The sequence below is a fragment of the Streptomyces sp. NPDC008092 genome, from assembly GCF_042957285.1.
Classification (GTDB): Bacteria; Actinomycetota; Actinomycetes; order Streptomycetales; family Streptomycetaceae; genus Streptomyces.
Map to the genome: position 1 here is coordinate 207,498 of NZ_JBIBHY010000005.1, position 114,180 is coordinate 321,677.

The window sequence follows — 114,180 nt, forward strand, 5'->3', positions numbered from 1 at the left end:
CCTGCGGATGGAGGTCTCCCGGCCGGCGCTCATCGTCGACGTGCGCGGCAACGCGGGCGGCCACATCAGCGAACTCGTCGTGGAGAAGCTCACCCGGACCATCCTCGGCTGGGACCTGACGAGGAACGCCCAGCCGGTGTCGTACGCCTCCAACGCGCCGCGCGGCCCGATCGTCGCGCTCACCGACGAGGCCACCTCGTCGGACGGCGACATGATCACGGCCGCGATCAAGCTGCTGAAGCTCGGCCCGGTCGTCGGGCAGCGCACCTGGGGCGGAGTGGTCGGCATGACCGGCCGCCACCGCCTGGGCGACGGCACGGTGATCACGGTGCCGATGAACGCGGCCTGGTTCGAGGACTACGGCTGGTCCGTGGAGAACCACGGCGTGGCCCCCGACGTGGAGATCCTGCGCACCCCGATGGACTGGGCGGAGGGCCGCCACGTCGAGATGGACGACGCCATCCAACTCGCCCTGGACCTCCTGACCGACCACCCGGCAGCGATCCCCCCGGACTACACCGAGGCCCCGAACAGATCCCGCCCGAAGCTCCCCCCAAGGCCGACGAGCACCCTGTAAGAACGCCCCGCAGAAGCGCCCCGTAAGGGGCGCGGGGAACTGCGCGAGCAACCACGACGGCGCCGCACCCGCCCCCCCACCGCCACCACCCCAAAACAAAACGCAGGGCACCCTCCAAGAAGAAGGGCGCCCCACGCCAGTCGGCCAAGCCAAGTGCAACGACTAGGCGTCGTAGTCCTGGTCGAACCGGTCCTGCATCTCCTGCTCGGTGTCGTCCATGTTCTGACGACCCCGCTCAGACGTCTGCCGGCCGCGCTCCTGCGCCTGCTGGCCACGCTCCTGCGCCTGCTGGCCACGCTGCTGCGCCTGCTGCTGGCCTTCGTGGATCTTCTGCTTGGCCTGTCCCTGCATCTTGCCGGCCTTGTCCTTCATACCCATGTGGGTTCACTCCTGTGGAGGGTGAGGGGATCGGCCCTCAGTGGGGCCTCGACCAGACTCACACGGGCCGACTACGCTCGCATTTCGATCACTCACGGTGCGTAGCACGCGCCTCCTCGTCGGCCGCCCCACCTGCACCGACGAGCCCCGTGCGGATGCCCTGCAACCGGGGCGCGAACCGCTTCATCTCCCGCTGCCCGACCGTGCCGATCAGCGCCGGCAGGTACCCGCGCACGCCCTGCATCCCCCGCAGCCACCGCTGCCCGTACACGTGCGGCGCGCGCCGCTCGATGCCGGCCACGATCCGGTCCACGGCCGGCCCCAGCGGATACGTCTTGTTCGCCGGCCACGGCAGCCGCTGCCGCAACTCCCGCATCACCTCGTCCTGGTCGGCGCCGCGCACCATGTCGGTGTCCGTCCAGGACAGGTACCCGACCCCGACCCGCACGCCCTGGTGGCCGACCTCGGCGCGCAGGCTGTGCGCGTACGCCTCCACGCCCGCCTTGGACGCGCAGTACGCCGTCATCATCGGCGCCGGCGTGATCGCGGCGAGCGAGGCGATCTGCAGCAGGTAGCCGCGGCTCTCCGTGAGGACGGGCAGGAACGCCCGCCCCGTCACCGCCGAGCCGATCAGGTTGACCTCGATCACCCGCCGCCAGGCCTCGGGGTCGGAGCCGGCGAACGGACCGCCGTTCGCCACCCCGGCGTTGGCCACCACGATGTCGACCTTCCCGAACCGCTCCTTGACCTCCCGGGCGACCCGGGTCATCGCCTCGTGGTCGGTGACGTCGGCGTACCAGTACGCGCTGTCGCTGTGCAGCCTGCCGGAGACCTCCTTGAGCGCCTCCTCCTCCAGCCCGACCAGGGCGACCTTCACCCCGCGCGCGGAGAGCTTGCGGGCGAGCAACTCGCCGACACCGCGCGCCGCTCCGGTGACGACGGCGACCTGTCCTTCGAGACCGACCCTGCTCATGAGCCCTCCTTGATCCGCTCGGGCCCGTCGGCGCCGGCTGCTTCAGGGGCGCCGGTCACGTACTCGGTGACCAGTTCCCGGATCTTTCCGTTGACCAGCTCCGGTGCCTCGACCGGCGTCATGTGGCCCATGCCCGGCAGTTCGGTGAGGCCGACGGGGTGCGGCAGCGCGGCGACCAGCGCGCGGGCGTGCACCGGGGGCGTGAGCCGGTCGGCCGTGCCGGTGACGATCGCGGTGGGGGCGCTCAACTCCCGTACGCCGTGGTCGAGGTCGAGCTGCCCGAGGACGAGCGCCCAGGCATGGCGCACGGCGCGCGGGCAGGCGTGCACGATCCGTGCGCACGCCTCCACCATGTGCGGGGCGGAACCCGGGCCCATGGTCGCGTACTTGAGGATGCGCCGGGCGACGGGCGTGACCGGCCCGAGCGGGGCGCGCGTGGCAAGAACCCGCGCCGTCAGCCAGGTACGCAGAGCGCCGGCGCGCAACGGCAGCACACGCGACTCCTCGACCAGCCGCGAACTGCCGGTGCTGCACAGCAGGACGGCCGCGGCGTGCTCGCGGAAACGGGGACGCGCGGCGGCCGCCATGACGGTCATACCGCCCATGGAGTGGCCGACGATCACGGCACGCTCCCCGCGTTCGAGGGTCTGCGCGAGCACCGCTTCGAGGTCGTCCGCCAGCGCCCGGGTGCTGCACGCGGGGCTCGCGGGACTGCGCCCGTGCCCCCGCTGGTCGTACGCGACGACCCGGTGGTCCACGGCCAGCTCCCGGATCTGCGCGGCCCAGAAGGCGGTCGAGCAGGTCCAGCCGTGGGCGAGGACGACGGGGGGCGCGTCCTCGGGGCCGTGCACCTCGACGTGCAGGCGGGCGCCGTCGGCGGAGACGACGGTGAGTTCGCGGACGGGCGCGGGCGGGGCGTACGGCCCGGAGGTCACGTGGGTGAGCCGGCTCATGCGCCCACCTCCGCGTCCGCGGCCTTCTCGCCGCCGGTGCCGCTCGGCAGGGGGCGCGGATCACGTCGTACTCCGCGAGGTCCACCCGCTGGGTCGCCCGCCGGAACTCCGTGGTCGTACCGGGCCAGATGGTGGTGTTGCGGCCGTTCGCGTCCAGGTACCAGCTGGTGCAGCCGCCGGTGTTCCAGACGGTGCGCTTCATGCGCTCCTGGACCTTGTGGTTCCAGGCGGCCACGGCGCCGGGGCGCGCGTCCAGGGCCGCCCGTCCCCCGAGGACGCGGAGCTGGCGCAGGTAGTCGGCCATGTAGTTCAGCTGGGACTCGATCATGAGGATCATGGAGGAGTTCCCGAGGCCGGTGTTGGGCCCGATGATCGTCATCCAGTTGGGGAATCCGGCGGCCGAGGCGCCGCGCAGCGCCTCCATGCCGCCCTTCCAGGCCTCCGCGAGGGTCCGTCCGTCGGCGCCGACGACCCGCTCCGCGATGGGCATGTCGGTGACATGGAAGCCGGTGCCGAAGATGATCGCGTCGACCTCGGCGCTGCTGCCGTCGGCGGCGACCACCGTCGACCCGCGCACCTCGCTGAGCCCGCTCGCCACCACGTCCACGTTGGGCTGCACGATCGCCGGGTAGTAGGCGCTGGAGAGCAGGATCCGCTTGCAGCCGATGCGGTAGTCCGGGGTGAGCTTGGCGCGCAGTGCCGGGTCCTTGACGGCACGGGCCATGTTGCGCTTCGCGAGGCTCTCGACCAGGCCGAGTTCGTCGGGCCGCTTGGTGAACGCCTGGACCTGGAGCTCCCGGATGCCCCACAGCAGTCCGCGCCGGGCCTGGGTGGTGAAGGGCAGCGCCCGGTGCAGCCGGCGCTCGGCGGCGCTGATGGCCCGGTCGACGCGGGGCATCACCCACGGCGGGGTGCGCTGGAAGAGGGTGAGGCGGTCGACCTCGGGCTGGACGGCGGGCACGATCTGGATCGCGGAGGCACCCGTGCCGACCATGGCGACCCGCTTGCCGCGCAGGTCGTAGTCGTGGTCCCAGCGGGCCGAGTGGAAGACCTTGCCGGGGAACGAGTCCAGCCCCGGGATCTCCGGGATCTTCGGGTCGGACAGCGGCCCGGTGGCGGAGACGACGACGTCGGCGGAGAAGGCGCCGGCGGCGGTCTCGATGTCCCAGCGCAGCGCCTCCACGTCCCAGGTCATCCGCTGCACCTCGGCGTCGAAGCGGAGGTGCGGCCGGAGCCCGAACACGTCGGCGACGTGCTCCAGATAGGCGCGGATGTGCTCCTGCCCGGAGAAGGTGCGCGGCCAGTCGGGGTTGGGCGCGAAGGAGAAGGAGTACAGGTGGGAGGGCACGTCGCAGGCGCACCCCGGATAGCTGTTGTCCCGCCAGGTACCGCCGACGCTGCCGGCCCGTTCCAGGACGACGAAGTCGGTGATCCCCTCCCTGCGCAACCGCACGGCCGCGCCCAGCCCGCCGAACCCGGACCCGATCACCGCCACCCGTACATGCTCGTGCTGGGCCATCCCGGAGCCTCCACACCTCGCCCGTGATTACGCCAGTGAACACTGGCACGGTTGGACTGTAGAGCAGCTCCGTACCGATGGGTAGGGTCCGGACGGAGGAAAGTTACCGGCGGTACAACATAGGCTGCGCACGTGGCAGACCACGGCGCGCGAAAGACCTCCACGGCCCCCGACCAGCGGCCCGACCTGGGCGGCGGGCGCGAGTACCGCATGGAGGAACTGGCCGGACTGGCCGGCATCACCGTGCGCACCCTGCGCTTCTACCGCGAACGCAGGCTGATCCCGCCGCCCCGCCGCGAGGGCCGCATCGCGTGGTACGACGACCACCACCTGGCCCGGCTGCGCACGATCTCGGCGCTCCTGGAGCGCGGCCACACCCTGAACGGCATCGCCGAGCTGGCGGAGGCCCTCGACCAGGGCCGCAACGTCGCCGACCTGATCGGCGTCGACACCCCCACCGAGGAGGAGCCGGTCCGCCTCACCCCCGAGGAACTCGCCGCCCGCTTCGAGGGCGAGGTCACCCCGGAGAACCTCGCCGCCGCCATGGACCTCGGCTACCTCGGCACCGACGGCGACGACATCGTCCACATCAGCCGCCGCCTGCTGGACGCCTCCGAGGCCCTGGTCCGCGAGGGCTTCCCGCTCGCCGAGGTCCTCGCCGCCGGCCGCAGCGTCCGCGAACACGCGGACGCCCTCGCCGAACTCTTCGCCGACCTCGTCCTGCGCCACGGCCCCGAGGAGGACATGGAACGCCTGCGGCCGCTGGCCCGGAGCGTGGTGGAGGCGGAGGTGTCCCTGGCCCTGGACCGGCGGCTGCGCAAGCGGCCGTGACGATCGGAGGACGACCAGAGGCCGCGGATCAGACGTCGCGGATCAGAGGTCGTACACGACGGTGACCGGCGCATGGTCGGACCACCGCTCGGCATGCGTGGCCGCCCGCTCCACGAACCCCTTGACCGCCTTGGCCGCGAGCCCGCGCGTGGCCATCTGGTAGTCGATGCGCCACCCCGAATCGTTGTCGAAGGCCCGCCCCCGGTACGACCACCAGGAGTACGGCCCCTCGGCGTCCGGGTGCAGGGCGCGCACCACGTCCACGTACCCGCCGTCGGCCGGGTCCAGGACGCCGCCGAGCCACTCCCGCTCCTCCGGGAGGAAGCCGGAGTTCTTGGCGTTGCCGCGCCAGTTCTTCAGGTCGGCCTGCTGGTGGGCGATGTTCCAGTCGCCGCAGACGACGACCTCGCGCCCGTCGGCGGCGGCCCGCTCGCGCAGCTCCTTCAGGTGGGCGAGGAACTCGGTCATGAACCGGTACTTCTCGTCCTGCCGCTCGGTGCCCACCTCGCCGGAGGGGAGATAGAGGGAGGCGACGGTCACACCGGGCAGGTCGGCCTCGACATAGCGCCCGCTCGCGTCGAACTCGTCCGACCCGAAGCCGATGCGCACCCGGTCCGGCTCACGCCGGGTGTACAGGGAGACGCCCGCGCGCCCCTTGGCGGCCGCCGGGGCGTGTACGACGTGCCAGCCGCCGGGCGCTCGCACCTCCTCCGGGAGCTGCTGCGGCTCCGCGCGCACCTCCTGGAGGCAGAGCACGTCCGCGGAGGTCTCCGCGAGCCACTCCACGAAGCCCTTCTTCGCGGCGGCCCGCAGCCCGTTCACATTCACCGAGGTCACAGTCAGCACCAGGGCACGATACCGGCACACTGGACGGAGTCCCGATGTCCACCGCGTTCGCCGCCTGCACGAATATACGATGCCTCACATGAATATACGTCCGGTTGCCTTCGACCACCCCGACGCCGTCAAGCTGAACGACGAGGTCCAGGCCGAGTACCAGCTGCGCTACGGCGACGGCGGCGACGCCACCGCCCTCGACACGGCCGACTTCGAGCCGCCGAACGGCGTCTACCTGATCGCGTACGACGAGTCCGACCGCCCCGTGGCCACCGGCGGCTGGCGCAGCCAGGACGCCAACGGCGAGGGCAACGAGGACGGCGACGCCGAGCTCAAGCGCATGTTCGTCATCGAGGCGATGCGCGGCCGGGGCCTGGCCCGCCGCATGCTCACGGCCCTGGAGGACGACGCCCGCGCGGCCGGCCGCCTCCGCATGGTCCTGGAGACCGGCACCAAGCAGCCGGAGGCCATCGCCCTGTACACCTCCAGCGGCTATGCGCCGTGCACCAAGTTCGGCTACTACCGGCACTACGAGTCCAGCCGCTGCTTCGCGAAGGACCTGCAGGCGGATCCGCCGGCCGGCCTGTAGGCCGCGTCGCCCCCTCAACGGTGCCGGTGGTAGGCCTTGTTGGCGATGCGCCAGCCGTCGTCGCCGCGGACCAGCAGGAAGACGTCGGTGAAGGTGTCCGCGCCGTGGACGAGCGTCATGGTCGCGGTGGCGACGGTGCCGTGGACGTCGACGGCGTCGACGCGGCGGGAGCGCGTCGGTTCGTCCGGGGCGGGCCGGCCCGGGAAGAGCGCACAGTACTGGTCCACGGACCACGAGACGAAGGCGCCGTCCCGGATCCCTTCGATGTGGGCGGTGGCCAGGAACGCGTCGCGGAAGTGGGTGGGGTCGCCGGTGGCGTGTCCGCGGACGTAGGCGCGCAGCGGTTCGAGCACGGCACCGTCCGGGGCGGGGGCCGTGGCGGCTGCGGCTGTGCCGGCATTCGTGTGCGGTGCGGTCATACGGGCCAGGGTGGCGCGCCGCCACATCTGCGACAAGCGCATATCCCGCAGGGCTCCTGTGCGAGGACCGCATACCGGCTGGATACTGGGTGCCATGGAGCTGACGGTGTGGCGGACCTTCGTGACCGTGTGCCGGCTCGGGTCGCTGTCGGCGGCGGCCGCCGAGCTCCATCACACGCAGTCGGCCGTCTCCCGGCAGATCGCCGGACTGGAGCGGCAGCTCGGCGTGCCGCTGATGGAGCGCCATGCGCGCGGCGTGCGCCCGACACCGGCCGGCGAGGTGTTCCGGCGCCATGCCCAGGCCACGCTCAACGAGGCCGACCGCGCGGTTCGCGCCGTACGGGATGTCCGTGACGGGGTGTCCGATCGGCCTCTGGCGGTCGGTGCGACGCCGTCCCTGGCCGCGGGGATGGTGCCCGAGGCCGTCCGGGCCCTGCTGCAGCAGTCCGGGTCCATCCGCTGGAGCCTGCTCCCGGGGCTCAGCGCCCAGCTGCACAGCCGCGTGGTCGCCGGCGATCTGGACATCGCCGTCGTCACCGACGCACCGCCCGGGCTGCCCCACGACGAGCGGGTCGAACACCGGTTCCTGGGGCTGGACGACATGGTCGTCGTACTGCCCGTCGGTCATCCGCAGGCCGGGCGTGGCCCCGTGCACCTGCGGACGCTGGCCGACCAGATCTGGGTCGAGGACAACGACGGCTCGGCGGCGCTCCTGCGCCGGCACGCCGCCCGTGCCGGGGCCGTCGCCCGCATCGACCTCACGGCGGCCGATCTGCCCGGCAAGCTGGCCCTGGTCGCAACCGGTCACGCCATCGCGCTGATACCAGGGGTGCTCAGGTCCGCGCTGCGGACCGACGTCACCACCGTGCCCCTCGTAGATCCCCCGACCCGCGGGATCTACGCGATCACCCCGCACCGCGACCCGCACCCCTCGGCGGCGCCCCTGCTGGACCATCTCGCCGCAGCCTTCGCGGCGGCAGCAAGTGAGCCTTCGTGACGGGCCGGCCGACGCCGCCGGGGCGAGAAGGCCGGACAGCTGACCGCAGTTGGTCCCGGCACCGCGGGCCCGCCGTGACGCGTGCGCCGTGGAAACGTGCGACAGCCCCCGGAAACGACGAAGACCCCGCACGATCTCGACGATCGTGCGGGGTCTCACCGTGCAGTGGACCTGAGGGGATTTGAACCCCTGGCCCCCTCGATGCGAACGAGGTGCGCTACCGGACTGCGCCACAGGCCCTTGCAACGAGTGAAACTCTAGCATCCCGTTCGGGGTGCTTGGAAATCCGTTCCCTGACTGGTCAGGAGCGGGGTGCCGAGGCGCCCCGCGCCCTCCGTCTCAGGTCATTCGTTGGCCGCGCGGGGGCGGTCGCCGTCCTCGTACTGGTCGAAGAGGGGGGTGCGGCCGCGTTCGCGTGCGCGGCGGGCGGAGGCCGCCCGGCGGGCGTCGGTCCGGCCGTCCGCCGGTGCCGTCCTGTCGTCGTCGGCGGGCTCCGCCTCCTCCGCCTCGGCCTGGGGCGCCGCCGGCCTGCTCTCCTGCTCCGGCGCGACGGCACTGGACCGCGCCGAGCTCCACGCGTCCGGCGCCCCCAGGTCCACGTCGGAGGTGGCACGCGGCGCGACCGGCGCGGTCACGTACGTCGGCAGGGGCACCGGCACCGGGTCCCAGCTGTCCCCGTGCCCGGGCCGCCGCTGCCGCTCGCGCTGCTGGTCGACCCACTCGGCGTGGTCGGTCTGCTCGACGAGGGCGCGCCGGTCGGCGGCGAGCGCGGACAGGCCGGGATCGGTCCCGGTCTCTGGTCCCTCCTCCGGTTCGTCCGCGCCGGCGTCCGCCGGGTCGAGGGGCGCGCGCCGGCGCGGCTGGCGCTCCCGCAACCGCTGTGCGGCGGCCTCGGCCTGACGCCGGTCCATCTGGTAGGCGAAGCGCCGGCGCTCCTGTGCGCGCAGGTAGGCGATGTAGGCGCTGAGCATGACGGCGGGCACGCCCGGCGCCCACAGGAAGGCGAGCCCCCCGACGGCGGCGACGATCGCGCCCAGCGTGAAGGCGACGAAGAGCATGACGGTGGTGCGCCGACGGCGGGCGAGCGCCTTCGAGCGCCGGGCACGTTCCGCGGCCGCCTGCGCGGAGGGTGCGCGCCGGGGGGTCGGAACCTGCTTGCGGGCGGGCGTGGCACCCGACTTGGGCGCGGGTGCGGTGCCTGCCTGGCGGGGCGCCGTGGACGGGGACTTGGCCGCCGGGGCGGCCGCCTGGTCGCGCGCCGGTTCCTGGCGTCCGGGCGCCTCCGGCTCCACCTCCGCCCGGACCTGACGGCGGGTCGGAGGCATGGCGAAGGCCCGGACGTCCACCGAGTCGGTGGCGGCGTCCGGTTGGCCGGCGTCCTGCTCCCCCTCCGAGGCGGAGCGCGCCCGCAGGTCCCTGGCGTACCGACGCTCCATCCCCGCCCGTCCGGACAGGAGCCGGATGGCGGTGCTGAAGCGTTCCGTCGGACGGGCCTCGTTCAGCTCGTCCTGCCTACGGAGCCACATCGGCACCAAGTAGGCGGCCCAGGCCCCGACAATGACTGCGTAGATGAGGCCGCTGCTGCTCACGCCTCACACGGTAGAGGGGTTTGCGTGGGGCCATCTGCCAATTGCGTCGGTGTGTCGCACGATCCGGCTGATATTTCGAGCTTTTTTTGTGACCGATGCGATCAGTAGGCCGTCGGAGCCGCGAATTCAACGTCCCTAGACGGTCAAGAACCGATCAATTTCGAACATGCATTCAATTTGTTCGGCTAGCCGGGATTCCCTGGGGTGTTCTGCGGATTGCGGGGCCCGTGCGGGGTGCCGGTCGGGCCCGGCGCCTTCGCGGACGCGCTCTGCGAGCGGGCCCGCTGCCAGCGGCCGAGCAGCCCCTCGGGCACCTCTTCCGCGGTGAGGGCGAAGACGAGGTGGTCGCGCCAGGCGCCGTCGATGTGGAGATAACGCGGCCGCAGCCCCTCCTCACGGAATCCGAGTTTCTCCACGACCCGGCGGCTGGGCCGGTTCTCCGGGCGAATGCAGACCTCGATGCGGTGCAGACCAACGGAGCGGAAACAGTGGTCCACCACGAGCGCGACGGCCGTCGGCATCACCCCGCGGCCGGCCACCGACTGGTCCACCCAGTAGCCGACGTGCCCCGAGCACATCGACCCCCAGGTGATTCCGGCGACGGTCAACTGCCCGACCAGGCGCCCCTGGTACTCGATGACGAACGGCAGCATGCGGCCGGCGTTCGCCTCGGACCGCAGGTGCCGGACCATCTGCCGGTAGGTCGGCCGGTGCGCGATCGGCCCGCTGGGCGTGGGCGGCGGGATGGTGGCCTCCCAGGGGCGCAGCCAGTCCCGGTTGCGCCGGTTGACCTCGCGCCAGGCCCGCTGGTCACGCACCCTTATGGGCCGGAGGACGACGTCGCCGTCCACCAGCACGACGGGCCAGGACAGGCTGTTCAGCTCGCACCCCCACTGCTCGGCCCGGGGTGGTCGCCGCCGCGGATCTGGTCGACGGCGTGCGCCAGCAGCGGCTCCAGGACGGCGAGGCCGTCCCGTACCCCGCCGGTGGACCCCGGAAGGTTGACGATCAGTGTCCGGCCCGCCACTCCGGCCAGACCCCGGGAGAGCGCGGCGGTGGGCACCTTGTCCCGTCCGAACGCCCGGACGGCCTCGGCGATGCCCGGCACCTCGTAGTCGAGCACCGCGCGGGTCGCCTCGGGTGTGCGGTCGGTCGGCGAGATACCGGTGCCCCCGGTGGTCACGACGACGTCGTAGCCGGCCTCGACCCCCGCGCGCAGCGCCGCCGCCACGGGTTCCCCGTCGGGCACGACCCGCGGCCCGTCCACGCCGAACCCGAGGCCGGTCAGGCCCGCCACGAGCAGCGGTCCGCCCCGGTCCTCGTAGACACCGGCGGCGGCCCGGTTGGAGGCGGTCACGACCAGCGCGCGATACGGCGCGCGCGGCGCACCCTCGGCGGACGCCCCGGCGTTCACGCCCGGCTCCAGTCGCCCGACTTCCCGCCCGTCTTCTCCTCCACGCGTACGTCCGTGATGACCGCTCCCTTGTCGACCGCCTTGACCATGTCGATCACGGTGAGCGCCGCGACGGAGACCGCCGTGAGCGCCTCCATCTCGACACCCGTGCGGTCCGTCGTCCGCACCGTGGCCAGGATCTCCACCGCGTCGTCCGCGACCGCCAGATCCAGTTTCACACCGGAGAGGGCCAAGGGGTGACACAGCGGGATCAGGTCCGGGGTGCGTTTGGCCCCCATGATCCCGGCGATGCGCGCGGTGGCGAGGGCGTCGCCCTTCGGAACGCCGCCGCCGCGCAGCAGCTCGACCACGCGGGGCGAGACGAGGACGCGTCCGCTGGCGCGGGCGGTGCGTGCGGTCACGTCCTTGCCGGACACGTCGACCATGCGGGCGGCGCCCGTGTCGTCGAGGTGCGTCAGTCGGTCTGGCGCGGAGGGTCCGGGGGTGTCCCCCCGGAAGGGCTCAGTCATGCTGTGTGGCGCTCCCGGTCCTGGCCCGTCGCGGTGCGGCGCTCGGGCCTGCTGTGCGCGACACGGTACCGCCAAGACGGCACGCACCAGCGGGCAGGACCGCCCGGCGGACGGGTACGCGTGCGTGGCGGGACACCGGCCGGCCGAACAGGACGCCCGTCAGCCGAGCAGGACGACCTCGACGTCGGTGCCGGGCTCGACGGACTCCACGTCCTCGGGTACGACGATCAGCGCGTCGGCGTGGGCCAGGGCCGCGACCAGGTGCGAACCGGCGCCGCCCACGGCGGCCACCTCGCCGTCGGCGTACGCCCCGCGCAGGAACTGCCGGCGCCCCTTGGGCGAGCCGAGCGCCTTGTCCGCCCGGAGGGTCGCCGTGGTCCGGGGCCGGTGGACGTCGTCGAGGCCCATCAGGGTGCGGATGGCGGGGCGGACGAACAGTTCGAAGGAGACGTACGACGACACGGGGTTGCCCGGCAGCGCCAGCAGGGGCGTGTGGTCGGGGCCGATGGAGCCGAAGCCCTGGGGCTTGCCGGGCTGCATGGCGAGCGTGCGGAAGTCGATGCCGCTGCCCGGCTCGTCCTCGTCGCCGACGTGCGCCAGCGCCTCCTTGACGACGTCGTAGGCCCCCACGCTGACACCGCCGGTGGTGACCAGCAGGTCGGCGCGGACCAGCTGGTCCTCGATGGTGGCGCGCAGGGTCTCGGCGTCGTCGACGACGGCGCCCACCCGGTAGGCGATGGCACCCGCGTCCCGGGCGGCGGCGGTGAGGGCGAAGCTGTTCGAGTCGTAGATCTGGCCGCTGCCGAGCGCCTCGTCGGGCTGCACGAGTTCGCTGCCGGTGGAGACGACGACCACGCGCGGGCGCGGGCGCACACGTGCCGTGCCGCGGCCGATCGCGGCGAGCAGCGCGATCTGCGGCGGGCCGAGGACCGTGCCGGCCGCCAGGGCGAGGTCGCCGGCCTTCACGTCGCTGCCCCGCGCGCGTACGTGCGCGCGTGCCTCGGCCGGCCGGTGCACGCGCACGTGCCCCTCGGCGCCCTCGGGCGCGAGGCTGCGCGCCCGCATCCCGGCGACCGGTCCCTCGCCGAGTCCGCCGTCGGTCCACTCCACGGGGACGACGGCCTCGGCGCCGGGCGGCAGCGGGGCGCCGGTCATGATGCGGACCGCCTGGCCGGGGCCCACCGGGGTCAGCTCGGCCGCGCCCGCCGCGACGTCCCCGACGACCTCCAGGACGGCGGGGAACTCCTCGCTCGCGCCCGCCACGTCCGCGACCCGCACCGCGTACCCGTCCATGGAGCTGTTGTCGAACGGCGGCAGCGAGAGCGGCACCGTGACGTCGTCGACCAGGACGCAGCCCTGCGCGTCGAGGAGTTGCAGCTCGATGGGTTCCAGGGGACGGACGGTGGTGAGGATGTCCTCCAGGTGCTCGTCCACCGACCACAGGTGGTCCGGGCCGGCGGGGCGGGTCGCGGTGCTGCTCAACTCTGCTGCATCTCCTCGGCTACGTAACTGCGAAGCCAGGTCCGGAAGTCCGGGCCCAGGTCTTCACGTTCGCACGCGAGCCGGACAATGGCACGCAGGTAGTCGCCGCGGTCGCCGGTGTCATAGCGGCGCCCCTTGAAGACGACGCCGTGCACGGGGCCGCCGACCTTCTCGTCCTGCGCGAGCTGCTGGAGGGCGTCGGTCAGCTGGATCTCGCCGCCCCGGCCCGGCTCGGTGCGCCGCAGTATGTCGAAGACGTGCGGGTCGAGGACGTAGCGGCCGATCACCGCGTAGCTGGACGGGGCGTCCGCCGGGTCCGGCTTCTCGACCAGTCCGGTCACCTTGACGACGTCGCTGTCGGCGGTGGTCTCCACGGCCGCGGAGCCGTAGAGGTGGATCTGCTCGGGGTCGACCTCCATGAGCGCGATCACGCTGCCGCCGTGCTGCTCCTGGACCTCGATCATGCGCCGCAGCAGGGGGTCGCGGGGGTCGATCAGGTCGTCGCCGAGGAGGACGGCGAAGGGCTCGTGGCCCACGTGCGGGGCGGCGCAGAGCACGGCGTGACCGAGGCCCCTGGGGTCGCCCTGGCGGACGTAGTGCATGGTGGCCAGGTCGCTGGACTCCTGCACCTTGGCGAGCCGGCCGGCGTCGCCCTTCTTCTGGAGCGCCGACTCCAGCTCGTAGTTGCGGTCGAAGTGGTCTTCCAGAGGGCGCTTGTTGCGTCCGGTGATCATGAGGACGTCGTCGAGCCCCGCCGACACGGCCTCCTCGACCACGTACTGGATCGCCGGCTTGTCGACGACCGGCAGCATCTCCTTGGGAGTGGCCTTGGTGGCCGGCAGGAACCGGGTGCCGAGGCCTGCTGCGGGAATGACAGCCTTGCTGATCCTGGGGTGCGACTGAGTCATGTCCGCAACCTTATCCGGTGCCTTTGTGGAGAATCTGAGACTCCGGGCAATTGGCACCATATGAGCGGATTAAGGAAGGGCGCGGGAACGACCTGTGGAGCACGGTGGACCTGAGGCCGAGACTGACAAGCGAATGTTGCGCCGAGAATTCCTCGGGGTGAGGAACAGGTTGACGACGGATGTCGTCAGGGAGGCGGCCGACGCGCTGGCCGGGCACGCGCTGGAACTGCCCGAGTTGGCGCGTGCGCGCACGGTGGCGGCGTACGTCTCGGTCGAGAACGAGCCCGGCACGCTCACGCTGCTGGACGCGCTGGTCACGCGGGGGGTGCGCGTCCTGCTCCCCGCGCTGCTGCCGGACCACGACCTGGACTGGGGCGCGTACACCGGGGAGGGCTCCCTCGCCCGCGTCCAACACGGCGGGAAGATGGCGCTGTTCGAACCCTCCGGTGAACGCCTGGGGCCGGACGCCGTGCTGGACGCGGACGCCGTGCTGCTGCCGGGGCTCGCGGTGGACGCGCGCGGGATGCGCCTGGGGCGCGGCGGCGGCTCGTACGACCGGGTGCTGGCGCGGCTGGAGCGCGCGGGCGCGCGCCCGGCGCTCGTGGTGCTGCTGTACGACACGGAGGTCGTCGAGCGGGTGCCCGCGCAGGCGCACGACCGGCCGGTGCAGGCGGTGGTGACGCCGTCGGGGGTGCGCCGGTTCGCGACCCCCTGAGCCGCTCCCGGCCGCTCCCGGCCGTCTTCTCCTGCCCTCGCGCATGTGAAACGGCCCTCCACGCACGCGTGGAGGGCCGTTTCAGCGGCGACCGGCCGTCGGGCTCAGGGTTTGAGGACGAGGGTGTCGCTGGTGCTCTTGTCGACCGCCTTGTCCGAGAACGACCACGGGAGCAGTTCGCCGTCGGCCCACTTGCTCGTCTGGTCGGTGTAGTGGGCGCTGAAGGCGTGGCCGGAGGCTCCGGTGAGGTTGATCCACTTGGATTTGTCGAGGTCGTCGAGGTTGACGACCATCCGCATGGACGGCACCCAGACGACGCCGTAGCCGCCGGCGGCGTTCCAGCCGGTCGCGTCGACCGTGGCCTCGCCGCCGCTGAGCTTCCAGGGGCCGCGGTTGAGGATGTACTGGACGATGGCCGGGCCGTCGGTGCCCAGAGTCTGGTTCTTCAGGAACAGGCGGTGCAGCCGGCCCCAGCTCCAGGTGTCGATGTCCTTGCCGAGCTTGGCGGTCAGCTCCCAGCGGGCGTCGATCATGGCGCGCTTGAACAGCTCGTCCATGTTGTCGGCCTTGGGGCGGTCACCGGCGCCGGCCGGCGTCTTCCACCAGTCGCTGTCCGGCTTGTCCATGAGGTTGCGGACCACCTCGAACCAGCGGTCGCCGCCGTCCGGCTGGGCCTGGTCGGCGTCGCGCTCGCCGCACTCGCGCACCTTGGTGTCGTCGTCCACCGGACCGGTGCTGTCGACCTTGTCGACCCACAGGCACTGCCCCTCGACCCGCAGCTCCTTGGGCAGCTTGTTGCCGAAGGCGAGCTTGAGGATGTTGCGCCAGACCGCGTTGAAGTAGGCGGCGGCCGCGGAGTCGGCGTCCTGGGTGTAGTCCCAGCCCTCCAGGAGCTTCTGCGCCTCCCGGACGTCCTTGTCGTCCAGGTTGATCTTCAGCAGCTTGGGCACCAGCAGCTTGGCGATCTCGCTGCTGTTGTCCGTCTGCATCTGGCGCATGTCGTCCGTGGAGATCTTGCCGCCGTCCTTGATCTTCGACTCGATCAGGTCGGTGATGCGCTGGCTGCGGGTGCCGTAGCCCCAGTCGGTGGTGAGCGTGTAGGGGTACTTGTCCTGGTCGATCACGGCCTGGTTGGCGGTGACGATGTAGCCGCGCTTCGGGTCGTACTCGTAGGGCAGCTCGTCCTGCTTGATGAAGCCGGTCCACTTGTACTTGGGGTCCCAGCCCGGCGCCGGGATGGAGCCGTCGTCCGCCGACGAGCGCGTGGGGATCCTGCCGGGCAGCGTGTAGCCGATGTTGTTCTTGGTGTCGGCGTAGATCAGGTTCTGCGAGGGCACGTCGAACTGGGCGGCCGCCTGGCGGAAGGAGTCCCAGTCGGACGCCTTGTCGAGGGCGAAGACGGCGTCCATGGTGGTGCCCGGGTCCAGGGCGGTCCATCTCAGGGCGATGCCGTAGCCGTCGCCGCGGTCGGGTGCGGCGGTGTCGACACTGGCCTTCTTGCCGACCTCGACGAGTTCGTCGTCACGGTCGGACAGCAGCGGCATGCCGTCGGCGGTCTGGCGCACGACGATCTTCTTGGACGCGCCGCCGGCGACCTTGATGGTCTCGGTCCGGGTCGTGAAGGGCCTGGTCTTGCCGTCGTACAGGTAGCCGTCGCCGGAGAGCTTCTCCAGGTAGAGGTCGGTGACGTCGACCCCGGAGTTGGTCATGCCCCAGGCGATGTCCGCGTTGTGGCCGATGACCACGCCGGGCATGCCGGCGAAGGTGTAGCCGGTGACGTCGTACTGGCACTTGCTGGAGACCGTGGTGCAGTGCAGGCCCATCTGGTACCAGACGGACGGCAGTGACGCCGACAGGTGCGGGTCGTTGGCGAGCAGCGGCTTGCCGGTGATGGTGTGCTCGCCGCCGACGACCCAGGAGTTGGAGCCGATGCCCTGGCCGTTCACGCCGACGGCCGTGGGGACGTCGTCCAGGACGTTGTAGAGGCTCTCCAGCTGGCTCGTGAGCGCCGAACCGGTGGAGGACGAGGTCGAGGTGCCGCTCGTGTCCGTCGAGGTCCCGGAACCGCTCGTGGAGCCGCTCTGCTCGAACGTCTTGGTGACCGCGTCGTACTGCCCCTGCTGGACGATCGGCTTGTTCCGGCTGTACGGGTAGTCCGGGTACAGGTCCTTGATCTGCTGCGGGCCGAGGCGGCTGGTCATCAGGGCCCGGTCGATCTCGTCGTCCATGTTGCCGCGCAGGTCCCAGGCCATCGCCTTCAGCCAGGAGACCGAGTCGACGGGGGTCCACTGCTCGGGCTTGTAGTCGTTGACGAACCCGAGGGCCGCGTACTCCAGGGAGATGTCCTTGCCGTCCTTGCCCTGGAGGTAGGCGTTGACTCCCTTGGAGTAGGCCTGGAGGTACTTCTTCGTGGAGTCCGACAGCTTGGTGTCGTACTCCTCCTTCGCGACCCGGTCCCAGCCCATGGTGCGCAGGAACTCGTCGTTCTTCACCTGGCCCTTGCCGAACATCTCCGACAGGCGCCCGGAGGTCATGTGCCGGCGCACGTCCATCTCGTAGAACCGGTCCTGCGCCTGGACGTAGCCCTGCGCCATGAACAGGTCCTCGTCGGTGGAGGCGTAGATCTGCGGGATCCCGTAGCTGTCGCGCTTCACGGTCACGGGCCCGGAGAGGCCTTCGAGCGTGATCGAACCCTTGGTCTGCGGGAAGGACGCGCGGACCGTGCTGACCGACCAGTACGCCCCGTAGAAGACGCCACCGACGACTGCCAGGACGAGCACGAGCACGACAAGTCGTGCTCTGCGCCCCTTCTTCCTGCCGGACTTGCCAGGCTTGTCACCCGATGTGGCGGTGGTGTTGGGGGGCATCGCTGTCCTTGCTGTCCTAACGCGAGCGGCAGACGGGCATGTGCATTTGACTGAGCGCTGGAGCAACCATAGGCGCAGGGCCTGACGCCACTTGACCCGGAGTGGGGAACCGGCGGGCACGGGCGTTCGATCTTGCCGCGGGAAGCGTCAAGAAAGCGTCAAGAGTTAGGTAAGGTAACGAAGTACTTGGGTGCGCAGTGCCGCACTCTCGGTCCTGTGTACGTGAGCTTCCGCGTCGCCCGCGCGCGAGCCAAGGAAGGGAACCGCCGCTGACCGTCCACCACCTCAACCAGCTCCTGCTCGTCTGCTCCGTGGTCCTGCTGGTCGCCGTCGCGGCCGTCCGGATCTCCTCGCGCAGCGGGCTCCCCAGCCTGCTCGTGTACCTGGGGATCGGCGTCCTCATGGGCCAGGACGGCATCGGCGACATCCACTTCGACAACGCCGAACTGACCCAGGTCATCGGATACGCGGCCCTGGTCGTGATCCTGGCCGAGGGCGGTCTCGGCACGAAGTGGAAGGAGGTCGAACCGGTCCTGGCGTCCGCCTCCATGCTGGCCCTCGTCGGGGTCGGGGTGAGCGTCGGCGTCACCGCCGCGGGCGCGCACTACCTGGTCGGACTGGAGTGGCGGCAGGCGCTCATCATCGGCGCGGTGGTGTCCTCGACGGACGCGGCGGCGGTGTTCTCCGTGCTCCGGCGCATTCCGCTGCCCGCGCGCGTGACGGGCACCCTGGAGGCGGAGTCCGGCTTCAACGACGCCCCGGTGGTCATCCTGGTCGTCGCCCTGTCCACCGCGGGACCGGTCGAGCACTGGTACGTCCTGGTGGGCGAGATAGCGATGGAGCTGGCCATCGGCGCGGGCATAGGCCTCGCGGTCGGCTGGCTCGGCTCCTGGGGCCTTCGGCACGTCGCGCTGCCCGCCTCCGGCCTCTACCCGATCGCGGTGATGGCCATCGCGGTCACGGCGTACGCGGCCGGCGCGCTGGCGCACGGCAGCGGCTTCCTCGCGGTCTACCTGGCCTCCATGGTGCTCGGCAACGCCAAGCTGCCGCACTGGCCGGCCACCCGCGGGTTCGCCGAGGGGCTCGGCTGGATCGCCCAGATCGGCATGTTCGTCCTGCTCGGCCTGCTGGTCACCCCGCACGAGCTCGGCGACGACATCGTGCCCGCCCTCGTCATCGGGCTGGTGCTCACCATGGTGGCGCGGCCGGTGAGCGTGATCCTCAGCCTCGCGCCGTTCCGGGTGCCCTGGGCGGAGCAGACCCTGATGTCCTGGGCCGGGCTGCGCGGCGCCGTGCCCATCATCCTGGCGACGATCCCCATGGTGAACGGCGTCGACGCCAGCCACCGGATCTTCAACATCGTCTTCGTCCTGGTCGTCGTCTACACCCTCGTCCAGGGTCCGACGCTGCCCTGGCTGGCCCGCAAGCTGCGGCTCGGCGAGGGCCCGGAGGCCGCCGACCTCGGCATCGAGTCCGCGCCCCTGGAGCGGCTGCGCGGGCACCTGCTGTCCGTGTCGATCCCCGAGGGCTCCCTGATGCACGGCGTGGAGATCAACGAGCTGCGGCTGCCCGCCGGGGCCGCCGTCACCCTCGTCGTCCGCGAAGGAAAATCGTTTGTTCCGCTGCCCGCGACGGTGCTGCGGCGCGGGGACGAACTCCTCGTGGTCGCCACCGACCCGGTGCGGGACGCCGCGGAACGGCGACTGCGCGCGGTCGGCCACGGGGGCAAGCTGGCGGGCTGGCTGGGCACGAACGGGACGGCGGGCGCGGGGTCGAGCGGTGCGCCGGGCGGGCGTTAACGGGTGCGCCGGGCGTGCGTTGGCGGTGCGCCGGGCGTGCGTTAAGGGCGTGTTTCGGATAGTTCACACCCCAGCCAATCCCAGGTGAACGGGCCTGACGGTGCTGGTTTTCACAGGCGTACCGGGCTTTCACCCCTGTACGATGAAAGCACCTGATCGAACCAACTCTGCCTGACGCAGAGCTGGCGCGACCGTATGGCGGCCGGGACGCTCTTCGCAGTGGATGCCGGTATCTACCGCAGTTCCGCGCAAGAGGACAGCTCTCGGCGCCCCCCGCACGGGCGCGCTACCAGGCGGCAGAAAGGCACGGGCCGTGGCATCCACGGTCACCACCGAACCGTCGGAGAACCCGGCGGCGCCGCCCCGCCCGGGATACGGACAGCTGCTGCGCACCCGCGGCGCCTGGACGTTCCTGCTCCCCGGCTTCGCGGCGCGCCAGCCGTTCGCGATGCTCACCATCTCCATCGTGCTGCTCGTGCAGCACACCACCGGCTCGTACGGCGCCGCGGGCGCCGCGGCGGCCGTCACCGGCGTCTCCATGGCCCTGTTCGCCCCCTACAGCGGCCGTCTGGCCGACCGCTACGGGCAGCGGGCGGTGCTGGTCCCCGGCGTCCTCGTGCACACCCTGTCCGGCCTCGCCCTCACGGCGCTCGCGCTGGCGCACGCGCCCCTGTGGGCGCTCTTCGCGGCGGCCGTGCCGACCGGCGCCTCGGTGCCGCAGATCGGCCCCATGGTGCGTGCCCGCTGGGGCGTGCAGCTCCAGGACACCCCTCTGATGTCCACCGCGGCCGCCTTCGAGTCCGTCACCGACGAGCTCACCTTCGTCTTCGGCCCGCTGCTCGCGACCGCCCTGTGCACCACCGTGGCCCCGGCCGCCGGCCTGGTCACGGAAGCCGCGCTGACCCTGGCCGGCGGCCTGCTGTTCGCCGCGCGGAAGAGCACCCAGCCGCAGGTGACCGGCGCCGGCCACGCGCGCGTGCGGCACGCCTCCGCACTCCGCGTCCCGGGCGTACGCGTCCTGGTCGTATCCTTCCTGGGCATCGGCTCCGTCTTCGGCGGCATGCAGGTCTCCCTCGCGGCCTTCACCGAGTCGATCGGCGAGCCCGGCCTGAACGGCGTCCTGTACGGCACCTTCGCCGCGGGGAACATGCTCTCCGGCATCGTCTGCGGCGCGCTCGCCTGGAAGGCCGCCCCGCACCGGCGCCTGGTCGTCGGCTACGCGGCGCTCGCGCTGACCGCGTCGGCGCTGTGGACGTCCCACTCGGTGCTCGTCCTGGCCGGCCTCGGCCTGCTGGTCGGCATGTGCATCGCGCCCGCCCTGATCACCGGCTACACGCTGGTCGAGGACCTGGTCCCGGCCGGCGCCCGCACGGAGGCCTTCACCTGGCTGACCGGCGCGGTGGCGCTCGGCCAGGCGGCCGCCGTCACGGTCGCCGGACAGCTGGAGGACCGCCTGTGGGGCGGCGCCGGGTTCCTGGTGCCGATGGCGGGCACCCTGCTCGCCCTGGTGACCCTCCTGGCGCTGCGTTCGCGGCTCGTCACCCGGCCCCGGAACCGCACGGTCGCACGTGGCGTCGGTCACCGCGTACCGCTGACGGTGGACTGATCCTCAGGAATACGTCAGTATGGACCGTCGTTAGCACTCACTGAGTGAGAGTGCCAGGAGGAAGACAGTGCCGACCTACCAGTACCAGTGCACCGAGTGCGGCGAGGGCCTTGAGGCGGTGCAGAAGTTCACCGACGACGCCCTGACCGAGTGCCCCAACTGCGGTGGCCGCCTGAAGAAGGTGTTCTCCGCGGTCGGCATTGTCTTCAAGGGCTCGGGCTTCTACCGCAACGACAGCCGGGGCTCCTCGTCGAGCAGCAGCCCCGCGTCGAAGCCGTCCGGCTCCACCTCGTCGGGCACGTCGTCCGACTCGAAGACGTCCGACTCGAAGTCGTCGTCCTCGTCCTCGACGACGTCGTCCTCGTCGTCATCGTCCGGCTCGGCCAGCAGCTCCGCCGCCTGAGACCGCACCCCTCGGACCCCGCCGTCGCGCGACAGCGGGGTCTGCGGCGTTCCCGGACCCCGGCACCTGCCCCGGCGGCCGGTGCGGGCGGCCAGCTAGTGTGCTGCGCATGGTGAACGCAGAGATCGGCGTAATCGGCGGTTCCGGCTTCTACTCGTTCCTCGACGACGTGACCGAGATCCAGGTCGACACGCCCTACGGGCCGCCCAGCGACTCCCTCTTCCTCGGCGAGATCGCCGGCCGCCGGGTCGCCTTCCTGCCCCGCCACGGCCGCGGCCACCATCTGCCGCCGCACCGCATCAACTACCGCGCCAACCTCTGGGCGCTGCGCTCCGTCGGCGTGCGCCAGGTGCTCGGCCCGTGCGCGGTGGGCGGTCTGCGCCCCGAGTACGGCCCGGGCACGCTGCTCGTACCGGACCAGCTGGTGGACCGTACGAAGTCCCGGGCGCAGTCGTACTTCGACGGGCTGCCGCTGCCCGACGGCACCGTCCCGAACGTGGTGCACGTCTCGCTGGCCGACCCCTACTGCCCCACCGGACGGGCGGCGGCGCTGAAGGCGGCGCGCGGCCGGGACTGGGAGCCGGTGGACGGGGGCACGCTGGTGGTGGTCGAGGGGCCGCGCTTCTCGACCCGCGCCGAGTCGCTGTGGCACCAGGCGCAGGGCTGGTCGGTGGTGGGCATGACCGGCCACCCCGAGGCCGCGCTCGCCCGTGAACTGGAGCTCTGCTACGCCTCGTTGACGCTGGTCACGGACCTGGACGCGGGCGCCGAGACCGGCGAGGGCGTCTCGCACGACGAGGTGCTGCAGGTGTTCGCGGCCAACGTGGACCGGCTCCGGGGCGTCCTGTTCGACGCCGTCGCGGCCCTGCCCGAGAACACGGCCCGGGACTGCCTGTGCACGAACGCGCTCGGCGGCATGGACCCGGGGTTCGAGCTGCCGTAACGCAGAAACGGCTTCCAGGAGCGGGCACGGACTGGCACAGACGGGCACTGACGGACGGGGTCGGGCAGGGGCGGCGGAACTCCTCGTTCGGGTGGCCGAGTTGTCCACAACCGGCCGGTGGCCCACCGGCTCCGGCGGGTTCCGGCGCGAGACCGCATCGTGGTCTCGCAAGCCGATTCCTCGTCGCAGGTGGTGATCCCCGTGCCCGTTCCCCCCTCCCTGTCCCCCGCCTTCCCCCCTCCCCTCCGCGTCCCGCGCCCGCTGGGCACGGACGCCCCCGCCACCTGCGAGGTCCCGCACTTCGAACCGGTGCGGGTACGCGGCGGGCGGTACCGGCTGCACCGGCTGCTGCACCACCGCAGGCGGGCCCTGGCGGCCGGCCTCGCGGTCACGGCGGCGGCGCTCGTCGCGGCGGGACCGCGTACCGCACTCGCCCCCGAGCGGGCCGAGCCGCCCCGCGACCGCCCGGCCGTCTCCCAGCCGGTACGACGGCACGCCCCGCCCGTGGAACTGGTGACGGCGCCGGTGCGGATCGCCGACGCGGCCACCGTCCGGCTGCTGCGCCCCGGCGACCGGGTGGACGTCATCGCCGCCGGGGATCCGGCGGCCGGCGGCGAGGCCCGGGTGATCGCGCGCGGGGTGCGCGTGACGAGGCTGCCGGAGCCGGCCGACGCGGCCGCGGAGAGCGGGGCGCTGATCGTGCTCGCGGTGCCGCGCGACACCGCGGCCCGGCTGGTCGGCGCGAGCACCACGGCACGGCTGGCGGTGACCCTGTGCTGAACAACTTGGGGCGATTTACAGGACGCTTTGTGTCAAGTCGCCCTTTCGAGCTACCTGATTGGGCGCGATGGCCGCACGGTGACGTAGGTTGCGGATCACTTTGTTCCACACCCTGTGCATGTGAGGAGAGTCCCCGAGGTGAGCGCGAAGAAGGAACCGGGCATCTGGCAGGGCTTCAAGGCCTTCCTGATGCGCGGAAACGTCGTCGATCTGGCAGTCGCGGTGGTCATCGGCGCCGCCTTCACGAACATCGTCAACTCGGTGGTGAAGGGGCTCATCAACCCGCTGGTCGGCGCGATCGGCACGCAGAACCTCGACAGCTACAGCACGTGTCTGAAGGAACCCTGCAAGGTGGCCGCGGACGGCACGGTCACGAGCGGCGTTCAGATCATGTGGGGTTCGGTCCTGGGCGCCACGCTCTCCTTCGTGATCACCGCGGCGGTCGTGTACTTCCTGATGGTGCTGCCGATGGCGAAGTACCTGTCCCGCGTCGAGGCCCGCCGGAAGGCGAAGGAGGGCACGCACGAGGTCATCGAGGTGACCGAGCTGGAGGTGCTCAAGGAGATCCGCGACGCCCTGGTCGCACAGCGCGGAAACGGCCACAACCAGCGTTAGCGGCGCTCCGGGCGGTCGCGCGGGCGGCTCAGAGGTGGTGGGGCGGCTTCTCGTCGAGGAAACGCCTGAGGTCGGCCGCGGAGTCGCCGTCCGGGCGGTCGCCCCAGCCGCGGTCCGTGTCGTCCGCCGACTGCCGGTCCAGCGGGTCGTCGAAGATCAGCGCGGGCTTCGGGTCGCGCGGCGCGGGCTCGGGGGCGGTGGTCATGCCTCAAGCCTACGGCGCCCGCGGCTCGGGTCCGCCCGGGCCGCCCGGCGGCGGCCCGGGCCCCGCCGCCCCTCGTACCGCCCGCCGTGCCGCCCGCCGTCCTGGGGCTCCGTTCGCAAGCCGGTGCCCTTATCTGCTGTGCTGGACACATGACGTCGAGTTCTCCTCCGGCTCCCGCCCCCCAGCACACACCCGGGCCCCTGCGGCCACTGCGCAGGCTGACCGCGCGCGGTCGCGACGAGGGCCACCGGGTGGCCTCCCCGCTCGAACTCTTCTTCGACCTGTGCTTCGTGGTGGCCATCGCACAGGCGGGCGCGGAGCTGGTGCACGCCGTCGCCGCGGGGCACGCGGGCGAGGGCGTCCTGAACTACGCGATGCTGTTCTTCGCCATCTGGTGGGCGTGGATGAACTTCACCTGGTTCTCCTCCGCGTACGACAACGACGACGTGCTCTACCGGGTCGTCACGCTGGTCCAGATCGCCGGCGTCCTGGTGCTGGCGGCCGGTGTCTCGCGGGCCTTCTCGGACCACGACTACGTGGCGGTCCTGCTGGGCTACGTGATCATGCGGCTGGCGATGGTCGCACAGTGGCTGAGAGCCGCCCGGGGAGCCCGGGGCGCGGAGCGGACCATGGCGCTCCGGTACGCCGGCGGGGTGCTGCTGTGCCAGGTCGGCTGGGCGGGCCTGGTGGTGCTTCCGGTGCACGCGCGCCCCTGGGTGTTCCTGGTGATGGCGATCGCCGAGATGTGCGTGCCGCTGTACGCGGAGAAGGACTACACGACCTCCTGGCACCCGCACCACATCGCCGAACGCTTCGGGCTGTTCACGATCATCGTGCTCGGCGAGACGATCGCGGCGGCGACGGCCGCCGTGAAGTCGGCCGTCGCCGAGCACGACGCGCTGACCGAGCTGCTGCCGATCGCGGCGGGCGGCCTGCTGATCGTCTTCTCGGCGTGGTGGATCTACTTCGTGGTGCCGATCCACGGCCATCTGCGCTCCAACAAGGAGTCCTTCCTGTGGGGTTACGGCCACTACCTGATCTTCGCGTCGGCGGCCTCGATCGGCGCGGGCATCGAGGTCGCCGTCGAGGAGGCGGTCGGCAAGGCGCACGTCTCCACGACGGCCGCGTCGGCGGCGGTGACCGTGCCGACCGCGCTGTACCTGCTGACCGTGTGGGCGCTGCACTCGCGGTACTTCAAGGTGGGTCTCATCCAGCAGCTGGTGCTGCCGGTGACGGCGCTGCTGGTGGTGGGCTGCACGTTCCTGGGCGGCTGGGCGGTGCCGGCGGCGGGCGTCGTGTCGGCGCTGGCGGTGGCGGCGGGGACGACGCTGACGGCGCGTGCGGCACACCGCGAGCGCCCCGCGGAAGCCGCCGCGGCCGCTTCCTGACGGGTCGGGAGCCGCGCCGGGCTGGGCCAGACTGGCCGTCATGACGACAGTTGACGCATTGACGGACGTGGCCGGGCTGCGGGTGGGGCACGCCACCCGCACCGGCGGGGGCTGGCTCACCGGTACCACGGTCGTCCTCGCCCCCGAGGGCGGCGCGGTGGCCGCGGTGGACGTGCGGGGCGGGGGCCCGGGCACCAAGGAGACGGACGCGCTCGACCCGCGCAACCTGGTGCAGCGGGTGGAGGCGATCGTGCTCACGGGCGGCAGTGCGTACGGGCTCGACGCGGCGTCCGGGGTGATGGCCTGGCTGGAGGAGCGGGGGCGCGGGGTGCGGGTGGGGCCGGACCCGGCGCATGTCGTGCCGGTGGTGCCCGCCGCCTGTGTCTTCGATCTGGGGCGGGGCGGTGACTTCCGGGCCCGGCCGGACGCGGCGACCGGGCGGGCCGCGGTGGAGGCGGCCGCGGCGAGCGGGCCGGGCGCCCGGGTGCCGCAGGGGTGCGTGGGCGCCGGTACGGGCGCCGTGGCCGGGGCGGTGAAGGGCGGGGTGGGCAGCGCGAGCACCGTGCTGGACTCGGGGATCACGGTGGCCGCGCTGGTGGTGGCCAACGCGGCCGGGGCGGTGCTGGATCCCGGAACGGGGGTGTTGTACGGGGAGTTGTTCCAGGGGCGCGTGGCGTATCCCGAGGAGCGGGTGCACGAGGCCGCGCGCCGACGGCTTTCCGAGACCGCCGCCCGGAACGGGCTGCCGCCGCTCAACACCACGCTCGCGGTGGTCGCGACCGATGCGGAACTGTCCAAGGCGCAGGCGCAGAAGCTCGCCGGGACGGCGCACGACGGGATCGCGCGCGCGGTGCGGCCGGTGCACCTGCTGCACGACGGGGACACGGTGTTCGCGCTGGCGACGGGCGCCCGCCCGCTCGACGCGAGCCCACTCGCGCTCAACGAGATCCTCGCGGCCGGGGCGGATCTGGTGACCCGCGCGATCGTGCGGGCCGTACGGGCCGCCGAGCCGGTCGAAGGACCCGGCGGGGTGTGGCCGTCGTACGAGGAGCTGTACGGGGCGCGCTGACGGCGGTGGGGGCCGTGCGGGGGTGGGGGGCGTGTTCTTCGCGGCCGGCCGGAACCTTGCGCGTTGCTGTCGATTGTCCTGGTTCTGTCACGTGATGGCGTTCGCGGGCGCCGGAGGGAACCCCGAGGGGGGCCTCCGGCCTCTTCCTCCACGCACTGGAGCGGATCACGCACATCACAAGAACTCACACGAACCTGGAGCAGCCCGTGACATCGCCGGACATTGCAGCGCGGCGCGCACTGGGGGCCTGTGCCGCCCTGATGGTCGGCGCCCTCACCCTCACCGCCTGCGGCGGCAACGCCAACGCCGACGCCAAGACCGACGGCAGCAAGGGCGGGCAGCAGGACAGCGCCGCCAGGACGTCGGCCGCGAAGATCGTGATCTCGGCGAAGGACGGTTCGACCGGCGCGTCCATCAACACGACCGGCGTGCAGGTCAGCGGCGGGAAGCTGACCGACGTCAAGATGACCGTGGCGGGGTCGGGACAGGCCGTGGACGGCACCCTCTCGGCGGACGGCAGCGTCTGGAAGCCGAAGGAGCAGCTGGAGCGGGGCACGAAGTACGAGATATCGGTGACCGCGAAGGACCCGAAGGGGCTCACGGCGGCAGCCAACTCCATCTTCACCACCGTCAACTCGGCCAACAGCTACATCGGCACGTACACGCCGGACAACGGGACGACGGTCGGTGTGGGGATGCCGGTGTCGTTCAACTTCGACAAGGTCATCACCGACAAGAAGGCCGTGCAGTCGCACATCACGGTCACCTCCAGCAGCGGCCAGCAGGTGGTGGGGCACTGGTTCGGGGCGCAGCGGCTGGACTTCCGGCCGCAGGACTACTGGAAGGCCGGCTCCGAGGTCACGATGAAGATCGACCTGGACGGGGTCGAGGGCGCGAACGGCGTCTACGGGGTGCAGAAGAAGACGGTGACGTTCACCGTCGGACGTTCGCAGGTCTCCACGGTGGACGCGAACACGCAGACCATGACCGTGATGCGGGACGGCAAGCTGCTCAAGTCGGTGCCGGTGTCGACGGGCAGCCCCGAGCACACGACGTACAACGGCCAGATGGTGATCTCCGAGAAGTTCACCCAGACCCGGATGAACAGCCAGACGGTGGGCCTCGGCGGGGAGTACGACATCCCGGACGTGCCGCACGCGATGCGGCTGACGACGTCGGGGACGTTCATCCACGGCAACTACTGGTACAACAGGTCCAACCCGCCCTTCGGGCAGCAGGGCACCAGCCACGGCTGCGTGGGCATGGCGGACGTGCAGGGCGCGCAGGGTGACACGACGGCCAAGTGGTTCTACGACAACTCGCTGATCGGGGACGTCGTGATCGTGAAGAACTCCCCCGACAAGACCGTGCAGCCGGACAACGGGCTCAACGGGTGGAACCTGTCGTGGAGCGAGTGGACCGCCGGAAGTGCCGTCTGACCGGCACCTTTTGACTGATCGTCGGGCCGTGCGGGAACTTTTCGCGCGGCCCGCGCGTTTTCCCGGCGTACGTTTTCTCGGTTCCCGGACATGATGTCCGACCGAGGGGCTACGGTATGCACCCACAAGGTGACATGCAGCAACGCCGGGAGAAACCTTGAGCGTTCCGTACGAGACGGCAGCGTACGAACCAGCCGAGTCGCCCGAGTCTCCGGAGGAGCACCTCGCGCGGCTCCTCGGCCGTGCCCTGAACTCCTTCGAGCTGCCCGACGAGGCCATAAGGCAGCTGGACTGCGCGCTGGCGCACGACAGTTCGCTGCACTCCGCGCACCACAGCGCGGGGCTGCACCGGGAGACGTACCGGCACACCTGGCTGCTGGCCGACGGCTCCGCGGTCACGCTGTGGGAGCTGGTGCACAACACCGTGCCGGGCAGCGACCCGCAGCACGAGGTGTACGTCGACGAGGAGGAGCTGCGGGCCGCGACCGCGCGGCTGCCGTTACCACCGGACGCCCCGGACTTCGAGCTGCCGGTGCTGGTGACGCTGGCGCCGGTCCCGGAGCCGCGGCACGTGTACGTGCCGGACGACTCGGCGGACCACGCGCGCCGGCTGCTGCGCCGTGCGGAGAACCCGGACCGGCCGGACGCGGAGACGGCCGAGGCGCTGTCGACGGCGTTCGCCCACCAGATCACCCAGGCGTTCGGGCGGCCGGCGCGGACGGGCAGGCCGGGTCTGACCTTCTCGCTCTACGAGCACGCGTTCCTGCTGCGGGACGGCCAGGAGCTGTCCCTGTGGGAGGTCGAGCACACGGCGACGCCGGACGGCCGGCACATGTGCGAGGTGTACCCGTCGGAGGACGCGGCCAGGGACGCGATGGAGCGGCGGGCGGCGCGGCCGCGGTAGTGGTAGCCCACCCGCCTCTGCCCCGCCTCTGCGGGCTTCCCTGCCGGACGGCTCAGCGGCCGCCGAGTCTGCGGACCAGGCCGGCGAAGGCGTCCTGCTCGGCGGGGGTCAGTTCGACGGCCTCCCGGGGCGGAGCGGCCTCGTACTGGTGCGGGAAGGCGGGAAGGGCGCGCGCGGCGTGCCAGGCGAGGGCCTCGCGGCGGTTGCGGCGCAGCAGGCGCGTCACGACGGCCGCCCAGGCGACGGTCGCCAGGGTGAGCGCGGTCATGCCGATCAGCTGGAGGGTCGAGGCGTGCGCGGGCATACGCCCCAGTACACACCACGGTCCGGGACTTTGGTCCCGGACCGTGACGTATCTCGCAGGTGCCGTGAACAACTCACAGCGAATCAAAGGGACAAGACGGCAGGGCGGTGCGGGGATCAGGCCGCGACCGGCTGCTTGGCCTCCTTCGCGGTGGCGGCCCGGCCGGCGGCGGAGCCGTCCGCCGGGGTCTGCCGGGCGGGCTTGCGCAGGCCCTTCAGGAGGACGACCAGGGCCGTGGTGACACAGACACCGGCGGCGATGGCGATCAGGTAGAGGAACGGGTTGCCGATCAGCGGGACCACGAAGATGCCGCCGTGCGGGGCGCGCAGGGTGGCGCCGAAGATCATCGACAGGGCGCCGGTGACGGCGCCGCCCACCATCGAGGAGGGGATGACGCGCAGCGGGTCGGCGGCCGCGAACGGGATGGCGCCCTCGGAGATGAAGGAGGCGCCGAGCACCCAGGCGGCCTTGCCGTTCTCGCGCTCGGTCTCGGTGAAGAGCTTGCCGCGCACGGTCGTCGCCAGGGCCATCGCCAGCGGCGGGACCATGCCGGCCGCCATGACCGCCGCCATGATCTTCATCGCGGAGTCACTGGGGTTGGAGACCGCGATACCGGCGGTGGCGAAGGTGTACGCGACCTTGTTGACGGGGCCGCCGAGGTCGAAGCACATCATCAGGCCGAGCAGGGCGCCGAGCAGGACGGCGTTGGAGCCGGAGAGGCCGTTCAGCCAGTCGGTCATGCCCTTCTGGGCGGAGGCGATGGGCTTGCCGATCACGACGAACATCAGGAAACCGACGATCGCCGAGGAGATCAGCGGGATCACCACGACCGGCATGATGCCGCGCACCGCCGCGGGGATCTTGACCTTCTGGATCGCCATCACCACGCCACCGGCGATCAGACCGGCGGCCAGGCCGCCGAGGAAGCCGGCGTTGATGGTGGAGGCGATCATGCCGCCGACGAAACCGGGGACCAGGCCCGGCCGGTCGGCCATGCCGTAGGCGATGTAGCCGGCCAGGACGGGGACGAGGAAGCCGAAGGAGACGACACCGATCTGGAAGAGCAGCGCGGCCCAGCTGTCGCCCTGGGTCCACACGAAGTGGTCCATGACCGACGGCGCCTTGTTGATCGTGTAGCCGCCGATCGCGAAGCCGAGGGCGATCAGCAGACCGCCGGCCGCGACGAACGGCACCATGTAGCTCACGCCGGACATCAGCCACTTGCGCAGCTTGGTGCCGTAGCCCTCGCCGGCCTCCCCGGCGCGTTCGACCGGTGTGGAGGGCGCGGAGCCGGAGGTGACCTCGCCGCGGGCCGCCTTGGCGCGGACCTCGCCGATCAGGTCGGCGGGGCGGTTGATGCCCGCCTTCACGCCGACGTCGACGGTGGGCTTGCCGGCGAAGCGGTCCTTGTCGCGCACGGGCACGTCGTGGGCGAAGATCACGCCGTCCGCCGCCGCGATGACGTCGGGGTCGAGCCGGGTGAAGCCGGCCGAGCCCTGCGTCTCGACGACGAGCTCGACGCCCGCCTCGCGGCCCGCGTTCTCCAGCGACTCGGCCGCCATGTAGGTGTGGGCGATGCCGGTGGGGCAGGAGGTGACGGCGACGATACGGAAGGGACGCTCGCCCGCGTCCGACGCCGTGCCCGTGCCCGTGTTCGTGCTGACCGCTGCGGTGCCGGCGGAGGCCGCCGCCGGCGCCGCAGCGGTGTTCTGGGAGGCGCTCGCGGCAGCTTCCGCGCCCTGCGCGGGCGCGGCCTTCTCGTCGCCGCGGATCAGCGCCGCCGCCGTCTCCGCGTCGCCGGCCGCCCGCAGCGCGTCCGTGAACTCGCTGTTCATCAGCTGGCGGGCCAGCGCGGAGAGGATCGTGAGGTGGGCGTCGTCGGCGCCGGCGGGGGCCGCGATCAGGAAGATCAGGTCGGCCGGGCCGTCGGGGGCGCCGAAGTCGATGCCGGCGGCGCTGCGCCCGAAGGCGAGCGTCGGCTCGGTGACGTGGGCGCTGCGGCAGTGCGGGATGCCGATGCCGCCGTCGAGGCCGGTGGGCATCTGGGCCTCGCGGGCGGCCACGTCGGCGAGGAAGCCCTCCAGGTCGGTCACCCGGCCCAGGGTCACCATGCGCTCGGCGAGGGCGCGCGCCGCCGCTTCCTTCGTATCGGCGGACAGGTCGAGATCGACCAGGTCCGCGGTGATCATGTCGCTCATCGCGGGCTCCTATGCACGCGTATCGCCCGGGGTGTGGGGTGGGCGGGTTCTTCGGGGACGGGGGTGCCGTGGGGGGCGGGGTGGGAGGCGGGGCCGGGGAAGCCCCGCCTCCCGGGCACGGCGGGGCGGCTCAGGGTGCCCCGACGGCCCGTCGAAGCGGCGAGTAACGAGACGCCTCGCCGCTCCTGGGCCGGTTGTCGGCGGGCCGCGCCGGGGAGGAGCGCGGCCGCACGGGTCGTCGTGTCCGCAGTGCGGGCGTTCATGACACCGGCTCCGTCAGTTCGCGGTCGACGGGGACGCGGTCGGTCACGGTGACCGCCGACGGGTCCAGGTCGGCCGGGGTGGGCATCACGCTGCCGGGCAGCTGCACGGCGGCGGCGCCGTGGGCGACGGCGGAGGCGAGGGCCTTCGGGCCGCTGCCGCCGGCGATGAGGAAACCGGCGAGGGAGGAGTCGCCGGCGCCGACGTTGCTGCGGACGGTGTCCACGCGGGCGCTCGCGAACCAGGCGCCCGAGTCGTCCACGAGCAGCTGGCCGTCGGCGCCCAGGCTGGCGAGGACGGCGCGGGCGCCCATCCCGCGCAGTTCCTCGGCCGCCTTCAGCGCGTCACCGACCGTGGCCAGGGGGCGCCCGACGGCCTCCGCGAGCTCCTCGGCGTTCGGCTTCACCACGTCGGGCTGCGCGCGCAGCGCTTCGAGCAGCGCGCGCCCCGAGGTGTCCAGCGCGATGCGCGCGCCCCCGGCGTGCGCCCGGGCGACGACATCGGCGTACCAGGAGGGCGCGAGCCCGCGCGGCAGGCTGCCGCAGCAGGCGATCCAGTCGGCGTCGCGGGACTGCTCGCGCACGGTCTCCAGGAGAAGCTCCTGCTCCTCCGCCGAGAGTTCCGGGCCGGGCGCGTTGATCTTGGTGAGCACCCCGTCGGACTCGGCGAGCGCGATGTTGGAGCGGGTGGCTCCGGCGACCGGCACCGGCGCGACCTCGATGCCCTGCGCGTCGAGCAGGTCGGCGACGAGCGCGCCCGGCGCTCCGCCCAGGGGCAGCACGGCGACCGTGCGCCGGCCGGCGGCCGCCACGGCACGCGAGACGTTGACGCCCTTGCCGCCGGGGTCCATGCGCTCGCCGGAGGCGCGGATGACCTCGCCGCGCTCCAGGGCGGGGACCTCGTAGGTGCGGTCGAGGGAGGGGTTCGGGGTGACGGTGAGGATCACGCCGGTACCGGACGTGGCGCTCGTGGTGCTCGTGGCGTTTGCGGTGCTTGCGGTGCTCGTGTTGCTCATGCTCGTACTACTTCCGTGCCGCCGCGCTCGATGGCGGCGGCGTCCTCGGGGCTCAGCCCGCTGTCGGTGATCAGCAGGTCCACGTCGCCCATGTCGCCGAAGCGGGCGAAGTGCTCCTGGCCGTGCTTGGCGGAGTCGGCGAGCAGGACCACCCGGCGGGCCGCGGCGACGGCCGCCCGCTTGACCGCGGCCTCGGCGAGGTCGGGGGTGGTCAGGCCCTGGTCGGCGGAGAAGCCGTTGGCGGCCACGAAGAGGACGTCGGCCCGGATCTCGCTGTACGCGCGCAGCGCCCAGGCGTCCACGGCGGCGCGGGTACGGTGCCGTACGCGCCCTCCGACGAGGTGGAGCTGGATGCCCGGGTGGTCGGCGAGGCGGGCCGCGATGGGCAGGCTGTGGGTGACGACGGTGAGGGACGCCTCCAGCGGGATGGCCGCGGCGAGGCGGGCGACCGTCGAACCGGCGTCGAGGATCAGGGTGCCCTCGGTCGGCAGCTCCGGCACGGCGGCCTTGGCGATGCGGTCCTTCTCGTCGGCCGAAGTGGACTCGCGTTCGGCGAGGTCCGGCTCGAAGTCGAGGCGCCCGGCCGGGATGGCACCGCCGTGCACCCGGCGGACGAGGCCGGCGCGGTCGAGGGCCTTCAGGTCGCGGCGGATCGTCTCCTGCGTGACCTGGAACTCCTCGGCGAGCGACACGACGTCCACCCGGCCGCCGTCACGGGCGAGCCGGAGGATCTCCTGCTGCCGCTCCGGTGCGTACATGCCCCTGTGCCTCCGCTCCAAGATACGTCCGGCTGATACGTCCGGCTGATACGCCTGACTGATGTCCGGTTCCTGTCCGAACTCATTCCTGACTCACGCCTGACTCATGTCCGACCGCGTCCGACTGATGCCCGAACTTGTGGTTTCGCGAGGAGGCTACGCCGGGATTTCCGGAAAGTAAACAGGTTCGGGCGGCAAACGGACACGATCGGGCTTTCGGTCTGTTCAGGGCACCTCCGCGGTGCCCATGCGGAAGGGCCCGGCGCCTTCCGGTGCCGGGCCCTTCCGCATGGCTGTGGTCAGTGGACGAGTTCGGGCTCGTCCTCCGGCGCGGTCAGCGGTGCCTCCGCGTCGCCCGCCTCCAGGTGCTGCGCCGGGCGCTTCGGCAGGGCGGACATCAGGAGGAAGATCACGGCCATCACCGCGGCCACCCAGAGCAGGGCGTGCTGGAAGCCGTCCACGAAGGCCGGGCCGATCCGGGACGCGGCCGTCCGGTCGTCGACGACGCCGTAGAAGACCACCGAGACCAGGCCGAGGCCGAGCGCGTTGCCCATCTGCTGCACGGTGTTGATCAGGCCGGAGGCGGAACCGGCGTGCTCGCGCGGCACCTCCGAGAGCACCGCGTCCGTCAGCGGGGCGACGATCAGGCCCATGCCCGCGCCCATCACGACCAGCGGCAGGGCCATCTGCCAGGAGGCGATGGCGAGGCCGTAGCGGTCCGACTCCCAGATGTAGATCAGGACACCGAGACCCATCAGCAGGGCGCCGGCCTGGAGCACCTTGCGGCCGAAGCGTGGGACCAGTTTCTGCACGGACATGCCGGCCGCGACCGAGACGGAGATCGAGAACGGCACCCCGGTCAGGCCGGCGTGCAGCGGGGTCCAGCCGAGGCCGACCTGCATGTACAGCGTCCAGACCAGGAAGAAGATGCCGAGCGCGACCCCGAAGACGGTCTGCACGGCGATACCGGCGGCGAAGCTCTTCACCGTGAACAGGGAGGGTTCGATGAGGGGGGAGCCGTCGCGGGCGGCCTTGCGGCGTTCGTACGCGACGAGTACGGCGAGGACGGCGAGCGAACCCGCCATCGACGCGTACCCCCACAGCGGCCAGCCCAGCTCGCAGCCGCGGGTCAGCGGGTAGAGCAGCATCAGCAGGCCGAGGGTGACCAGGGCGACGCCGACGAGGTCCAGCCGCAGCGCGCGCGGGGCCCTGGACTCGCTGATGTAGCGGCGGCCGAGGAGGAGGGCGGCGATGCCGACCGGGAGGTTGATCAGGAAGATCGGGCGCCATTCGAGGCCGAAGAGGTTCCACTCGGTGAGGAGCGCGCCGAGCAGCGGGCCGGAGACCGCGCCCAGGCCGACGATCGCGCCGAACAGGCCGAAGACCTTGCCGCGTTCGTGGGCCGGGAAGGTGGCGTGCACGATCGACAGGACCTGCGGGACCATCATCGCGGCCATGCCGCCCTGCAGGATGCGGGAGGCGACCAGCATCTCCGGGTTGGCGGCGAAGCCGCACAGGGCCGAGGCGAGGGTGAAGCCCGCGACGCCGATCAGGAACAGCCGTTTGCGGCCGTGGATGTCGCCGAGGCGGCCGCCGGTGATCAGGCCGGCGGCGAAGGCGAGCGCGTAGCCGGCGGTTATCCACTGGATCTGGCTGAACGAGGCGCCGGCGTCCCGCTGGATGGAGGGGATGGCGATGTTGACGATCGTGACGTCGACCAGGTCCATGAAGGCGGCGGTCATGACGATGGCCAGGGCCAGCCAGCGGGTACGGTCCGGCGGCGGCTCGGGGAGCGCGGTGGGGGTGGGGGTGGAGGTGGGTGTCGTGTGCCGGGTCGCGGTCGTCCGTGGCTGGTCGCGCAGTTCCCCGCGCCCCTTCAGGGCGCCTGTGTCCGTGGAAGTCATATCGGCACCGTAGGCTCGCATTAGGCCAGATCCTGTCCTACTGGTGCGGCATGCTCGGGTGCATGACGACAGACACCCCGGCTCGGCTGCTGCAGCTCCTGTCTCTTCTCCAGACGCCCCGTGAGTGGCCCGGCGGTGAACTCGCCGACCGGCTCGGGGTGTCGCGGCGTACGGTGCGGCGGGACATCGACCGGCTGCGGGAACTGGGTTATCCCGTGGAGGCCAGCAAAGGGGCCGACGGGGGGTACCGGCTGGTCGCGGGGAAGGCGATGCCGCCGCTGCTGCTCGACGACGAGGAGGCCGTCGCCATCGCCGTCGGACTGCGGGCCGGGGCGGGCCATGCCGTGGCGGGCGTCGACGAGGCGTCGGTACGGGCGCTGGCGAAGCTGGAACAGGTGCTGCCGGCCCGGCTGCGGCACCGGGTGAGCACGCTCCAGGCCGCGACCACACCGCTGACCAGCGGGGACGGGGCGATCATCGCGCCCGAGACGCTGACCGTGCTGGCGTCGGCGGTCGCCGGGCGGGAGCGGTTGCGGTTCGCGTACCGGGCGGCGGACGGGAGCGGGACGCGGCGGCAGGCGGAGCCGTACCGGCTGGTGTCGACGGGGCGGCGGTGGTACCTGGTGGCGTACGACCTCGATCGCGACGACTGGCGGACGTTCCGGGTCGACCGGGTGAGCGAGCCGTTCGCCACCGGGGCGCGGTTCGCTCCGCGGGAGATGCCGACGGGGAGCGCGGCGGAATACCTGCGGCGGTCCATCCAGCGGCAGCGGGAGACGTACGGGTTCGCTGTCGCGTTCGCCGGGTCGGTGGCGGAGGTGGGGGCGCGGCTGCCGGGGTGGCTGGGGACGCCGGTGGAAGAGGAGGGGGGCGGCGGCTGGTGTGTGGTGCGGGGGGACAGCGGGGATCCGGTGGAGTGGCTGGCGGTGCGGTTGGCGATGGTGGGGTGCGAGTTCGTGGTCCGGGAGCCTGCGGAACTGGTGGCGTGCGTGCGGGAGTTGGGGGGCCGGCTGAGTCGGGCTGGGGGTGGGTGAGGGGTGCGGGTGGGGGCGGCGGGGGGGGGACGCTTACCGGCGCTGGCACGGTGCCTCCCCCAGCCTTCGGCCGGGGGGACCCCAGCGCCCACCCGTGCCGCCCTGCGGCACGATTGCCCGCAGCTAAGTGAAAGACGGTTGGGCAGCGCCCCGTTAGGGGCGCGGGGAACTGCGCGAGCAACCCCCACCCACCCGCAGCCGACGACCGGCCGCGATTACGCGCTCAGGCGCCCAGGCGTTCCCACGCGAACCCCCGTAGCGCCGCCAGGTTCTGCAGGGCCAGGGCCGCCGGACCCTCCGGCCCCGTGGGGGCGGCTGTGCCCGCTGCCCAGGATTCGACCGCCACTCTCACCGCCGCGCCGGCCACCGCCGCGGCGAAGCGGAGGTGGGCCGGCGGGGCAACGTTGTCGACGGGAGCCGACGTCCGTTCCGCGAGGATCGACATCAGGAGCCGGTCCGAGGACTGGCACACCTCCGCCCACACCTTGCGCAGGGCCGGGCTGGTGTCGGCCAGGTGGATCAGGGTGCGGACCCATTCCCAGGAGGCCGTGGACACCCCTTCTCCGGGGGTCAGGGTGTGGCGGACGGCGTGTTCGAGCGCCTCGGGGACGGAGAGGGACGCGGGGGCGGACCGTACCGCCTCCGCCCAGCGGCGGGCGCCCGCCGCGTAGAGCGGGGCGACCGCCTCCTCCTTCGTCGCGAAGTAGCGGTAGAACGTGCGGGGCGCGATGCCCGCGGCGTGTGCGATGTCCTCGGCGCGGGTGGCCCGCAGCCCCCGCCGTACGAAGAGGCCCGCGGCCGCCCGGGCGATCTCCATGCGGGTCTCCGCCTTGCGCCGTTCCGTGAGGGAGAGGTGGGCGGGATCCTGCGTGGGGGTGTTGCCGACGGTGCTGGGGGTGCTCACCTCGGCAGGCTATGCCCATGTGGCAGAATCTGCCATCCGGTGGTTCACCCCGTGGTTCAGGTACGGGGTGAACCACCGTTTCAGCATGCCGGGGAGCATCGGGTCCGGGCAAACGCGGACCGCCGCCCTGGCGGACCGCCGCCCTGGCGGACCGCCCCCGCGCAGAGGTGGAGCCGGGCTCCGGCACCCGGGGGGGATGGGCGCCGAAGCCCGGCTCTGGGAGAGTCCCGGCGCCGGGGGGATGGTGCGTCGGGACGTGGCTTGTCGTCAGGGCGTGGCGGTGTCGGGGGCGTCATGCACTTCGCGGCTCGGCTCCTCGGCGGCCGAAGCCCCGTCAGGAGCGGTCGGCCCCGCGGGGAGTGGTCCGCCCTGGACCCCGACTCCCCGGCCCTGGATGGTTGTTCCCTACACGCGGAGCCCCGAAGCGGCGGTACCGCGCCATGTTTGCGCCGTCTTTCGCCACCCGGCGCACGCGCCCGGCGTGAGTGGAGTCTCGCGCGCACCGGTCACGCGAGCCCCACTCGGGCGAACCCCCTGTCCCCTCACAACCCCTTACGCCGCCGGCTCGAACCCGGTGGAGCGGGCCAGCTTCTTCAGCTCCAGCAGCGCGTGCTTCTCGATCTGGCGGATGCGCTCACGGGTCAGGCCGTGCTCCTTGCCGACCTCGGTCAGCGTGCGCTCGCGCCCGTCCTCGATGCCGTACCGCATCTTGATGATCGAGGCCGTGCGCTGGTCCAGACGGCCGATCAGGTCGTCCAGTTCCTCGCTGCGCAGGAGGGTCAGGACGGACTGCTCGGGGCTGACCGCCGACGTGTCCTCCAGGAGGTCGCCGAACTGGGTGTCGCCGTCGTCGTCCACCGCCATGTTCAGCGAGACCGGGTCACGGGCCCAGTCCAGCACGTCGACCACGCGCTCCGGGGTGGAGCCGAGTTCGGCGGCGATCTCGGCGGGCTCCGGTTCGCGGCCGTTCTCCCGGTTGAACTCGCGCTGGACGCGGCGGATCCGGCCGAGCTCCTCCACCAGGTGGACGGGGAGCCGGATGGTCCGGGACTGGTCGGCGATGGAGCGGGTGATCGCCTGGCGGATCCACCAGGTGGCGTACGTCGAGAACTTGAAGCCCTTGCGGTAGTCGAACTTCTCGACGGCGCGCACCAGACCGGCGTTGCCCTCCTGGATCAGGTCGAGGAGGGGCAGGCCGCTGCGCGGGTAGCGACGGGCGACGGCCACGACCAGGCGGAGGTTGGAGCGGATGAAGACGTCCTTCGCCCGCTCGCCGGCGGCGACGAGCGCCTCCAGTTCCTCGCGGGTGGCGTCGGACGCGGACTCCTCCTCGCCGTCGAGGACCTGTTGCGCGAACACACCCGCCTCTATGGTCTGGGACAGCTCGACTTCCTTGGCGGCGTCGAGGAGCGGCGTGCGCGCGATCTCGTCGAGGTACATGCCGACCAGATCGCGGTCGGCGATCTCGCCGCCATGGCCGCGAACGCCATGGGCGCGAACACTGCTTGCCGAGTCGGCCGTCTCGCCGGTGGCGGCGGACTGACGACGGGCGACGGCACGGGTTGCCATGCGTGCTCCCTTGCGATGGTGGGCGGGCGGGGTGGTCCTGTCGGTTCTTCTCGGTCCTTCAGCGGATGCTCGGCGCCCGGACTCCAGTGCCCCGGAACCCCACTTCTGGAACTCCTCGGACTGTCGTCGAGTGCCCGGCATCTGATGGAAACAACGACTGGAATCCGGACAGAATTCCCATGCCTCCCCCCGAATTTTCTGATCATGCAGTACCCTGTGCGACCACGTGAGGAGGCGAGGTGCCGTCGGAACGTACAGAGGTGCAGGTCAGACCGGGAGCCGAGGGGGACCTCGAAGCCCTCACGGAGATCTACAATCACTACGTTCGTGAGACGTCCATCACATTCGACACGGTGGTCTTCACGCCGGAAGAGCGTCGTCCGTGGCTGCTCTCCCACCCGGAAGACGGCCCGTACCGCCTGATGGTTGCCACGTCAGCGGACTCACAGGAGATTCTCGGGTACGCCACATCGAGCCCCTACCGAGGGAAACCGGCCTACGCGACCTCCGTGGAGACCACCGTGTACGTCGCCCCGGCCGCCGGACGGCGCGGTGTCGGCACGCTTCTCTACAAGGCTCTCTTCGAGGCACTCGCGGGCGAGGACCTGCACCGCGCCTACGCGGGCATCGCGCAGCCGAACGAGGCGTCCACCCGGCTGCACGAGCGCTTCGGTTTCCGGTACGTCGGCACGTACCGGGAGGTGGGCCGCAAGTTCGGCCGCTACTGGGACGTGGCCTGGTACGAGAAGCCCCTGTAGGCCACCGCCGGGGCTGTTCAGCCGAACTGCACCGACCGCTTCGCCATTCCCATCCAGAACCCGTCGATCACCGACTGCTGCGCGTCCAGCTCGCCGCCCGCCTCCGCCGCGCCCATGGTGACGAAGAGCGGGGCGAAGTGCTCGGTGCGCGGGTGGGCGTAGCGGCCGGCCGGGGCCTTGTCGAGGAAGTCGAGCAGGGCGTCCCAGTCGCGGTTCTCCAGCGCCCGGTGCCCCCAGTCGTCGAACTCGGAGGACCAGGTCGGCACGCCGCTGCCGAGGTGGCGCAGCGCGGCCAGGTTGTGGGTGAAGAAGCCGGAGCCGACGATCAGCACGCCCTCGTCGCGCAGCGGGGCGAGCCGGCGGCCGATCTCCATCAGGCGGACCGGGTCGAGGGTGGGCATGGAGATCTGCAGCACGGGGATGTCCGCGGCCGGGAACATCTCCACCAGGGGCACGTAGGCGCCGTGGTCGAGACCGCGCTCCGGGATGTCCTGGACGGGGGTGCCGGGGGCGCGCAGCAGCTTGCGCACGGACTCGGCCAGCTCGGGCGCGCCGGGGGCCGCGTACCGCACCTGGTAGTAGTGCTCGGGGAAGCCCCAGAAGTCGTAGACGAGGGGGACGGTCCGCACGGCGCCGAGCGCGAGGGGGGCCTCCTCCCAGTGGGCGGAGACCATCAGGATCGCCTTGGGACGGGGCAGGCCGGCGCTCCAGGCGGCGAGTTCGCCGGGCCAGACGGGGTCGTCGGCGAGCGGCGGCGCGCCGTGGCTCAGGTAGAGGGCGGGCATGCGCTCCGGTGCGGCGGCGGACATGGCGGCGGCTCCCTCCGGGCGCCGGGCTGCCTTCCCGGCCCCCATTACTGTGCGGCTTGCTGTTTTAACTCTCAAGCTTTCTGCGCACCACCTTACGCGCCACTTGTTTAAGTTTCAAGGAGAGGGCTCGTACAGTGGGACCCATGACTACGGCATCCGGATCCGCCACCACGCAGAGCCGCTGGCTCACCGACCACGAACAGCGCGTCTGGCGCTCGTACCTGCACGCCACGACCCTGCTGGAGGACCATCTGGACCGTCAGCTGCAGCGTGACGCGGGGATGCCGCACATCTACTACGGCCTGCTCGTCGGGCTCGCCGAAGCCCCCGGGCGGCGGCTGCGGATGACCGAGCTGGCGATGAAGGCCAAGATCACCCGGTCCCGGCTCTCGCACGCCGTCGCCCGTCTGGAGAAGAACGGCTGGGTACGGCGGGAGGACTGCCCCTCGGACAAGCGGGGCCAGTTCGCCGTCCTGACCGACGAGGGCACCGAGGTGCTGCGGCGCACCGCGCCGGGCCACGTGACCGCCGTACGGCAGGCACTGTTCGAGCGGCTGACGCCGGAACAGCAGCAGGCCCTCGGCGAGATCATGCAGATCGTCGCCGAGGGCCTGCAGCCCAACGAAGCGGGCGCGGACCTGCCCTGGCTCCGCTGAGGAGCTCAGGGACAGGTCCGCGTGCGGGTACCCCTAGGTCGGTCCTGCGGCCGGTCGCCCGTCTCCGGTCACCGGTCGCGCTCAGAGGCTCAGTGGGCGACCACCGGGACCGCCACCTCGTCCTCGGCGCCCTCGCCGGAGGCCACCGTGGTGGTGTCCGGCTTGCCGGCGTTGACCAGGGTCACCACGATCACCGCGGCCAGCACCAGCATGCCGACGGCGACCCAGATCGCGTTGGCGTAGCCGTGCACCGCGCCCTCCATCTGGACCAGCTGCTGCTGCGACTTGGAGGTCGCGGTCGCGATGTGATCCTTGATGTACGCCGTCGTCGCGGAGGCGGCGATCGTGTTCAGCAGGGCGGTGCCGATCGCGCCGCCCACCTGCTGCGAGGTGTTGACCATCGCGGAGGCGACACCGGCGTCCCGGGGCTCGACGCCGAGCGTGGCCAGGGACATGGCCGGCATGAACGCCGTACCCATGCCGAGACCGAGCAGCAGCATCGCCGGCAGGATCGTCGAGGCGTACGACGAGCCGATCTCCATCTGGGTCATGACCAGCATGCCGCCCGCGGCGACCAGGAAGCCGGGGCCCATCAGGGTCCGGGCCGGGACCCGGGTCATCAGCCGGGCACCGATCTGGGTGGAGCCGACCATCATGCCCGCGATCATCGGCAGGAAGGCGAAGCCGGTCTTGATCGGCGAGAAGCCCTTGATGACCTGGAGGTAGTAGGTCAGGAAGAGGAAGGTGCCGAACATCGCGATGACCGCGATGCCGAGGGAGAGGTAGATACCACCGCGGTTGCGGTCCAGGACCACGCGCAGCGGCAGCAGCGGGCTCTTGATCCGCATCTCGGTGACGACGAACGCGATCAGCAGCACCGCGGAGGCGACGAACAGGCCGATGGTGGTGGCGTCGCTCCAGCCGTCGGTCTCGGCGCGGGTGAAGCCGTACACCAGCGAGACCAGGCCGAGGGTGGACAGGAGCACGCCGGGGATGTCGAGCGGGTTGCGGTTGCGGCCGCCCTCCGGCTCCCGGATGACGAAGTACGCGCCGAGCGCGGCGACGACGGCGAACGGGATGTTCACGAAGAACGTCCAGCGCCAGTCCAGGTACTCGGTGAGCACGCCGCCGAGGATGAAGCCGACGGCGCCGCCGCCACCGGCGATCGCGCCGTAGATGCCGAAGGCCTTGGCGCGCTCCTTGGCGTCCGTGAACATCACGGCGAGCAGGGAGAGCGCGGCCGGGGCGAGCATGGCACCGAAGACGCCCTGGAGGGCACGGGCGCCGAACATCATCGCGCCGCTGGTCGCGGCGCCGCCGAGCGCGGAGGCGGCGGCGAAGCCGGTCAGGCCTATGACGAAGGCCCGCTTGCGGCCCCACAGGTCGGCGATCCGGCCGCCGAAGAGGAGGAGACCGCCGAAGGCGAGGGCGTAGGCCGTGACGACCCACTGCCGGTTGCCGTCGGAGATGCCCAGGTCGGTCTGGGCGGAGGGCAGCGCGATGTTCACGATGGTGGCGTCGAGGACGACCATCAGCTGGGCGAGCGCGATGAAGACGAGCGCTTTCCAGCGGTTGGCATCACCGGACGGTGCCGGTGTGCCGGGAGCCTTGGCGGCTGTTTCAGACATGGGGGTACCCACTTCGTGACTTCGTGACGGAAAGTCGATGGTTCGTGACGGAAAAACGGATCTTGGTGACGGAAGGACGAATCGGTGAAGGGCCGCATGAGGTGAGACCGCTGCTCGGTCGGTAACTGATCGGCCCCTAAGGGACTGTGCTGTCGCTCTCGGTCGTTCAGGCCTGGCGCAGGTCCTCCATGGTCACCGCCGTGCCCGGCAGGGCGGAGCGGGCCGGGGCCCGCAGCCCGTCCAGGAACAGCTGCAGATGACGGTGGACGAAGCGGTCGCCGACCAGGCAGTCGGTGCCGAACGGGGGCCTGCTGAGCTGGGCCACGGCGATCATCACGTCGCCGACTCCCACGTCCGGACGGAGCTGCCCGGCCGCCTTGGCGCGGTCCATGAGCTGCTCGATGAGCTGCTCGCACCGCTGACGCGCCGCTTCCAGGTCGGGGTGGTTCTGGTCGAAGGTGCTGGAGACCATCGGGCACAGCGCGCTGACCCGCTCGTCGGCGGAGATGTGCACGAAGCGCTCCAGCGCCCCGAAGGCGTCCCCGGTCTCCGCGAGCGCCAGCTCGGCCGCCTCCGACGTCCGGTCCATCACGGAGCAGACGACCTCGCGGACGAGCGCGTCGCGGTCGGGGAAGTTGCGGTACACCGTCGCGTTGCCGACGCCGGCCCGGCGGGCGATGTCGTCGAGCGGCACGTCGGGGCCGTACTCGGTGAACATCTCGCGGGCGGCGGCGACGATCCGCTCCCGGTTGCGCAGGGCGTCGGCGCGGGGCCGGGGTGCCTTGCGCACGGCGGGGACAGCGGTCGCGGTCTGCACGGCGTACTCCTGGTCTGTCGGTTTCCGCGATCCGGGGAGGCGTTCCCCGTTTCGCGCGGACACAGGTCTAAACGGGGAGACGGTCCCCGGTTATTTCCACGTCTTCTCCGAATTTCACGTGACCTGAGTCACACCGTCGGGTCGCGCCGTCCCGCGCCGGTGAATCCCACGATCGGCCCCTCCAGCGCGCGCCCGCCGCCCCGCCGACACAGGGTGATCCAGAGGGTGCAGCCGGAGACCGGCGGCTGCCGTGGCGCGAAAGGTCCGTGCATGCAGCCGCAGCCCAGCCGCCGTATATCCGCCCGCCTGCGGATGCCCGCCCGCCTGCGCAAACCCACGAGCCTGACGGACCCTACGAGCCTCACGGACCCTACGAGCCTCACAGACCCTACGAGCCTGACGGAGCTCACGGACTCTTCGGACCTCACGGATCTTACTGACCGCACGGATCTCACTGACCGCGCTGACCGCACTGGCCTCGCTGGCCTCGCTGACCGCGCTGACCGCGCTGACCGCGCTGACCGCGCTGACCGCACGAGCCGATCTGCCCCGCCGCGCCGCCGTACGCCGTCGTTCCGTCGCTCGGCGCCGGGCCCTGGCCGCGATCGCGGGCGCGGCCGGGGCAGGGATCGGGGTCGCGCGATACGGCCGGGCCGCCGCATACGCCCCCGCCGTGCGGTCTGCCTCGCCGCCGTGGCCGCGCTGATCCTCGCGGTCGGCACCTCGGCGGGCACCGGGCGCTTCACGGCGGCCCCCACGCCGGCCGGCGCCGGCCCGATCGCGCTGGCCCGCTCCTCCGTCTACGGCCCCTGCATGATCAGCGGCGGCCACGAGATCCAGATGACCGAGGGCATCCCCACCCCCGCCGGCTACTCCCGCTCCACCGGCACCGTGCACGCCCTCACCCTGATGGTCGACTTCCCCGACGCGCCCGGCCAGGGCAGCGCGCTCGACCGCTACCACGAGTTCTTCCCGCAGACCCAGGACTGGTTCCGCACCGCCTCCTACGGCAAGCTCGACTACCAGCCCGCCGCGCCGATCGACCACTGGCTGCGGATGCCGAAGCCGTTCAGCGCCTACGGCATAGAGCGCGGCGCGCCCTTCGACCCCGGCTACCGGCAGCTGGTCCAGGACATCGTGGCCGCCGCCGACCCGGACGTGGACTTCCGGTCGTACGACCTCCTGAACATCCTGGTCACCCCGAACGCCGGCCCCTCCGCCCTGGACACCGTGCTGTCGGTGACGTTCGCGGGCAACGGCGACGCCCCGGTCGCCGACGGCACGCCGGTCGCCAACGCCTCCTTCGTCTACTCCCGCCAGGACGACGGCTCCGGCTCCTACGCCCGCACCGGCTACCGGGTCCTCCCCCACGAGAACGGCCACGTCTTCGGCCTGCCCGACCTCTACACCCAGGAGGGCGGGGGCGCGGTCGGGCACTGGGACATCATGAGCGAGGACTGGGGCGCCGACAACGACCTCCTCGCCTGGCACAAGTGGAAGCTGGGCTGGCTCGACCCCGACCAGGTCAGCTGCGCGTCGGCCCGCGGCGGCACCGAGTACACGCTGACTCCGCTCTCCCGCCCCGGCGGCCGGAAACTGGTCTTCGTCCCCGTGGACGCCCGCACCGGCTACGCCCTGGAGGTCCGCACCACGGGCGGCAACGACGAGGAGGTCTGCCGCCCGGGCGTCCTCATCTACAAGGTCGACGCGAACGTCGACACCGGCCGCGGACCGATCAAGGTGTACGACGCCCACCGCGACAGCGGCGGCTGCACCCGCAGCCCCAACGTCCAGGCGGAACTCTCCGACGCCCCGTTCGGGGCGGGCGAGAGCTTCAAGGACCCGGCGCACGGGATCGAGGTGCTGGTGACGGGGGTGGACGGGGACGGGAACTACCGGGTGCGGGTGACGCGGAGGTAAGCGACGCGGAGGCAAGCGGCTCCGGGCGGGCTGCCGGACCCGGCACCGGGCAGGTGGGGCACGGTTTACGGTAGGCGTGCGCTGCTGGGATCACGGAGATCGCGGAGATCGCGGGAGTCACGGGACTACCGGAATCACGGGATCGCCGGGATCACGGGGATCACCGGAATCGCTGGGATCACCGGAATCGCGCAAACCGTCGTATCGGAGCCGGAGAGTAGATGACCGCCCCTTTGTCCTCCTCCCCCGTGACGCACGAGCCGCCCGCCGAGGCGGTGACGCCGTTGATCCGGGGCGTGGCGGTGCTGGAGGCGCTGACCGAGGCGGGCGGGACGCTGAGCGCGAGCGCGCTGGAACGGCGCACCGGCCTCGCCCGCTCCACGGTGGACCGCATCACCGCGACCCTCGCCCGCATGGGACACCTCCGCCAGGACGGCCGGGACGCGGTGCTCACCCCCCGGGTGATGGAGCTGGGCAACGCCTACCTGGCCGCCCTGCGCCTGCCCGTGCTGCTGGACGGGCACGCCGACGCGCTCGCCGACGAACTCGACGAGTCCGTCTCCCTCGCGGTCGCCGACCGGGACGGCATCCGGTTCATCCACCAGGCGACCCGGCGCCGCGCGATGTCCGTCAGCTTCCGCATCGGAGACCTGCTGCCGGCCGAACGCACCGCCCCCGGCCCGTTGTTCGCGGCCGGGTGGACGGAGCGGGAGTGGGCGGACTGGCGGGCACGGCGCGCCGCGGACCCGACGGACGCGGGCTTCCCCGCCGTACCGCCCCGGAACCCGGCCGCCGCCGACGACTTCGAGGCGCGGACCGCGGAGGCCCGGCGCGGCGGCTGGGCCCTGGACGACCAGCTGGTCGAACCGGGCCTGGTCGCGGTGTCCGTCCCGGTGCGCGACCCGGGGACCGGACGGGTCGCGTGCGTGGCGAGCGTCGTCAGCCACACCAGCCGCCACACGGCGGCCGACCTGCGCGAGACCCTGCTCCCCCGGCTGCGTACGGCGGTGACGGCGATGGAGGCGGAGCTGCGCGAGGACGGGGCCCGGCCCGCGGAACCGGGCCCGCCGCCCTCCGGCCTCGCCGTCTGGACCACCGCCTCGAAGCACGAACTCGGCCGCGACTTCGTGGAATCGCTGGCCCGGGGTCTGACGGTCCTCACCGCCTTCGGCGAGGGCCGCTCGGCGCTGACCCTGACCGACGTGGCGAAGGCGACGGGACTGGCCCGGGCGACGGCCCGGCGGGCCCTGATCACGTACGAGCACCTGGGCCTGGTGACCGCGGAGGGCCGCGAGTTCACCCTCACTCCCCGGGTGCTGTCCCTGGGCTACCCGCCGCTGTCCCGCACCACCCTCTCCCGCCTGGCGGCCCCCCGGCTGCGCGCCCTCGCGGACCGCCTCGACGAGCCGACGGCACTGGCGGTTCTGGTCCCGAGCGTCCCGGGGACCGGTCCGGCGGAGATCCAGTACGTCGCGGTGGCGGCCGCGAGCCGCGTCCTGACCGTGGACATCACCGTGGGCACCCGCCTGCCGGCGAGCCCCACGGCGCTCGGCCGGGCCCTGCTGGGCCTCGCCGAGCCGGGCGGGTACGCCCTGGCGGACGAGGAGCTGGAGTCGGGCCTGCGCTCGATCGCGGTACCGGTACGGGACCGGGCGGGCCGCCCGGTAGCCGCCCTGAACGTGGCCACCCACGCGGCCCGCCGCACCCTGGCGGAGTGCGTGAGCGACGTACTGCCCGCCCTGCACGCCACGGCGGCCCAGGTCCAGGACGACCTCCACATCGCGTCCCGCTTCACGCACGTTCCGCTGTCCTGAGACTCCGGGGGCAGCGGGGCACCGGGGGTATTGGGGGTATTGGGGGTATTGGGGGTATTGGGGACTCCCGAGACGCCCGGGACTCCGGAGCAGGGGCGGACGGTGCCGGGCGTCCCTCCCGGCACCGTCCGGGACCGTGCGCCGCTCAGGCACGGTCCGTCCGGGGTTGTGCGCCGCTCGGGCACGGTCCGTCCGGGGTTGTGCGCCGCTCGGGCACGGTCCGTCCGGGGATGCCCGCCCGGCTCACCTCAGGCGACGCCCGCCTGCTCCTTCTGCCGGTCTTCGGTCTCCTCCGCCTGCTCGGTCTCGCCGCGGCGGCCGGGAAGTACGGCGAGCACGATCATCGTCCCGGCGGCCATGATGATCCCGCCGATCAGGCTGGTCCGCGCGACACCGTGGGCGAACGCCTCGTGGACGGCGTCCAGCAGCGCCTGGGCCTGCGCCTGGGCCTGTTGCGGCCCCCCGGCGGTCGGGGTCTTCGCGACCTGTTCGGCCACCGCGATCCCGCCGCCGACCGAGTCCTTGGCGGTGTCCAGCGCGGCGGCCGGGAGGTGGCCGCCGGCCAGGCCGGTCAGCTTGTCGCGGTAGGCGGTGCCGAGCAGCGAGCCGAGGATCGCGATGCCGAGCGAGCCGCCGAGTTCGAGGGCGGTGTCGTTGGCGCCGCCGCCCACCCCCAGCTCCGACTCGGGGAAGGAGCCCATGATGGTGTCGGTCGCCGGAGAGACGCTGAGGCCGATCGCGAAGCCGAGCATCGTCATCGTCGGCAGGAAGTCGGTGTAGACGGAGCCCTTGTCGATCCGCGTGAGCAGGAAGACGGCGACGGTGCCGATCGCCATGCCGGCCACCACCATCGGCTTCACGCCCAGCTTCGGCGTCAGCCGCCCGGTGATCGCGGCGCCGACAAAGACGGCCCCGGCCAGCGGCAGCAGTCGTACGCCGGTCTCCAGCGCGCTGTAGCCGAGGACGAACTGCAGGAACTGGGTGGCGTAGTAGATCGCGCCGAACGTGCCGAAGAAGAAGAACAGCACCGCGAGCATCGACCCGGAGAACGGGCGCAGGCCGAACTTCCGCACGTCCAGCATCGGGTGCGGATGCCGCAGCTCCCAGCCCACGAACGCCACCAGGCCGACGCCCGCCACGACGGCCGCGGTGACCGGGCCCCTGCCCCAGCCGAAGTGCGGGCCCTCGATGGTCGCGTAGACCAGGCTGCCCACCGACACGATCGACAGCAGCCCGCCGACGTAGTCGATCCGGCCCGGCTTCTCCGCCCTGGACGGCGGCACCAGCGCCAGCGCGCCGAAGACGGCCACGACGGCGATCGGGACGTTGATGAGGAACGTCGACCCCCAGGCGTGGTCCTCCAGCAGCCAGCCGGCGACCAGGGGCCCGACCGCGATGGCCAGTCCCGACGTGGCGGTCCACGCGGTGATGGCCCGGGCCCGCTCATGCCTCGGGAAGACCGCCACGAGCAGCGACAACGTGGCCGGCATGACGACGGCGGCCCCGACGCCCATGATCGCCCGGGCGGTGATGACCAGGTCGGTGTGGTGGACCTGGCTGCCCATGACCGAGCCGCCGGCGAAGACCAGCAGGCCGAGGACGAGCGCGCCGCGCCGGCTGTACTTGTCGCCGATCGAGCCGAGCACCAGCATCAGCGCGGCGTAGGGGACGGTGTACCCGTCGATCACCCACTGCAGATCGCTGCTGCTCAGCCCCAGGTCCGTGGTCATGTCCGGCGCCGCCACGATCAGCGACGTGTTCGCCATGACGACGATCAGCAGGCTCAGGCACAGCACGGCCAGGGCCCACCAGCGCCGTGGATACGGCTCGCGCATCTTCTCGACGGGGGTGTTGGCAAGAAACGGCACGGGGGTCTCCCAGGGGACGCGGGGGGGTTGGGTGGCGGGCACAGGACCCACTTAATTGCCCATTGATGTGCACGCTAGTTTATTACCCGTCCGTGTGCAACTATCGACCGAGCCTCAGCCCGCCCCCCTCTCCCCGGCTCGGAGGTGTCACCGTGACCACCCGCACACACATCCGCACACACACCGAGGCCCACACCCCGACCCACCCCCCGGCCCACACCCCGGCCCACACCTCGACTCGCGCCCCGGCACACACCCGCGCCCGCATCCTGGAAGCGGCCCGCCGCGAACTCGGCCGCGATCCCGACTGCACCCTCGCTGACATCGCGAAGGCCGCCGGGGTGGCCCGACGGACCGTCTACGTCCACTTCACGGGCCGGGCCGCACTCGTCGAGGGGCTCGCCGCGGACGCCGCCGAGGCGGTCCGGCTCGCGAGCGAGGCCACCCGCACCCCGTCCCCCGACGCGGCGACCGCCCTGGCCCGCTTCGTCCTCACGCTGTGGCCGGCGGCCGACCGTTACCGCGTGCTCGTGAACCTGGCCCGCCAGGACCTGGGCGCCCACCGCGTCGACGAGGTCCTCGCCCCGGCTCGCACCGCGGTCGCCGGGATCCTCGCGGAGGGCCAGCGGCAGGGCGTCTTCCAGACCACCGTCCCGCCCGCCCCGCTCAGCCGGGCCCTGGAGGCCTACCTGCTGTCCCTCCTGGAGACCGCCAACGCGCACGCCTGGACCGACGACGGCCCCACCGCCGCCACCACCGCCCTGATCGCCGCCGGCGTCGACAACGACCTGGCCACCACCACGGTCCACCGCCTCCACCACACCCTCGCCCCGACCCGCTCCCCCCGCTGACCCCACCGAAGGACCCCCATGCACCAGCCCCACCCGTACGAGCCCTACGAGCCCTACGAGCCCTACGAGCCGTATGAGCCCTACGAGCCGCACTCCCCCCACCACACCGCACACGGACTGCCCGTCGCCCGCAAGAACCGACGCCCGGCCGTCATCGCCGTCGCCCTCCTGCTCCTCCTCGTCCTGGTACCCGTCGCCGTCGACCGCTTCATGGCCGTGCAGGTGGAGTCACGCGCGGCGAAGGCGTTCCAGCAGGGCATGCGCACCCCCCTGCCGCCCGAGGTCCATGTGCACGGCTTCCCGGTCCTGACCCAGATCGCCGCCGGCCGGCTGCGGGACGTGGACATCACCGCCCACGACATCCCCGCCGACGACACGACGGGCGCCCTGCCCGTGAGCGAACTCTCCCTGCACCTCACGGGATTGACGAAGTCCGACGACGCCCAACAGGCCCAGGCCCGCTCGGCCCGGGCGACCGCCCTCCTCACCTACGCGGACGTCTCCGACACCCTCGGCCTGTCGGTCTCCCGGGGCAGCCGCCCCGACCGGCTCAAGGCGACCGTCCCCCTCCCCTTCGGCACCAGCGTGACCACGACGGCCACCCTCTCCGCAGCGTCCGGCAACCGCATCGCCTTCAAGAACTTCGAGGTCACGGGCGGCCCGCTGTCCACAGCAGCGGAAACAGCCCTGGACAAGGCCTTCGCGCAACCCGTCCAGCTCCGGAACATCCCCACCGGCCTGCACCTGCGGTCGATCACCACCACGGAGACCGGCCTCACCGCCCGCTTCTCGGGCACATCGGTCACCTTCCACCCCACCGGCACCACACAGAGCTCGACAACGGAGGACGACTCATCACGCCTGACCACCTGACCCGAGCACCCCGCCTCACCCCACCGCCGCGCGCTGATCCGCTAGGCTGTCGGAGACCGCCCTCGACGGTGGTCACACCCCGCCTTCGTAGCTCAGGGGATAGAGCACCGCTCTCCTAAAGCGGGTGTCGCAGGTTCGAATCCTGCCGGGGGCACAGGCAGAAGGGTCGGTTCAGGGGAGGTTTTTCCTCCCTGGTCGGCCCTTCGTCGTGTTCGGGGGCGTGCCACTAGTGCCATGCGGATGTCACATCTCGTAGCTGGAGGCTCCTCGCTCACGGTCGCGGATCATGATCCCGAGCTGATCGGCGGGCCCATGCGGGGCATCAGCTTGCGCGTGCTTGCCCCGGCCGCTGGGGTGAGCGTATTGCCCGTGGGCCGTAGATCGTGGAAGTGCGGCTCAGTCGTGACGCCTGAGGTCTTCCTGGCCTTGACCCGGTCGTCGCAGAAGTTGCTCCGGCGAAGCTGCCCGCCCTGTGGCCCGACGAAGACGTGACCATCGCGGCCAGAAGCGGCGAACTACTCCAGACGGCGGGTGATCTCGTCGAGTCAGGACGTGCGAGATCGGAAGAACGCCGCACGGACTACACGGGACAGCCACGGAGGCTTCCTGGGAACCACCGCTGTCAGACCCTTCCGCCATGCTCCGTCCATGCTGATTGCGACGAACGTTCGTGGGCACGCGGTGAAGCGCCCCTCCAAGCCGACGATGGGCACGATGCTCGCGAACCTGGGACAGGGCGACCACCTGATCCTGGAACGACGGGACGAGGACCGCGAGGGCGACTGGTACATCCAGGTGCTGTTCCGCGACAACAACACCTACCAACTGGAGTACCGGGACGGTGTCCCCGCAGAGCACTACCAGACCCTGACCGCTTCCCAGGAGAAGGCCCGTCAGGCCCTCCTCGGCTGGGCGGACGACAAGCCGAACTGGCAGGACGGCTTCATGTGGAACAACATCGGCGCCATGTTCGGCGCCCCGGTAGTTGAAGCCACGGATCAGCCCAACGCCTAGCACCACACGCCCGCCCATCCGGGAGCTGGTACGACAGCACGTAGGCGTCCGGCCCCATGACCGTGCCGCGGACCTCGACTGCCCGCCCGTCGGTGTCGAAGGCGGTCCGGATCCGGGGCTGCTTCCGGTTCTCCGGTGGCGGCCGGGTTCTCTCCTCGTACCGGCGGCCGAGTCGCGGCTGTGTGTCCGGCCGGGCCGGCCCCCATGGGTGATCCGGGCCGCCCCCTGCCGTCGACCGGCGTATGGAGGAGGGCGGGGCGGGACTCTGCGTGGTCGCTAGCGGGCGTGCCACTCCCTGGCGCTGGCCGCGTAGACCGTGCGGCGGGCGCGGTTGAGGTTGCCGAGGGGGCGGAACTCCGCCGGGGCGTGCCAGGGGTTGAAGGCGAGGGTGTCGACCTGGTCGCGGGTGGCCCGGCCCTTCGCGTCGAGGGTGTTCTGGGCGGGGATCGTCAGGGTGGCGACGTCGAGCCAGGGCGAGTCGGTTTCCTTCCACTCGACCGCCCCGTCCTCGATCGGTGTCAGCCTCTCGCTGACGTACTTCTGGATGTGCAAAGCGAACCGGACCGACGAATCGGTCAGCCGGGCGGCGAAGTCGGTCTGGAGACCGTCGGCCGAGGCCGGCGGCGGGGTCGACGCCGGGACAGGACCGTCGAGTGGACTGAGTGGGCCGAGTGGGCTGAGGCGGAACCTGACGGGTCCGGTGGCGCCCCACAGGACGGCGCCGCGGCTCCAGTAGGACTCCAGGGCCAGGCCGGGCGAGGGACGGTTGGCCTGCCTGAGATTGCGGAGAACGCGGGCGGTCTCCGAAGGGCCCAGTTTGGCCAACATCCGCGGCAGGACCAGGGGTTTGGGACCGGCGCCGATCCTGGCGATCTCCACGAACTGGGTGGCGTCGCGGGCGTGGGAGACCGGGTAGCTGGTCATGAGGAGGTCGTGTTCGCCGCCGCCGGGGAGGGTCAGCTTCAGTGCCGCGCCGCGGAGGTCGGGGCTGGCGTCGGGCCGGACGGTGCCGCTGGCGTTGGACAGCCGGACGACGGCCGGCAGCCGGGCTCCGGCGGTGAGTCTCCGGCCCACAGGTCGGCGGGCAGATCGGTCCGGAAGGCGAGTTCGGCGTTGTCCACGCCGACGACGATCTTGGCGTGGAACGTGCGGCGGGAGACCTGCGAGCCGGATTTTCGTTTGTTCGTCCGCTGGACGGCGACGACGACGTCCGCCAGGTCACGGAAGTGGGCCTCTTCGGTCTCCGGGGAGCCGCCGTGGTAGATCTCGCGCCAGCCGCCGGGCGTCGCGTCCTGTGCGTCCGGTGCGTCCGGTGCGTCCGGTGCGTGCGGTGCGTCCGGTGCGTGCGGTGCGTCCGGTGGGGAGTCGTGGGTGTCTGTCATGGTGCGTCTTCCTCCGTCGGCTGGGCGGTCGTTCAGACGGTCCGGGCGTTGTGCGTGGCGGTGTCGATGACGTCGTCGAGGCGGCCGGCGAGGATCTGCCGTGCCGCGCTGAGTGTGAAGCCCGCGGCTGTGCCGGCCGGGACGTGGGCTGGGACGGCGAGGGCGTAGGGGTCGACGAGGACGTCGACGACGACCGGGCCGCCGGTGTGGGCCAGCGCGGCCGCGAGGCCGTCCGCGACGTCACCGGGGTCTTCGATGCGGATGCCCTTGGCACCCATGGCCTCGGCGACGGCGGCGAAGTCCGGGTTGGCGAAGTCGGTCCCGAACGGGACGAAGCCGGCCTCCTGTTGCTCGATCTTGACGAAGTCCAGGCCGCTGTTGTTCAGCACGATGTGGACGACGGGCAGTCGGCGCTGTACCTCCGTGAGCAGGTCGCCGAGTGCGAGCATGGTGAATCCGCCGTCGCCGCACAGGGCGATCGTCTGCCGTCCGGGGAAGGCGAGTTGGGCCCCGAACGCGCCGGGCGAGGCGGTGGCCATCGACGCCCAGGAGAAGGATCCGAACAGCCGCCGCTTCGGCCCGTACCTGATGTGCCGGGCCGCCCAGATGACAGGGGTGCCGGTGTCGGCGAAGAACAGCGCGTCGTCGGCGGCGAGGTCGCTGAGGACCGTGGCGAGGTACTCCGGCCTGATGGGTTTGATGCGCGGGCCTTTGTCCGTGTAGTGGCGCATCCTGCGGTGGAACCGTTCGGTCTCCTCCACGCAGTGGGCGAGGAACCTGCTGTCGGGTTTCGGCTCGACCAGTGGCAGGAGTCCGGCCACGGTGGCCCGTACGTCGCCCGTGACGGCCAGGTCCACCGGTACGCGCCGGCCGAGCCGTTCCGGGTCGTGGTCCACCTGGATGATCCTGGTCCCGCCGTGCGGCAGGAAACTGCTGAACGGGAAGTCGGTGCCGAGCATCAGCAGCACGTCCGCGTGCTGGAGCGCGTGATGGCAGCCGCCGTAGCCGAGGAGACCGGTCATCCCGACCGCGTTCGCGTTGTCGTGTTCGAGGAACTGCTTGCCCTTGAGGGAGTAGCCGACTGGTGCGCCCAGTTTTCCGGCCAGCGCCGTCACCTCCGCGTGCGCCCCGGCGCAGCCCTGGCCGCCGAAGACCGCCACCGTGGCCGATTCATTGATCAGCTCGGCCATGGCGGTGAGGTCCTCCGCTCCGGCCGGTGCGTCGAGCGGGCGGGGCAGTCTGATCTCGTAGCGGTCCTTCGGCGCGTGCGCCGCCGCGATGTCACCGGGCAGTGCGACGACCGCGGGGCCGCCCCGGGTCACCGCGGCCGTCACCGCGGAGGTGACGACGGTGCGCAGCTGGCCGGGATTGACCAGCCGGCCCACGTAGACCGCCGCGGACGCGAAGAACCGGTACGGGTTCAGCTCCTCGACGGTCTCGCTGTCCATCAGGCCGGTCTCGGTGTCGCCGGCCAGGACGATGACGGGCACCTTCTCCTTCAGGGCGTCCAGCATGCCGTTGATCAGGTGGGCCACTCCTGGGCCTGCCGTCCCGCACACGGCTACCGGATGCCCCGTCAGTTTCGCCTCGGCGATCGCGGCGAAGACGCCGAACTCCTCGTTGCGCACGTGCACGAAGTCGACCTGGCCGTTGCGGCGCATCGCGTCGACGACCGGGTTCAGTGCGTCGCCGACGATGCCGTAGCAGCGTCGTACGCCCGCGCTGACCAGCATCTCCCACAGGCCGTCGGCCACCGTTTTCGACATGGGGTGTCTCCTTCCAGGCCGGTTGTGCCGGGTCCGGTCAGCGGGTTTCGCCGGGCGTGGCGTCGAGGACTCCGGCGCGCGGGCTCAGTGCCCAGTCGAGGGCGAAGTCGGCGACGGCCTCCCAGCCGGGCTCGCCGCAGGTGAAGTGGTCGCGGCCGTCGAAGACGGTGTGGGCGGTGACCGCCGTCGAGTGCTTCGCGTTCTTCTCGTAGTTCTGCCGCTGGACGACCGGGGGCAGGATGTGGTCGCTGCCGCCGGAGACGAACAGCAGCGGCGCCCGGTCACCGTCGGCGAAGTCGAAGGTCGTGGCCGCGTGCGGGGTGACGGCCGCGAGGCCGCCCTGGAAGAGGATGCGGGCCGGCGTCGGCACGGCGTAGCGGTCGTAGGCCCGCCGGGAGGCGTCCTCGTCCAGGGTGTTGGTGAAGGCGTAGTGGAACTGCTCGGCCGTCAGGGGGACGGCCCGGTGTGCGTTCGCCGGGTCCTTCAGGACCGGCAGGACCGAGCGGAGTTCCGAGAACGGCATCGCGTTCACGCCCTTGACCGCGGCGCCGTCGATCGACACTCCAGCCGCCCCGAGCCCGGCGCCCACCAGGAGCTGGGCGAACGTCCCGCCGAACGAGTGCCCCATGATGACCGGCGGGGAGTCGAGTTTCCCGATGACGGCGGTGAGGTGGTCCAGCACCTCGCGCACCCCGACACCGGCGATCGCCGAGGCGTCCTCGCGGAGCGCCGCCACCCCGGCCTCCCCCGGCTCGATCCCGGGGTATCCGGGCGTGAGCACGGTGAAGCCCCGCTCCTCGTACCGGGCCGCCCAGTGCTCCCAGGCGAGCGGCGTCATCCACAGGCCGTGGATCAGGACGATCGTGTTCGGTGCGGAAGTCATGCCCGCATCCCTCCCTCGCTACGGCAGCCGTCTGGGCGGACGCCCGGCCGGTTCTGTCCTGCCGCCGCCAGCGTCACACCGCTCGCACTGTGCACGGGGCCAAGGATTCGACCGGCTGTTGTGCACGGCAACAACCTCTGACGGCAGCGGAGTCGGGGATGCCGACCGCGAGCGGTGCCGGGGCGCGTCTACGTCCGGCACCTCGTCCGGCACCTCGTCCGGCACCGGCCGCCCTGAGCCTGTTCCGAGGCCGGGCCAGGCCTGTTCCGAGGCCGGGCCAGGCCCCGTCGGTGCGTCCGGAGGCCTCCGCCGGCTCTCACTCGGGCCGGTCCAGGGTGTCGCCGCCTGTCGTGTCTCTCCAGACGACGGCCAGCCGGGCGAGTTCGCGGTGTGCGTGCCGGTCGAGGTCGAGGCCGGTCAGCTTCTCGATCCGGTTGATGCGGTAGAGCAGGGGGTTGCGGCGGGGGAGTACGTGTTGCGGGGTGGGGGTGGGTGGGCTGGGGTGGCGGGGACATCTGCGGCCGAGTGGGGGTTGAGCGCGCAGTTCCCCGCGCCCCTGACGGGGCGCCCCAGCCACGTCTCCCAGCAGGACCGGCACTCCTCACGGGCCGCACCGCGCCGTGGCCCGGTACCGCGCCGTCGCGGTTGCTCGCGCAGTTCCCCGCGCCCCTGACGGGGCACCTCAGCCACGTCTCCCAGCAGGACCGGCACTCCTCACGGGCCGCACCGCACCGTGGCCCGGTACCGCGCCGTCGCGGTTGCTCGCGCAGTTCCCCGCGCCCCTGACGGGGCACCTCAGCCACGTCTCCCAGCAGGACCGGCACTCCTCACGGGCCGCACCGCACCGTGGCCCGGTACCGCGCCGTGGTGGTTGCTCGCGCAGTTCCCCGCGCCCCTGACGGGGCGCTGCAGTGCTGCCTTCTCAGCAGTGCCTCGCGCTCCCAGTCGTCCCCCAGTGGGAGTGCGGGGCTCGCTTTTTCGGGAACCGGGTCGAGTGGGTGGATGGGAAAGATAGGTCAGTCTGTCGGCACGTGTCGGGCACGGGCCGTCGGCGGGAGAGCGCTACAGCAAGTTCGGCGGCGGGAGCAGGAAGTTCCATGCGCTCAGCACCCCGCTGACGAACGCCACGAGCGAGGCGGGCAGCAGCAGGTAGAGCCCGGCGGGCCTGCCGGACGCCAGGACGGCTCCGCCGGCCACGAACAGCAGCATGACGACGATGCTGGTGTCACGGCGGTCGAAGAGGCCGGTCAGTCGCCTGTCGGCGGTGACCGGAGCGCGCCTGCGTCGCCCGATGGCCAGCAGGCTCAGGCCCCCGGCCAGCCCGGCGGTCACGAGTTCGGCGCCCAGGGCCCAGTCGGCCTGGCGGGGCACCAGCAGAATCGTCGCCATGACCAGCGGCGCGAGGAACAGCACGAGGGTCTGCGCCGCGATCGCCCGCAGCACCGGGTGGCCGGCGATCCGGTTGGCGTTGAGGGACACCGCGACGAACAACAGGCCGGTGAGGGCACCGCTGGCGCCTCCGGTCATCACCGCGAAGCTTTCCCAGTCGACGGGACCGGCCATGTCGTCGCACTCCCGGTGTAGGCAACTGGAACAGGTCTTTCCGGACAGCTTCCGCGACGCTCGGGCACCGCCCCTACGGGCACTGCCCATACGGCCACTCCCCGCGGGGCCCGCGCCGGGACCGCGGCTCCATTGAACGCCCTTCCGCCCTGTGCGAGGGCACGAAGGCCGGGCAGGTTTTCGGGAGTTCGCCCAACGGGAGCGCCGATAGCTTCGCGGCATGAACAAAAGCCCCGTCGCCCGCCTGGGCGGTTCCTGGACCTGGCATCTGCTCTACGGGCTGGTCTCGATCGTCATCGGCGTCATATCCCTGGCGTGGCCCGGTCCGACCCTCGTTGTACTCGCGGTGGTCCTCGGTGCCCAGCTGATCGCCACCGGGGTCTTCCGGCTGGTGGGATCGGCGAGCCTGGGGGAGACCGGTACCGCCCGCACCCTCACCGCGGTCCTCGGCGTGGTGAGCCTGCTGCTCGGGCTGTACGCGATCCGGCACGTTCTGATCACGGTGCTCGCGCTGGGGCTGCTGCTCGGCGTCTACTGGATCGTGGACGGATTCACCGCCGTGTTCGCGGCGGTCGACCATCCCGGCCTGCCCGGACGGGCGTGGAACGTCTTCATCGGGGTGCTCGGTGTCCTGGCCGGCCTGACGCTGCTGGTCTGGCCGGGGCTGTCGCTGCTGACGCTGTCCTTCCTGGCCGGGCTGTGGCTGATCATGCTCGGCGCCATGCAACTCGGCCTGGCACGCCGGATCCGGGGCATCACCCGACCGGCCTGACTTCGTCCTGCACCTGACTTCGTCCGGCCTGACTTCGTCCGGCGCGGGGTCGGTCCTCCCCGCGGCCTTCGACTTCGGTCACGGTCCCGGTCCCGGACCGGTCGCGCCACGGCGGTTTCCGCGACCCGGAACCCGCACCGATCAGCGGCCGGCTCACTTCGGCCGATCGGTCTTCCCGGACGGTTCCCCCGTGGAGGGACGGGACCTAGTCGAAGACGTCCGACCGCCCCGAGGCCGACTGCAGGGCCGGCGCGACGGATTCCCAGGTGACGGCGAGCAGCACCAGGGTGCGGTCCCGCTGGTCCTTGAGCGACAGACCGGTCAGCTTCTCGATCCGGCCCATCCGGTACAGCAGCGTGTTGCGGTGCACCGGCAGCGCGGCCGCCGCCGCGGTGCTGTCGAAGCCGTGGACGGCGAGGCACCGCAGAGTGTCCGCCAGATCCACGGCTTCGGCCCGTTCCAGCGGACCGAAGACCCGCCGGGCGATCCGGTCGGAGGCTTCCGGGGAGTCGGCCAGCAGCAGTTCGGGCAGGTAGTCGTCGGCGCGTACCCGGCCCCGGCGCCCGGACCGGGCCGCGATCGCGAGCAACGCGCGCAGGCCGTCGACCGCCGCGCCGAGCCGGTCGCGGACGACTGGCGGGTCCTGGGCCAGGATCAGCCGCGGGTCTTCGAGAAACGCCGCCCAGCCGAACCCGGGCGGTGTCAGCCCGGCCACCCGGACCCCCTCGGTGAACGCGAGCGCCCCTGCCGTACGCAGCCGCGAGGCGAGATCGGCCTGCCCGGTGACCGTGGCCCCGGCCAGTAGGGCGGCGAAGGGGCGGTACGGTTCGGCCAGCTCGAACCCGAGCCGGGCGGCCCGGTCCCGGTCCTCGATCGTGACCGGCAGCCGCGCGCACAACCGGTCGAACAGGGCCCGGGCGCGCCGGTCACCGGCCGTGGACGGCACGTCCTGCTGGTCGGCGTAGGCGCGCACGAACACGTCCACGACCAGGTCGAGGTAGTCCTCCAGGCAGCCCCAGACGGTGTCCCACCCCGCGACGAGCACCGCCCGGTCCTCGTCGGTCGCCAGGTCGAGCAGCGCCTCCCAGAACATCCGCGCACCACGTCGGTAGACCAGGATGCTGTCCTCGATCGGCTGGCCGGCGACGGCGCGGACGCGCAGGAACTCGTGCAGTTCGGACCGGAGGTAACTGTCCGGCGGGGTCCCGTTGATCATCCAGCGCAGTACGAGGTCGACGTTCCAGCGCACCACGGCCGTACGGTCCACCGGCCACTCGAACCTGGTGTAGGCCGGCAACTGGCCGAACCCGGCCTCCATCCGCCGCACCACGACGCCGACGTCGAAGCGCTCCAGAACACGCCGCAGCTCACCGCCGCCTGCCGTACCCGCACCCGCACCCGCGCCGGACGGGGGAAGCCCATTCACGGACCCGATCCTTCCACACCCGTGCGCCCCCTCCTGGCCCTCGATACCTGAGCCCTCCGGGACCCGCCGAGCCCCTGGCGCCCTCGAACGATTCCTCGACCAGTTCGTGGTTCACGATGCCACCGACTCCCCTGCCGACGACCTGGCCGCCAGGCACTTGCCAGGCACTGTCGGGGAAGGGCCCAGGCCAGACGCCTCGGCGTCGAAGTTCCCCAGGCCACGGTGCGACGAGGGCCTGACGCAGTACCTCGGCCGGTACCGGTACCGGCGCCGTGGTGCACATGGTCGATCTGGCGGCCAGGATGCCGGGCGCGGTCCGGCGCACCGTGCAGGTGGTGCGGTTCCTGTGGCTGCTCGGCAAGGGGGCCGGGAGAGAAGTGCCCCGGGGCGCGGGGGGATGAGCACCCCGGGGCTGTTCGGGTCGACGCGTCGTGGGGTGCGCCGGCTGTTCTCAGGGGCGGCCGAGGGCCCGGTACGTCCATCCCGCCGCGCGCCAGCGGTCGGCGTCCAGGGCGTTGCGGCCGTCGATGACGTAGGGCCGTGCCACCGTGTCCCTCACCACGGCGGGGTCCAGATCGCGGAACTCCTGCCACTCGGTGAGGTGGAGGACGACGTCGGCGCCGGCCAGGGCGTCCTCGGCGGAGGCCGCGTACGCCAGGGTCGGGAACGCCTTGCGGGCGTTGTCCATGGCCTTGGGGTCGTAGACGCTGACGTTGCCGCCCTGGAGCTGGATCTGCGCGGCCACGTTGAGGGCCGGGGAGTCCCGGATGTCGTCGGAGTCGGGCTTGAAGGCCGCGCCCAGGACGGCGACCCGGCGGCCGAGGAAGCCGCCCCCGGCCGCTTCGCGTGCCAGGTCCACGACCCGGCTGCGGCGGCGCATGTTGATGTGGTCGACCTCGCGGAGGAAGGTCAGCGCCTGGTCCACGCCCAGTTCTCCGGCCCGGGCCATGAAGGCGCGGATGTCCTTGGGCAGGCAGCCGCCGCCGAATCCGACGCCTGCGCGCAGGAAGCGGCCGCCGATGCGGGTGTCGTGGGACAGGGCCTCGGCGAGGAGGGTGACGTCGGCGCCGGCGGCCTCGCAGACCTCGGCCATGGCGTTGATGAAGGAGATCTTGGTGGCCAGGAAGGCGTTGGCCGAGGCCTTCACCAGCTCCGCCGTCGGGAAGTCGGTGACGACGACCGGGGTGCCGTTCGAGATGACGGGGGCGTAGACCTCGCGCAGGCGGGCCTCCGCCGTCGTCGAGCGCACGCCGAAGACCAGCCGGTCGGGCCGCAGGGTGTCCTCGACGGCGAAGCCCTCCCGGAGGAACTCGGGGTTCCAGGCGAGTTCGGCGTCCTCGGGCAGCATCGCCGCCAGTCGCTCGGCGGTGCCGACGGGGACGGTGGACTTGCCGACCACGAGCGCGTTGCGGCCGGGCAGGAGCGGGGCCAGGTGCTCGACGACGGCGTCGACGTAGCGCAGGTCCGCCGCGTTGCCGCCGGGCGACTGCGGGGTGCCGACACAGGAGAAGTGGATCTCGCCGAATTCGGCGACTTCCTCGTACGAGGTGGTGAAGCGCAGCCGCCCGGTGGCCACGTGTTTCGCCAGAAGCTCTTCCAGACCGGGTTCGTAGAAAGGGACCCGGCCGGATCGCAGTGCGGCGACCTTGTCCGGGTCGACGTCGAGTCCGAGAACCTCGTGGCCTATTTCCGCCATACAGGCGGCATGGGTGGCACCGAGATATCCGGTGCCGATGACTGTCACACGGGCAGACACTGAATCGCCTTCCGCACATGGTGCTCAGTGACCCCTTTGGAGGTCTGTGGAGAGCGGAACCATAACCCGGGGAAGAGAGCGAATCGTCCGCACCGACCCATGTCACGCAAACGTCACACGAGTGTGATCTTCCGCGCTTTGAACGTGTAACCCTCACACATCTTTCACATCTCCGTTGAATAACGAACGATCTTGATGTGGTGCTTTGAGGTGTTTTTCATGATTTAGCACACTGTAACTCCTGCTAGTTTCCGGCCAGTTGGCGAGATCAGCGTCGAGGTCGCCGACACCAGGCAGGAGAGTGACCGGAGCCGCACAGGCCCGGCGGAGCAGTCGGCACGATCTGCCGACCGAGGACCTCCCGTGCCTGAATCTCCGATTCCACGGCTCAGGGAACGTCATGCTTGCGTATTTGCTGGAATTGAGAGAATGGCGGAACAACGGGGCCGTCTACCCGTTCGCCGTTTTCATGACCATGGTCTGGTCGCTCTGGATCATCCGCATTCTGCTGGCCCGGCGATACAAACCGTGGAAGCGTCCCTGGCAGACGACGACCTCTGTCATCATTCCCGTCGTCGACGAGCCGGAAGACCTTTTCCGTTCCGTACTCCAGCGAATAACCGAGCAGCGGCCGACCCAGGTCGTCGTCGTCATCAACGGCCGGCGCAACCCGGTCCTGGAGGACATCTGCACCGACATGGGTGTCGACTGGCGCTGGACCGAGACACCCGGCAAGCGCAACGCGCTGCGCGTCGGGCTGGCGGAGGCGACCGGCGACATCGCCGTGCTCGTCGACTCGGACACCATCTGGACCTCGGACACCCTGGCCGAACTGGTGAAGCCCTTCCGCGATCCCGAGGTCGGCGGTGTCACCACCCGGCAGCGGATCCTCGACCCCGGGCGCTCGGTGCTCACCCGCTGGGCCGACTGGCTGGAGAGCGTCCGCTGCCACTACTCGATGCCCGCGATGAGCGTGGTCGGCACGGTGGGCTGCCTGCCCGGCCGGACCATCGCCTTCCGCCGGAGCATCCTGGAGGACTGCATGGAGGACTTCCTCAGCGAGAAGTTCCTCGGCGTCTTCCTGGAGGTCAGCGACGACCGGACGCTGACCAACTACACCCTCAAGGCCGGGTACAAGAGCGTCTACCAGTCCACCTCGCTGGTCTACACCGACGCCCCGCTGGAGCTGCGCAAGCTCGCCAAGCAGCAGTACCGCTGGGCGCGCGGCTCGCAGTACAACACCCTGCGGATGTTCTGGTGGATGCTGCGCCACGCGAAGATGCTCTGGCTCTTCTACATCGCCGACATCCTGGTGCCCTTCGTGCTGCTCGGCACCTTCGCGTCCTGGGCCGTCGCCGCCTGGCAGCGCGACAAGCCCGGCATCTACAACCAGCTGCCGCTGCCGCACACCCCCTGGCACGCGCTGGTGTTCGTGCTCGGCCTGGCCGCCCTCATGTCCCTGATCTCGATGGCCATCCGCTTCGGCCGGCACTTCGCCTACCGCCCGGGGGACATGATCTTCCTGCCGGTCTTCATGGTCATCAACACGCTGCTCCTGCTCCCGGTACGGCTCCTCGGCTTCTTCCGCATGGCCCACAACGCGAGCTGGGGAACCCGCGCCGACAGCTTCGCCGGCGAACGCACCCGCAGTCCCCTGGTCGTGGTCCCCTACCTGCTGGGCGCCGCCCTGCTCTTCGGATCGGTGATGATGAGTGTCTGAGACAGCCCGGTCCTCCGGCCGGTCCCGCGCCAGGCGCCTGCACTGGTGGAACCGCGGCAGCGGTGTCCGGCTGCGGCTGTGGATGGCCGTCAACGTCGTCGTGCTGTCGCTCCTCAGCTACGGCGTCTACCTCCTCGCCAACTCCAGCTCCGAGCCGGTCTACCAGGGCCTCGGGGTCCCCGCGGCCGAGCCCGGCATCAAGGACAGGCTCACGTCCGGGACGTCCGCCGCCCGCTCCACCGTCCCGGAGAAAGCTTCCTTCACCGCTCCCGAAGGCAAGTACTTCGGACTCAGCAGCACCCAGATCCCCTGGTCGTCCAAGAAGACGAACACGCTGGCGAAGGCGGCCGGACAGCGGCCGACCATGTCCGAGTACTTCGTCAACTGGGACGAGGACTTCGACCCCGACGCCGTCGACGCCTCCTACCGGCAGGGCATGCTCCCGGTGATCTCCTGGCAGCCCTGGGCCGGCCGGAAGTACGGCACCAACCAGCCGAAGTACGCCCTGGCGAAGATCGCGGGCGGCACGTACGACGCGTACGTCACGCGCTTCGCGAAGGCCGTCGCCGCCCACCGGTGGCCCGTGGTCATCCGCTTCGCGCACGAGATGAACGGCGCCTGGTACCCCTGGTCGGAGCAGCGCAGCGGCAACCACAAGGGTGACTACGTCAAGGCCTGGCGGCACGTCCACGACCTCTTCGAACAGGCCGGCGCCGACAACGTCGTCTGGCTGTGGAGCCCGAACATCCTGCGCCCGGTGCCCAAGGTGAGCCTGGCCGGGCTGTATCCCGGCGACGACTACACCGACTGGATCGGCACGGTCGGCTACGCCGTGCACGAGAAGACCGCGGCGGCCGTCTTCGACCCGACGCTGAAGAAGCTGCGCAGGCTCACCGACCACCCGATCGTCATCACCGAGGCCGGCGCGCAGCCCGGTGCGTCGAAGGCGCCGTGGATCACCGACTTCTTCAAGTGGCTCGCGAAGAGCGAGCAGGACGACGTCATCGGCTTCATCTGGTTCGAACGCGACCGGGAACAGGGCGGCGGCGCGGACTGGCGCTACACCGAGAACGCGGCGACGCTCAAGGCGTTCCGGCGCGGGCTCGCGCACATCGACCTGACCGGGTCGGCGGACCTGCCCGCGTCAGGGACGCCGACGGCCTCCACCACCGCTACGACCGGCTGATCCTCGCCAGCCGTACGGTGCCCAGCCCGCCGGCGAAGGCACGGGTGGTCCCGGGGGTCTGGGTGAAGCGCCAGTCCTGCTGACCGCCGTCGGCCCGGCTGCGCTCGAACCAGACGAAGCCGATCACCTCCGGGTGCACGGCGAACCAGCGGAAGAAGGCGGCTATCCAGGCCGCCTTCTTCTCTCCCGGCCGGGCCCCGGTCTCCGCGATCACCACCGGACGGCCGGTCAGGCCGCGCAGCCGGGCGAGCGTCGCGTCGAACACCGCACCCGCCGTGGACTCGTCGTCCTGATAACCCGTCATGCCCACCAGGTCGACGTAAGCGTCCCCGGGGTACAGCTCCCGCAGCGACACCGCGGGCGCGTCCCGCACCACGTTCGGGCTCCACAGCCAGACCACGTTGTCGGCGCCGGCCTGCTCGAAGAGGTCGTGGACGTGCCGCCAGGCCTTGACGTAGTCGCCCCGGTGGTTGCCGTTGCGCTGCTCCGACCACGGGAACCAGGTGCCGTTCATCTCGTGGGCGAAGCGGATCACCACCGGCCGGCCCTGGGCGCGTACCGCCTTCGCGAAGCGCGTCACGTAGGCGTCGAAGCCGCCCTGGGCGATCCGGGCCAGCGCGTACCGCGGTTGCTGTGTCCCCGCGCCGGAGCCGGCCCAGGGCTCCCAGGTCAGCAGCGGCACCGCGCCCTGTGCGTACGACGCCCGCACCGCGGCCGGACGGAAGTCCTCGGTCCACTTGACGAAGTACTCCAGCAGGTTCGGCGCGCTCCCCGCCTTGCGGGCCACCGCGTCCGTCTCCGCCCGGGACCAGGGGGTCTGCCGGGTGCTCACCCCGAAGTACCGGCCCTGCGGTGCCGTGATCCGCCGCACCGCGTCGTCCACCGGCCGCGCGGACCGCGTCGGCTGCGCGGACCGCGCCGGCCCGGAGACACAGCCGGTGAGCAGCAGCCCCAGCGTAAGCAGCGGGGCCGCCACGAACCGCGCTGTGGATCCTGCCGTCACCACGCCATGATCGCACTTCACTCGTGGCACGCTTCGGCCTGCCCGCCCCTGGGGGCGCGGGGGGGGGACGGTCTCCGTGGACAGTCACCCCTCCCAGAACGGATTCAGCACCCAACGGGCCGGGAAACGCCGACGAGTGCGGCCTTACTTTCACTGCTCCGTGCTCTTGCCCCAACGGGTCACGGTGGCACGGGAGATCCCGGTGAGTTCAGCGAGGCGGACACTCCCTTGGCCCGGCTCTACGAGTTGTCGTACGGCATCGGCCCTGGCGCCTTCAGGGATGCTCGTGGGGATGTCCGATGCGGGGACCGGGACGGTGCCGGGTGGCCGCCGGCCCGCCTTGGGCCGTTGCCGATTTCGGCGAGTGGGCATGCATCCACGCACGCACTTCTTCTCATACGGGACAAAAAGTCACCGAGCCGGGCATCGCCGAGCAGCCGACGGGAGACGAGATGGAAGCGGGGAGGGCGGTGGGATTGGGACGGTAGTGACAGCTGCGCGCAGATCAGCCTACTTGAGTGCGACTTTGGCGAATAAGGCCGAAAGGTGCCCTGTCTGAATGATGTACTGGACACTCACACTCAAAAAATGGCGGTTCTCCACAGCGTCAGCCAGCCTGAGTGCCTCTTGTGCTCCTCGAAGGGGCCCGATGTTCGTGAGCGCGGACGGATCGTTCCCCTGTCAGCCGAACTCTGCGACAGGTGCTGGAACCAGGTCGCCAACGAGCTTGCACGGAGCGAGGGCGCCACAGCAGCACCTGAGCCCGAGTGGGACGCGGACGACGTGGAAGGGGTCGAGCCCCGTACCTGCCGACGTTGCCATGCGCCGGTACGGTGCTACCCGACGAACTATGACCGTTGGGTTGAACTGGCCACGTTCGAGCTGCCCGCGAAGAGGGTGCCGCCCAAGCACCGTTGGCGCCTGACGAGCAGGAAGGCCGCGTACAGCGCGATCGAAGTCGAACGCGTGGCCGTCAGGATCGGCGCCATCGATCCCATGCCCGGCGAGCCGGTCATTCCCGCTCATGAGTTCGTGTGCCTGAGGCAGGAAGCGTGACCGTGCCGCTCCCGAGCGAGAGAATCCGCAGGTCACGGCAGCCGGCGATCAGTCGTCCGCGCACCGACCACGCCCGCCGCCTACGGCCCGCCGTGGAAGAAGCCGGATTTCAGGTCTCCGATGATGGCGTCGAGTGGATGCCCGCTGACGATGAACGGTCCGCTCCAGGGCGCGCTGAGTGCGAAGAGCAATGCCAGGCTCAGTCCGACGACACTCGCGACCCCTACGATGAGCAGCGACGTTCGCAGACTGCTGCGGAAGACCAGGGCGCCGGAGTTCACGATCAAGGCGAGTCCGCTGACCACCAGCGTGACGACGTAGAGCGCGGGAACTTCGCGTGAGGCGGCCGCAATGCGGGCGCGACGGCTACTGGTGACGGCGTCCAGGGAATCCACCAGCTCCGTGCCCGTCGGGATCCCCACGTCGGACCGGGCCGCCTCGGCGCGCACGCTGCGCTCCAGCCGGGCGATCGTACGGGCGGTGGCCGGGTCGTCGCCGGACGCCGCTTCCGTACCCTTCCACTCCCTGGCCCGCGTGGTCTGCAAGTAGTCCAGCAGCGCCGCATGGATCGGCTCCGACCGGACCTGCGGACTGGTCGCCGTCCAGGCCAGGCGGGAGGCCGCGGCCGCCTCGTCGCTGACCAGCCCCTCGGCCGCCCGCAGGTAGCCGGCCTCGCTGGCCAGTGAGAGTGCTGCAAAGATCGCGAAGGCAGCGCCGAGTGTCGGCATCAGGGGCGTCGCGATCTGCGGCACCCGGTCCTGTTCCGCGACCGGGACGAGCGCCCGGACGCCGACCCGCGCCGCTGCCGCAACCAGCAGGGCAAGCAGGAGTCCGCCCACAACCAGCACCACCGCCGGCAGCGAGGTCAACCAGTTCACCACATCACCTACAGCGCGTTCCCGCGAGCACCCCACGGCGGCGGCACATCGGGCTCCGCGACCTGAAGCTCCTCGTCGATCACTTTCAATGGCCGCTCCATGATCACAGGCCGAAGGCCTCTGACCCGCGCGACGCCCGGCACGGCATCTGTTTGCGTTTGCCGAACAGGCACCTGCGCCGCTGTGGGACGACGCCGGTCATGACCCCGCGCCGACTTCGTCCACCGTTCGGCGACCGGTGCGGTGTGCCCGGCTGCTGTCCTGAACCGGCGGGCGAGAGGGACCTGCTGGAGTTCGCCATCCGTGCGCTTCCCCGGAAGAGCGCGCGGGAGCTCCGCACCGTCGTGGAGCCGCTGGACAGGAGGATCCTCGAACGTCCGGACGCCGTGCCGTACGGCAGTCCACCGCATCGTTGGTGTGGGTCTGCCGGGCCGTCGTCGGAGGCTGCATGGCAGGATCGGGGCCGGCTCGGGGAGTCAGGGGGAGGACAGGATGGGGATCTTCAAGCGACGGCGCGGGGACACGGCGGCCCTGGAGGCAGAGGCTCTCGTACGCCGTATCGAGCGGGCCGTCTCCTCAGGCAAAACGGGCGCGGTGACGGACGAGGCCCGGGCCGAGCTGCGTGAGTGCCTGGCCGAGGCCGAGAGCCGCCTCGGTGACGGGCATCGCGCGACGCAGCTCGCCCTGCACCACCTGAGCGTCGGACTGCTCCTCCACACCAGTCTCGTGGCCGAGGCGGAGGCCGGGTTCCGGCGGCTTCGGAAAGTCCGAGGGCAGGCCCTGACCGATCGGGCCACTCCGTTCCTGCTGCGGCTGCACGCCGTCAGCCTGTCCCGTCTGGGCCGCCACGAGGAAGCCGCTCGCGAGTACGAAGCCGTGGGCGACCAGCTCGGGGACCACGTCGATGAACTCAGCTCGGCGTGGCTCGGCGTGCGGGCCCTGCGCTCCGCGGAACTGTGTCACCTGCGCCGGTTCGCGGAGGCCGAGGCCGATGCGCGTGCCATCATCGAGCGGAGCGTGTTCACCCGTGCGCCCACGGGTCTCTTCGTACGGTGGATCGCGACACACGCGCTTTCCCACGCCCTCACCCGCCAAGGGCGGCCGGAGGAGGCGGAGTCGCTCGCGCGCAAAGCCCTGGCGGCCATGCGGGTGCGCCAGGACGGCCGAGGCGACCTAGTCTTCTCCCTGGAACAGAGCCTCGTCCACGCACTCAGCGCGCAGGGCCGCCACGCCGAGGCCCTCGACTGCGTGACCAGTGCCCGCCAGGCCTACAACCCCCCGCTGCACTTCGACGCCGCCGAGGTCCACACGGCCGGTGTTCCGACGGCCGAGGCTCTCCTCGGTCTCGGACGCCACGACGAGGCGGCCCAGGCCGCCCGCGACACCATCACTGCGCTCACGGAACTGTTCAGCCCCGACCACGCGTGCGTCCGCGATGCCCGGGAACTGCTGGAGCGGGCAACGAGCCCTACGGCGCGCTGACCCGGGCGCCCGGAAGCCGCGCCAGGCGCTTCCGGGCCGTTTCGTACCCGGCCCGCAGGTCCATGGTCTTTCGGCGGAGACAGGAGCGCGAGTCGATCAGTCGGCGACCGGGCTGGGGAGGGTACCGGAGGGCAGAGCGTCGTACATCGCCGCCCACCCTTCCGGCCGGTGTCCGGTCACCGCCGGGGCACCATGGTCTTGCCACAACTCGCCTTTGTCGCAGGGACGTTGAGGCTGCGCGCGCATGAAGTCGCAAGGCGGCCGTGGACCCGGTGGGTCGAGCCCTGGCTGCTCCGGGCGGTCCGTACGCGGGTGGCCGGGCGGGGGCTGCCCGGGCCGGCGTCCGCGGTTGTTTCTCCAGGTTGCCGACGGTGGCTTCGGGCCGGAGGAAGCGGGGTCTCCCTGTGCACGCGAGTCTCACAGCGGCGGAAGACTGCGCTTCCTCCATCTCCGTCGCGGGTTGCGGCGGACTTCCACGAGCAGGAAGCCGGCGGTGGCGACCAGGACCACGCCCAGCACCAGGTGCGGCAGCCAGGACCACCATGGACCGGGATCGAGCAGGGGGGCCGCGATCCCGTTGACTCCGAGGAGGAACGACGCCGCCATGTAGGCCCACAACCACCACGGCGCGCGGCGGTCGGCCATGCTTCCCCCTTGTGCGCTGTGCCGCAGTCCGGTGTTCGTCGAAACAGCCTGCCACAAACGCGTGTTCGCCTCAGCTCCCCGGCAGGGCGCCATTGTGAAAAATATGGCGGTGCCGAGCGCAGGACACCGAAGCTGCGGTCGTCACACAAAGACGGCGCGTACGTCGCGTCCGCCGTGCCCGGGTCGTTCGAGATGCGGTGCTCGGCTGCTGCTGGATACGCTCGCTGGGTGGCCGGGTGACGATGCCCCGAGGCCATGGCGCAGCGGCCGCGCCGTCCCGCCTCCGAAAGCACGGGAGGAAGGTTGCGATGAGGTTCACCCGCACCCGCACCCACTTGCGCACCCGCACCCGCACGCGCACGCGCACGCGCATGGCAAACGCCGCTGCGGCAGCCCTGGTCGCCGTCCCGCTTGCGCTGGTGGGTACGGCGTCGCAGAGCCACGCGCAGGACGCGTCTCCCAGCCCGTCGGGCACGTTCGGTTCCGGCTGTTCGGCGCTCGCCCAGAAGGTCGGCACGGCCAAGGACAAGGTCACGGAGGCCGTGGCCGCGTATCCGCAACTCAGCCATCTGGTCGCCGCCGCGGTCAGGGCGCGTCTGAACGGCACCCTCGACGGGAAGCCCGGCATCACCGTCTTCGCCCCCGACGACGAGGCCTTCCAGGCGGCGACGGTGGCGCAGGTCGCCGCGATCCTGGCCGATCCGGGGCAGTTGAAGAAGCTGCTGACCTACCACGTCGTGGACCAGCAGATCACTCCGGACGAGCTCTCCCACGGCTCCTTCAAGACGCTGGAAGGCAGCAAGCTGACCACGTCCGGGTCGGGCACCGACTTCAAGGTCAACGGCAAGGCGAACATCGTCTGCGGCAACATCAAGGCCGCGAACGCCACCGTCTACGTCATCGACGCGGTTCTGGAGCCGCCGTCCTGACTCCGCTCCGGCCACGCTCCAACTCTGCTCCCTCGGGCCGGAGTTCAGTGGCGGAGCCGGTCGAAGCGGAAGGGGGTCAGGGCCTCGGGGCGGCGGCCGGTGAGGACGTACCGGGCGAGGTTGTGGCCGGTGACCGGGCCCAGGGTGACGCCGAGCATGCCGTGGCCGGTCGCCGCGTAGGCGTTGGCGTGGCCCGGGACGCGGTCGATGACGGGGAGGCCGTCGGGGAGGAAGGGCCGTCCGCCGACCCAGGGGTCGCGGATCAGGCCGACCAGGTCGTCGGGGTCGTCGAACCAGCGGCCCAGGTAGTGCCGGCTGGCGAGGGCGACGGCGACCACACGGCGCCAGTCGAGGCGGTTGTTGTTGCCGCTGAGCTCCATCGTGCCGGCGATGCGCGTGGTGGTGCCGATCGGTGAGGCGACGGCCCGGCGCTCACCGAAGTAGAGCGTGTGCCGGGGCGCCGGGTCCAGGTCGACCGAGAAGCTGTAGCCCTTGCCCGCCTGGAGGGGCAGCGGATGGCCGAGGCGGCTGAGAAGGGGCGAGGAGCGTATGCCGGCCGCGATGACGACGGCCGCGCAGGGGATGTCGCCCTGGGTGGTGCGCAACGCGGTGACCTCGCTCCCGCTCTCGTTCCCGTTTCCGCTCCCGGAGGTGCGGAAGCCGGTCGCCTCCGCGTTCTCGTGGAGCTTCACCCCCGACGCGGCGAGCTTCTCGCCGAGCGCGCGGGCGAACGCCTCCGGGTCGACCACGCCCTCCCCCTCCACGAGGTACGCCGCGCGCACCCCGTCCGACAGCGCCCCGTCGAGCAGCCGCGCCCCGGACCCGGTGACGACGTCGTCGGGCAGCGGGTAGCGGCCGTCGGCCATCTCCCGCTGGACGGCGAGGTGGTGGCGGGCCTCGGCCGGGGACAGGAAGGCGTGCACCATGCCGGGGCGGGTCAGGGTGGTGTCGACGCCGGCCGCGCGCAGGCCGTCGAAGAGGTCGAAGGTGTCGCGGTTCAGCTCGGCGATCGCCGCGTAGCCGCGCTGGAAGGCGGCCGGTGTGCTGCTGCGCCAGAACCGCCACAGCCATCGTACGAACGCCGGGTCGGGCAGGGGACGCAGGTAGAGGGGCGAGTCCGGGCGGCCCAGTGAGCGCAGGGCGTAACGCACGACGCCGGGGGCCGGGACCGGGGTGGAGTGGCTGAGGCAGACCCAGCCCGCGTTGCCGCGGGAGGCTCCCGAGGCCAGACCGCGGCGCTCGACGACCTCCACGGGGACGCCGGCCGCGGCCAGGTAGTAGGCGGTGCAGAGGCCCACCACGCCGCCCCCGACCACCACCACGGGGCCGTCTCCCAGCAGACCGCGGGTGGCGGTCATGACGCGGATCCGTACGCGGCGAGGAACTCCCGGGTGCGGGGCTGGGCGGGGTGGTCGAGTACGTCCCGCGGTCCGCCCTCCTCCACGATCCGGCCGCGGTCGACGAAGACGACGTGGTCGGACACCTCGCGGGCGAAGGGGAGTTCATGGGTGACCAGCAGCATCGTCATGCCGTCCGCGGCCAGTTCCCGCATCACGCCGAGCACTTCCCGGGTGGCCTCCGGGTCCAGGGAGGAGGTGGGCTCGTCGAAGAGCAGTACCTCGGGCTTGAGGGCGAGGGCCCGGGCGATGGCGACGCGCTGCTGTTCGCCGCCGGAGAGCTGCTCGGGCCGGCCGAGGGCGCGGTGGGCCACGCCGACCCGGCGCAGCAGCGTGACGGCCCGCTCCAGCGCCTCCGGCTCGGGGACGCCGGCCTTGCGCTGGGCCAGCACGACGTTCTCCACGGCGGTGAGGTGCGGGAAGAGGTTGAACTTCTGGAAGACCATGCCGACCGTGCGGCGCAGCCGGGGCAGGTCCCGGCAGACCTTCCGGCCGTCCTGGTGCACCACCTCGCCGGCCACCTCGACCGTGCCCGCGTCCGGGGATTCCAGCAGGTTGACGCAGCGCATCAGCGTCGTCTTGCCGCCGCCGCTCTGCCCGATGACGCTCACGATGCTGCCCCGGCCGACCTCCAGGTCCACGTCGTCGAGGACCGTACGGCCGTCGAAGGACTTGCGGAGCCCCCGGATGCGTACGACGGCCTCGGCGGGGGCCGGCGACTTGGTGGTGTGCGCCGTGGTGGCGTGCTCGGTCATACGACCGCCTCCTTCGGGTCGGTTGCCGTTGCCGCGCCGAGGTCAGCGGTGAGTTCGGCGGCGAGCAGGGCGCGGGCGGCACGCAGCCGGCGCCGTCGCGACGGGGACAGGGGGACGCCGGCCCGTACCTTCCGCTCCAGCAGCAGGAGCAGTTGGGAGAGCGGGTAGCACAGGACGAAGTACACGGCGGAGATGACCAGGTAGACCTCCAGCGCCCGGAAGGTCGCCGAGGTGATGAGCCGCCCCTCCGACATCAGCTCGGCGGCGGAGATGGTGACGAGCAGCGAGGTGGACTTCAGCAGGTCGACGAGCATGGTGTTGGTGCCGGCCAGGGCCAGCCGGACGGCCTGCGGCAGGACCACGTGGCCGAAGATGCCGGCCCGGCCCAGGCCCAGCGCCTCGCCCGCCTCGGTCTGTCCGGCGGGCACCCCGCTGATCGCGGAGCGGAAGATCTCGGAGAGGTAGGCGGCGTAGAAGACGACGAGGCTCAGGCAGCCGGCGGTGAACACGTCCAGCCGGATGCCGGCCGAGGCCAGGCCGAAGTAGGCGAGGAAGATGATGGCGAGGAGGGGGACGTTCTTGAACACCTCGGTGTAGACGGCGGCGAGCGCCCGTGCGGGCCACACCCGGCTCAGCCGGAGCAGCGCCACCGCCAGGCCGAGGACCACCGCGCCGGCGAAGCTGACCACGGTGTAGGACACGGTGCGGCCGAGCGCGGCGGTCAGGTCGGGGCGGTAGTCGGACCAGGGGACCTGGAAGAAGCCGGACATGTCATCCCCTCACTGGCCGACGGAAGCTGCGGAGCCGATGGTCGGCGGGGTCCAGTCGGCGGGGCGGTCGACGCCCCGGCGCGCGGCGGCCATGCCGGCCGAGGGCTTGAGGAACTGCTCGGGATCGCCGCCGTACTTCTTGATGAGCTTCGCCAACTCGCCGTTGCGGTACATCGCGTCGATCTGCGCGGAGATCGCCTTCTCCAGCTTCGGCTCCTGCTTCGGGAGGTAGAAGCCGGTCTGGTACGGCTGGAAGTAGGAGTACGCGGGCTTCGCCTTGACCTGCGCGGCGGTGGGCGGGGTGAGGTACTCGGTGCTGATCTTCAGGTCCGGGCGCTGTTTCTGGGCCGCGATGATGAGCAGCGGGTCGAGGAAGCCGACGTCGACGCGGCCCGCGCCGAGGTCGTCGAAGACTCCGTTGGCGTCCGGGTAGGCGTGCAGCTTGGCGCCGGGCACGGACTGGATGGACTTGACCCAGACGTAGCCCTCGACGGTGCCGAGGTTCAGGTTCTCCAGGTCGTCGACCGTCCTGTAGGTCTTGCCGTCGCGGACGGCCATCGCCGGGGGCGAGTAGTAGGGCGGGTCGGTGAACAGGCCCTGCTTCTGCCGGTCGGCGGACCAGGCGACCCCGCCGATGGTGATGTCGACCCGGCGGGACTGCACCCCGGCGAGCATGCCGGCGAAGTCCGTGACCTGCGGTTTGATCGTCAGGCCGAGCTTCTTGGCGGCGTAGGCGAGGATGTCGCCGTCCAGGCCCACGATCCTGCCGCCTTGCACGGTGGTGTACGGCGCGTACGGCTCGACGGCGACCTTGATGACGCCGGGGGTGAGGGTGCCGAGGGCGGCGGTCTTCGCGGAGACGTTCTTCGGGGCGTCGTCACCGCCCGAGCCGCAGGCGGCAACGGAGGAGAGCAGGAGGAAAGTTGACAAAGAGGCGGCGATGGAGCGCACACGGATCATCGGCATGGGCCTTCCGTTCCGGCTGAGGGAGCCCGCCGTTCACCGCGTTGTGCCCCCGGCGGGGAGGTGATTGGGGCCATACGCTAAGGAGCGGCCCGCCGTACGTCACCGGTCACTTCGTACACAGTTGTGGCTGGAATCGATCCCTTCCCTGTACGGTGCGTCCAAGCCAGGCCCGCCCCGCGACGGGAGGAACGCCCGTGCTGAGCCCGTCACTCGCGCAGGAGATCGCCGGGGACACCTCCGCCGTCATCGGCTTCAACGTGCTGATCACCGATGCGGAGGGCATGGTCATCGGCAGCGGCGACAGCAGCCGCGTCGGCACCTTCCACGAGGCGTCGGTGCAGGTCGTCCGCACCCAGGAGGCCGCCACCCACAACGCGTCCCAGGCGCAGCAGCTGCGCGGCGTGCGCCCCGGCATGACGCTGCCGCTGATCGCGGGCGGGCAGGCGGTGGGGACGGTCGGGATCACCGGGACGCCGGCCCAGGTCCGGCGCTTCGGGCTGCTGGTGAAGCGGCAGACGGAGATCCTGCTGCGGGAGTCCGTGATGCTGCGCTCCCGGCTGCTGGCCGAGCGCGCGGGCGAGAAGCTGCTGGCCGACATCGCCGCCTACGACCCCGAGGTCGTCGAGGGCGACTTCCTCGCCTTCCGGGCCGCCGAACTCGGCTTCGACCTGCGGCTGCGCCGGATCGCGGTGGTGTTCGAAGTGACCGCGCCCACCACGACCACCACGACCGCCGCGACCGCCGCGACCGCCCAGCGCCAGAACACGCAGCAGCAGGGCAAGCACCACCAGGCCGCCCATCGCCAGGGCGCGCACCGTCAGGCCGCCCCCGCCCTGGCCCTGGTCCGTTCCGAACTGCTCCGCACCGTCGGCGAGGTCTTCGCCGACCCCCAGGACATCATCGCCGCCACCGCCCCCGGCTGGATCGGCGTCCTGCACCGGCTGCCGGCCGGCCGCGGCACGGAGTCCCTGGCCGCCGACTGCCGCCGGGTCACCGACGTCATCGCCGCCCAGGACGGCCTGACCGCCCGTGCGGGCATCGGCGAGCCGGCCGCTTCCGTCGGCGGCCTGCACGACTCCTACCAGGACGCCTGCGAGGCGCTGCGCCTCGGCAGCCGCGTGGCGGGCGGCTCCGCCGTCCACCTCATCACCGATCTGCGGGTCCACCAGGTGCTGACCGCGGTGGGCCAGTCCGCCCGCAACCGGCTGGTCGAGCTCACCACCGCGGACCTGCGCGCCCAGCCGGACTGGCCGGCGCTCCGCGACACGATCACCGCCTGGTGCGAGCACGGGTTCAACCTCGTGAGGGCCTCCGAGGCCCTGCACGTGCACCGCAACACCGTCGTCTACCGGATGAACAAGATCGAGCAGATCACCGGCCGCCCGCTGCGCGCCCCCCGGACCGCCATGGCGCTCTACCTCGCCTGCCTGGCCGACCAGTTGGGCGGCGGCACCGACACCACCGTCCGACAGCGCCGCGGAGAGCGCTGAGCGAGACCGGCGGAGACACCCTTCTTCCCCCGAGCAAGGGGAGAGCAAAGCGATAGCAAAGGGGTGATCCGGCGCTTCATCGCGCTGATCAGCATCGAATGTGACATCGGCCAAATCCTTTGCATTTCGCTCGCGGAATGCCTAGCCTCCAAGTGTACGAAACGGTTTCGATCAGTTAGTGGGCCGCCGGCCCCGAGGCTCAGGAAAGAGGTGTCGTCGGATGGGCACTCCACAGGCAGCTGCGGAAACCGGGGCGACGCCCTTCGTCGAACCGGAGCCGAGAACGCTGCGGGAGACCGGTGAGCGGGCCGTGGCCCGCGGCGAGATCCCGCCGGGCTCCCCCGCGGCCGCCCGCCTCCCGCACCTGCCCCGCACCCGCTCCCGCACCTGTTGACCGGCGCGGCCCTCGCCCGGCCCCTCGGGGAACGCCGCGAGGCGACGCCGACCACCTCACGCACTTCCTGGACACCGTGATTCCTCCGGTGCTCACCAGCACATGATCCGCCCGCTTCCGGAGAGCCCCCTGATGTCATCCACTTCTGTCGACCTCGACCTCGACTCCGCCGGCGCGCCCGCCGGCGTCGTACCGGCCCAGTCCCCGTCCGTCCGCGGTGCCAGGCACCAGGCACCGCACCGGTGGATGGTGCTGGCCGTGATCGGCCTCGCCCAGCTGATGGTGGTGCTCGACTCGACGATCGTGAACATCGCGCTGCCGTCCGCCCAGCGCGACCTGGGCTTCTCCAACGACGGCCGGCAGTGGGTGGTCACCGCCTACTCGCTGGCGTTCGGTTCCCTGCTGCTGCTCGGCGGCCGGCTCGCGGACTTCTTCGGCCGCAAGACCACCCTGCTGATCGGCCTCATCGGGTTCGCCGGTGCCTCCGCGCTGGCCGGCGTCTCGCAGAACCTGACGATGCTGATCGTCGGCCGGGCGGTGCAGGGTGTGTTCGGCGCGCTGCTCGCGCCCGCCGCGCTGTCCCTGCTGACCACGACCTTCACCGACGCCAAGGAGCGTGCCAAGGCCTTCGGCGTCTACGGTGCGATCGCCGGCAGCGGCGGTGCGATCGGCCTGCTGCTGGGCGGCCTGCTGACCGAGCACCTGAACTGGCGGTACACCCTCTACGTCAACCTGCCGATCGCGGTCGTCGCGGTGATCGGCACGGTCGTGTTCGTCCGCCGGCCCGCGAAGGCCGAGCGCCCCCGGCTGGACACGCTGGGTACCGTCCTCGCCGCGGGCGGCATGTTCTCGGTGGTGTACGGCTTCGCCAACGCCGAGACCCACCCGTGGGGCAACTGGATGGTCTGGGCCTTCCTGGCCGCCGGCGGCGTACTGCTCGCTCTCTTCACGTTCTGGGAGACCCGGACCGACCATCCGCTGCTGCCGCTGCGGGTACTGGCCGACCGCAACCGCGCGGCCGCCTACCTCTCGGTGTTCGTCACCGGCGCGGGCATGTTCGGGATCTTCCTGTTCCTGACCTACTACCTGCAGGAGACGCTGCACTACTCGCCGGTCAAGACCGGTCTGGCCTTCCTCCCGATGATCGGGGCGCTGATGGTCTTCGCGCAGCTGGCCACCATCGTCGTGGTGCCCCGGATCGGCGCCAAGCCGATCGTCCCGGTCGGCGCGCTGCTCGCGGCCGCCGGCATGGTCTGGCTCACCCGGCTCGACCTGCACTCGGCCTACACCTCGGACGTGCTGGCACCGCTGCTGATCATGGGCGCCGGTATCGGCATGGTGATGCCGCCCGCGATGAGCCTGGCCACCCTCGGCGTCGCTCCGCAGGACCAGGGCGTCGCCTCGGCGACCACCAACACCATGCAGCAGGTCGGCGGCTCCATCGGCACCGCGCTGTTCTCCACCCTGGCGGCGACCTCGGCCTCCGACTACGTCAAGGACCACCACCCAGTGACCCCGCTGGTGAAGGCCAACGCGGCGCTGCACAGCTACGCCACCGCCTACTGGTGGGCGGCCGGCTTCTTCGTCGTGGCGGCCGTCCTCGCGGCGGTGCTCTACCGCAAGGGCAGCCCGACCGCGCAGGCGCAGGCCGTGGACAGCGCCCCCCGCGCCACCTCCGAGGAGGACGGCACGGCCGAGGCCGTGCCCCTGGTCCAGCCCCGGACCGCGACCGCCACGGGTCTGCCGGATCCGGCCGGCCTGACGGTGAGCGGCCGGGTCCTGGCGGCCGGCGGCGGGGTGCCGGCACCGGGCGCCGTGGTCACGCTGATCGACCCGACGGGGCGGCAGCTCGGCCACGCCGTCGCCGACGCCGCCGGCCACTACGCGGTGGCCGTCCCGGGCCCGGGCCCGTACGTCCTGGTCGGCTCGGCCGCCGGGCGCCAGCCGCAGGTGGCCACCCTCACGGTGGGCGGCTTCCCGGTCGAGTACAACCTGGTGCTGGCCGGCACCACCGGCATGACCGGCAACGTCCGCTCCGGCGGCCTCCCGGTGACCGGAGCCCTGGTGGTCGCGACCGACGCGTTCGGCGAGGTGGCGGACTCCACGGTCACCGACGCCGACGGCGGCTACCGTCTCGGCGAACTGGTCGCCGGGGAGTACGTCCTGACCGTGAGCGCCGAGGGCCACCGGCCCACCGCCGTCGTGGTGACCGTCGGGGAGACCGGGGCCGCCCAGGACATCCTGCTCGCTCCGGCCGCCGCGGTCCGCGGCACCGTCCGGGGCAGGAACGGCTCGCCCCTGAACGACGCCCGGGTGGCCCTGCTGGACTCCGCCGGCAACGTGGTCGCCTCCCGCACCACCGGCGAGGACGGCGAGTACGCCTTCCCCGACCTGCCCGGCACCGAGTACACGGTGGTCGCCTCCGGCTACCCGCCGGTGGCCGCCCCGGTCCGGCTGAACGGCACCGGGCAGGACGGCTTCGACCTCTACCTCGCCCACGAGGAGACCGGCCAGGAGAGCACCCGGCAGCCCGGACCGCTGGGCTGACACCCGGCCGGCGGGAAGGCGTGGCGTCTCGGAGGCCCCGGCCCGGCGTCCCGCACCGGCTGCCGACCCGGTCGACGCGGGATCAGGTCACCGCTGGGACCTGGTGACCAGGACGACGGCGGCTGCCGCGTCGGCCAGGGCGAACGTGCCGTAGAACAGCCTCATGGTGCGGGACAGGGCGACCACGCGCCAGGGAACGGACTGCGCGTAGCGTTCCACGTCCATGCTGAACAAGGGGACCTGACCGGACTCGGGCGCCAGGGAGCGGTCGTACAGGGAGCGGAACAGGCGTTCCTGTTCCAGGTAGTAGGTGTCGAGCAGCCAGAAGCCCAGGGTCGTCACCAGGGCGATCAACGCCACGGCCCATCCGGCGCCCCCCGCAGCGACGGTGACCAGACCCCCGCTGACGGCCAAGGACCAGCTCTTGACCAGGAACGAGTTCGTGCCGAAGCGGGTGATGACGGCCTGGAGCAGTTCCAGGTACTTCACCCTGGCCTCGTCGGGGACCTGCGACACGGTGCTCATTCAGCCGCCTCCGTGCCGTCGGCCGGGTCGTCGGCCGCGCCGTCGGCCGGGTCGTCGACCGTCTCGTCGGCCGCGTCGTCGGCCGGGTCGTCGGCTCCCCACTGGCGGTTGAGTTTCCCGAGGGAGTCGTCCAGGCGGCGGGAGAATTCGTCGGGGTGGTGCTTCTCGAGCACCCCCTGTGCCTCGGCGAGCAGGTCCAGCCGGATCTTCGGCCCGTCCCCGGACGGTGCCGGCATGAACACACCCCGCGGAGCGCAGCGGATCCTGGGGACCCGCTCCGGGGGCCATTCGGCCGTGCGCAGCGGGAACTCGAACGTGCCGGCCCTGCCCGTGCGCGCCCGTTCCTCCACGAGGCCGGTCGCCGCGTCCTCGACGTGCCTGCGGGCGCCGAGTTCCGCCGCGTCGAGCGAGGCCTTGAGCGCGAACCAGGCCGTGACATGGGCCACCAGCGCCTCCCGTGCCTCGTCGCCCAGCCCGTCGGCGGCCTTCATGCGCTTGCGCAGCGCCTTCTCCGCGGTCTCGGCGCGTACCCGCCGTTCCGTCACCGCGGCCCGGTCCCGCTTGCGCCTCGCCTTCTCCGCCTTCCGCGTGAGCCTGGCCTGCTCGGCGTCGGCCGCCGCCTCGGGGTCGTGCGAGAGCAGCTTCGTGGCCACGGCAGCGGCGCCGAGAAGCAGCAGGAGCACCACGACGACCGGCTGGAACAGCGCCAGATAGCTGTCGTCGGACTCCTCGGTCGCGATCAGGACCCGCACCACACCGCAGACGACGATGAGTCCGAGGAGGGCCAGGGTGAGCAGCCAGGGCACCACCAGCGGACGCCACCAGTACCGGCCGCCGCGGTCGGCCCCGGCGTCCGCGCGGGCCGCCCGTACGGAGGCCGTGCGCTCGGCGAGGAACGTTCCGGCGGCCAGCAGGCAGACCGCGATGGCCAGGCCGGGCAGGTACGCCAGCCAGTACTGCAACGAGCCCGCGCCGACGTCGAGTATCTGCTGGATCACCGAGCCCATGAAGGCGGCGTCGAAGACCGCCCCGGCACCGGTCACGGGCCAGACCAGCCGGCGCCACATCCCGGCGACCCGGGGCCGCCGGGCCGGCCCGGTCCGCACCGGCGCGTCCTCGGTACCGGCGGTCTCCGGCACCACGGCGACGGGTGCCTCCGGTACGGCCGGCAGCGCTCCCCCGATGCGCCGGAACCGGTCGACCGCCGCGATGGCGCCCTCCACCCGCTGCGCGGACCTGACGACGGCCGCGCAGGCCGCGCCGAAGCCGGCCCGGTCGTCGACGAGAAGGGCGTTGCCGGCGCTGAACGCCCCCATCAGTACGGCTCGTTCGCGGCTGTCCGTACGGTCGACCAGGCGGACGGGCGGTGCCTCCTCCGCGTCCTGCCCGCCCGGGCAGTCCTTCGCCGCGCCCAGCACCGCGCCGTTACGTGCCGCGCGGCCGTTCTCTGCGTTCATCTGTCCCCCTCACCGGACGACCACGATGTCGACCCGGCGGTCGCACTGCAGTTTCTGTTCCGTCCCGAGGTCGTCCGCCGCTCCGGGGCACCCGACGGGGACCCCCTTGCCGACGGCGGTCACCCCGCTCACCCCGAGCCGTTCGAGCTCGTTCTTCACGGCGTCCGCGCGGGCCTGCGACAGCGTCCGGTTGTTGGCCGAGCCACCGCGCGGATCGACGTAGCCGAGGACCCGGACGCGCGCCCCGTCCAGGCTCCGGACCTGGACGGCGATCCTGGCCAGCTGCGGGAGGGCGGCGGACCGCAGGACCGGGGAGTTCGGGTCGAACAGCGCCCTGGCCCCGGCCTGCTTCCAGGTGCGCTCCGGGAACTCGACGGCCGGGTCGCCGGGGCGCCGCGGGGACGTCTTCGCGCTGACCGGCCGGTCCGCCCCTGCCCGGGTCACCGCGCAGTCGTCGGGCTCGCCCGGCTTGGGATGGGCGGCCGCGCAGAGCCCCTGCCAGAGTCCGTCGAGCCAGGCCGCCTGCGCGGGCGAGGCCTGGGGCTCCGCGTTCGCCGTCTCCCCCAGCCCCACGAACACGGTTTCCACGGAGGCCAGCGTCCGGGACGTCACCTCCTTGTCGGCCGAGCAGCCCTGCACGATCGCGTCGGTCTCCAGGGTCCCCTCGAAACCGGCGTCCCGCAGATCGGCACAGCCGGTCGTGGACAGACCGTCGGTGAGGACGACCAGCCTGCGTATCCCCTTGCTGTCGGCGAGGAAGGTGCCGGCCTCCCGCAGGGCCCCGAGCACATCGCTGCCGCCGTGGACGGGCACCGTGGACTGCGCCTCGGCCACCGCGTCCGCGACACAGCCCGGTACGGACGCGGCGTGCCGCTGCCGGTTGGTCCCGTTGCCGCCGTCGGCGGGCTTGGCGGCCCAGTCCCTCGCGATCCACCGGACGTCGTGCGCGGTACCGCCGAAGGTGGCGACGGACACCGTCCCGACCCCCTCCAGCCAGTGGGGTATCCGCTGTTCGACGGCGGCCGTCTGGTCGACGCCGCCGGCCGCCGGGGTCGTACCGCGCACCGACGACGAGGCGTCGACGAGGATCACCGTGTGGCCCTGCCGACCGGGGGACGCGCCGTCCGCGGCCTTCCGCATCCAGCCGCAGGAGGCCGCCTCCCGGCCCGGGCCCGCCCCGCAGCCGGACAGCAGTCCGGCCACGACCGCCGGCAGGAGGAGTGCGGACCCGAGGGTCCTGACCGGGTGTGCTCCCCTCACGGCGTCGCCTCCGGTGGTTCCGGCGCGTCGAGGATCCAGGAGAAGGGGGTGAGTCCCATCTGCTGGCGGAAGCTGTTCGCGGCCTTGTCGTAGGCGTTGGCGAACTCGAAGAGCCCGATCTGCTCGTGGTTCTTGGTGGCCTGGTCGAGAACGTTGGCCAGGGCGACGGCACCCGTGCGGCGCACGGTCCGCAGGGCGTCGGTCGCGGCGGCGAAGTCGCCGTCGGCGAGGGCCGCGGCGAAGGGGAGCAGGAACTGGCGCTGCGCCGGGGTGAGTTCGCCCGACTTCTCCAGGGTCGCGATCACCTGGAGCCATTCGTCGGTGAGTTGCCTGGCGTGTGCCGCCTTGAGCAGTCCCAGGTCCAGGGCCTCCTTCATGGCCTGGGCCTCCAGCCGGGCGGGCCGCATGCGGTCGCGCAGGGCCGGGTCGATCCGGATCCGGACCGTGGGACGGCACTTGACGAGTCCCTCCTCGTCCTCGTAGCACCAGCCGTCGGAGAGCTCGGAGTTGATCAGCTTCTCGGCCTTGACCGGGTCGACGGGGTCGCAGGTGCGGGCCAGTGACCAGGACCTCTTGAGGAGTTCGTCGCGCGCTTCGGCCGACAGCGTGCCGGCCCGCCGGCGCAGTTGCTCGACCGGCATGTCGCGGCTGTGCCAGCGGAAGTGGGGCAGCACCTGGAACTCGAAGACGTCGCCCTCCGCCGCGAGCAGCAACGGCTCGGCCGCGGGCGCCAGTTCGGCGTAGGCCTCGGGCCGGACCGGCTCCACGGAGCCGAGTGCGGGCGATTCCCATTCGGCCACCTGCTCCGCGGCGGCGGCGGTGGTCGTGGGCGCGTCGTTCCTGCGCCGGCGGCGGTCACGCCACCAGTCACGCCACCGGGCGAACAGCCCCTTCTTGCGTGTGTTCGTCATCGAGGTATCCCTTCGTTGTCGGTCGGCGGTGGTTGATCGAAAGGCGACGGACCGGGCGGCGGCGGTCAGACGGCGGCCAGGACGCGTCGGAGTGTCGTGGAGTTCTTGTGGCGCGGCAGCCAGACCAGCTGCAGATGGAACCGGGCGCGTCCGGTCAGCGGACCGGTGAAGATCCGGGGGGCGAGGGACTCGTAGAGCGTGGCGAGGTCCTCGTTGTCCGTGCCGTCCGCGTCCGGCAGCCAGCGGGCCAGCAGGTTCCAGGCCCGGGTGGAGGTCTCCCTGGAGATCAGGGCGCGCTTCAGGAGCGTGACGAGCAGTTCGGCGTGCCTGTCGTCCGCCAGCGCGAGTTCGGCGAGGGCGGGCCGGCCCGTCCGGTCCGCGCCGACCGTGTACCGGCCCAGGGCGAGCATGGTGCGGACGGCATGCCGCGGCAGGTACTCGTCCCGCGCCGTCGCCCAGCCGTCGAGTTCGGCCATCACCTCGTCCACCCGGCCGGCCAGGAACAGCCAGGCCGTGGAGAAGGCGATCGAGCTGAAGCCGGCCTGCTCGGGCTTCCGGCCGAGCCTGCCCAGCTCGGCGAGGGTGGCCGGTACGTCGCGCAGGCCTATCGACGTCCCGTAGGCCTTGGCCGCACTGTCCTGCAAGGCCATGCCGGGGCTGCGCGCCCAGTCCTGCACCCGGGAGGCGACCCGGTCCGCCGCACCGCCCTCGGCCGCGGCCATCTCCAGCGCCAGGGCGGCGCACACCCGGCGCACACCGGAGTCCGACCTGGCCCAGGGACCGACGCACCGCTGGTAGACGAAGTCGAAGTCGTTCCCCATGAGGAGGCCGACCAGCTGGGCGACCCGGACCCGGACGCGTTCCCGGCCTGGACCGCGTCCGCCGACCAGGAGATCGAGCCAGTCCAGAAGCGGCATGCGCAGCCGGCTGTAGGCGTCCCAGGTGCTCTCCAGCATGGCGTGCAGCAGTTGGTCGTGCACCAGCAACGCCTGCCGGAAGGTGCTCCGGGCGTCGGCCGCGGCGACCTCGGAGGCCCGCATCTCCTGGGGTACGAGCCGGTTGATGTTCTGCTCGGCCATGTCGCGGACGAGGTCCTCGTCCGCGACTCCGAAGTGGGGCAGCATGATCCGGCTGAGCAGGTCGCCCGCCTCGACGACGTCGGACAGCGGGTGTCCGTTGAAGAACGCGTAGGTGATCCGGAACGCCTGGTGATGAGGGGCCGGCATCCCGGTGTCGTCCCGCCCGGCGTCCAGCCCGAGCATCTCCCTGGCGAGCAGCCGCAGCCAGTCGCGCCAGCGGCCGATGACATCCCCGAGGTCCTCGTCCGGAGCGTGGATGTTCTCCGTCAGGACCCGGGCCAGCTGGACGACTCCGGTCACCGAGCGGGCCAGCCCCACCGTGCTCTTCAGCTGTTCGTCGCCGGTCACCCGGTCGAGGAACCGTGCCACGCTGCCCGTGTCGCACCGCGGCCCGCCGTCCTCCTCGTCGCGTCGGCAGCGGAGCCGGTGGCGGGTGACCAGGGCCGTGAGATGCGCTTCGAGCACCCGCAGGGCGTCGGGCCCGTGGTGTTCGAAGACGCGGGCGTCGCCGGCCGTGCCGGGGAAGCCGGACTGCGGGCCGGTGACGACCAGGTACGCGTCCGCCTGGACCGCCAGCTGGGCCAGGCGGTCCAGCGTCTGCTTGGTGACGGGCCGGGCACCCGCCTCCACCAGGTACCCGTGCCCTTTCTCCAGCACGTCGGCCGCCTGTTCGCAGACGCCCTGGACCACGTCGGCGTCCTCGCGGTGGAGCGTGCTGACGGCGTACCGGGGCCGGCTGCACCGGGTGAGGGCGGCCGTCGCGGTGGCCCGCCGGCCGGTGCCCTCCTCGCCGTACAGCACGATCACGTGGTGCTGTTCGAGGCTGCTCTCCAGTTCGTCCTGACCGGGGACGGGGACGTAGATCGCCGTGACGACGTCCTCGGGGAAGGGGACCGCCTGGACCTTGGTCCGGTGCGGACCGCCCTCCGCGCCGTACATGCTCTCGATGTAGACGGCGTTCCCGTTCGGGCCGAGGCTGACGGGGCTGCGGTTGGACTTGATGAGGCTGTGGCGTTCCCGGACGGCGCTGGACTCCTCGAAGGAGACCGGCTGTTCGGGCGCGGGTTTGCCGTCGGCCGGGGCCTGCGGACCGTCGGCGGCGGACCGCTTCCCGCCCTGCTCGGCCTGCGGCCGTCCGGCTCCGGCCGCCGGATCGGCGGGCGGCGAGGCGTCGCCGTCGGGGGCGCGCTCCCCGTTCCCGGACGCCCCGGCCGGTCCGGCGGCGTCCGGGGCGTCCGGTACCTCCGGGGCGGGCGTGGGGGTCTCCGAGGGTTCCGGCGCCGGCTCCTCCCCTGCCTGATCGTTCACGCCGGCCGCCTTCCGTCGCCGTCCTGGGCACCGGAGGCCGCGTTCTCGTTGTAGACCGGGTTGATCCCGACCGGGCTCCGGGTGAATTGGGCGTAGGGACCCACGGTGAAGCCGGCCCCCGCGTCGCGCCTCTGCTCCGGCGCCTTCTCGGGCACGTGCCGCCGGAGTTCGCCGGTGAGGATGTCCAGGTCGTGATGGGCGTATCCCTCACGCAGGTACATGAACTGACGGTTGGTCAGTCCGACCAGGGCCGGGGGGAGTTCCTCCGCCCGGGGCAGGGCCGCGTCCAGCAGCACCGGAATGACGATCTTGTTCAGCGCGAGGGCGGTCGCGATCTCGTCGTGAACGTAGTCCTTCGGCACGTCGATCCTGCGCATGCCGGTCTTCTCGTCGCGGATGTCGAGCCAGCGCGGCCCGATCAGGCTGAGGAAAACGACGCACGACTCCAGTTCCCGGCGGAGATGGTCGGGGAAATCCGTCCCCGGACTCATCGCCCGGCGGTCCCGGAATACATTTCCCTCGCCGAAGACGTCCACGAGCCGTTCGTCCACGAGTTCAGGGGCCCGCTCCCCGTCACCCGTCCTGTAGTTGATGAAAATTTTGGCCATCGGGTGACTCCTCACTGGTGGTGCGCAGAGCGCTTTCCGACCTGTCGCCGGCAGTCCGGCGACATGCCTGTGTCTGGCGAGATTTTCAGCATGGGAAGAGTGGGTCAATGCGTTTCCCTGGCCCCATTTCCCAGGGAAACGGAACACTCGTCCGGCCCCGGAGACGAGGCAGGACGGCAGGCGGCGGCGCGTTTCCCGGTACGCCGCCGGCCGGGAACAGCAAGTCACCGTTCCGTTCCGTGCCGTGGTGGAGATGCGGTGGGAAAGGGTGGATCCGGCCAGCGACCACGCGTCCCGGACGGGCATGGGAGCGCGACCGGACAGCGGGCCGCGGCCGGCCGCCCGTGGTGTTGCAGCGGGCCGCGGTCAGCCGCCCGTGGTGTGCAGGGCCTCGGCGATACGGCCGGCGGCAGACCGGGCGTCCGGATCGCGCGGCCAGCGGTTGAGCCGGCGGGCCAGCCGCTGGAGATCGGCGCGGATGGTGGCCGAGTCGACCACCGACACCGAGGAGGTCACCGCCTCCACCACCGCGCAGGCGGGTTTCAGCTCTCCCGCCTCGGCGAGGGCCAGGGCGAGCCGGGCCGCGTACCGGGCCCTCGCCCTGCGAGCCCGTATCGGGACGGCGTCGAGGCCGCCCGCGAGACGGCCCACGGCCTCGGTCGTACGCCCGAGGTCGTGCAGACACCATCCGGCGACGAAGTCGGCGAGTCCGGCGAGGTGCATGCTGCCGATCACCGGCTCGGTACCGGCGGCGGACGGGTCCGACTCGTGGTCACGGGCCGCCCGTGCCATGAGTTCGGCGGCCCGGTCCAGGGCCCGGAAGCACGCGGCGTCCTCGCCCAGCAGAGCGTGCCCCTGGGCCCTGCGCTGGGCGGCCAGGCCCCGGATGCGGGTGCTGCGCGACCGTTCCTCAGCGGTGCGCGCGTACTCCACGGTGGCCCGCCCGTCCATCCGGTACAGCGCGACGTCGGCCCGCCGGACCAGGGTGTAGGCGGCGAACTCGGTGTCGCCGCCCGCGTCGGCGAGCGCCACGGCGCGGTCGGTCCACCACAGCGAGGCCCGCTCGTCACCGGCCTCCTGGGTCATCCATCCCGTGTACTCGGCGTACCGGGCGGCCAGCCGCAGCGCCGCCGCCCGGTCGGCTTCGCACGAGGCGCCGCAGGCGAGGCCGCGCAGCGCGTTCATCGCGGTGACGAGGATCTGGGTGACGACCGCCGGGCCGAAGGACTGACCGAGGTTCCGGCACTCGGCGAACAGCGACGAGAAGTACGCGAGCGCCTCCCTGCACTCGCCGTCGAACGCCGAGGACGAGGCGAGCCGCCAGGACATCACCGCGGGGGTGCTGGACGGGTCGGCGAAGGCCTTCTCGTCGTAGGCCACGAAGTCGTTCCCCCGGTCGACCGACATGCGCAGCACCCAGGGCATGGACCATTCGGTCGGCGCTTCGGACGTGGCGGGGCCGGACGTGCTCCTGGCCGGGAGCAGGGCGTTCAGCCGGCCGTCGGCCCCCAGCGCCCGGTCGCAGGCCCGCGCGAAATCCGGACTGGCATTCTTCTGCCCGCGCTCGACTTTACTCAAATGCGCTTTCGAATAATTGATCGCCCGAGCGAGGTCGTCGAGCGATCGACCGGATGCGACCCGGCGCTTGCGTAACTCCGCGCCAAAGGAAATTGCCTGCATCATGCCCCCCTTCGGGAACGGAAGATCTCCCCGGACTCCCGCACCCCCGCAGTAATACTCTCGTCTTATCCAATACCCGATGGCTGAAACACATGGGGCCCGGCGGAATCATGACGCTCAGGTCCGGCCGCCCACGGCAGTGCGAGTCCGTCCTGATGGCGACGCGGAAGGAGGTGCAGATGCAGATGGAATACCGACTGGGTGGCCAGTTCTCCGCGCGACGTAATGATGTTGCACGCGCCGAATTCGGCCGCCAGTTCGGCAGCGCGGCGCATTGTGGCCGCGGACACGGCCGGATCGACTCCGACGTCGGCGACATGGGTCTTGGGAATGACCAGCGTGTGGCCCGCCGTGACCGCGGACAGCGGCACGATGGCCAGGGAGTCCGGCCAGCGCCGGACGACCCGGGCCGGGGCACGTCCGGCCACGATGGCGCAGAACGGGCAGTTCTCGGGCGAGGCCCGGCCGGTGTCCACGAGTCTCTCGCCGGGGACCTCTGTTGCGTCTATCGTCACGTTCCGCTTCCTCGGGCTTGCATGCGATGGCGGGGCACCGGCTCGGACTCCGCGCGGCAGGCCCGTCCGTCCGGCCGGCGGAGCGGCCGCACGGCGGGCGCCGAACGACCGGCCTCCGGCCGTGCCGCAAGGCATACCCCGGGCACGCACGACTGGACACGTCACCCGTCTCCGCACCGCCGGGGCCCCGGAACAGGGTCTGCGGCACCGGCGGCCGGGCGCTCACCCGACAGGTCCAACGGCCGGGCGCCGACGATCCGTTCCCGGTACCGGTGCGCCCCCGCGCCCGAGGGGCCAACGCGCGGGAGCCGGTGGCCGGATCCTGCGCCGGCCCCGCGGCGGGCGGGGAACCGGGGTATCACCGGGATGCCAGTGGTGGCCCGAAGGAGCGGGTAGCGGCCCGGAAGCGGATCGGAAGCAGATCGGTTCTGGCCACGGAAGCGGTGGCGCTGGTCACCTCGTAGGCGTCAACCGCCTTGCCCTGCCCCGCTGTTCACCGTCTGCTCGGGACGGCCGGGGCGGGGCGCGGTGCACTGCCGTCACCGCTGGAGAACCCCATGACCGATGCAGAGCCGGCGCCGCCCGCCCGGCGTCCCGACCCGCCGTCCACCCATCGCGCGCCGCCCACCTACCAGGCCCCGGGGCTGATACCGCCGGGCGGCCCCGCCCGCACCTGGGGGCTCGTGGTCATCGCCACGCCCCTGCTGCTCGCCCTGCTCCTGGCCCTGATCGGCGGCCTGGCCGGAGGGTCGTCCGGGTCGTCGTCCGGAACATCCGGCTCCGGCTCCGGCTCGGGCTTCTTCGGCTCGGGCACCACCGGTTCCGGCACCTCCGGCTCGGACACCGCCGGCTCGGGCGGCGGCAGTACGGCCGGTACGGACGACCAGCCGGCCTATACCGACCCGGCCACGGCGTCCGCCTGGCCGTACGGCGACACCGACACCCCCGCGGCGACCGCGACCGACGGCTACTACGGCTACCCGACGGACACCGCCACCGCCACCCCGAGCGCGACCGCGACCGGCGGACCCGGCGCCGTCGTCACCGCCTACTTCGCGGCGATCAGCGCCCGCGACTACCGGACCGCCTGGTCCCTCGGCGGCAAGAACCTCGACTCCAGCTACGACAGCTTCGTCTCGGGCTACGCCACCACCCAGCAGGACACCGTCGCCGTCGTGGACGTGGCCGGCGACCGGGTGCACGTGACCATCGAGGCGCTGCAGACGGACGGCACGACGAAGTCGTACGACGCCACCTACACCGTCCAGAACGGCGTGATCACCAGCGGCACGGCCACCCAGACCGGCTGACACCCACCGGGGCGTGCCCGCAGGGGTGCGCCCGCACGAGCGGAGCGCTGAACCACCATGGCCACACAGGTACTCGACCCCAGTCCTCCCGGCCCGGCACCGCAGGAGCCGCCGGAACACCGCGCGTACGCGCGCACCAGAGCCACCCGGCTGCTGTCCGCCGGCGCCTACCTCCATCCCGGCTACCGGCGCGCCGTCATCCGGGAACTGCTGCACCGGCGGTGGCGGGTCGTCGCGCCCTCCTACGGCTACGACGCCGTGTCGGTCCTCGCCCACGCCCTCGCCGCGCGCCGGCTGCGCCGCATCCAGTGGGCGGTCGCGGCCGGCGTGGACGTCCTGATCCTGGTGCTGCTGAGCAACGGGGTGCTCAACGGGTTCCTCGGCGTCGTCCTGCTGTGCTGGGTGCCGTGGGCGGTGGCCTATCTGCGCCGGATAGCCACCCTGCAGGTGCTGATGACCCGGGTGCGGGAGAGCGGCCCGGACGGCGGCTTCGACGGCGCCTCCCCGGCGCACCCCAGGCTGACCGACGCGCTCGTCCGCAAGATCGACCACGAGCAGGCCGGCCGCAGCGGGCTGGTCTTCTACGGCGGCTACCGGCCCTTCGTCGGCGCGGGCCTGCCGCTGCGCGACTGGTCCAACGCGCAGTTGCTGCTCGGCGCCCCGAAGACCCGGATCATGGCGCGCAAGAGCGCGGACGGCACCCCGCCCGACCTCGACACCGTCGAGCGCAGGCAGGTCGTCCCGTTCACCGTGGCGGAGATCACCAGCGAGGTCGCCGCCCGGCTGCGGGCCGACCTGCGCGACGAGACCGGCCCCGACGAGCGGATCGAGGGGCTGACCGTCGAGCAGCGCCGCTTCACCACCGCGATCCGCACCAACGACCGCACCACCGGCGCCGGCTGGTCCGACCTGCCCGGCGCGGACGACCTGTCCGGCATCCACTGGCGGGAGGACTACGACGCGGCCCGCGAGTACCTGTGCGTGCGCGTCGGGTCGTGGGACGAGGAGCTGGTGACCTCGATCTTCGTCGGGTTCGACATCAAGGGCGACACGCTGCACACCGAGTTCTACACCTATGTGCTCGGGCCGCTCGTGGCGGACTTCCACCTCGTGGACCAGCTGCCGAGCTCCGTCGACGGGCGGTTGGCGGTGCGGGTGGCGTGGGACATGTTCACGGCCATGGTGCGCTGGTGGATGTCGCTGTGGCTGTGGCCGCTGCTGCTGGTCCCGGAGCGGTTCCTGCCGGGGTGGGCGGCCCGGTGGACGGAGCCCTGGCGGGTCAGCAGGGCGAGGCGGGCCGCGGTCGCGCTGCTGCTCTCGGACCGCGCGACGGACACCAGCGAGTTCCGGATCGGCCGCTACGTCAACCGCTGGCGCAACTGCGGTGCGCTGGCGAGCGTCCGGGAGCTGGCCACCAGCGAGACGTACCACCACTTCTTCCAGCAGTCGGACGCGGTGAAGTACATGCAGATCGTCGAGCGCCGGCTGCTGGAGAACATCGGTGCGTTCCTCCACGAGCACGATGTGGACCTGGAGGAGCACAACCGCGCGCAGACCAACATCCTGCTGGGCGACAACAGCCAGAACTTCTTCGGCGGCCAGCAGAGCAACTTCGGCTACAACTACCAGCCCTCAAGCGGCGGTTCATCAGGAAAGGCTGGGTCGTGACATGAGCCAGGGAAACACCGGCGGCGCCAACAGCCAGAACTTCTTCGGCGGCGAGCAGCGCGACTTCGGCTACAACGTCCACAACACCCCGCAGCCGGACGCGCGGTCGGCCGAGCAGGAGGCCGAGCGGGAGGCGGCGCGGGCGGCACAGGCCCGCGCGGACTACGGCCGCAGCCGCAGCGTGTTCGTCGTGCACGGCCGGGACGAGGAGGTCCGCACGGCCATGTTCGGGCTGCTGCGCCGGCTCGACCTGCGCCCGCTGGAGTGGGAGCGGCTGGTGCGCAGCACCGGAGGGACCGCGCCGTTCCTCGGCGAGGTCATCGAGAAGGCGCTGTCGCAGGCGCAGGCGGCGCTCGTGCTGCTCACGCCGGACGACGTCGCCAAGCTCCATCCGCACCTGCTGGGCGACAACGAGCCCGCCCACGAGACCCGGTTGACCGGCCAGCCGCGCCAGAACGTGCTGATCGAGCTCGGCATGGCGCTGATGGCCTACCCGGAGCGGACGATCATCGTGGAGGTCGGCCAGGTGCGGCCCGCCGCGGATCTCGGGGGCCGCAACGTGATCCGCTTCGACGGCTCCGAGACCGCCGTCTCGAAGATCGTCGAGCGCCTCAAGGGTGCCGAGTGCGACCTCGACGACACCCGTCCGGACTGGCGTGACACGTCGTACTTCGAGAATCTGGCGGCCTATCGCCGACTGGCCTGACCAGCCGTACGTGAAGGAGGGGGGTGCGGGCCGCGGGCCCGCACCCCCTCCTTCACCCTCCTTCACGCGCTACCGCTGCGGGCCCGACGCCAGGGCGGCCAGGAACGCGGCCAGCTCGCGCATGTCGATGCCCTCCAGCTCCCCGGGCCGTACGACGACGCGCAGTTCACGGCAGATCGGGGCCTCCCGGGAGCGGGCCACGAAGGACATCAGGACCAGCCGGAGCAGGCTGTCCCGGTCCAGATGGCCGAGGCGCGCCAGCCCGGAGCCGACCAGCGGCATCGCCACCCGCTCCAGCTGGGCGTGGGCGCGCAGCGCGTCCCACAGCCCGGCCAGGCCCCGCCACAGGTCCTCCACGCCGGAGGAGGCCACGTAGTCGTTGCCGATCCGGCTGTAGGCCACGCCGAACACCAGCCGCGGCCGGGTGCCCAGCACCGCCACCGTGCCGACCGGGTAGCGGTCGAGCTTGCCGAGCGGCTTGTCCGCCCGCGCCTCCCGGGCGACGGGTTCGGCCGGGGCGAGGGCCGCGTCCAGTTCCGCGTCCAGGCGGTGCACGTCGCCGTCGTAGCGGCGGTCGAGGAGCTGGGCCTGCACGCTGTCGCCGTTGATGAGCCGGCCGCCGGCCGACAGGGTGTCGAAGGTGTCGCAGAAGCCGACGACGAGGTGGGCCGGCTGGTCGAACAGGTCGCCCGTCTCGACGACCACCGTCATCTCGGGCCGCCGGAAGTCCTGCCGCACCCGGACCGCCGGTCGGGCCCGCAGCAGTCCCCAGCCCAGGCAGGCGCCCACCGACAGCCCGACGACCGCGCCGGACGCGCCGGACGGCACGAACGGGCCCACGACCTGGGACACGGCGGACAGCCCGCCGAACGCCACCATCGTGTCGCGCACGAAGGCCTGCCGGGCACGCCGCGTACCGCGCCGGAGGGCGTTCCGGGGCCGTATCGGGGCCATCGGGCTCATCGGGTCCAGTCCGGCGGAATCACCCGAACTCATGGATTCCCCAAGGCATCATGATAATCTTTCAGTCACTATGGCTGACGCAGAGTGACGTTGAACCGCCGGGGGGCGACGCGGATGGCCGGTGCGAGAGCACGTATCCGGGTGAAGGTACTGGGCCCGGTCCAGCTGGAGGTCGACGGGGTTCCGGTCCGGCTGACGCCGCTGACCGTACGGCTGCTGGTCCGCCTGGTGGCGGCCGGGGGCGAGGCGGTACCGGTACGGCAGCTGCGGCGCGACGTGTGGGGCCTCGCGGACGAGCCGCGCCACCTGGACCAGCGCAACCGCAACGAGGTGCAGAAACGGGTCCTGGAGCTGCGGCGGGCGCTGGCCCCCGGCGCCCCCGGCCAGGACACCGCGGGGACAGAGGTCCTGCGCACCGAGCAGCAGGTCACCGTGCAGGGCCCGGAGACCGCCTACCGTCTGGTGCTGCGGCCCGAGGAGCTGGACAGCGCGAGGTTCACCGCGATCGTCGGCGAGGCCCTGCTCGCGCCCCCGGCCACCGCCGCGCACCGGCTCTCCGAGGCGCTCTCCCTGGTCCGCGGCCGGCCGCTGGCCGAGGTGAACGGCGAGGGGTTCGCGGTGCCCTTCGTCCGCCGCCTGACCGCCCTCCAGGACGCGGCCCGTCGCGAACTGGTCCGCGTGCAGACCGACCTGGGCCGGCCCGAACTCGCCCTGCCGGTCGCCGAACTGATCACCCACGAGCACCCCGACGACGCCGAGGCCGCGCGGGTCCTGGACGCCCTGCGCGCCGAGCTGCGCGCCCGGCACGGGGCCGAACTGCTGCGGCACCGGGTGCCGTTGGACGGCCAGCGGGCCGATGTGGTGCTGGTGCGCGGCGACTTGTTCGACCAGGCGGACTGCAACCTGGTGATCGGGTTCTCCGACACCTTCGACACGGAGACCGCCGAGGACCTCGTGATCAGCCGGGAGAGCCTGCAGAGCCAGCTCGTCGACCGGCTGTTCGCCGGGAAGCGGCGCCTGCTGGACGACCGGCTGCGGGCGGGGCTGCGGGCGGTGAAGTCGGTGGGCACCGAGACCGTACGGACGAAGCCGCTGGGCCGCCGGGTCCGTTATCCGGTGGGCACGACCGTGGTGGTCCCGGTCGAGGGCCGCCGGGTGTTCGCCACGGCCTACTCGCGGCTCGGCAACGACCTGGTGGCCAGGTCCAACCACGCCGACCTGCGGCTGAGCCTGGAGAGTCTGTGGGCCTCGGTGGCGGTCAACGGCCTGTTCAAGCCGGTCGCCGTCCCGCTGATCGGCTCCGGCCTGGCCCGGGTCACCGACCTGGACCGGGGCCAGCTGGCCGCCCTGATCGTGGACTCGTTCATCGAGGCCTGCCGCCGCTACCCCGCCCTGACCCCCGAACTCCGCATCGTCATCCTGCCCCAGGAGCTGGCCCGGACCGACCTGGCCCCGGTGGAGCAGCGCTTCGAGGACCTGGTGCTCGGCCTGCGCGCGGCCGACTGACGACGACGGTGAGACCGGGCGCCGGCCCGGACGTGTCCCCCGGGCCGGCGGGCTGCTCCGCATCTGTCGGTTCCCCCTTCGCGGCATCACCCGCCGTCCGCGCCACGCGCCGCGTCGCCCGGCCTCACCTCCGTCCACCAGACCACCCCGGCCGCTTCCGCGGGCACCCTCCAACCGCTTCCGATCCGGTTCCGGAACACCGCGGACGGGCGCCGGCCGCCCCCGGGAACCGACGGCGCGTCCACGGTGTCGTATGCGCCGTGAGCCCCTTGCGGCCACGTGCGATGCACGCGCCGGAGATCCGCGTCGGCAGGGTGGCCGGGCGGGCGGACAGGACGGGCCCGCCCGACCGTTGGGTCCCGCACGGATCGGGTCTATCGTCGGAATCATGGGGCCAGGAGGAGGAGGACGGCCGGTGATGCCGCAGGACGAGGCCGTGATCGGCTGCACGGGGAAGGTGCTCATCAAAACCCGCGGTGCCACCGGGCCCGGCGAGGTCCTGGTACAGGTCAGGGGCGGCTCGGAGACCTTCCTCGCCTGGTCGGAGGAGCCCCTGCCCGTCGGTGCGACGGTGCTCGTGATCGAATCACGGGGATGCCGCGAGGTCGGCGTCATCGAGTGGGTGGATCCATTGGACGCGCTCGGCGACAGCGCCGAGGCCGGCTGAGGAGAGACAGGAATGTTCGGATACCGCGTACCCGCTCCCGACGAGGCGATGCTGATCTCGGGGGGCAGGCGGGGACTGGGGGGCGCGCCGTTCCGAGTGGTCACGGGGCACGGCAAGTTCGTGCTGCCGGTCGTACGGAAGGTCCGTTTCCTCACTCTGTCCATGTGCGAGTCCGAGGTCACCGAGACCTGCGTGACCAGACAGGGCATCGCGTTGCACGTCCGCGCGGTCATCGCCTTCAAGGTCGGCAACGACCACGAGAGCATCATCAACGCGGGCCAGCGTTTCCTTTCCGACCAGGAGCAGATGTCCGTGCTCACCGGCCGGATCTTCGCGGGTCACCTGCGGGCCATCATCGGCTCGATGACGGTCGAGGAGATCGTCACGGAGCGGCAGAAGCTCGCCGCCGAGGTCCTGGACACTTCCAAGACGGAGATGGCGAAGATCGGCCTGATCGTCGACTCGCTGCAGATCCAGTCCATCGACGACGGCGACACCGGCTACATCGACGCGATGTCCGCCCCGCACAAGGCGGCCATCCAGCGGCAGGCGCAGATCGCGCAGGCGCAGGCCACCCAGGCCTCGGTCGAGGCGGAGCAGGTGGCGGCCCGCAACCAGGCCGAGTACGCCCGGCAGACCGCGATCGTCAAGGCCGAGTACTCGGCCGAGGTGGACCGCGCCCAGGCGCAGGCCGCGCAGGCCGGACCGCTGGCCCAGGCGCACGCCCAGCAGGAGGTGCTCGCCGCCCAGACGGAGCTGGCCCAGCGCCAGGCCAAGCTGCGCCAGGAGCAGCTGGTGGCCGAGGTCGTGCGGCCCGCGGAGGCCGAGGCCGAGCGGGTCAGGATCCTGGCGGCCGCCGAGGCGCAGCGGATGAAGATCCAGGCGGAGGCGGCCGCGTCGTACGACCGGGTCGCGCTGGACCGGATGCTGATCGACCAGCTCCCGCAGATCGTCAAGGAGGCCGCCGGCGGCCTCGCCGGTGCCAACGTCAACGTCCTCAACGGCGCGGACGGGCTCGGCGAGCTGGCGGCCGGCCTGGTGTCCCAGGGCCTGACGATCCTCGACTCGGTCCGGCAGAACCTGAGCGGCCAGGACTCCGACGGCCAGCGCCCCGACGGACAGCGGTCCGCCGGCCCCCGCTCCGGGGAGGACGGCGGCGGCAGCAGCCTGCTCCAGCTGCCCACCGGCAAGGGGCGGAAGTCCGACGACGGTCCGGTGGACGTGGACTGAGCGCTCCGCCGGAGGCACCGCGGCAGGTCACGCAGTTGCTTCCCCGGCCTTCGGCCGGGGGAGCCCCCAGCGCCCCCACGGGGGCGCTTTCTGCTTCGATGGACTCAAAAATCGAACACATGCTTGAATCTGGGCATGCGATCGTTTCCCGTGGACCTGGCCCGGGCGCAGCAGGAATGGAGCGCCACCTACCGGCTGCTCGCCGTGCGGCCCGGGCGTACCGAGTTGCGGCGGCGGCTGTACCGGCTGTCGGCGGAGGTGTTCTTCCATCCCTACTGGGGGCAACGGCGGCCCAGCCCCGCCGCCTGGCGGGAACTGCGGGACCTGGGGGGTCCGGGAAACCCGGGGCGGCCGGACCGGGCCGGGAGCTGAGGGGGCTCGGATGGCGGGCTGGAGTGCGGGACCGTACGTCCCGGATGATCCTGAAGGCATGTCCGGACCGATACGGGTGATCGTGCATCCGCCGTCGCCGACGGGGGGTCGGCGGGTGCGCGTGGACGGCGAGATCCTCGGGCTGGCGCACAACGTGACCGACGTGGCCGAGTTCCTCCGCCGGGCCGGGCTGGAGATCGACCCGGCGGAGGTGGCGCAGGCGCCGTGGATCGACTGGCGGGGCGGCGGGCCGGAGACGTGGGGGCCGGAGGCGTGACGGTCCCCGGCGACCGCGTCCACGCGGGTGCCGGACAACGCGCGAGGCCCGTCCACTCTGTGGACGGGCCTCGGGATGGAGCGCCGGGCAGGCCTTGCACCTGCATTTCCCCGCAGGAAGCGGGGCGTCTTTCCTTGGACCACCAACGCAGTACCGGACCGACCCGACCGGGCCGACCAGCTCTAGATTGATCATAGCCCATCCGGGTGGGGCATGCGGTCCGGGCGGCGGACGGCGCGGCGGGTGCCCGGTTTTCCCGACTTTTCTTTACGCACTCCTGACGCCGGAACCCGCATCCCGGGGAGGTCCGGACGTGTCCTCTTCGTTGTCCGGATTCTTGTCCGGATCACGTCGAGAATGGAGTGTGTGCCCATGGACGGCGCCGTTGTAGGGGTCGTACTGGTGGTCGTGGCGGCCCTGCTCGTGCTGCGCAGCGGGATGCGGGTGGTCAACCAGGTCGAGCGTGGGGTCGTGTTCCGCCTGGGCAGGGCGCTGCCGGAGTTCCGGCGGCCGGGGATCACCTTCCTCGTCCCCTTCGTCGACCGGATGCGCAAGGTGAACGTGCAGGTGGTCACCATGCCGGTGCCCACGCAGGAGGGCATCACCAAGGACAACGTGTCGGTGAAGGTGGACGCCGTCGTCTACTTCCGGGTCACCGACCCGGTCCGCGCGGCCATCGAGGTGCAGGACTACATGTTCGCCGTCGGGCAGGTCGCCCAGTCCTCGCTCCGCTCCATCATCGGCAAGAGCGACCTGGACGACCTGCTGACCGACCGGGAGCGGCTGCACGAGGGGCTCGCCCTGATGATCGACAGCCCGGCCGCCGAGTGGGGCATCCACATCGACCGCGTCGAGATCAAGGACGTACAGCTGCCCGAGTCGCTGAAGCGGTCCATGTCCCGGCAGGCCGAGGCGGAGCGGGAGCGGCGGGCCCGGGTCATCACGGCCGACGGTGAGTTCCAGGCCGCGCAGCAGCTCGCCAACGCCTCCCGGATCATGTCGGAGACCCCGGAGGCGATGCAGCTGCGCCTCCTGCAGACCGTCGTCGAGGTCGCCGCCGAGAAGAACTCCACGCTCGTGATGCCGTTCCCGGTGGAGCTGCTGCGCTACTTCGAGCGGGCGACCAAGCGGCTCGACCAGGAGGTCGAGAAGAACGAGCGCGAGCTGGACGGGCCGGACGGGTCGGCCGCGCTCAAGGCCGGGATCGAGCAGATCGCCGCCGTCGCCGACAAGTTCGGACCGGCGGGAGAGCTCACGGCGCCGAGGGAACCGGCAGCGGAACCGTCCGCTCCCGTCGAGCGGCAGTAGCCGGCGACGGCGGCACGGCGGCGGGCGAGGTGCCGGGGCACCGGGCCCGCCGGCGTGGCGCCGACGCCCCGTGCGGCGACCGGGCCGGCGGCGTACCGGCCGAGGCCGGAACCCGGTCCGCCGCCTGACGGCGTTAGCATCCGCCTATGACGACTTCTGAGAACAACGGGTCCGTGCTCGACGTGGAGATCGGTGCGCTGCAGGGCGGCTCGGCCGGGCTGCCGGGTTACGGCGGCAAGGCCGTGCTCATTGTCAACGTGGCCTCCAAGTGCGGTCTGACCCCGCAGTACAACGGCCTGGAGAAGCTCCAGGAGCGGTACGCGGCGCAGGGCTTCACCGTGCTCGGGGTGCCCTGCAACCAGTTCATGGGCCAGGAGCCCGGCAGCGCCGAGGAGATCGCCGAGTTCTGCTCGGCCACCTACGGCGTGACCTTCCCGATGACCGAGAAGGTCGAGGTGAACGGCGAGGGCCGGCACCCGCTCTACGACCGTCTGGTCGGGTTCGCCGACGGCGAGGGGCACACCGGGGACATCCGCTGGAACTTCGAGAAGTTCCTGGTCGGCCGGGACGGACAGGTCGTCGCCCGGTTCGCGCCGCAGGCCGAGCCGGAGTCGGCGGAGGTCGTGGCGGCGGTGGAGGCCGCTCTCGCCTGACCCCGGGTTGACCTTGCCCCTGGGGCAGGGACGAGCCTCCTGGTCACCGGGCGGAACGGATCCGCCCGGTGACGGAGGACGCGGCCGTGGAGGGCGAGGTGGACGTCGTGGACGAGGAACTGCTCACGATCGGCGCGTTCGCCGCGCGCTCCCGGCTCTCGGCGAAGGCCCTGCGCCTGTACGACCGGCTCGGACTGCTGGCCCCGGCGCACGTCGACGAGGTGACCGGCTACCGGTACTACCGCGCCGGCCAGGCCGAGCGCGCCCGGCTGGTGGCGCTGCTGCGCCAGCTGGACATGCCGCTCGCCCGGATCGCCGGGGTGGTCGAGGCGGCGGCGGCCGACCCGGACGGGGAGACGGCCGCCGGGCTGCTCGCCGCGTACTGGGCGGACGTCGAGAGCCGGGTCGCCGGGCAGCGGACGCTTGCCGCGTACCTCCGTGGACGGCTTTCCGGAGGGAGTACCGAGATGTACGAGACGTTCGCGGTGGAGACGGTCGAGGTGCCGGCGCAGGTGGTGATCACCGAGACGCGGCACACGCTGGCGGACGAGCTGCCCGCCTGGATCGGCGCCTCGCTGGGCCGTCTGGAGGCGGCGGCCCGGGAGTGCGGTGGTGTGGCCGGGGCGCCGTTCGTCGTGTACCAGGCCGAGGTGTCGATGGAGAGCGACGGGCCCGCCGAGGCCTGTGTCCCGGTGGCCGACGAGGCGGCGGCCCGCGCCTGGGCCGAGCGGCACGGGCGGGCCTGGGAGACGGCGGTGCGGATCGAGCCGGCGCGCACGCTGGCGTACACGCGGATCAGCAAGGCGCAGGTGGCGCACCCGCAGATCCTGGCGGCCTTCGAGGCGGTGGAGCGGTGGGTCGCCGGCCGGGAGGGCCTGGCGTACGACGGCCCGTGCCGGGAGGTCTACTTCGCGGACTGGGACGCGGCCGGACCGCAGGACCCGGTGTGCGACGTGGCGTTCCCCGTGCGGTGAGAGCCGGCGGGCAGGGGCGGGCGGGCACAAGCCGAGCCCCCTCGGCAAGGACGGCGATCTGGTCGAGAGGGCTCTGGGTAACGCTTGTGCAGTTGTCGTAGTCGGGAGCGTGAGCGGTGGGTCAGCGAGTGCCCCCTACGCCTTGACCGAGGTCACGAAGGCGTTCCACGCGCCGGCCGGGAATGCGAGGACCGGGCCCTCCTCGACCTTGGAGTCGCGTACGGCGAGTCCCGCGGTCGTCGGCGACTTGACCTCGACGCACGCCCCGTTCCCTGCGGAATAGGAGGACTTCGTCCACGTCTCCGTGGCGCCCTGAAGCAGTGCCATGTCCACTCCTGTTACGAGATTGCTGTGGTGCTTGCTGTAGTGCGATTCACGCCAACCTTTCCGACTGGTTGGCGTGATCGACGCTACTAGCCAACTTCCTCGCCTGGAGTACCCGTTCACTCGACCGGGTGGCATATTCCGGAGGAGACTTCCACTGGACCGTGGCACTGTGTAGGATCCGGCGCCTTCAGTCAGGGAGCCCCGGAAACGGGCTCAGCGGGCGTACTCCTTGGCCGCGTCCGCGATGAACTGCCGGGACTGCTCGACGTTCAGCGACTGGGCGCGCAGGTGCTCGTACATCACCGCGTACTTCTGCACGTCGTGGGCCTTCTCCAGGTAGAGGTCGCTGGTGACGCCCTCCAGGTAGACGACGCTGGAGTCGGCCGCGTCCGCGAACTCCAGGATCGCGTACTGGCCGTTGAGGCCGGGATGCGCGCCGCACTCGAAGGGCAGCACCTGGACGGTGATGTGCGGCTGCTGGGACATCTCGATCAGGTACTCCAGCTGCTCGCGCATCACCAGCCTGTTGCCGACGAGCCGGCGCAGCGCGGCCTCGTCGAGCACCACCCACAGGCGGAGGGGGTTGTGCTCGGCGGTGATACGTTCCTGTCGCCGCATCCGGACCTGGACCCGCTTCTCGATGTCGGCGGCGGAGGTCTCCGGCAACGCGCCCTGCACCAGGGCCTCGGCGTACGCCCGGGTCTGCAACAGCCCGGTGACCAGCTGGGGTTCGTACACCCGCAGCGACTCGGCGTCGGTCTCCAGACCGATGTAGACGCTGTACGGGATGTCCCCGAACGCGTGCCACCATCCTTGCTGCCGCGAATCCCTGGCCATCTCCATCAGGGACTCGACGACCCGCTGGTCCTCGACCTCGTACACCCCGCACAGGTCGCGGACGTCGCGCTGACTGATGCTACGGCGCCCGTTCTCCAGCCGGCTGATCTTCGACTGGGAGACGAGCAACCGCTCCGCCACCTCCTCCGCCGTCATGCCCTTGAGCTCGCGGAGCCTGCGCAGCTCCTGGCCCAGCCGGCGTCGCCTGACGGTGGGATTGACATTGGACGCCACGGGACGTGCACCTCCGGCTGCCTGCCTGTAACTACCACTTTGCGTATCTGCTGTTGAGCAGACTGCCACCAAGGTGGTTCCTACCGCTGGGAAACAGCGGATATGCGGCGCGTACGCGTCAGTTCGGGCACGTTCCGGATTCTCCGGACGGAAGCCCGGACAGAAGCCCTGACGGAAGCCCGGACGGAAATGCCGAGCGGGGCGGCGAGGCGCGTACTGCGTACGCCTCCACCGCCCCGCTCGGACCAGCGGCTCCCGAACCGGGTCTCAGGGGTGCTGTGCTGCCGGCTGTCGCCGGCTGTCGCTGCCGTGGAACTGCGGCTCAGTGCACCACGGCACGCGCCATCGCGCCCGCACCTCGGCGCGGTTGCATCGGAACACCGCGGGCGGGTTCCGGTGCGGCGGACCTGACGCCCGGTCCGGTCTGGGCCGGGGCGCGGCGTGGCTGGGCGGCCGCGCCGTTCTGCACGTCCATGACGGCGTGGGCCACGAGCCCGCCCATCGGGTCGTGCCGGATCAAGTCCCGCAGCCTGGAACGAGAAGACCGTCCCTCGTTGCCCGGATACAGGTGCTTGCCGAGACCGACCGCGTGGGCCAGGGCGGCGAGCGCGGCGGTCCGCGGGTCCGGCGGTACGCCGGTGCGGATCGCCGAATCCAGCCGGCCACGGATCTCCCGGGTGACGGCGTTGTCCGTCGCCTGGTAGCGAGTGGTCGGCAGCACCCCGCACATCTGACCCGCTACGGCGGCGACCATGCCGCACCGTTCCAGATGCGCGAGATAGACCTGGCGAAGGCCGAGACGTGGCCCGCCGATCCAGTGAACAGCCCGTACGGGAGCGCCGCGCCTTCGCAGCAACTCCAACGCACAGTCCAAAGTCGGATCTCCAGTCGGCCGTGGCTGCACCACGGCGATACGATCCCCGTCTGGGGCTATCCGTCCGGCCAGCGCCAGCTCTACTAGCTGTGCTCCGGCCAGACCGAGGTCGAGCGACTGCGGCTGTGCAGTGGTACCCGTGGCCGGGTCCAGTGCCAGCAGCAGAAGCTCCTCCGGAATTGTTCTGCGGCTCCTGCCCATCCATGCCTCCCCGCGTGGATGAATGACAGGGTGACCCCTCTCACATTGGTCTGTCGAGGGTGCGTGACCGGTTCGTAAGGGAACCGGTAGGTATGTCGTTCTCGTCTACCGCAGGGGCTAAGCCCGCACACAGGACACTGGTACATGGTTCGGACAGCGCACGGCAACGTGCGAAGCGTGGAGGAGGCATCGGTGGCGGGCGAGTCCCCCGACAGGTCGAAGCAGCGCGAGTCGTCGGCAGAACCGACGTCGGGGAGCGCGGAAACGGTTCCCGAAGCACGCGACCCACGACTGGCGGTGGCCGCCGAGAAGGAGACCGCCGGCGGCGTGGACACCGCCACCCGGGTCTTCTCGGTACGGGACCTCAAGACGGCCGACGGGACCGGTGAGACCGGCAGGACCGACGCGAAGCTCCGCGACGCGGTGGCCGCCTGGGTGCGCACGGGTGAGCCGGCGGAGGACGCGGCGGCCCCTGAGGGCGTCACGGAGGCCGCGGAGGGCCCCGGGACGCCCGCGGACGCCGAAAGGGCCCAGGAGACCCCGGAGAACGCCGCCAGGACGGCTACGGAGCCCGAGGCAACGGCCGAGGACACCCCGGCGGAGCCGGAGGACGCCGCCCCCGAGGCCACCGACGAACCCGAAGACGCCACCCCTCAGGACGAGTCGGCGCCCACGGCCGGCCCCGAGGACGCCGCCGAGCCCCAGGACGCCGAGCCGGAAGACAAGTCGGCGACCACCACGGAACCCGAGGACGCCAAGCCGGGCGCCCGGCTCGAGGCAACCGCCGAACCCGAGGACGCCGAGCCCGCCGGCACGACCGAGCCCGCCGACGAACCCCAAGACGCCGAGCCCGAAGGGAAGTCGGCGACCGCCGCGGAGCCCGAGGACGCCAAGCCGGGCGCCCGGCCCGAGGCAACCGCCGAACCCGAGGACGCCAAGCCCGCCGCCGAGCCCCAGGACGCCGAGCCCGAAGGGAAGTCGGCGACCACCACGGAACCCGACGACGCCAAGCCCGCCGACCAGCCCGAGGCAACCGCCGAACCCGAGGACGCCAAGCCCGCCGGCACGACCGAGCCCGCCGACGAACCCCAAGACGCCGAGCCCGGAGGGAAGTCGGCGACCGCCGCCGAACCCGAGGACGCCGCGCCGGAGGACAAGCCGGAGGACAAGCCGGAGGCGACCGCCGGGCCGCAGGACGCCGAGCCCGCCGACGAACCCGCGGACGCCGACGGCGAGGACGCGCCGGAGGACGCGGCGAAGGGGTCGCCCGCGCCCGGCGGCGACGGCGGCACGGGTGGTGCGGGTGGGGAGTCCGGCGACGACGACGGCGAAGCCGGGTCCGCCGTCGACCAGCCCACCACCATGCTCAAGGCCCCTCGCCCCCCGCAGGTCGACCAGCCCACCACCACCCTCAAGCTGGGCGGCGGGACGAAGCCCGAGCCCAAGTCCCCCGAGGCCGACGCCGAGCGCACCAGCAGGTTCGTCGCTCTCAAGTCGGACATAAAGCAGGGTCCGAAGCCGGAGGGCAGGCCCGAGCCCGCCTCCACCACCCGCACCACCGTCCTCCCGCAGGTCGGCCCCGAGCGCACCACCCAGCAGCCGCTTCCCCCGAAGCCCCCGCTGGACCTGCTCGCCGAGCTGACCAACACCCCTCCGCCGCCGGAGACCCCGGTCCGGACCCTCTTCCGCCGGGTCAAGATCTGGACGCCGCTCGTCATCGTCCTGCTGATCGTCTTTGCGGTCGTACAGGCTCTGCGTCCGCTCCCCCAGCCCACCCTCGACCTCACCGCGAAGGACACGTACGCCTTCGACGGCGCCAAGGCCGACATCCCCTGGCCGGCCGACGGCCAGGCCGCCCTCGACGTCCAGGGCATCGGCACGTTCGGTTCCTCCGGCGACCAGAAGCCGGTGCCGATCGCGAGCGTCGCCAAGGTGATGACCGCGTACATCGTCCTGCGCGACCACCCCCTGAAGAGCGGCGCCGCGGGCCCGAAGATAAAGATCGACCAGGCGGCCCAGGACCAGGCGAACGCCGGCCAGGAGTCGACCGTCGACGTGACGGCCGGCGACTCGGTCACCCAGCGCGAGGCCCTGGAGTCCATCCTGATCGCCTCGGCCAACAACGTGGCCCGCCTGCTGGCCCGTTGGGACGCCGGCTCGGAGAAGGCGTTCGTGGCGAAGATGAACGCCACCGCGAAGAAGCTCGGGATGACGAACACGACGTACACCGACCCGTCGGGGCTCACGGACTCCACGGTGTCCACGGCCGTGGACCAGGTGAAGCTGGCCAAGGCCGCGATGGCGAGCGAGCCGTCCTTCCGCGAGGTCGCCGCGATGATGTCGTACGACGACTACAAGGGTGTCAACCACTCCAACTGGAACCAGCTGGTCGGCCACAACGACGTCGTCGGCATCAAGACCGGCACCACCACCTCCGCCCTCGGCAACCTGGTCTTCGCCGCGAAGAAGACGGTCGGCGGCGAGACCCGCACGGTCATCGGCGCGGTGCTGCGGCAGCCGGCCAGCGCCGCCGCGGACAACAGCATCCTCACCGCCGCCCTCAACGCCGGCGACAAGCTGATCCGGGCGGCCCAGGGCGCGCTGAAGTCGGCGACGATCTACAAGAAGGGCGATGTCGTCGGGTACGTGGACGACGGGCTCGGCGGGCGGACCCCGGTGGTGGCGACCGAGGACGTGACGGCCGTCGGCTGGTCGGGGCTGAAGGTGAGGCTGTCGTTCGCCCCGGAGAAGGTGCCGCACACCGCGAAGGCCGGTACCAAGGTCGGCACCCTCACCGTGGGTGACGGCTCCGGCTCCGCCGTCCAGGTCCCGGTCGCCCTGGAGAAGGATCTGGCCGAGCCCGGGTTCACGAGCAGGCTGACCCGCCTCGGCTGACCCATAACCGGCATTCCGTCACCGCACCCCGCCGATGGCGGCCCACCCCAGGGCCCCGCGGCGGGGTGCGTGCTAGCGTCACGAATCGGGGCAGGTCGCCGGTCGCCGGGACACGGCCGCGAACTGGACGGAAAGCAGCCGCCAACACCGTGGAACGCGGCCGAGAACAGAAGACGGGACACGGGGAGTGCCTTCAGGTGGCCACAGCGGAGCCGACACGCGCCGACAACGCCGATCCGGGCCCGGTAGCCGGCCCGCGAATAGCCCTGCCGCCGGCAGCCGCGGACGCCACGGAGCGTAAGCCCGTCGACCGGCTGCTGCGGGCCGCCGAGCCGCTGCGCGGACGGCTGCTGCGTCACCCGGTGCTGTCGGTCACCGCCCTCGCCGGGATCCTGCACGTCATCTGGTTCTTCACGTTCGCGAACAGCGGCGGGGATCTCGCGGCGCAGGACGCCTGGGCCGAGTTCGTCGGCCGGCACCCGGACTCGGCGTACAACCTGGCCTGGTACGGCGGCATGCACCCGGTGTCGTACAGCGTGGTCTCGCCGTACCTGATGTCGCTGATCGGCGTCCGTACGACGATGATGCTCGCCGGCACCGTCTCGGCCTGCCTGCTGACCCTGCTCCTCATCCGCAGCCGTGCGGTGAAGAACCCCCTGTGGGCCGCGCTCGCCGGGGTGTTCGCGCTGATCTGCAACGCGCTGTCCGGGCGGGTCACCTTCGGGCTCGGCACCATGTTCGCGCTGGCCTCGGTCGGGGCGGTGTTCTGCTGGCCGTACCGCTGGCGGCACAGACGGTGGGCGAAGGCGCTCGTCGCCGCGCCGTTCGCCGCGCTCGCCACCATGGCGTCGCCGGTGGCCGGGCTCTTCGTCGGCCTGGTCGCGGTCGCGCTGTTCCTGCAGAAGCGGCGGCCGGGCGCGTGGGCGCTGGGCCTGGCGCCCGCGGTCGTGGTGGCGGCCTCCGCCTGGCTGTTCCCGTTCTCCGGCACCCAGCCGATGCGCTTCGGCTCGGTGATCATGCCGCTCGCGTACGGCCTGCTCTGTCTCTTCCTCGTGCCGAAGGAGTGGCGGACGGTCCGGCTGACGGCGGCCGTGTACAGCGTCAGCGTGGTGCTGGTGTGGCTGGTCAGCTCGCAGATCGGCTCGAACATCTCGCGGCTGCCGATGCTGTTCGCGGGCGCGACGCTGATCGCGGCCCTCCCGTACACGGTCCCGCGCTCGCGCAGGTACTACACGGTCGTGCTCGCCTTCCTCGGCGTCTGCGGCTGGATCGGCTACAAGTCGGTCGACGACATCATCCACACGACCCCGACCGCGTCCTGGGCCCGCGAGCTGGCCCCGCTGGTGCACCAGCTCCAGCAGGTCGGCGCCGAGAAGGGCCGCGTCGAGGTGGTCCCGGCCCGCTCGCACCGCGAGGCCTCGGCGCTCGCGCCGTACGTGAACCTGGCCCGCGGCTGGAACCGCCAGGCCGACATGGAGCGCAACCCGCTCTTCTACGACGACACCCTCAACTCCGCGAACTACCACGAGTGGCTGCAGCGCTGGGCCGTGCACTTCGTGGTCGTGCCGAAGGACCAGCCCGACGGCGACGGCGGCGGCGAACGGGAGCGGGCCCTGGTGCAGCGCGGGATGCCGTACCTGAAGCAGATCTGGGGCGACGCCAACTGGCAGCTGTTCCGGGTGACCGACCCGGTGCCGCTCGCCGAGCCCGACGCGGCGGTGGACAGCGCGGAGCAGGGCGAGCTGACCATCGAGGTCCGCAAGGCCGGGCGGATCCTGATCCGGATCCCGTACTCGCCCTGGCTGAGCATCGTCGACGCGGACGGCAAGAGCCTCAAGGCGCCCCAGGAGACCAAGGCCTCCAAGCACCGGGCCGACGGCGAGCCGAAGACGTACACCAACGTCAACGGCTGCCTGATGGAGACCCCGGAGGACGCCAAGGGCGACAAGTGGACGATGCTGCTGGCCCCGCGGGCCGGGACGTACCGGCTGGCGTCGCCGTACCAGCTGCCGCGGGGGACGCCCTGCCCGGACGAGCTGAAGTGACCAGCCGCCACAGCTGACATGACTGATCGGGTAAGCCCTGGATTGACTGTCCGAGTCAATCCAGGGCTGCTCTGTGTATGGGCTGTTCAGAGCCGTGGTTCAGGTGACCTTCAAGGCCTTGCATGACATCCGCCTGCCCATTTTCTTTACTTTTTACTTGACTCTCAATGACGGGCTCAGTTGACTGAATGGCATTGATTCGTCAGCCGAGGAGGCAGCGCAGTCATGGGGGACGAGACGTTAGGGATAATCCTGGCGGGAGGCCGGGGCGAACGCGCCAAGCCGCTCACCCTTGCCTCCTCGGACTACATCCGCAGCAAGGCCCTCATCCCGTTCGCCGGCCGGCCCGTCGTCGAGTGGCTCGTGGAGAACTGCCGGGACCAGGGCATCCGCCGCTTCCACGTGGTCGCCCAGGGCGCCGAGAACCACAGCCAGATCAAGCTCGTGCTGGGCCGGGGCGAGCGGTTCGGCGTCGAGATCCACTACTCCCGGGCCCGGCTCGACCGGTACAACGTCGGCTCGGGCGCCGCCACCCTGCACAACCTCGAACGGTGGGACCTGACCGGCCGCGCCCTGGTCATGCCGGTCGACTCCGTCTTCGAGTTCTCGCTCCCCCTGCTGACCGACGCGCACGACGCCGCCGACGCCGTCGTGACCGTGGCCTCCGTCGCCCGCACCGCCGAGGAGATCGCCGGCAAGTACGGCGTGATGCAGACGTCCGCGGACGGCACCGTCTCGGGCTTCCTGGAGAAGCCCGACCTCGACCGCATCCACCGCCTCTTCCCCGAGACATCGTTGCCAGGTGCCGGCTTCACCCTGCCCACCAACGCGGGCATGTACCTGATCGACTGCGGGCGCCTGCGGCTCGCGGCCCGCACCCCCGAGATGATCCGGCTCGCCCAGCAGCGCCTCGACTGGGGCGGCGACCTGCTGCCCTGGCTGGTCCGGCGGGGCCTGCCGGTCGCGGCCGCGCGCATCGAGCGGCTCGGCGACCTGGGCAGCATCCCGGACTACCTGGCCACCCTCGGCGACGTGCTGCGCGGCCGCTACCGGTGGATGAGCCGGGCCATGGGCGCGCCGGTGAGCACCGACCCGCCGTACTGGATCCACGAGTCGAGCCTGCGCGCCAAGGACAGCGTGCAGGGCACGACCCTCGCCCAGAAGATCTCCGAGGGCAGCGTGGTGCTCGGCCCCGCCGTGCGCATCGGGCGGAACGCCGAGATCGGCCCCGGTGTGAAGCTGCGGTACACGGACGTCGGCGACGACGTCGACATCGACGAAGGGGCCCGGCTCAGCCGGTCGGCGATCGGCGACGGCGCGGTCGTCGGGCCGTACGCCCGCGTCACCGACTCGTACGTGGGGCCCATGGCGCAGGTGCACTCGGCCCGCGACAACCCCGTCCGGCTCGTCCACTCGGCGATCGGCGAGGCCGCCGACCTGCGTCCCGGCACCCGGCTGTCGGGGGTGAGCGTCTACCCGCGGCTGCGGGTCCCCGCCGTCACCGGACTGCCCTCCGGCACCCATCTGACCAGCTCCGACGACATCCTGCGCTGGGTCTGACCCGGCCCGACCGGCACGACCGGTTCCGCACACGCCCTGCCGCATCCACCTGCTCCTTCCCGCACCCCCAATCGTCCGGCTCGTCTACAGCCTGGGGAGTTTTCTCGATGGACAGCCCGATCGCAGTCATAGGAGGGACCGGCCGGGTCGGCCGGCTCGTCACCCGCCGGTTGCTGGCCCGGGGCGAGACCGTCCGGGTCATCGGCCGCAGCACCCAGCGCGCCCGGCGGCACATGCCCGCGCAGGCGCAGTACTTCACGGCCGACGTCCGCGACCCCGGCACGCTCCGCACCCCCCTGCACGGGTGCGCCGCGGTCGTCTACGCCGTGGAGCCGGGCACCGACGCCGCCGGCCCGGACAGCCCGGAGTCGACCCTGCACGGCGGGGTCCGGCACGTCCTCGACGTCCTGGGCGCGGCCCCGGCCGGCCGGCACTTCGTGCTCGTCAGCCAGCAGCACGTCACCCGCCGGGACCATCCCATGAACGCCTACGGCAGGATGCTGGACTGGCGGCTGGCCGGCGAGGACGCGGTCCGCTCCTCGGGCCTGCCCTACACGGTGATCCGGCCGGGCTGGCTGACCGACGAGCCCGGCCACGGCGTGCTGCACCTGGAGCAGGGGGACGCCGGCGACGGTTACGTGGCCCGTGCCCATGTCGCCGAGGCCTGTGTCCGGGCGATCGACTCGCCCGCGGCGCACGGCGTGACGTTCGAGATGCGCAGCGAGGCGGGCCCGGCCTCCGGTCCCGTGCCCTGGGACGAACTCTTCACCGGGCTGCGGGCCGACGCCCCGGCCGGGACGAGGGCGGTGTTCGCATGAGCGCCCCGACCGAGGCCCAGGACCAGCCGGCCGCCACCACGCCGAACGCCACCACCACGGATGCCACGACCACGGACGCCACGACCACGGACGCCACGAGCGCGTACATGACCCTGCCTGCCGGCCAGGCCCCCGGCACCCTCGGCATCGCCCAGCCCGGGGTCACCCCGGGCCACCCGCAGCCGCTGGGCAGCACCGTCGACGCCGAAGGGGTCAACTTCTCGGTCTTCTCCGAGCACGCCACCCGCGTCGACCTGCTGCTGTTCGAGCACTGCGACAGCCCGGAGCCCTACCGGACCGTCCGGCTGCACCCCGAGCGGCACCGCAGCTTCCACTTCTGGCACTGCCATGTGCGGGGGCTCGGTGCCGGCCAGGTCTACGCCTACCGCATCGACGGGCCGCGCGACCCCGCCGCCGGGGGCAGCCGCTTCGACCACCGCAAGGTGCTGCTCGACCCCTACGCCCGCGCCAACGTCAACAGCCGCTGGGAGCGGACCCGCGCGATCGGCCCCGGGGACAACGTCGAGCACTCCATGCGCAGCCTGGTGGTCGACCTGGACGACTACGACTGGGAGGGCGACACCCCGCTGCGCACCCCCATGGCGGACACCGTCGTCTACGAGATGCACGTCCGCGGCTTCACCGCCTCGCCCACCTCGGGGGCGGACCATCCCGGGACCTTCTCGGCCGTGATCGAGAAGATCCCGCACCTTCAGGAACTCGGCGTCACCGCGGTGGAGTTGCTGCCGGTCTTCGACTTCGACGAGACCCAGGTGCTGCGCACCGGCCCGGACGGCACCCCGCTGCGCAACTACTGGGGCTACGACCCGTACGGGTTCTTCGCCCCGCACACCGGCTACTGCTCCAGCCCGCATCTGGCCACCCACATCACCGAGTTCCGCGACATGGTGAAGGCGTTCCACAAGGCGGGCATCGAGGTCATCCTCGACGTGGTCTTCAACCACACCAGCGAGGGCAACGAGTTCGGGCCGACGATCAGTTTCCGGGGTGCGGCGAACGAGGCCTACTACCACCTGTGGCCGCAGGACCGCTCGCACTACATGGACTTCACCGGGTGCGGCAACGCGATCAACGCCAACCACCCGATCGTCACCAAGTTCATCCTGGAGTCCCTGGAGTACTGGGTCTCCGAGCACCACGTCGACGGCTTCCGCTTCGACCTCGCCTCGGAGCTGTCCCGCGGCCCGATGGGCTACGAGATGGCGGTGCCGCCCGCGCTGTGGGCGATCGAGCTGTCGCAGATCCTGGCCGAGACGAAGATCATCGCGGAGCCCTGGGACGGCGGCGGGCTCTACCAGGTGGGCCGGTTCCCCGGGAAGCGCTGGGCGCAGTGGAACGGCCCGTTCCGGGACGACGTACGGCGGTTCGTGCGCGGTGACGCGGGCATCGCCGGCGAGGTCGCCTCCCGGCTCGGCGGCTCGGCCGACCTGTTCGCCCCGCAGGAGGAACTGCCCACCAACAGCATCAACTTCGTGACCTGCCACGACGGCTTCACCCTCAACGACCTGGTCAGCTACAACACCAAGCACAACCACGCCAACGGTGAGGCGGACGCCGACGGGACGAACGAGAACTACAGCTGGAACTGCGGCTCCGAGGGCCCCGCGGACGACCCCGAGGTCGAGGGGCTGCGGGTGCGGCAGATCAAGAACCTGCTGGCGGTCCTCATGCTCAGCCGCGGCGTCCCGATGCTGCTGGCCGGGGACGAGTTCCGCAACAGCCAGGCCGGCAACAACAACGGCTACTGCCAGGACGGCCCGACCTCCTGGCTCGACTGGGACCAGGCCGGCAAGGAGCGGGAGACGCTCGGGTTCACCCGCGACGTCATCGGGCTGCGCAAGCGCTACCGCACCTTCCGGGAGCCGCAGTTCTTCTCCGAGCGGCTCAACCCCCGGCTGCTGCCGGACATCACCTGGCACGGCACGCGGCTGCACCAGCCGGGCTGGGAGAACCCCGACGCCCACGTGCTGGCGTGCACGTACGGCGGTTTCGACGGCGACCCGGACCTGCACCTGATCCTCAACATGTACCACCTGGGCCTCGAATTCGAGCTGCCCGAGCTGCCCGGCCACCACTGGCACCGCGTCCTGGACACGGCCCGGCCGGCCCCGTACGAGATCCTCCCGCCCGGAGCGGAGGAGCCGGTCGACGGTCCCACCTATCACGCCCAGGGCCGCAGCGTCGTGCTGCTGGCGGCCCTGCCCGACGAGAAGGGCACGCGACGATGAGCGCACTCTCCCAACGACGCATCACCTCCGACACCCTGGCGGGTTACGTCACCCACTACAGCCCCACAAGGCGCATGTTCGGTCTGCGCAGCCCGGACGGGCGGGAGTTCACGGTCCACCTGACCCACAACGCCGTCTCCCGCATCGTCCGCAACCTCGGCGACCCCTACCACGACACCACGGCCGACACCGTCGACATGCTGGCCGAGGGCCGGTTCCTGTTCGCGTACGGGATCCTCTACGAGTGGGAGGGCGGCGCCCGCTTCGACGCGAAGGAGATCACCTTCCCGGAGGAGAGCCGCGGCCAGTACGTCTTCGAGCACCCGAACTGGTGGGTGCAGCAGGCGGCCGCGATCGCCGACTTCTACCTGCGCGGCCAGTTCCCGGACGGGAACTACGACTGGCGCGACTTCCGCACCCACCTGACCCTGAGCGGCACCCACTTACCGGACTTCCACGGCAAGGACGTCCGGCAGGAGACCGACACCATCTCCCGGCTGGTGTACGGGCTGGCCACCGCCTACCTGCTGACCGGCGAGGACCGCTTCCTGGAGGCGGCCCAGTCCGGCACCGAGTACCTGCGCGAGCACATGCGGGTGGACGACCAGGCGGACGGGATCACGTACTGGTACCACGGCATCGACATCACGCCGAACGGCCACCGGCCGGTCTTCGCCTCGGAGTTCGGGGACGACTACGACGCGATCCCGATGTACGAGCAGATCTACGCGCTGGCCGGCCCCACCCAGACCTTCCGGATCACCGGCGACCCGAGGATCCTGAACGACATCGACCGCACGGTCGCCCTGTTCCAGAAGTACTTCCGCGACCCGGTCGAGGGCGGGTTCTTCTCGCACCTGGACCCGATCGCCCTGGACCCGGGCGCCGACTCGCTGGGCCGCAACCGGTCCCGCAAGAACTGGAACTCGGTCGGCGACCACGCCCCGGCCTACCTGATCAACGCCTATCTGGCGACCGGGCGTTCCGACTTCGCGGCCCTCCTGGAGGAGACCGCGGACACGATCGTCGAACGCTTCCCGGACGAGCCCAACTCCCCGTTCGTGCAGGAACGGTTCCACGCCGACTGGAGCCCGGACCGCACCTGGGGCTGGCAGCAGGACCGCGCGGTGGTCGGCCACAACCTCAAGATCACCTGGAACCTGACCCGCATCAAGGCCCTGCACGACAAGCCCGAGTACGGCACCACGGCGGAGCGGATCGCCGAGCTGATGCCCTCCGTGGGCAGCGACGGCCTGCGCAGCGGCTGGTACGACGTGGTGGAGCGGCAGCCCGACCCGGACAGCGGCATCCACCGGATGGTCTGGCACGACCGCAAGGCCTGGTGGCAGCAGGAGCAGGCGATCCTCGCCTACCTCATCCTGGCCGGCACCACCGACGACCCCGAGCACCTACGCCTCGCCCGGGAGGCGGCGTCGTTCTACAACGCCTACTTCCTCGACTACGAGGACGGCGGCGTCTACTTCAACGTCCTGGCCAACGGCATCCCGTACCTGCTGGGCACCGAGCGGCTCAAGGGCAGCCACGCGATGGCGGGCTACCACGCGCTGGAGCTGTGCTACCTGTCGGCGACCTACACCGGTCTGCTGCTCGGCAACGACCCGGTGACCCTGCACTTCCGGCCGCGCCCGGACGACCTCCCGGAGCGGCTGCTGCGGGTGGCGCCGGACCTGCTGCCGGCCGGCTCGGCGGAGCTGACCCGGGTGTGGGTGGACGGGCAGCCGTACCAGAACTTCGACGGCAAGGACCTGACCGTGCGGCTGCCCGAGGGCGGCGAACCGGTGCGGGTGCGGGTGGAGCTGGAGCCCGCGCAGATGCGGCTGCGGATGCGCAGCGAGTTCGACGGCGGCACCGCCCACATCAGCTGCCGCGGCGTGATCGACGCCGCCGAACTGGGCAAGTTCCGCCGGATCCTGGCCGAGGTCATGGCGGCCACCCCCGGCCGGGTGGAGTTCCACCTCTGCGAGACCAGCGAGATGTGCCGGTCCGCCATCAACGAGCTGCTGTTCCAGCGCACCAAGGCGGGGCTCGACGTCGACTTCGTGATCGTGGGCTGCGCCCTGCCCGAGGTCGCGGACGCGCTGCTCGCCACGGACGCCTTCCTGCTGGAGGGTGGTGACGACTGCAACCATGAGTGATCTCGCGACCCTCGCACTCCCGTTACCGTCCGTGCGCACCCCCGGTGCCCCGCCCGGTGCCCGCGACCTGCCAGCCTACTGCGGCGAGCTGTTCGGCCAGTTCACCCGGGCCGACCAGCGGCGCTGGGGGGAGGTCTACCTGCGCGGCCTGCTGGCCGTGCCCGGCCGCAAGACGCCGGCCCGGATCACCGAACAGGTGCTGGGGCGGCGGGCGGTGCAGCAGATCCAGCAGTTCGTGAACCAGAGCCCCTGGGCGTCCGCGCCGGTGCGCGGCCGCCTTGCCGGGCAGATGGTCCGGTCCTTCCGGGCCGAGGCCTGGTCGGTCGACGAGGTCGTCTTCGCCAAGAACGGCGACCGCTCGGTCGGCGTGGCCCGCCAGTACGCGGCCTCCCAGGAACGCACCGTCAACTGCCAGCTGGCGCTGGCGACCTCGCTGGTGGGTCATGCCGGCGGGGTCCCGGTGAACTGGCGCCTTGTACTGCCGACCCGCTGGGACCGCGACGAGGGGCTGCGCGGCCAGGCCCACCTGCCCGCGCACGAGCGCTGCCGCCCGCGGTGGAGCTATGTGCTGGAGGCGC

At 71.8% G+C, this 114,180-nt stretch carries 100 protein-coding genes, 2 tRNA genes and 2 pseudogenes (2 of these 104 running past the window's edge); 51 read left to right on the forward strand and 53 right to left on the reverse strand.

Features of this window, described 5'->3' with window-relative positions; translation table 11 throughout:
• On the forward strand, positions 1–577 hold the 3' end of the coding sequence (locus tag ACFZB3_RS17380) for a S41 family peptidase (protein WP_391376293.1). 2,819 nt of this gene lie to the left of the window's left edge; only the last 577 of its 3,396 coding nucleotides appear in the window; the start codon falls outside the window, past its left edge; the stop codon is at positions 575–577.
• A 162-nt stretch (positions 578–739) separates the two neighbouring features.
• Here the strand turns inward: ACFZB3_RS17380 and ACFZB3_RS17385 are convergent, their stop codons facing one another.
• From ACFZB3_RS17385 to ACFZB3_RS17400, 4 genes and pseudogenes are all read right to left on the reverse strand, one after another.
• A complete protein-coding gene (locus ACFZB3_RS17385) occupies positions 740–955 on the reverse strand; it encodes a hypothetical protein (RefSeq protein ID WP_391376296.1) in 216 nt (71 codons plus the stop codon).
• Positions 956–1,043: 88 nt separating this feature from the next.
• On the reverse strand, positions 1,044–1,928 hold the full coding sequence (locus ACFZB3_RS17390) for a short-chain dehydrogenase/reductase (protein WP_391376299.1): 885 nt from the start codon (positions 1,926–1,928) through the stop codon (positions 1,044–1,046).
• Positions 1,925–2,881: an alpha/beta fold hydrolase gene (locus ACFZB3_RS17395; RefSeq protein WP_391376302.1), complete on the reverse strand. Its 957-nt coding sequence runs from the start codon at positions 2,879–2,881 to the stop codon at positions 1,925–1,927. The genes ACFZB3_RS17390 and ACFZB3_RS17395 overlap by 4 nt, the downstream gene beginning before the upstream one ends.
• A 40-nt stretch (positions 2,882–2,921) precedes the next feature.
• A pseudogene (locus ACFZB3_RS17400) lies at positions 2,922–4,400 on the reverse strand (flavin-containing monooxygenase); the annotation flags it as partial.
• 210 nt (positions 4,401–4,610) lie between these two features.
• Between ACFZB3_RS17400 and ACFZB3_RS17405 the strand changes: the two are divergent.
• A complete protein-coding gene (locus ACFZB3_RS17405; protein ID WP_391376936.1) occupies positions 4,611–5,231 on the forward strand; it encodes a MerR family transcriptional regulator in 621 nt (206 codons plus the stop codon).
• 42 nt (positions 5,232–5,273) lie between these two features.
• Here the strand turns inward: ACFZB3_RS17405 and ACFZB3_RS17410 are convergent, their stop codons facing one another.
• Positions 5,274–6,077: an exodeoxyribonuclease III gene (locus ACFZB3_RS17410; RefSeq protein WP_391376305.1), complete on the reverse strand. Its 804-nt coding sequence runs from the start codon at positions 6,075–6,077 to the stop codon at positions 5,274–5,276.
• Positions 6,078–6,156: 79 nt separating this feature from the next.
• Here ACFZB3_RS17410 and ACFZB3_RS17415 point away from each other — a divergent pair, with 79 nt between their 5' ends.
• The gene (locus ACFZB3_RS17415) at positions 6,157–6,657 is read left to right on the forward strand and encodes a GNAT family N-acetyltransferase (protein ID WP_391376308.1); all 501 of its coding nucleotides are present in this window, start codon (positions 6,157–6,159) and stop codon (positions 6,655–6,657) included.
• Between the two features lie 14 nt (positions 6,658–6,671).
• Here ACFZB3_RS17415 and ACFZB3_RS17420 read toward each other — a convergent pair.
• Positions 6,672–7,049: pseudogene (locus ACFZB3_RS17420) on the reverse strand (nuclear transport factor 2 family protein); the annotation flags it as partial.
• Between the two features lie 121 nt (positions 7,050–7,170).
• Here ACFZB3_RS17420 and ACFZB3_RS17425 point away from each other — a divergent pair.
• Positions 7,171–8,073, forward strand: coding sequence for a LysR substrate-binding domain-containing protein (locus ACFZB3_RS17425; RefSeq protein WP_391376311.1), 903 nt, complete (start codon positions 7,171–7,173; stop codon positions 8,071–8,073).
• Positions 8,074–8,239: 166 nt separating this feature from the next.
• Here ACFZB3_RS17425 and ACFZB3_RS17430 read toward each other — a convergent pair.
• The 7 genes from ACFZB3_RS17430 to galU form a co-directional block, all read right to left on the reverse strand.
• Positions 8,240–8,313: transfer RNA gene (locus ACFZB3_RS17430), tRNA-Ala, on the reverse strand.
• A 104-nt stretch (positions 8,314–8,417) separates the two neighbouring features.
• The gene (gene glpR, locus ACFZB3_RS17435; RefSeq protein WP_391376314.1) at positions 8,418–9,662 is read right to left on the reverse strand and encodes a gephyrin-like molybdotransferase receptor GlpR; all 1,245 of its coding nucleotides are present in this window, start codon (positions 9,660–9,662) and stop codon (positions 8,418–8,420) included.
• Positions 9,663–9,847: 185 nt separating this feature from the next.
• Entirely contained in the window at positions 9,848–10,519 is a 672-nt protein-coding gene (locus ACFZB3_RS17440; RefSeq protein ID WP_391376317.1) for a GNAT family N-acetyltransferase, read from the reverse strand.
• A 20-nt stretch (positions 10,520–10,539) separates the two neighbouring features.
• Entirely contained in the window at positions 10,540–11,076 is a 537-nt protein-coding gene (locus ACFZB3_RS17445; protein WP_391376320.1) for a molybdenum cofactor synthesis domain-containing protein, read from the reverse strand.
• Entirely contained in the window at positions 11,073–11,585 is a 513-nt protein-coding gene (gene moaC, locus ACFZB3_RS17450) for a cyclic pyranopterin monophosphate synthase MoaC (protein WP_391376323.1), read from the reverse strand. The genes ACFZB3_RS17445 and moaC overlap by 4 nt, the downstream gene beginning before the upstream one ends.
• 159 nt (positions 11,586–11,744) lie before the next feature.
• Entirely contained in the window at positions 11,745–13,067 is a 1,323-nt protein-coding gene (gene glp / locus ACFZB3_RS17455) for a gephyrin-like molybdotransferase Glp (RefSeq protein ID WP_391376326.1), read from the reverse strand.
• On the reverse strand, positions 13,064–13,975 hold the full coding sequence (gene galU, locus ACFZB3_RS17460) for a UTP--glucose-1-phosphate uridylyltransferase GalU (RefSeq protein ID WP_391376329.1): 912 nt from the start codon (positions 13,973–13,975) through the stop codon (positions 13,064–13,066). Before galU ends, glp begins: the two co-directional genes overlap by 4 nt.
• A 133-nt stretch (positions 13,976–14,108) precedes the next feature.
• Here galU and ACFZB3_RS17465 point away from each other — a divergent pair, with 133 nt between their 5' ends.
• Positions 14,109–14,690 carry a 5-formyltetrahydrofolate cyclo-ligase gene (locus ACFZB3_RS17465; RefSeq protein ID WP_391376332.1) on the forward strand — a complete coding sequence of 194 codons (582 nt, stop codon included), beginning with the start codon at positions 14,109–14,111 and terminating at the stop codon, positions 14,688–14,690.
• A 104-nt stretch (positions 14,691–14,794) separates the two neighbouring features.
• Here ACFZB3_RS17465 and ACFZB3_RS17470 read toward each other — a convergent pair whose 3' ends face one another.
• Positions 14,795–17,557: a penicillin acylase family protein gene (locus ACFZB3_RS17470; RefSeq protein WP_391376335.1), complete on the reverse strand. Its 2,763-nt coding sequence runs from the start codon at positions 17,555–17,557 to the stop codon at positions 14,795–14,797.
• A gap of 197 nt (positions 17,558–17,754) precedes the next feature.
• On the opposite strand from ACFZB3_RS17470, the gene ACFZB3_RS17475 reads away from it, so the two are divergent.
• From ACFZB3_RS17475 to mscL, 6 genes are all read left to right on the forward strand, one after another.
• Positions 17,755–19,356, forward strand: a complete 1,602-nt coding sequence (locus tag ACFZB3_RS17475) for a potassium/proton antiporter (RefSeq protein ID WP_391376338.1) — start codon at positions 17,755–17,757, stop codon at positions 19,354–19,356.
• A gap of 313 nt (positions 19,357–19,669) precedes the next feature.
• Complete coding sequence (locus tag ACFZB3_RS17480) at positions 19,670–20,962, forward strand: MFS transporter (protein WP_391376341.1); 1,293 nt, start codon at positions 19,670–19,672, stop codon at positions 20,960–20,962.
• Between the two features lie 67 nt (positions 20,963–21,029).
• A complete protein-coding gene (locus ACFZB3_RS17485; RefSeq protein ID WP_391376344.1) occupies positions 21,030–21,365 on the forward strand; it encodes an FmdB family zinc ribbon protein in 336 nt (111 codons plus the stop codon).
• Between the two features lie 109 nt (positions 21,366–21,474).
• Positions 21,475–22,308 carry an S-methyl-5'-thioadenosine phosphorylase gene (locus tag ACFZB3_RS17490; RefSeq protein ID WP_391376347.1) on the forward strand — a complete coding sequence of 278 codons (834 nt, stop codon included), beginning with the start codon at positions 21,475–21,477 and terminating at the stop codon, positions 22,306–22,308.
• 201 nt (positions 22,309–22,509) lie between these two features.
• Positions 22,510–23,088 carry a hypothetical protein gene (locus ACFZB3_RS17495; protein WP_391376350.1) on the forward strand — a complete coding sequence of 193 codons (579 nt, stop codon included), beginning with the start codon at positions 22,510–22,512 and terminating at the stop codon, positions 23,086–23,088.
• A 138-nt stretch (positions 23,089–23,226) separates the two neighbouring features.
• The gene (gene mscL, locus ACFZB3_RS17500; RefSeq protein ID WP_391376353.1) at positions 23,227–23,703 is read left to right on the forward strand and encodes a large conductance mechanosensitive channel protein MscL; all 477 of its coding nucleotides are present in this window, start codon (positions 23,227–23,229) and stop codon (positions 23,701–23,703) included.
• A 28-nt stretch (positions 23,704–23,731) separates the two neighbouring features.
• On the opposite strand, the gene ACFZB3_RS17505 is transcribed toward mscL, so the two are convergent.
• Positions 23,732–23,908, reverse strand: coding sequence for a hypothetical protein (locus tag ACFZB3_RS17505; RefSeq protein ID WP_391376355.1), 177 nt, complete (start codon positions 23,906–23,908; stop codon positions 23,732–23,734).
• 149 nt (positions 23,909–24,057) lie between these two features.
• Between ACFZB3_RS17505 and ACFZB3_RS17510 the strand changes: the two genes are divergently transcribed.
• The 4 genes from ACFZB3_RS17510 (at position 24,058) to ACFZB3_RS17525 (ending at position 28,708) form a co-directional block, all read left to right on the forward strand.
• Positions 24,058–25,296 (forward strand): low temperature requirement protein A, encoded by a 1,239-nt coding sequence (locus tag ACFZB3_RS17510; protein WP_391376358.1) that lies wholly within the window; start codon positions 24,058–24,060, stop codon positions 25,294–25,296.
• A 40-nt stretch (positions 25,297–25,336) separates the two neighbouring features.
• On the forward strand, positions 25,337–26,365 hold the full coding sequence (locus ACFZB3_RS17515) for a P1 family peptidase (RefSeq protein ID WP_391376360.1): 1,029 nt from the start codon (positions 25,337–25,339) through the stop codon (positions 26,363–26,365).
• Positions 26,366–26,571: 206 nt separating this feature from the next.
• Positions 26,572–27,804 (forward strand): Ig-like domain-containing protein, encoded by a 1,233-nt coding sequence (locus ACFZB3_RS17520; RefSeq protein ID WP_391376363.1) that lies wholly within the window; start codon positions 26,572–26,574, stop codon positions 27,802–27,804.
• A gap of 157 nt (positions 27,805–27,961) precedes the next feature.
• The gene (locus ACFZB3_RS17525; protein ID WP_391376366.1) at positions 27,962–28,708 is read left to right on the forward strand and encodes a DUF6227 family protein; all 747 of its coding nucleotides are present in this window, start codon (positions 27,962–27,964) and stop codon (positions 28,706–28,708) included.
• Positions 28,709–28,760: 52 nt separating this feature from the next.
• On the opposite strand, the gene ACFZB3_RS17530 is transcribed toward ACFZB3_RS17525, so the two are convergent.
• From ACFZB3_RS17530 to ACFZB3_RS17550, 5 genes are all read right to left on the reverse strand, one after another.
• Positions 28,761–29,012, reverse strand: coding sequence for a hypothetical protein (locus tag ACFZB3_RS17530; RefSeq protein ID WP_391376369.1), 252 nt, complete (start codon positions 29,010–29,012; stop codon positions 28,761–28,763).
• A 116-nt stretch (positions 29,013–29,128) separates the two neighbouring features.
• Positions 29,129–31,210, reverse strand: a complete 2,082-nt coding sequence (locus ACFZB3_RS17535; protein ID WP_391376371.1) for a fructose-specific PTS transporter subunit EIIC — start codon at positions 31,208–31,210, stop codon at positions 29,129–29,131.
• Between the two features lie 259 nt (positions 31,211–31,469).
• Positions 31,470–32,417: a 1-phosphofructokinase gene (gene pfkB / locus ACFZB3_RS17540; protein WP_391376937.1), complete on the reverse strand. Its 948-nt coding sequence runs from the start codon at positions 32,415–32,417 to the stop codon at positions 31,470–31,472.
• Positions 32,418–32,482: 65 nt separating this feature from the next.
• Positions 32,483–33,244, reverse strand: a complete 762-nt coding sequence (locus tag ACFZB3_RS17545) for a DeoR/GlpR family DNA-binding transcription regulator (RefSeq protein ID WP_361287296.1) — start codon at positions 33,242–33,244, stop codon at positions 32,483–32,485.
• A gap of 299 nt (positions 33,245–33,543) precedes the next feature.
• Complete coding sequence (locus ACFZB3_RS17550; RefSeq protein ID WP_391376375.1) at positions 33,544–35,148, reverse strand: DHA2 family efflux MFS transporter permease subunit; 1,605 nt, start codon at positions 35,146–35,148, stop codon at positions 33,544–33,546.
• A gap of 62 nt (positions 35,149–35,210) precedes the next feature.
• Between ACFZB3_RS17550 and ACFZB3_RS17555 the strand changes: the two genes are divergently transcribed.
• Complete coding sequence (locus ACFZB3_RS17555) at positions 35,211–36,182, forward strand: WYL domain-containing protein (protein ID WP_391376378.1); 972 nt, start codon at positions 35,211–35,213, stop codon at positions 36,180–36,182.
• Positions 36,183–36,405: 223 nt separating this feature from the next.
• Here the strand turns inward: ACFZB3_RS17555 and ACFZB3_RS17560 are convergent, their stop codons facing one another.
• Both ACFZB3_RS17560 and ACFZB3_RS17565 read right to left on the reverse strand, forming a co-directional pair.
• Positions 36,406–36,999 carry a TetR family transcriptional regulator gene (locus ACFZB3_RS17560; protein WP_391376938.1) on the reverse strand — a complete coding sequence of 198 codons (594 nt, stop codon included), beginning with the start codon at positions 36,997–36,999 and terminating at the stop codon, positions 36,406–36,408.
• A gap of 639 nt (positions 37,000–37,638) precedes the next feature.
• Positions 37,639–38,655 carry a sigma-70 family RNA polymerase sigma factor gene (locus ACFZB3_RS17565; protein WP_391376381.1) on the reverse strand — a complete coding sequence of 339 codons (1,017 nt, stop codon included), beginning with the start codon at positions 38,653–38,655 and terminating at the stop codon, positions 37,639–37,641.
• A gap of 239 nt (positions 38,656–38,894) precedes the next feature.
• Between ACFZB3_RS17565 and ACFZB3_RS17570 the strand changes: the two genes are divergently transcribed.
• Entirely contained in the window at positions 38,895–39,413 is a 519-nt protein-coding gene (locus ACFZB3_RS17570; protein ID WP_391376383.1) for a GNAT family N-acetyltransferase, read from the forward strand.
• Between the two features lie 17 nt (positions 39,414–39,430).
• Here ACFZB3_RS17570 and ACFZB3_RS17575 read toward each other — a convergent pair whose 3' ends face one another.
• Entirely contained in the window at positions 39,431–40,222 is a 792-nt protein-coding gene (locus tag ACFZB3_RS17575) for a dioxygenase (RefSeq protein WP_391376386.1), read from the reverse strand.
• A 143-nt stretch (positions 40,223–40,365) separates the two neighbouring features.
• Here ACFZB3_RS17575 and ACFZB3_RS17580 point away from each other — a divergent pair, with 143 nt between their 5' ends.
• Complete coding sequence (locus ACFZB3_RS17580; protein ID WP_391376388.1) at positions 40,366–40,878, forward strand: MarR family transcriptional regulator; 513 nt, start codon at positions 40,366–40,368, stop codon at positions 40,876–40,878.
• Positions 40,879–40,967: 89 nt separating this feature from the next.
• On the opposite strand, the gene ACFZB3_RS17585 is transcribed toward ACFZB3_RS17580, so the two are convergent.
• Together ACFZB3_RS17585 and ACFZB3_RS17590 are read right to left on the reverse strand one after the other, a co-directional pair.
• Positions 40,968–42,506 carry a DHA2 family efflux MFS transporter permease subunit gene (locus tag ACFZB3_RS17585; protein WP_391376391.1) on the reverse strand — a complete coding sequence of 513 codons (1,539 nt, stop codon included), beginning with the start codon at positions 42,504–42,506 and terminating at the stop codon, positions 40,968–40,970.
• Between the two features lie 166 nt (positions 42,507–42,672).
• The gene (locus ACFZB3_RS17590) at positions 42,673–43,323 is read right to left on the reverse strand and encodes a TetR family transcriptional regulator (protein ID WP_391376394.1); all 651 of its coding nucleotides are present in this window, start codon (positions 43,321–43,323) and stop codon (positions 42,673–42,675) included.
• A gap of 642 nt (positions 43,324–43,965) precedes the next feature.
• On the opposite strand from ACFZB3_RS17590, the gene ACFZB3_RS17595 reads away from it, so the two are divergent.
• Both ACFZB3_RS17595 and ACFZB3_RS17600 read left to right on the forward strand, forming a co-directional pair.
• Entirely contained in the window at positions 43,966–45,243 is a 1,278-nt protein-coding gene (locus ACFZB3_RS17595; RefSeq protein ID WP_391376939.1) for a M6 family metalloprotease domain-containing protein, read from the forward strand.
• Between the two features lie 221 nt (positions 45,244–45,464).
• Positions 45,465–47,057, forward strand: a complete 1,593-nt coding sequence (locus tag ACFZB3_RS17600) for an IclR family transcriptional regulator C-terminal domain-containing protein (RefSeq protein ID WP_391376397.1) — start codon at positions 45,465–45,467, stop codon at positions 47,055–47,057.
• A 248-nt stretch (positions 47,058–47,305) separates the two neighbouring features.
• Here the strand turns inward: ACFZB3_RS17600 and ACFZB3_RS17605 are convergent, their stop codons facing one another.
• Positions 47,306–48,925, reverse strand: coding sequence for an MFS transporter (locus tag ACFZB3_RS17605; protein ID WP_391376400.1), 1,620 nt, complete (start codon positions 48,923–48,925; stop codon positions 47,306–47,308).
• Between the two features lie 152 nt (positions 48,926–49,077).
• On the opposite strand from ACFZB3_RS17605, the gene ACFZB3_RS17610 reads away from it, so the two are divergent.
• The 4 genes from ACFZB3_RS17610 (at position 49,078) to ACFZB3_RS17625 (ending at position 51,663) form a co-directional block, all read left to right on the forward strand.
• Entirely contained in the window at positions 49,078–49,776 is a 699-nt protein-coding gene (locus tag ACFZB3_RS17610) for a TetR family transcriptional regulator (RefSeq protein WP_391376402.1), read from the forward strand.
• A gap of 18 nt (positions 49,777–49,794) precedes the next feature.
• Positions 49,795–50,649 (forward strand): LmeA family phospholipid-binding protein, encoded by an 855-nt coding sequence (locus ACFZB3_RS17615; protein WP_391376405.1) that lies wholly within the window; start codon positions 49,795–49,797, stop codon positions 50,647–50,649.
• An 81-nt stretch (positions 50,650–50,730) separates the two neighbouring features.
• Positions 50,731–50,803: transfer RNA gene (locus ACFZB3_RS17620), tRNA-Arg, on the forward strand.
• Between the two features lie 494 nt (positions 50,804–51,297).
• Positions 51,298–51,663, forward strand: a complete 366-nt coding sequence (locus tag ACFZB3_RS17625) for a hypothetical protein (RefSeq protein ID WP_391376407.1) — start codon at positions 51,298–51,300, stop codon at positions 51,661–51,663.
• Positions 51,664–51,939: 276 nt separating this feature from the next.
• Here ACFZB3_RS17625 and ACFZB3_RS17630 read toward each other — a convergent pair whose 3' ends face one another.
• The 6 genes from ACFZB3_RS17630 to ACFZB3_RS17655 all read right to left on the reverse strand — a co-directional run bounded on the left by ACFZB3_RS17630 (position 51,940) and on the right by ACFZB3_RS17655 (position 57,257).
• A complete protein-coding gene (locus tag ACFZB3_RS17630; protein WP_391376410.1) occupies positions 51,940–52,587 on the reverse strand; it encodes a hypothetical protein in 648 nt (215 codons plus the stop codon).
• Positions 52,588–52,625: 38 nt separating this feature from the next.
• On the reverse strand, positions 52,626–53,045 hold the full coding sequence (locus ACFZB3_RS17635; protein WP_391376412.1) for a hypothetical protein: 420 nt from the start codon (positions 53,043–53,045) through the stop codon (positions 52,626–52,628).
• Positions 53,046–53,077: 32 nt separating this feature from the next.
• Positions 53,078–54,811 (reverse strand): thiamine pyrophosphate-dependent enzyme, encoded by a 1,734-nt coding sequence (locus tag ACFZB3_RS17640; RefSeq protein ID WP_391376415.1) that lies wholly within the window; start codon positions 54,809–54,811, stop codon positions 53,078–53,080.
• A gap of 37 nt (positions 54,812–54,848) precedes the next feature.
• Positions 54,849–55,694, reverse strand: coding sequence for an alpha/beta fold hydrolase (locus tag ACFZB3_RS17645; protein ID WP_391376417.1), 846 nt, complete (start codon positions 55,692–55,694; stop codon positions 54,849–54,851).
• 316 nt (positions 55,695–56,010) lie between these two features.
• Positions 56,011–56,271 carry a helix-turn-helix domain-containing protein gene (locus tag ACFZB3_RS17650; protein WP_391376420.1) on the reverse strand — a complete coding sequence of 87 codons (261 nt, stop codon included), beginning with the start codon at positions 56,269–56,271 and terminating at the stop codon, positions 56,011–56,013.
• 485 nt (positions 56,272–56,756) lie between these two features.
• A complete protein-coding gene (locus tag ACFZB3_RS17655) occupies positions 56,757–57,257 on the reverse strand; it encodes a hypothetical protein (RefSeq protein ID WP_391376422.1) in 501 nt (166 codons plus the stop codon).
• A gap of 220 nt (positions 57,258–57,477) precedes the next feature.
• Here ACFZB3_RS17655 and ACFZB3_RS17660 point away from each other — a divergent pair, with 220 nt between their 5' ends.
• Entirely contained in the window at positions 57,478–58,029 is a 552-nt protein-coding gene (locus tag ACFZB3_RS17660; RefSeq protein ID WP_391376425.1) for a DUF308 domain-containing protein, read from the forward strand.
• A 205-nt stretch (positions 58,030–58,234) separates the two neighbouring features.
• Here the strand turns inward: ACFZB3_RS17660 and ACFZB3_RS17665 are convergent, their stop codons facing one another.
• Both ACFZB3_RS17665 and ACFZB3_RS17670 read right to left on the reverse strand, forming a co-directional pair.
• Positions 58,235–59,455, reverse strand: a complete 1,221-nt coding sequence (locus ACFZB3_RS17665) for a helix-turn-helix domain-containing protein (RefSeq protein ID WP_391376428.1) — start codon at positions 59,453–59,455, stop codon at positions 58,235–58,237.
• Positions 59,456–59,906: 451 nt separating this feature from the next.
• On the reverse strand, positions 59,907–61,211 hold the full coding sequence (locus ACFZB3_RS17670; RefSeq protein WP_391376431.1) for a nucleotide sugar dehydrogenase: 1,305 nt from the start codon (positions 61,209–61,211) through the stop codon (positions 59,907–59,909).
• A gap of 412 nt (positions 61,212–61,623) precedes the next feature.
• On the opposite strand from ACFZB3_RS17670, the gene ACFZB3_RS17675 reads away from it, so the two are divergent.
• Positions 61,624–62,931: a glycosyltransferase gene (locus ACFZB3_RS17675; RefSeq protein WP_391376434.1), complete on the forward strand. Its 1,308-nt coding sequence runs from the start codon at positions 61,624–61,626 to the stop codon at positions 62,929–62,931.
• Positions 62,924–64,117: a glycosyl hydrolase gene (locus ACFZB3_RS17680; RefSeq protein ID WP_391376437.1), complete on the forward strand. Its 1,194-nt coding sequence runs from the start codon at positions 62,924–62,926 to the stop codon at positions 64,115–64,117. Before ACFZB3_RS17675 ends, ACFZB3_RS17680 begins: the two co-directional genes overlap by 8 nt.
• Here ACFZB3_RS17680 and ACFZB3_RS17685 read toward each other — a convergent pair.
• A complete protein-coding gene (locus tag ACFZB3_RS17685) occupies positions 64,104–65,120 on the reverse strand; it encodes a glycosyl hydrolase (protein ID WP_391376440.1) in 1,017 nt (338 codons plus the stop codon). The genes ACFZB3_RS17680 and ACFZB3_RS17685 overlap by 14 nt on opposite strands.
• A gap of 588 nt (positions 65,121–65,708) precedes the next feature.
• Here ACFZB3_RS17685 and ACFZB3_RS17690 point away from each other — a divergent pair.
• A complete protein-coding gene (locus ACFZB3_RS17690; protein ID WP_391376443.1) occupies positions 65,709–66,176 on the forward strand; it encodes a DUF6083 domain-containing protein in 468 nt (155 codons plus the stop codon).
• A gap of 80 nt (positions 66,177–66,256) precedes the next feature.
• On the opposite strand, the gene ACFZB3_RS17695 is transcribed toward ACFZB3_RS17690, so the two are convergent.
• Positions 66,257–67,054, reverse strand: a complete 798-nt coding sequence (locus ACFZB3_RS17695; RefSeq protein ID WP_391376446.1) for a hypothetical protein — start codon at positions 67,052–67,054, stop codon at positions 66,257–66,259.
• A 492-nt stretch (positions 67,055–67,546) separates the two neighbouring features.
• Between ACFZB3_RS17695 and ACFZB3_RS17700 the strand changes: the two genes are divergently transcribed.
• Positions 67,547–68,536: a tetratricopeptide repeat protein gene (locus tag ACFZB3_RS17700; protein ID WP_391376449.1), complete on the forward strand. Its 990-nt coding sequence runs from the start codon at positions 67,547–67,549 to the stop codon at positions 68,534–68,536.
• 417 nt (positions 68,537–68,953) lie between these two features.
• Here the strand turns inward: ACFZB3_RS17700 and ACFZB3_RS17705 are convergent, their stop codons facing one another.
• The gene (locus ACFZB3_RS17705; protein ID WP_391376452.1) at positions 68,954–69,181 is read right to left on the reverse strand and encodes a hypothetical protein; all 228 of its coding nucleotides are present in this window, start codon (positions 69,179–69,181) and stop codon (positions 68,954–68,956) included.
• A 371-nt stretch (positions 69,182–69,552) separates the two neighbouring features.
• Here ACFZB3_RS17705 and ACFZB3_RS17710 point away from each other — a divergent pair, with 371 nt between their 5' ends.
• A complete protein-coding gene (locus ACFZB3_RS17710; RefSeq protein ID WP_391376455.1) occupies positions 69,553–70,110 on the forward strand; it encodes a fasciclin domain-containing protein in 558 nt (185 codons plus the stop codon).
• Between the two features lie 44 nt (positions 70,111–70,154).
• Here ACFZB3_RS17710 and ACFZB3_RS17715 read toward each other — a convergent pair whose 3' ends face one another.
• Genes ACFZB3_RS17715 through ACFZB3_RS17730 form a run of 4 tightly spaced genes read right to left on the reverse strand, consistent with a single transcriptional unit; the run spans position 70,155 to position 73,998 of the window.
• On the reverse strand, positions 70,155–71,468 hold the full coding sequence (locus tag ACFZB3_RS17715) for an FAD-dependent oxidoreductase (protein WP_391376458.1): 1,314 nt from the start codon (positions 71,466–71,468) through the stop codon (positions 70,155–70,157).
• A complete protein-coding gene (locus ACFZB3_RS17720) occupies positions 71,465–72,262 on the reverse strand; it encodes an ATP-binding cassette domain-containing protein (protein ID WP_391376461.1) in 798 nt (265 codons plus the stop codon). Before ACFZB3_RS17720 ends, ACFZB3_RS17715 begins: the two co-directional genes overlap by 4 nt.
• The gene (locus tag ACFZB3_RS17725) at positions 72,259–73,032 is read right to left on the reverse strand and encodes an ABC transporter permease subunit (RefSeq protein ID WP_391376464.1); all 774 of its coding nucleotides are present in this window, start codon (positions 73,030–73,032) and stop codon (positions 72,259–72,261) included. The genes ACFZB3_RS17720 and ACFZB3_RS17725 overlap by 4 nt, the downstream gene beginning before the upstream one ends.
• A gap of 9 nt (positions 73,033–73,041) precedes the next feature.
• The gene (locus ACFZB3_RS17730) at positions 73,042–73,998 is read right to left on the reverse strand and encodes a transporter substrate-binding domain-containing protein (protein WP_391376467.1); all 957 of its coding nucleotides are present in this window, start codon (positions 73,996–73,998) and stop codon (positions 73,042–73,044) included.
• Positions 73,999–74,192: 194 nt separating this feature from the next.
• Between ACFZB3_RS17730 and ACFZB3_RS17735 the strand changes: the two genes are divergently transcribed.
• From ACFZB3_RS17735 to ACFZB3_RS17745, 3 genes are all read left to right on the forward strand, one after another.
• Positions 74,193–75,488, forward strand: coding sequence for a sugar diacid recognition domain-containing protein (locus tag ACFZB3_RS17735; protein WP_391376470.1), 1,296 nt, complete (start codon positions 74,193–74,195; stop codon positions 75,486–75,488).
• Between the two features lie 220 nt (positions 75,489–75,708).
• Positions 75,709–75,882, forward strand: a complete 174-nt coding sequence (locus ACFZB3_RS17740; protein ID WP_391376473.1) for a hypothetical protein — start codon at positions 75,709–75,711, stop codon at positions 75,880–75,882.
• Between the two features lie 132 nt (positions 75,883–76,014).
• Positions 76,015–78,429 (forward strand): DHA2 family efflux MFS transporter permease subunit, encoded by a 2,415-nt coding sequence (locus ACFZB3_RS17745; RefSeq protein WP_391376476.1) that lies wholly within the window; start codon positions 76,015–76,017, stop codon positions 78,427–78,429.
• Between the two features lie 87 nt (positions 78,430–78,516).
• Here ACFZB3_RS17745 and ACFZB3_RS17750 read toward each other — a convergent pair whose 3' ends face one another.
• The 8 genes from ACFZB3_RS17750 to ACFZB3_RS17785 all read right to left on the reverse strand — a co-directional run bounded on the left by ACFZB3_RS17750 (position 78,517) and on the right by ACFZB3_RS17785 (position 87,772).
• Entirely contained in the window at positions 78,517–78,954 is a 438-nt protein-coding gene (locus ACFZB3_RS17750; protein ID WP_391376479.1) for a hypothetical protein, read from the reverse strand.
• A complete protein-coding gene (locus tag ACFZB3_RS17755; protein WP_391376482.1) occupies positions 78,951–80,411 on the reverse strand; it encodes a hypothetical protein in 1,461 nt (486 codons plus the stop codon). The genes ACFZB3_RS17750 and ACFZB3_RS17755 overlap by 4 nt, the downstream gene beginning before the upstream one ends.
• 9 nt (positions 80,412–80,420) lie before the next feature.
• Positions 80,421–81,671, reverse strand: a complete 1,251-nt coding sequence (locus ACFZB3_RS17760) for an OmpA family protein (RefSeq protein WP_391376485.1) — start codon at positions 81,669–81,671, stop codon at positions 80,421–80,423.
• Positions 81,668–82,582, reverse strand: a complete 915-nt coding sequence (locus tag ACFZB3_RS17765) for a hypothetical protein (RefSeq protein WP_391376488.1) — start codon at positions 82,580–82,582, stop codon at positions 81,668–81,670. Before ACFZB3_RS17765 ends, ACFZB3_RS17760 begins: the two co-directional genes overlap by 4 nt.
• Before the next feature lie 65 nt (positions 82,583–82,647).
• On the reverse strand, positions 82,648–84,969 hold the full coding sequence (locus ACFZB3_RS17770; RefSeq protein WP_391376491.1) for a hypothetical protein: 2,322 nt from the start codon (positions 84,967–84,969) through the stop codon (positions 82,648–82,650).
• Positions 84,966–85,577, reverse strand: a complete 612-nt coding sequence (locus ACFZB3_RS17775; RefSeq protein ID WP_391376494.1) for a TIR domain-containing protein — start codon at positions 85,575–85,577, stop codon at positions 84,966–84,968. Before ACFZB3_RS17775 ends, ACFZB3_RS17770 begins: the two co-directional genes overlap by 4 nt.
• Positions 85,578–85,943: 366 nt before the next feature.
• Positions 85,944–87,260 (reverse strand): helix-turn-helix domain-containing protein, encoded by a 1,317-nt coding sequence (locus ACFZB3_RS17780; protein WP_391376497.1) that lies wholly within the window; start codon positions 87,258–87,260, stop codon positions 85,944–85,946.
• Positions 87,261–87,322: 62 nt separating this feature from the next.
• Positions 87,323–87,772 (reverse strand): HIT domain-containing protein, encoded by a 450-nt coding sequence (locus ACFZB3_RS17785; protein WP_391376500.1) that lies wholly within the window; start codon positions 87,770–87,772, stop codon positions 87,323–87,325.
• A 557-nt stretch (positions 87,773–88,329) separates the two neighbouring features.
• Here ACFZB3_RS17785 and ACFZB3_RS17790 point away from each other — a divergent pair.
• The 3 genes from ACFZB3_RS17790 to ACFZB3_RS17800 are packed head-to-tail and all read left to right on the forward strand — an operon-like array spanning position 88,330 to position 91,456.
• Entirely contained in the window at positions 88,330–89,082 is a 753-nt protein-coding gene (locus tag ACFZB3_RS17790) for a hypothetical protein (protein WP_391376502.1), read from the forward strand.
• 57 nt (positions 89,083–89,139) lie between these two features.
• Complete coding sequence (locus tag ACFZB3_RS17795; protein WP_391376505.1) at positions 89,140–90,750, forward strand: hypothetical protein; 1,611 nt, start codon at positions 89,140–89,142, stop codon at positions 90,748–90,750.
• A gap of 1 nt (position 90,751) precedes the next feature.
• Entirely contained in the window at positions 90,752–91,456 is a 705-nt protein-coding gene (locus ACFZB3_RS17800) for a TIR domain-containing protein (protein WP_391376508.1), read from the forward strand.
• A 69-nt stretch (positions 91,457–91,525) separates the two neighbouring features.
• On the opposite strand, the gene ACFZB3_RS17805 is transcribed toward ACFZB3_RS17800, so the two are convergent.
• Positions 91,526–92,452 carry a macro domain-containing protein gene (locus tag ACFZB3_RS17805; protein WP_391376511.1) on the reverse strand — a complete coding sequence of 309 codons (927 nt, stop codon included), beginning with the start codon at positions 92,450–92,452 and terminating at the stop codon, positions 91,526–91,528.
• An 81-nt stretch (positions 92,453–92,533) separates the two neighbouring features.
• Between ACFZB3_RS17805 and ACFZB3_RS17810 the strand changes: the two genes are divergently transcribed.
• The 8 genes from ACFZB3_RS17810 (at position 92,534) to ACFZB3_RS17845 (ending at position 99,406) form a co-directional block, all read left to right on the forward strand.
• On the forward strand, positions 92,534–93,925 hold the full coding sequence (locus ACFZB3_RS17810; protein ID WP_391376514.1) for a macro domain-containing protein: 1,392 nt from the start codon (positions 92,534–92,536) through the stop codon (positions 93,923–93,925).
• A gap of 418 nt (positions 93,926–94,343) precedes the next feature.
• Complete coding sequence (locus tag ACFZB3_RS17815) at positions 94,344–94,592, forward strand: hypothetical protein (protein ID WP_391376517.1); 249 nt, start codon at positions 94,344–94,346, stop codon at positions 94,590–94,592.
• Positions 94,593–94,604: 12 nt separating this feature from the next.
• A complete protein-coding gene (locus tag ACFZB3_RS17820) occupies positions 94,605–95,822 on the forward strand; it encodes an SPFH domain-containing protein (protein ID WP_391376520.1) in 1,218 nt (405 codons plus the stop codon).
• A gap of 135 nt (positions 95,823–95,957) precedes the next feature.
• Complete coding sequence (locus ACFZB3_RS17825; protein WP_391376523.1) at positions 95,958–96,194, forward strand: hypothetical protein; 237 nt, start codon at positions 95,958–95,960, stop codon at positions 96,192–96,194.
• A 58-nt stretch (positions 96,195–96,252) separates the two neighbouring features.
• Positions 96,253–96,471, forward strand: coding sequence for a hypothetical protein (locus tag ACFZB3_RS17830; protein ID WP_391376526.1), 219 nt, complete (start codon positions 96,253–96,255; stop codon positions 96,469–96,471).
• A 372-nt stretch (positions 96,472–96,843) separates the two neighbouring features.
• On the forward strand, positions 96,844–97,779 hold the full coding sequence (locus ACFZB3_RS17835) for an SPFH domain-containing protein (RefSeq protein ID WP_391376529.1): 936 nt from the start codon (positions 96,844–96,846) through the stop codon (positions 97,777–97,779).
• A 146-nt stretch (positions 97,780–97,925) separates the two neighbouring features.
• A complete protein-coding gene (locus ACFZB3_RS17840) occupies positions 97,926–98,432 on the forward strand; it encodes a glutathione peroxidase (RefSeq protein ID WP_391376532.1) in 507 nt (168 codons plus the stop codon).
• Between the two features lie 68 nt (positions 98,433–98,500).
• Entirely contained in the window at positions 98,501–99,406 is a 906-nt protein-coding gene (locus tag ACFZB3_RS17845; protein WP_391376535.1) for a MerR family transcriptional regulator, read from the forward strand.
• Positions 99,407–99,541: 135 nt separating this feature from the next.
• Here the strand turns inward: ACFZB3_RS17845 and ACFZB3_RS17850 are convergent, their stop codons facing one another.
• The 3 genes from ACFZB3_RS17850 to ACFZB3_RS17860 all read right to left on the reverse strand — a co-directional run bounded on the left by ACFZB3_RS17850 (position 99,542) and on the right by ACFZB3_RS17860 (position 101,879).
• Positions 99,542–99,733 (reverse strand): DUF397 domain-containing protein, encoded by a 192-nt coding sequence (locus ACFZB3_RS17850; protein ID WP_089102095.1) that lies wholly within the window; start codon positions 99,731–99,733, stop codon positions 99,542–99,544.
• Between the two features lie 213 nt (positions 99,734–99,946).
• Positions 99,947–100,804, reverse strand: coding sequence for a helix-turn-helix transcriptional regulator (locus ACFZB3_RS17855; RefSeq protein ID WP_217554965.1), 858 nt, complete (start codon positions 100,802–100,804; stop codon positions 99,947–99,949).
• A 322-nt stretch (positions 100,805–101,126) separates the two neighbouring features.
• A complete protein-coding gene (locus ACFZB3_RS17860) occupies positions 101,127–101,879 on the reverse strand; it encodes a GPP34 family phosphoprotein (RefSeq protein ID WP_391376539.1) in 753 nt (250 codons plus the stop codon).
• Positions 101,880–102,023: 144 nt separating this feature from the next.
• Between ACFZB3_RS17860 and ACFZB3_RS17865 the strand changes: the two genes are divergently transcribed.
• The 7 genes from ACFZB3_RS17865 to ACFZB3_RS17895 form a co-directional block, all read left to right on the forward strand.
• A complete protein-coding gene (locus ACFZB3_RS17865; RefSeq protein ID WP_391376542.1) occupies positions 102,024–104,774 on the forward strand; it encodes a serine hydrolase in 2,751 nt (916 codons plus the stop codon).
• A gap of 197 nt (positions 104,775–104,971) precedes the next feature.
• Complete coding sequence (locus ACFZB3_RS17870; RefSeq protein WP_391376545.1) at positions 104,972–106,819, forward strand: MFS transporter; 1,848 nt, start codon at positions 104,972–104,974, stop codon at positions 106,817–106,819.
• 225 nt (positions 106,820–107,044) lie between these two features.
• Entirely contained in the window at positions 107,045–108,379 is a 1,335-nt protein-coding gene (locus ACFZB3_RS17875) for a sugar phosphate nucleotidyltransferase (protein WP_391376548.1), read from the forward strand.
• A 107-nt stretch (positions 108,380–108,486) separates the two neighbouring features.
• A complete protein-coding gene (locus tag ACFZB3_RS17880; protein WP_391376550.1) occupies positions 108,487–109,197 on the forward strand; it encodes an NAD(P)H-binding protein in 711 nt (236 codons plus the stop codon).
• Positions 109,194–111,446 (forward strand): glycogen debranching protein GlgX, encoded by a 2,253-nt coding sequence (glgX, locus tag ACFZB3_RS17885; protein WP_391376552.1) that lies wholly within the window; start codon positions 109,194–109,196, stop codon positions 111,444–111,446. The genes ACFZB3_RS17880 and glgX overlap by 4 nt, the downstream gene beginning before the upstream one ends.
• Positions 111,443–113,602 carry an AGE family epimerase/isomerase gene (locus tag ACFZB3_RS17890; protein WP_391376554.1) on the forward strand — a complete coding sequence of 720 codons (2,160 nt, stop codon included), beginning with the start codon at positions 111,443–111,445 and terminating at the stop codon, positions 113,600–113,602. Before glgX ends, ACFZB3_RS17890 begins: the two co-directional genes overlap by 4 nt.
• Positions 113,595–114,180: the start of an IS701 family transposase gene (locus tag ACFZB3_RS17895; protein WP_391376556.1), read on the forward strand. The gene runs 635 nt beyond the window's last position; only the first 586 of its 1,221 coding nucleotides appear in the window; it begins with the start codon at positions 113,595–113,597; its stop codon lies beyond the right edge, outside the window. The genes ACFZB3_RS17890 and ACFZB3_RS17895 overlap by 8 nt, the downstream gene beginning before the upstream one ends.

Excerpts from the sequence above, each read along its gene's own strand:
- ACFZB3_RS17385 (WP_391376296.1), bottom strand. The coding sequence starts at position 955 with ATGGGTATGAAGGACAAGGCCGGCAAGATGCAGGGACAGGCCAAGCAG.
- ACFZB3_RS17390 (WP_391376299.1), bottom strand. The coding sequence starts at position 1,928 with ATGAGCAGGGTCGGTCTCGAAGGACAGGTCGCCGTCGTCACCGGAGCG.
- ACFZB3_RS17395 (WP_391376302.1), bottom strand. The coding sequence starts at position 2,881 with ATGAGCCGGCTCACCCACGTGACCTCCGGGCCGTACGCCCCGCCCGCG.
- ACFZB3_RS17405 (WP_391376936.1), top strand. The coding sequence starts at position 4,611 with ATGGAGGAACTGGCCGGACTGGCCGGCATCACCGTGCGCACCCTGCGC.
- ACFZB3_RS17415 (WP_391376308.1), top strand. The coding sequence starts at position 6,157 with ATGAATATACGTCCGGTTGCCTTCGACCACCCCGACGCCGTCAAGCTG.
- ACFZB3_RS17425 (WP_391376311.1), top strand. The coding sequence starts at position 7,171 with ATGGAGCTGACGGTGTGGCGGACCTTCGTGACCGTGTGCCGGCTCGGG.
- moaC (WP_391376323.1), bottom strand. The coding sequence starts at position 11,585 with ATGACTGAGCCCTTCCGGGGGGACACCCCCGGACCCTCCGCGCCAGAC.
- galU (WP_391376329.1), bottom strand. The coding sequence starts at position 13,975 with ATGACTCAGTCGCACCCCAGGATCAGCAAGGCTGTCATTCCCGCAGCA.
- ACFZB3_RS17465 (WP_391376332.1), top strand. The coding sequence starts at position 14,109 with ATGTTGCGCCGAGAATTCCTCGGGGTGAGGAACAGGTTGACGACGGAT.
- ACFZB3_RS17470 (WP_391376335.1), bottom strand. The coding sequence starts at position 17,557 with ATGCCCCCCAACACCACCGCCACATCGGGTGACAAGCCTGGCAAGTCC.
- ACFZB3_RS17490 (WP_391376347.1), top strand. The coding sequence starts at position 21,475 with ATGGTGAACGCAGAGATCGGCGTAATCGGCGGTTCCGGCTTCTACTCG.
- ACFZB3_RS17505 (WP_391376355.1), bottom strand. The coding sequence starts at position 23,908 with ATGACCACCGCCCCCGAGCCCGCGCCGCGCGACCCGAAGCCCGCGCTG.
- ACFZB3_RS17510 (WP_391376358.1), top strand. The coding sequence starts at position 24,058 with ATGACGTCGAGTTCTCCTCCGGCTCCCGCCCCCCAGCACACACCCGGG.
- ACFZB3_RS17515 (WP_391376360.1), top strand. The coding sequence starts at position 25,337 with ATGACGACAGTTGACGCATTGACGGACGTGGCCGGGCTGCGGGTGGGG.
- ACFZB3_RS17530 (WP_391376369.1), bottom strand. The coding sequence starts at position 29,012 with ATGCCCGCGCACGCCTCGACCCTCCAGCTGATCGGCATGACCGCGCTC.
- ACFZB3_RS17535 (WP_391376371.1), bottom strand. The coding sequence starts at position 31,210 with ATGAGCGACATGATCACCGCGGACCTGGTCGATCTCGACCTGTCCGCC.
- ACFZB3_RS17545 (WP_361287296.1), bottom strand. The coding sequence starts at position 33,244 with ATGTACGCACCGGAGCGGCAGCAGGAGATCCTCCGGCTCGCCCGTGAC.
- ACFZB3_RS17550 (WP_391376375.1), bottom strand. The coding sequence starts at position 35,148 with ATGACTTCCACGGACACAGGCGCCCTGAAGGGGCGCGGGGAACTGCGC.
- ACFZB3_RS17555 (WP_391376378.1), top strand. The coding sequence starts at position 35,211 with ATGACGACAGACACCCCGGCTCGGCTGCTGCAGCTCCTGTCTCTTCTC.
- ACFZB3_RS17560 (WP_391376938.1), bottom strand. The coding sequence starts at position 36,999 with ATGGAGATCGCCCGGGCGGCCGCGGGCCTCTTCGTACGGCGGGGGCTG.
- ACFZB3_RS17565 (WP_391376381.1), bottom strand. The coding sequence starts at position 38,655 with ATGGCAACCCGTGCCGTCGCCCGTCGTCAGTCCGCCGCCACCGGCGAG.
- ACFZB3_RS17575 (WP_391376386.1), bottom strand. The coding sequence starts at position 40,222 with ATGTCCGCCGCCGCACCGGAGCGCATGCCCGCCCTCTACCTGAGCCAC.
- ACFZB3_RS17580 (WP_391376388.1), top strand. The coding sequence starts at position 40,366 with ATGACTACGGCATCCGGATCCGCCACCACGCAGAGCCGCTGGCTCACC.
- ACFZB3_RS17585 (WP_391376391.1), bottom strand. The coding sequence starts at position 42,506 with ATGTCTGAAACAGCCGCCAAGGCTCCCGGCACACCGGCACCGTCCGGT.
- ACFZB3_RS17600 (WP_391376397.1), top strand. The coding sequence starts at position 45,465 with ATGACCGCCCCTTTGTCCTCCTCCCCCGTGACGCACGAGCCGCCCGCC.
- ACFZB3_RS17615 (WP_391376405.1), top strand. The coding sequence starts at position 49,795 with ATGCACCAGCCCCACCCGTACGAGCCCTACGAGCCCTACGAGCCCTAC.
- ACFZB3_RS17625 (WP_391376407.1), top strand. The coding sequence starts at position 51,298 with ATGCTGATTGCGACGAACGTTCGTGGGCACGCGGTGAAGCGCCCCTCC.
- ACFZB3_RS17630 (WP_391376410.1), bottom strand. The coding sequence starts at position 52,587 with ATGACCAGCTACCCGGTCTCCCACGCCCGCGACGCCACCCAGTTCGTG.
- ACFZB3_RS17635 (WP_391376412.1), bottom strand. The coding sequence starts at position 53,045 with ATGACAGACACCCACGACTCCCCACCGGACGCACCGCACGCACCGGAC.
- ACFZB3_RS17640 (WP_391376415.1), bottom strand. The coding sequence starts at position 54,811 with ATGTCGAAAACGGTGGCCGACGGCCTGTGGGAGATGCTGGTCAGCGCG.
- ACFZB3_RS17645 (WP_391376417.1), bottom strand. The coding sequence starts at position 55,694 with ATGACTTCCGCACCGAACACGATCGTCCTGATCCACGGCCTGTGGATG.
- ACFZB3_RS17655 (WP_391376422.1), bottom strand. The coding sequence starts at position 57,257 with ATGGCCGGTCCCGTCGACTGGGAAAGCTTCGCGGTGATGACCGGAGGC.
- ACFZB3_RS17660 (WP_391376425.1), top strand. The coding sequence starts at position 57,478 with ATGAACAAAAGCCCCGTCGCCCGCCTGGGCGGTTCCTGGACCTGGCAT.
- ACFZB3_RS17690 (WP_391376443.1), top strand. The coding sequence starts at position 65,709 with ATGGCGGTTCTCCACAGCGTCAGCCAGCCTGAGTGCCTCTTGTGCTCC.
- ACFZB3_RS17700 (WP_391376449.1), top strand. The coding sequence starts at position 67,547 with ATGGGGATCTTCAAGCGACGGCGCGGGGACACGGCGGCCCTGGAGGCA.
- ACFZB3_RS17705 (WP_391376452.1), bottom strand. The coding sequence starts at position 69,181 with ATGGCCGACCGCCGCGCGCCGTGGTGGTTGTGGGCCTACATGGCGGCG.
- ACFZB3_RS17710 (WP_391376455.1), top strand. The coding sequence starts at position 69,553 with ATGGCAAACGCCGCTGCGGCAGCCCTGGTCGCCGTCCCGCTTGCGCTG.
- ACFZB3_RS17715 (WP_391376458.1), bottom strand. The coding sequence starts at position 71,468 with ATGACCGCCACCCGCGGTCTGCTGGGAGACGGCCCCGTGGTGGTGGTC.
- ACFZB3_RS17720 (WP_391376461.1), bottom strand. The coding sequence starts at position 72,262 with ATGACCGAGCACGCCACCACGGCGCACACCACCAAGTCGCCGGCCCCC.
- ACFZB3_RS17725 (WP_391376464.1), bottom strand. The coding sequence starts at position 73,032 with ATGTCCGGCTTCTTCCAGGTCCCCTGGTCCGACTACCGCCCCGACCTG.
- ACFZB3_RS17730 (WP_391376467.1), bottom strand. The coding sequence starts at position 73,998 with ATGCCGATGATCCGTGTGCGCTCCATCGCCGCCTCTTTGTCAACTTTC.
- ACFZB3_RS17740 (WP_391376473.1), top strand. The coding sequence starts at position 75,709 with ATGGGCACTCCACAGGCAGCTGCGGAAACCGGGGCGACGCCCTTCGTC.
- ACFZB3_RS17745 (WP_391376476.1), top strand. The coding sequence starts at position 76,015 with ATGTCATCCACTTCTGTCGACCTCGACCTCGACTCCGCCGGCGCGCCC.
- ACFZB3_RS17750 (WP_391376479.1), bottom strand. The coding sequence starts at position 78,954 with ATGAGCACCGTGTCGCAGGTCCCCGACGAGGCCAGGGTGAAGTACCTG.
- ACFZB3_RS17755 (WP_391376482.1), bottom strand. The coding sequence starts at position 80,411 with ATGAACGCAGAGAACGGCCGCGCGGCACGTAACGGCGCGGTGCTGGGC.
- ACFZB3_RS17765 (WP_391376488.1), bottom strand. The coding sequence starts at position 82,582 with ATGACGAACACACGCAAGAAGGGGCTGTTCGCCCGGTGGCGTGACTGG.
- ACFZB3_RS17775 (WP_391376494.1), bottom strand. The coding sequence starts at position 85,577 with ATGGCCAAAATTTTCATCAACTACAGGACGGGTGACGGGGAGCGGGCC.
- ACFZB3_RS17780 (WP_391376497.1), bottom strand. The coding sequence starts at position 87,260 with ATGATGCAGGCAATTTCCTTTGGCGCGGAGTTACGCAAGCGCCGGGTC.
- ACFZB3_RS17790 (WP_391376502.1), top strand. The coding sequence starts at position 88,330 with ATGACCGATGCAGAGCCGGCGCCGCCCGCCCGGCGTCCCGACCCGCCG.
- ACFZB3_RS17795 (WP_391376505.1), top strand. The coding sequence starts at position 89,140 with ATGGCCACACAGGTACTCGACCCCAGTCCTCCCGGCCCGGCACCGCAG.
- ACFZB3_RS17800 (WP_391376508.1), top strand. The coding sequence starts at position 90,752 with ATGAGCCAGGGAAACACCGGCGGCGCCAACAGCCAGAACTTCTTCGGC.
- ACFZB3_RS17805 (WP_391376511.1), bottom strand. The coding sequence starts at position 92,452 with ATGAGTTCGGGTGATTCCGCCGGACTGGACCCGATGAGCCCGATGGCC.
- ACFZB3_RS17810 (WP_391376514.1), top strand. The coding sequence starts at position 92,534 with ATGGCCGGTGCGAGAGCACGTATCCGGGTGAAGGTACTGGGCCCGGTC.
- ACFZB3_RS17815 (WP_391376517.1), top strand. The coding sequence starts at position 94,344 with ATGCCGCAGGACGAGGCCGTGATCGGCTGCACGGGGAAGGTGCTCATC.
- ACFZB3_RS17820 (WP_391376520.1), top strand. The coding sequence starts at position 94,605 with ATGTTCGGATACCGCGTACCCGCTCCCGACGAGGCGATGCTGATCTCG.
- ACFZB3_RS17825 (WP_391376523.1), top strand. The coding sequence starts at position 95,958 with ATGCGATCGTTTCCCGTGGACCTGGCCCGGGCGCAGCAGGAATGGAGC.
- ACFZB3_RS17830 (WP_391376526.1), top strand. The coding sequence starts at position 96,253 with ATGTCCGGACCGATACGGGTGATCGTGCATCCGCCGTCGCCGACGGGG.
- ACFZB3_RS17835 (WP_391376529.1), top strand. The coding sequence starts at position 96,844 with ATGGACGGCGCCGTTGTAGGGGTCGTACTGGTGGTCGTGGCGGCCCTG.
- ACFZB3_RS17840 (WP_391376532.1), top strand. The coding sequence starts at position 97,926 with ATGACGACTTCTGAGAACAACGGGTCCGTGCTCGACGTGGAGATCGGT.
- ACFZB3_RS17850 (WP_089102095.1), bottom strand. The coding sequence starts at position 99,733 with ATGGCACTGCTTCAGGGCGCCACGGAGACGTGGACGAAGTCCTCCTAT.
- ACFZB3_RS17860 (WP_391376539.1), bottom strand. The coding sequence starts at position 101,879 with ATGGGCAGGAGCCGCAGAACAATTCCGGAGGAGCTTCTGCTGCTGGCA.
- ACFZB3_RS17865 (WP_391376542.1), top strand. The coding sequence starts at position 102,024 with ATGGTTCGGACAGCGCACGGCAACGTGCGAAGCGTGGAGGAGGCATCG.
- ACFZB3_RS17875 (WP_391376548.1), top strand. The coding sequence starts at position 107,045 with ATGGGGGACGAGACGTTAGGGATAATCCTGGCGGGAGGCCGGGGCGAA.
- ACFZB3_RS17880 (WP_391376550.1), top strand. The coding sequence starts at position 108,487 with ATGGACAGCCCGATCGCAGTCATAGGAGGGACCGGCCGGGTCGGCCGG.
- glgX (WP_391376552.1), top strand. The coding sequence starts at position 109,194 with ATGAGCGCCCCGACCGAGGCCCAGGACCAGCCGGCCGCCACCACGCCG.
- ACFZB3_RS17890 (WP_391376554.1), top strand. The coding sequence starts at position 111,443 with ATGAGCGCACTCTCCCAACGACGCATCACCTCCGACACCCTGGCGGGT.